Source organism: Myxococcales bacterium, from assembly GCA_016703425.1.
Lineage (GTDB): Bacteria > Myxococcota_A > Polyangia > Polyangiales > Polyangiaceae > JADJCA01.
Genome location: JADJCA010000018.1, coordinates 1 through 115,343, shown reverse-complemented (window position 1 = coordinate 115,343; position 115,343 = coordinate 1). Strand labels below are relative to the sequence as shown.

101 protein-coding genes and 1 tRNA gene (1 of these 102 running past the window's edge) are annotated in these 115,343 nt (G+C 68.2%); 50 read left to right on the top strand and 52 right to left on the bottom strand.

Annotated features, from left to right (window positions below):
- Positions 1-315, top strand: the 3' portion of a protein-coding gene (locus IPG50_30430; GenBank protein ID MBK6696475.1) for a hypothetical protein. The gene continues 513 nt to the left of window position 1, outside the view; only the last 315 of its 828 coding nucleotides appear in the window; its start codon lies off the left edge, out of view; it ends in the stop codon at positions 313-315.
- Positions 316-318: 3 nt separating this feature from the next.
- On the opposite strand, the gene IPG50_30425 is transcribed toward IPG50_30430, so the two are convergent.
- A complete protein-coding gene (locus IPG50_30425; GenBank protein MBK6696474.1) occupies positions 319-1,437 on the bottom strand; it encodes a prohibitin family protein in 1,119 nt (372 codons plus the stop codon).
- 32 nt (positions 1,438-1,469) lie between these two features.
- Entirely contained in the window at positions 1,470-1,724 is a 255-nt protein-coding gene (locus tag IPG50_30420) for a hypothetical protein (protein ID MBK6696473.1), read from the bottom strand.
- A 129-nt stretch (positions 1,725-1,853) separates the two neighbouring features.
- On the opposite strand from IPG50_30420, the gene IPG50_30415 reads away from it, so the two are divergent.
- Positions 1,854-2,882, top strand: coding sequence for an iron ABC transporter permease (locus IPG50_30415; GenBank protein ID MBK6696472.1), 1,029 nt, complete (start codon positions 1,854-1,856; stop codon positions 2,880-2,882).
- 103 nt (positions 2,883-2,985) lie between these two features.
- On the opposite strand, the gene IPG50_30410 is transcribed toward IPG50_30415, so the two are convergent.
- Positions 2,986-4,146 carry a hypothetical protein gene (locus tag IPG50_30410; GenBank protein MBK6696471.1) on the bottom strand — a complete coding sequence of 387 codons (1,161 nt, stop codon included), beginning with the start codon at positions 4,144-4,146 and terminating at the stop codon, positions 2,986-2,988.
- A 480-nt stretch (positions 4,147-4,626) separates the two neighbouring features.
- Between IPG50_30410 and IPG50_30405 the strand changes: the two genes are divergently transcribed.
- Positions 4,627-5,448, top strand: a complete 822-nt coding sequence (locus IPG50_30405; GenBank protein MBK6696470.1) for a sigma-70 family RNA polymerase sigma factor — start codon at positions 4,627-4,629, stop codon at positions 5,446-5,448.
- 130 nt (positions 5,449-5,578) lie between these two features.
- Positions 5,579-7,417, top strand: coding sequence for a hypothetical protein (locus tag IPG50_30400; protein MBK6696469.1), 1,839 nt, complete (start codon positions 5,579-5,581; stop codon positions 7,415-7,417).
- A 9-nt stretch (positions 7,418-7,426) separates the two neighbouring features.
- On the opposite strand, the gene IPG50_30395 is transcribed toward IPG50_30400, so the two are convergent.
- Positions 7,427-8,182 (bottom strand): TSUP family transporter, encoded by a 756-nt coding sequence (locus IPG50_30395; protein ID MBK6696468.1) that lies wholly within the window; start codon positions 8,180-8,182, stop codon positions 7,427-7,429.
- A gap of 128 nt (positions 8,183-8,310) precedes the next feature.
- Here IPG50_30395 and IPG50_30390 point away from each other — a divergent pair, with 128 nt between their 5' ends.
- Together IPG50_30390 and IPG50_30385 are read left to right on the top strand one after the other, a co-directional pair.
- Positions 8,311-9,585: a 2-isopropylmalate synthase gene (locus IPG50_30390; protein MBK6696467.1), complete on the top strand. Its 1,275-nt coding sequence runs from the start codon at positions 8,311-8,313 to the stop codon at positions 9,583-9,585.
- Positions 9,586-9,628: 43 nt separating this feature from the next.
- The gene (locus IPG50_30385) at positions 9,629-10,822 is read left to right on the top strand and encodes an FAD-dependent oxidoreductase (protein MBK6696466.1); all 1,194 of its coding nucleotides are present in this window, start codon (positions 9,629-9,631) and stop codon (positions 10,820-10,822) included.
- On the opposite strand, the gene IPG50_30380 is transcribed toward IPG50_30385, so the two are convergent.
- Positions 10,813-11,106 carry a hypothetical protein gene (locus tag IPG50_30380; protein ID MBK6696465.1) on the bottom strand — a complete coding sequence of 98 codons (294 nt, stop codon included), beginning with the start codon at positions 11,104-11,106 and terminating at the stop codon, positions 10,813-10,815. The two genes, IPG50_30385 and IPG50_30380, sit on opposite strands and share 10 nt — an antisense overlap.
- Positions 11,103-11,639, bottom strand: a complete 537-nt coding sequence (locus tag IPG50_30375) for an RNA polymerase sigma factor (GenBank protein ID MBK6696464.1) — start codon at positions 11,637-11,639, stop codon at positions 11,103-11,105. The genes IPG50_30380 and IPG50_30375 overlap by 4 nt, the downstream gene beginning before the upstream one ends.
- A 90-nt stretch (positions 11,640-11,729) precedes the next feature.
- On the opposite strand from IPG50_30375, the gene IPG50_30370 reads away from it, so the two are divergent.
- Genes IPG50_30370 through IPG50_30360 form a run of 3 tightly spaced genes read left to right on the top strand, consistent with a single transcriptional unit; the run spans position 11,730 to position 15,930 of the window.
- On the top strand, positions 11,730-13,229 hold the full coding sequence (locus IPG50_30370; protein MBK6696463.1) for a hypothetical protein: 1,500 nt from the start codon (positions 11,730-11,732) through the stop codon (positions 13,227-13,229).
- Positions 13,193-13,726: a hypothetical protein gene (locus IPG50_30365; protein MBK6696462.1), complete on the top strand. Its 534-nt coding sequence runs from the start codon at positions 13,193-13,195 to the stop codon at positions 13,724-13,726. The genes IPG50_30370 and IPG50_30365 overlap by 37 nt, the downstream gene beginning before the upstream one ends.
- Positions 13,723-15,930 carry a glycosyltransferase family 39 protein gene (locus IPG50_30360; GenBank protein ID MBK6696461.1) on the top strand — a complete coding sequence of 736 codons (2,208 nt, stop codon included), beginning with the start codon at positions 13,723-13,725 and terminating at the stop codon, positions 15,928-15,930. Before IPG50_30365 ends, IPG50_30360 begins: the two co-directional genes overlap by 4 nt.
- 26 nt (positions 15,931-15,956) lie before the next feature.
- Here IPG50_30360 and IPG50_30355 read toward each other — a convergent pair whose 3' ends face one another.
- From IPG50_30355 to IPG50_30335, 5 genes are all read right to left on the bottom strand, one after another.
- A complete protein-coding gene (locus tag IPG50_30355) occupies positions 15,957-16,529 on the bottom strand; it encodes a hypothetical protein (GenBank protein ID MBK6696460.1) in 573 nt (190 codons plus the stop codon).
- Positions 16,529-17,491: a hypothetical protein gene (locus tag IPG50_30350; protein ID MBK6696459.1), complete on the bottom strand. Its 963-nt coding sequence runs from the start codon at positions 17,489-17,491 to the stop codon at positions 16,529-16,531. The genes IPG50_30355 and IPG50_30350 overlap by 1 nt, the downstream gene beginning before the upstream one ends.
- Entirely contained in the window at positions 17,488-18,894 is a 1,407-nt protein-coding gene (locus IPG50_30345; protein ID MBK6696458.1) for a serine/threonine protein kinase, read from the bottom strand. Before IPG50_30345 ends, IPG50_30350 begins: the two co-directional genes overlap by 4 nt.
- Positions 18,895-18,965: 71 nt before the next feature.
- A complete protein-coding gene (locus IPG50_30340; GenBank protein MBK6696457.1) occupies positions 18,966-20,474 on the bottom strand; it encodes a CoA-acylating methylmalonate-semialdehyde dehydrogenase in 1,509 nt (502 codons plus the stop codon).
- Between the two features lie 223 nt (positions 20,475-20,697).
- Positions 20,698-23,187: a WGR domain-containing protein gene (locus IPG50_30335; protein ID MBK6696456.1), complete on the bottom strand. Its 2,490-nt coding sequence runs from the start codon at positions 23,185-23,187 to the stop codon at positions 20,698-20,700.
- 129 nt (positions 23,188-23,316) lie between these two features.
- On the opposite strand from IPG50_30335, the gene IPG50_30330 reads away from it, so the two are divergent.
- From IPG50_30330 to IPG50_30305, 6 genes are all read left to right on the top strand, one after another.
- Entirely contained in the window at positions 23,317-24,528 is a 1,212-nt protein-coding gene (locus IPG50_30330; GenBank protein MBK6696455.1) for an aminotransferase class I/II-fold pyridoxal phosphate-dependent enzyme, read from the top strand.
- Positions 24,529-24,594: 66 nt separating this feature from the next.
- Positions 24,595-27,603 carry a DUF4214 domain-containing protein gene (locus IPG50_30325; protein MBK6696454.1) on the top strand — a complete coding sequence of 1,003 codons (3,009 nt, stop codon included), beginning with the start codon at positions 24,595-24,597 and terminating at the stop codon, positions 27,601-27,603.
- Positions 27,604-27,608: 5 nt separating this feature from the next.
- Positions 27,609-28,232, top strand: a complete 624-nt coding sequence (locus tag IPG50_30320) for a hypothetical protein (GenBank protein ID MBK6696453.1) — start codon at positions 27,609-27,611, stop codon at positions 28,230-28,232.
- Positions 28,233-28,826: 594 nt separating this feature from the next.
- Entirely contained in the window at positions 28,827-28,991 is a 165-nt protein-coding gene (locus tag IPG50_30315) for a hypothetical protein (GenBank protein MBK6696452.1), read from the top strand.
- A gap of 88 nt (positions 28,992-29,079) precedes the next feature.
- The gene (locus IPG50_30310; GenBank protein MBK6696451.1) at positions 29,080-29,451 is read left to right on the top strand and encodes a hypothetical protein; all 372 of its coding nucleotides are present in this window, start codon (positions 29,080-29,082) and stop codon (positions 29,449-29,451) included.
- Positions 29,448-29,798: a type II toxin-antitoxin system PemK/MazF family toxin gene (locus IPG50_30305; GenBank protein MBK6696450.1), complete on the top strand. Its 351-nt coding sequence runs from the start codon at positions 29,448-29,450 to the stop codon at positions 29,796-29,798. The genes IPG50_30310 and IPG50_30305 overlap by 4 nt, the downstream gene beginning before the upstream one ends.
- Positions 29,799-29,851: 53 nt before the next feature.
- On the opposite strand, the gene IPG50_30300 is transcribed toward IPG50_30305, so the two are convergent.
- The 4 genes from IPG50_30300 to IPG50_30285 all read right to left on the bottom strand — a co-directional run bounded on the left by IPG50_30300 (position 29,852) and on the right by IPG50_30285 (position 33,566).
- Positions 29,852-30,886 carry a peptidoglycan DD-metalloendopeptidase family protein gene (locus tag IPG50_30300; GenBank protein MBK6696449.1) on the bottom strand — a complete coding sequence of 345 codons (1,035 nt, stop codon included), beginning with the start codon at positions 30,884-30,886 and terminating at the stop codon, positions 29,852-29,854.
- The gene (locus tag IPG50_30295) at positions 30,883-31,728 is read right to left on the bottom strand and encodes an FtsX-like permease family protein (protein MBK6696448.1); all 846 of its coding nucleotides are present in this window, start codon (positions 31,726-31,728) and stop codon (positions 30,883-30,885) included. The genes IPG50_30300 and IPG50_30295 overlap by 4 nt, the downstream gene beginning before the upstream one ends.
- Before the next feature lie 65 nt (positions 31,729-31,793).
- Positions 31,794-32,600: an ATP-binding cassette domain-containing protein gene (locus IPG50_30290; protein MBK6696447.1), complete on the bottom strand. Its 807-nt coding sequence runs from the start codon at positions 32,598-32,600 to the stop codon at positions 31,794-31,796.
- Between the two features lie 63 nt (positions 32,601-32,663).
- A complete protein-coding gene (locus IPG50_30285) occupies positions 32,664-33,566 on the bottom strand; it encodes a Gfo/Idh/MocA family oxidoreductase (protein ID MBK6696446.1) in 903 nt (300 codons plus the stop codon).
- 100 nt (positions 33,567-33,666) lie between these two features.
- On the opposite strand from IPG50_30285, the gene IPG50_30280 reads away from it, so the two are divergent.
- Both IPG50_30280 and IPG50_30275 read left to right on the top strand, forming a co-directional pair.
- A complete protein-coding gene (locus IPG50_30280) occupies positions 33,667-34,926 on the top strand; it encodes an efflux RND transporter periplasmic adaptor subunit (GenBank protein ID MBK6696445.1) in 1,260 nt (419 codons plus the stop codon).
- Positions 34,923-38,459 carry a CusA/CzcA family heavy metal efflux RND transporter gene (locus tag IPG50_30275; protein ID MBK6696444.1) on the top strand — a complete coding sequence of 1,179 codons (3,537 nt, stop codon included), beginning with the start codon at positions 34,923-34,925 and terminating at the stop codon, positions 38,457-38,459. Before IPG50_30280 ends, IPG50_30275 begins: the two co-directional genes overlap by 4 nt.
- 50 nt (positions 38,460-38,509) lie before the next feature.
- Here the strand turns inward: IPG50_30275 and IPG50_30270 are convergent, their stop codons facing one another.
- The 13 genes from IPG50_30270 to IPG50_30210 all read right to left on the bottom strand — a co-directional run bounded on the left by IPG50_30270 (position 38,510) and on the right by IPG50_30210 (position 54,565).
- Positions 38,510-39,898 carry an AgmX/PglI C-terminal domain-containing protein gene (locus tag IPG50_30270; GenBank protein ID MBK6696443.1) on the bottom strand — a complete coding sequence of 463 codons (1,389 nt, stop codon included), beginning with the start codon at positions 39,896-39,898 and terminating at the stop codon, positions 38,510-38,512.
- 163 nt (positions 39,899-40,061) lie between these two features.
- The gene (locus IPG50_30265; protein MBK6696442.1) at positions 40,062-40,487 is read right to left on the bottom strand and encodes a hypothetical protein; all 426 of its coding nucleotides are present in this window, start codon (positions 40,485-40,487) and stop codon (positions 40,062-40,064) included.
- Positions 40,484-41,722: a tetratricopeptide repeat protein gene (locus IPG50_30260; GenBank protein ID MBK6696441.1), complete on the bottom strand. Its 1,239-nt coding sequence runs from the start codon at positions 41,720-41,722 to the stop codon at positions 40,484-40,486. Before IPG50_30260 ends, IPG50_30265 begins: the two co-directional genes overlap by 4 nt.
- Positions 41,719-45,099 (bottom strand): tetratricopeptide repeat protein, encoded by a 3,381-nt coding sequence (locus IPG50_30255; protein ID MBK6696440.1) that lies wholly within the window; start codon positions 45,097-45,099, stop codon positions 41,719-41,721. The genes IPG50_30260 and IPG50_30255 overlap by 4 nt, the downstream gene beginning before the upstream one ends.
- Before the next feature lie 8 nt (positions 45,100-45,107).
- Positions 45,108-47,147, bottom strand: a complete 2,040-nt coding sequence (locus IPG50_30250) for a hypothetical protein (protein ID MBK6696439.1) — start codon at positions 47,145-47,147, stop codon at positions 45,108-45,110.
- A gap of 3 nt (positions 47,148-47,150) precedes the next feature.
- On the bottom strand, positions 47,151-47,927 hold the full coding sequence (locus tag IPG50_30245; protein ID MBK6696438.1) for a hypothetical protein: 777 nt from the start codon (positions 47,925-47,927) through the stop codon (positions 47,151-47,153).
- 72 nt (positions 47,928-47,999) lie between these two features.
- Positions 48,000-48,728 carry an outer membrane beta-barrel domain-containing protein gene (locus IPG50_30240; GenBank protein MBK6696437.1) on the bottom strand — a complete coding sequence of 243 codons (729 nt, stop codon included), beginning with the start codon at positions 48,726-48,728 and terminating at the stop codon, positions 48,000-48,002.
- Positions 48,729-48,996: 268 nt separating this feature from the next.
- On the bottom strand, positions 48,997-49,698 hold the full coding sequence (locus IPG50_30235) for a hypothetical protein (protein ID MBK6696436.1): 702 nt from the start codon (positions 49,696-49,698) through the stop codon (positions 48,997-48,999).
- 151 nt (positions 49,699-49,849) lie between these two features.
- A complete protein-coding gene (locus IPG50_30230) occupies positions 49,850-50,923 on the bottom strand; it encodes a hypothetical protein (protein ID MBK6696435.1) in 1,074 nt (357 codons plus the stop codon).
- A 50-nt stretch (positions 50,924-50,973) separates the two neighbouring features.
- The gene (locus IPG50_30225) at positions 50,974-51,477 is read right to left on the bottom strand and encodes a hypothetical protein (GenBank protein ID MBK6696434.1); all 504 of its coding nucleotides are present in this window, start codon (positions 51,475-51,477) and stop codon (positions 50,974-50,976) included.
- Positions 51,478-51,542: 65 nt separating this feature from the next.
- Positions 51,543-52,418: a LamG domain-containing protein gene (locus tag IPG50_30220; protein MBK6696433.1), complete on the bottom strand. Its 876-nt coding sequence runs from the start codon at positions 52,416-52,418 to the stop codon at positions 51,543-51,545.
- Positions 52,419-52,469: 51 nt separating this feature from the next.
- The gene (locus tag IPG50_30215) at positions 52,470-52,949 is read right to left on the bottom strand and encodes a hypothetical protein (protein MBK6696432.1); all 480 of its coding nucleotides are present in this window, start codon (positions 52,947-52,949) and stop codon (positions 52,470-52,472) included.
- Positions 52,934-54,565, bottom strand: coding sequence for a hypothetical protein (locus IPG50_30210; GenBank protein ID MBK6696431.1), 1,632 nt, complete (start codon positions 54,563-54,565; stop codon positions 52,934-52,936). Before IPG50_30210 ends, IPG50_30215 begins: the two co-directional genes overlap by 16 nt.
- 160 nt (positions 54,566-54,725) lie before the next feature.
- Between IPG50_30210 and IPG50_30205 the strand changes: the two genes are divergently transcribed.
- From IPG50_30205 to IPG50_30195, 3 genes are all read left to right on the top strand, one after another.
- The gene (locus tag IPG50_30205) at positions 54,726-55,538 is read left to right on the top strand and encodes a bifunctional hydroxymethylpyrimidine kinase/phosphomethylpyrimidine kinase (GenBank protein ID MBK6696430.1); all 813 of its coding nucleotides are present in this window, start codon (positions 54,726-54,728) and stop codon (positions 55,536-55,538) included.
- 600 nt (positions 55,539-56,138) lie between these two features.
- A complete protein-coding gene (locus tag IPG50_30200) occupies positions 56,139-57,341 on the top strand; it encodes a hypothetical protein (protein MBK6696429.1) in 1,203 nt (400 codons plus the stop codon).
- 60 nt (positions 57,342-57,401) lie between these two features.
- Positions 57,402-58,010 (top strand): threonylcarbamoyl-AMP synthase, encoded by a 609-nt coding sequence (locus IPG50_30195; GenBank protein MBK6696428.1) that lies wholly within the window; start codon positions 57,402-57,404, stop codon positions 58,008-58,010.
- 32 nt (positions 58,011-58,042) lie between these two features.
- Here the strand turns inward: IPG50_30195 and IPG50_30190 are convergent, their stop codons facing one another.
- From IPG50_30190 to IPG50_30180, 3 genes are all read right to left on the bottom strand, one after another.
- The gene (locus IPG50_30190) at positions 58,043-59,491 is read right to left on the bottom strand and encodes an alpha/beta fold hydrolase (GenBank protein MBK6696427.1); all 1,449 of its coding nucleotides are present in this window, start codon (positions 59,489-59,491) and stop codon (positions 58,043-58,045) included.
- A 215-nt stretch (positions 59,492-59,706) separates the two neighbouring features.
- Positions 59,707-60,681, bottom strand: a complete 975-nt coding sequence (locus IPG50_30185) for a hypothetical protein (protein ID MBK6696426.1) — start codon at positions 60,679-60,681, stop codon at positions 59,707-59,709.
- Between the two features lie 39 nt (positions 60,682-60,720).
- On the bottom strand, positions 60,721-62,142 hold the full coding sequence (locus IPG50_30180; GenBank protein MBK6696425.1) for a hypothetical protein: 1,422 nt from the start codon (positions 62,140-62,142) through the stop codon (positions 60,721-60,723).
- Positions 62,143-62,840: 698 nt separating this feature from the next.
- On the opposite strand from IPG50_30180, the gene IPG50_30175 reads away from it, so the two are divergent.
- The 3 genes from IPG50_30175 (at position 62,841) to IPG50_30165 (ending at position 64,869) form a co-directional block, all read left to right on the top strand.
- Positions 62,841-63,797, top strand: a complete 957-nt coding sequence (locus IPG50_30175) for a prepilin peptidase (protein ID MBK6696424.1) — start codon at positions 62,841-62,843, stop codon at positions 63,795-63,797.
- 89 nt (positions 63,798-63,886) lie between these two features.
- The gene (locus IPG50_30170) at positions 63,887-64,453 is read left to right on the top strand and encodes a Uma2 family endonuclease (GenBank protein MBK6696423.1); all 567 of its coding nucleotides are present in this window, start codon (positions 63,887-63,889) and stop codon (positions 64,451-64,453) included.
- Between the two features lie 104 nt (positions 64,454-64,557).
- On the top strand, positions 64,558-64,869 hold the full coding sequence (locus IPG50_30165) for a hypothetical protein (protein MBK6696422.1): 312 nt from the start codon (positions 64,558-64,560) through the stop codon (positions 64,867-64,869).
- Positions 64,870-64,948: 79 nt separating this feature from the next.
- Here IPG50_30165 and IPG50_30160 read toward each other — a convergent pair whose 3' ends face one another.
- From IPG50_30160 to IPG50_30150, 3 genes are all read right to left on the bottom strand, one after another.
- Positions 64,949-66,238 (bottom strand): citrate synthase, encoded by a 1,290-nt coding sequence (locus tag IPG50_30160; protein MBK6696421.1) that lies wholly within the window; start codon positions 66,236-66,238, stop codon positions 64,949-64,951.
- A gap of 240 nt (positions 66,239-66,478) precedes the next feature.
- Positions 66,479-67,222: a 3'-5' exonuclease gene (locus IPG50_30155; GenBank protein ID MBK6696420.1), complete on the bottom strand. Its 744-nt coding sequence runs from the start codon at positions 67,220-67,222 to the stop codon at positions 66,479-66,481.
- Positions 67,219-68,241, bottom strand: a complete 1,023-nt coding sequence (locus tag IPG50_30150) for a thioredoxin domain-containing protein (protein MBK6696419.1) — start codon at positions 68,239-68,241, stop codon at positions 67,219-67,221. The genes IPG50_30155 and IPG50_30150 overlap by 4 nt, the downstream gene beginning before the upstream one ends.
- Positions 68,242-68,528: 287 nt before the next feature.
- Here IPG50_30150 and IPG50_30145 point away from each other — a divergent pair, with 287 nt between their 5' ends.
- The 4 genes from IPG50_30145 to IPG50_30130 all read left to right on the top strand — a co-directional run bounded on the left by IPG50_30145 (position 68,529) and on the right by IPG50_30130 (position 74,561).
- Positions 68,529-70,238: a hypothetical protein gene (locus IPG50_30145; GenBank protein ID MBK6696418.1), complete on the top strand. Its 1,710-nt coding sequence runs from the start codon at positions 68,529-68,531 to the stop codon at positions 70,236-70,238.
- Between the two features lie 80 nt (positions 70,239-70,318).
- The gene (locus IPG50_30140; protein MBK6696417.1) at positions 70,319-71,299 is read left to right on the top strand and encodes a response regulator; all 981 of its coding nucleotides are present in this window, start codon (positions 70,319-70,321) and stop codon (positions 71,297-71,299) included.
- Between the two features lie 110 nt (positions 71,300-71,409).
- Positions 71,410-73,005, top strand: coding sequence for a helix-turn-helix domain-containing protein (locus IPG50_30135; GenBank protein ID MBK6696416.1), 1,596 nt, complete (start codon positions 71,410-71,412; stop codon positions 73,003-73,005).
- Between the two features lie 5 nt (positions 73,006-73,010).
- A complete protein-coding gene (locus IPG50_30130; protein MBK6696415.1) occupies positions 73,011-74,561 on the top strand; it encodes a hypothetical protein in 1,551 nt (516 codons plus the stop codon).
- Positions 74,562-74,645: 84 nt separating this feature from the next.
- Here IPG50_30130 and IPG50_30125 read toward each other — a convergent pair whose 3' ends face one another.
- On the bottom strand, positions 74,646-74,975 hold the full coding sequence (locus tag IPG50_30125; protein MBK6696414.1) for a hypothetical protein: 330 nt from the start codon (positions 74,973-74,975) through the stop codon (positions 74,646-74,648).
- 311 nt (positions 74,976-75,286) lie between these two features.
- Between IPG50_30125 and IPG50_30120 the strand changes: the two genes are divergently transcribed.
- Positions 75,287-76,438, top strand: coding sequence for a serine/threonine protein kinase (locus tag IPG50_30120; GenBank protein MBK6696413.1), 1,152 nt, complete (start codon positions 75,287-75,289; stop codon positions 76,436-76,438).
- Positions 76,439-76,505: 67 nt separating this feature from the next.
- On the opposite strand, the gene IPG50_30115 is transcribed toward IPG50_30120, so the two are convergent.
- Positions 76,506-78,518 (bottom strand): flotillin family protein, encoded by a 2,013-nt coding sequence (locus tag IPG50_30115; protein MBK6696412.1) that lies wholly within the window; start codon positions 78,516-78,518, stop codon positions 76,506-76,508.
- Positions 78,519-78,848: 330 nt separating this feature from the next.
- Between IPG50_30115 and IPG50_30110 the strand changes: the two genes are divergently transcribed.
- The gene (locus IPG50_30110; GenBank protein MBK6696411.1) at positions 78,849-79,241 is read left to right on the top strand and encodes a YbjQ family protein; all 393 of its coding nucleotides are present in this window, start codon (positions 78,849-78,851) and stop codon (positions 79,239-79,241) included.
- A 103-nt stretch (positions 79,242-79,344) separates the two neighbouring features.
- On the opposite strand, the gene IPG50_30105 is transcribed toward IPG50_30110, so the two are convergent.
- From IPG50_30105 to IPG50_30095, 3 genes are all read right to left on the bottom strand, one after another.
- Positions 79,345-80,148, bottom strand: coding sequence for a hypothetical protein (locus tag IPG50_30105; protein MBK6696410.1), 804 nt, complete (start codon positions 80,146-80,148; stop codon positions 79,345-79,347).
- A 5-nt stretch (positions 80,149-80,153) separates the two neighbouring features.
- Positions 80,154-81,623, bottom strand: coding sequence for a serine/threonine protein kinase (locus IPG50_30100; GenBank protein ID MBK6696409.1), 1,470 nt, complete (start codon positions 81,621-81,623; stop codon positions 80,154-80,156).
- 80 nt (positions 81,624-81,703) lie between these two features.
- Positions 81,704-83,209 carry an NAD(P)/FAD-dependent oxidoreductase gene (locus IPG50_30095; protein MBK6696408.1) on the bottom strand — a complete coding sequence of 502 codons (1,506 nt, stop codon included), beginning with the start codon at positions 83,207-83,209 and terminating at the stop codon, positions 81,704-81,706.
- Positions 83,210-83,438: 229 nt separating this feature from the next.
- Between IPG50_30095 and IPG50_30090 the strand changes: the two genes are divergently transcribed.
- The 4 genes from IPG50_30090 (at position 83,439) to IPG50_30075 (ending at position 88,741) form a co-directional block, all read left to right on the top strand.
- Positions 83,439-85,805 (top strand): fatty acid cis/trans isomerase, encoded by a 2,367-nt coding sequence (locus IPG50_30090; protein MBK6696407.1) that lies wholly within the window; start codon positions 83,439-83,441, stop codon positions 85,803-85,805.
- Positions 85,806-86,445: 640 nt separating this feature from the next.
- Positions 86,446-86,625, top strand: coding sequence for a DUF4177 domain-containing protein (locus IPG50_30085; GenBank protein MBK6696406.1), 180 nt, complete (start codon positions 86,446-86,448; stop codon positions 86,623-86,625).
- 35 nt (positions 86,626-86,660) lie between these two features.
- On the top strand, positions 86,661-87,746 hold the full coding sequence (locus IPG50_30080) for a DegT/DnrJ/EryC1/StrS family aminotransferase (protein ID MBK6696405.1): 1,086 nt from the start codon (positions 86,661-86,663) through the stop codon (positions 87,744-87,746).
- Positions 87,747-87,817: 71 nt separating this feature from the next.
- On the top strand, positions 87,818-88,741 hold the full coding sequence (locus tag IPG50_30075) for a hypothetical protein (protein MBK6696404.1): 924 nt from the start codon (positions 87,818-87,820) through the stop codon (positions 88,739-88,741).
- A gap of 6 nt (positions 88,742-88,747) precedes the next feature.
- Here IPG50_30075 and IPG50_30070 read toward each other — a convergent pair whose 3' ends face one another.
- Positions 88,748-90,697, bottom strand: coding sequence for a hypothetical protein (locus tag IPG50_30070; GenBank protein ID MBK6696403.1), 1,950 nt, complete (start codon positions 90,695-90,697; stop codon positions 88,748-88,750).
- Positions 90,698-90,888: 191 nt separating this feature from the next.
- On the opposite strand from IPG50_30070, the gene IPG50_30065 reads away from it, so the two are divergent.
- The 3 genes from IPG50_30065 (at position 90,889) to IPG50_30055 (ending at position 93,668) form a co-directional block, all read left to right on the top strand.
- Positions 90,889-91,461, top strand: a complete 573-nt coding sequence (locus tag IPG50_30065) for a hypothetical protein (protein ID MBK6696402.1) — start codon at positions 90,889-90,891, stop codon at positions 91,459-91,461.
- Between the two features lie 406 nt (positions 91,462-91,867).
- Positions 91,868-92,536 carry a hypothetical protein gene (locus IPG50_30060; protein MBK6696401.1) on the top strand — a complete coding sequence of 223 codons (669 nt, stop codon included), beginning with the start codon at positions 91,868-91,870 and terminating at the stop codon, positions 92,534-92,536.
- Positions 92,537-92,690: 154 nt separating this feature from the next.
- On the top strand, positions 92,691-93,668 hold the full coding sequence (locus IPG50_30055; protein ID MBK6696400.1) for a hypothetical protein: 978 nt from the start codon (positions 92,691-92,693) through the stop codon (positions 93,666-93,668).
- A 30-nt stretch (positions 93,669-93,698) separates the two neighbouring features.
- On the opposite strand, the gene IPG50_30050 is transcribed toward IPG50_30055, so the two are convergent.
- On the bottom strand, positions 93,699-94,394 hold the full coding sequence (locus IPG50_30050) for a DUF2293 domain-containing protein (protein ID MBK6696399.1): 696 nt from the start codon (positions 94,392-94,394) through the stop codon (positions 93,699-93,701).
- Positions 94,395-94,524: 130 nt separating this feature from the next.
- Between IPG50_30050 and IPG50_30045 the strand changes: the two genes are divergently transcribed.
- Entirely contained in the window at positions 94,525-95,433 is a 909-nt protein-coding gene (locus tag IPG50_30045) for a Dyp-type peroxidase (GenBank protein MBK6696398.1), read from the top strand.
- A gap of 39 nt (positions 95,434-95,472) precedes the next feature.
- On the opposite strand, the gene IPG50_30040 is transcribed toward IPG50_30045, so the two are convergent.
- From IPG50_30040 to IPG50_30005, 8 genes are all read right to left on the bottom strand, one after another.
- Positions 95,473-95,643 (bottom strand): hypothetical protein, encoded by a 171-nt coding sequence (locus IPG50_30040; protein MBK6696397.1) that lies wholly within the window; start codon positions 95,641-95,643, stop codon positions 95,473-95,475.
- A 9-nt stretch (positions 95,644-95,652) separates the two neighbouring features.
- Positions 95,653-96,261, bottom strand: a complete 609-nt coding sequence (locus IPG50_30035) for a hypothetical protein (GenBank protein ID MBK6696396.1) — start codon at positions 96,259-96,261, stop codon at positions 95,653-95,655.
- 595 nt (positions 96,262-96,856) lie between these two features.
- Positions 96,857-98,263 (bottom strand): PQQ-binding-like beta-propeller repeat protein, encoded by a 1,407-nt coding sequence (locus IPG50_30030; protein ID MBK6696395.1) that lies wholly within the window; start codon positions 98,261-98,263, stop codon positions 96,857-96,859.
- 105 nt (positions 98,264-98,368) lie between these two features.
- Positions 98,369-99,028, bottom strand: coding sequence for a hypothetical protein (locus IPG50_30025; protein ID MBK6696394.1), 660 nt, complete (start codon positions 99,026-99,028; stop codon positions 98,369-98,371).
- 60 nt (positions 99,029-99,088) lie between these two features.
- A complete protein-coding gene (locus IPG50_30020) occupies positions 99,089-99,814 on the bottom strand; it encodes a hypothetical protein (GenBank protein ID MBK6696393.1) in 726 nt (241 codons plus the stop codon).
- Positions 99,815-100,004: 190 nt separating this feature from the next.
- Positions 100,005-100,898 carry a hypothetical protein gene (locus tag IPG50_30015; GenBank protein ID MBK6696392.1) on the bottom strand — a complete coding sequence of 298 codons (894 nt, stop codon included), beginning with the start codon at positions 100,896-100,898 and terminating at the stop codon, positions 100,005-100,007.
- Positions 100,895-101,089 carry a hypothetical protein gene (locus tag IPG50_30010; GenBank protein MBK6696391.1) on the bottom strand — a complete coding sequence of 65 codons (195 nt, stop codon included), beginning with the start codon at positions 101,087-101,089 and terminating at the stop codon, positions 100,895-100,897. The genes IPG50_30015 and IPG50_30010 overlap by 4 nt, the downstream gene beginning before the upstream one ends.
- 82 nt (positions 101,090-101,171) lie before the next feature.
- Positions 101,172-101,244: transfer RNA gene (locus tag IPG50_30005), tRNA-Lys, on the bottom strand.
- A 159-nt stretch (positions 101,245-101,403) separates the two neighbouring features.
- Here IPG50_30005 and IPG50_30000 point away from each other — a divergent pair.
- The 13 genes from IPG50_30000 (at position 101,404) to IPG50_29940 (ending at position 112,311) form a co-directional block, all read left to right on the top strand.
- Positions 101,404-102,195: a class I SAM-dependent methyltransferase gene (locus tag IPG50_30000; GenBank protein MBK6696390.1), complete on the top strand. Its 792-nt coding sequence runs from the start codon at positions 101,404-101,406 to the stop codon at positions 102,193-102,195.
- A gap of 21 nt (positions 102,196-102,216) precedes the next feature.
- Positions 102,217-104,145 (top strand): hypothetical protein, encoded by a 1,929-nt coding sequence (locus tag IPG50_29995; GenBank protein ID MBK6696389.1) that lies wholly within the window; start codon positions 102,217-102,219, stop codon positions 104,143-104,145.
- Positions 104,142-104,900 carry an NTP transferase domain-containing protein gene (locus tag IPG50_29990; GenBank protein ID MBK6696388.1) on the top strand — a complete coding sequence of 253 codons (759 nt, stop codon included), beginning with the start codon at positions 104,142-104,144 and terminating at the stop codon, positions 104,898-104,900. Before IPG50_29995 ends, IPG50_29990 begins: the two co-directional genes overlap by 4 nt.
- Positions 104,879-105,448 carry an HAD-IIIA family hydrolase gene (locus tag IPG50_29985; GenBank protein MBK6696387.1) on the top strand — a complete coding sequence of 190 codons (570 nt, stop codon included), beginning with the start codon at positions 104,879-104,881 and terminating at the stop codon, positions 105,446-105,448. Before IPG50_29990 ends, IPG50_29985 begins: the two co-directional genes overlap by 22 nt.
- A gap of 54 nt (positions 105,449-105,502) precedes the next feature.
- Positions 105,503-106,204: a transaldolase gene (locus IPG50_29980; GenBank protein MBK6696386.1), complete on the top strand. Its 702-nt coding sequence runs from the start codon at positions 105,503-105,505 to the stop codon at positions 106,202-106,204.
- Positions 106,201-106,800 (top strand): SIS domain-containing protein, encoded by a 600-nt coding sequence (locus tag IPG50_29975; GenBank protein ID MBK6696385.1) that lies wholly within the window; start codon positions 106,201-106,203, stop codon positions 106,798-106,800. Before IPG50_29980 ends, IPG50_29975 begins: the two co-directional genes overlap by 4 nt.
- On the top strand, positions 106,797-107,795 hold the full coding sequence (locus tag IPG50_29970) for an NAD-dependent epimerase/dehydratase family protein (protein ID MBK6696384.1): 999 nt from the start codon (positions 106,797-106,799) through the stop codon (positions 107,793-107,795). The genes IPG50_29975 and IPG50_29970 overlap by 4 nt, the downstream gene beginning before the upstream one ends.
- Before the next feature lie 38 nt (positions 107,796-107,833).
- Positions 107,834-109,069, top strand: a complete 1,236-nt coding sequence (locus IPG50_29965; GenBank protein ID MBK6696383.1) for a glycosyltransferase family 2 protein — start codon at positions 107,834-107,836, stop codon at positions 109,067-109,069.
- A 6-nt stretch (positions 109,070-109,075) separates the two neighbouring features.
- A complete protein-coding gene (locus tag IPG50_29960; protein ID MBK6696382.1) occupies positions 109,076-109,681 on the top strand; it encodes a methyltransferase domain-containing protein in 606 nt (201 codons plus the stop codon).
- Positions 109,682-110,320: 639 nt separating this feature from the next.
- Positions 110,321-110,962, top strand: coding sequence for a hypothetical protein (locus IPG50_29955; GenBank protein MBK6696381.1), 642 nt, complete (start codon positions 110,321-110,323; stop codon positions 110,960-110,962).
- Positions 110,959-111,174 (top strand): hypothetical protein, encoded by a 216-nt coding sequence (locus IPG50_29950; GenBank protein ID MBK6696380.1) that lies wholly within the window; start codon positions 110,959-110,961, stop codon positions 111,172-111,174. The genes IPG50_29955 and IPG50_29950 overlap by 4 nt, the downstream gene beginning before the upstream one ends.
- Positions 111,175-111,265: 91 nt before the next feature.
- Entirely contained in the window at positions 111,266-111,700 is a 435-nt protein-coding gene (locus IPG50_29945; protein MBK6696379.1) for a hypothetical protein, read from the top strand.
- Positions 111,701-111,861: 161 nt separating this feature from the next.
- Positions 111,862-112,311 carry a hypothetical protein gene (locus IPG50_29940; GenBank protein MBK6696378.1) on the top strand — a complete coding sequence of 150 codons (450 nt, stop codon included), beginning with the start codon at positions 111,862-111,864 and terminating at the stop codon, positions 112,309-112,311.
- 234 nt (positions 112,312-112,545) lie between these two features.
- Here the strand turns inward: IPG50_29940 and IPG50_29935 are convergent, their stop codons facing one another.
- The 3 genes from IPG50_29935 to IPG50_29925 are packed head-to-tail and all read right to left on the bottom strand — an operon-like array spanning position 112,546 to position 115,321.
- A complete protein-coding gene (locus IPG50_29935; protein ID MBK6696377.1) occupies positions 112,546-112,926 on the bottom strand; it encodes a hypothetical protein in 381 nt (126 codons plus the stop codon).
- Complete coding sequence (locus tag IPG50_29930) at positions 112,907-114,349, bottom strand: hypothetical protein (GenBank protein ID MBK6696376.1); 1,443 nt, start codon at positions 114,347-114,349, stop codon at positions 112,907-112,909. The genes IPG50_29935 and IPG50_29930 overlap by 20 nt, the downstream gene beginning before the upstream one ends.
- A gap of 60 nt (positions 114,350-114,409) precedes the next feature.
- On the bottom strand, positions 114,410-115,321 hold the full coding sequence (locus IPG50_29925; protein ID MBK6696375.1) for a discoidin domain-containing protein: 912 nt from the start codon (positions 115,319-115,321) through the stop codon (positions 114,410-114,412).
- Positions 115,322-115,343: the final 22 nt, after the last annotated feature.

The following is a 115,343-nucleotide window of genomic DNA, read 5'->3' as shown; positions in this document are numbered from 1 at the left end:
CCCGCGCCGATCTCTTTGGCCTTCGACACGGAAGACACGCTCTTCGTATTTCAGGTCCTCGCTCGCTCGTCGACGAAGGACGGGGGCGCGGCCGACGCGCGACCTCACCTCATCGCGTTTCGCTACGACTTCGCGGGGACGCCTCTCTTTACCGAGGGCCGTGATCTCGGCGAGATCGCGCGCGCGGCGCCGTGGACGCGCATCCTCGCCGAGTCGCTCCCCGGCGGCGCGCGGGTCACGTTGCCCGCGAAGAGCGCCGCCGAACGCCCGCGCGTCGTCGAGATCGACAGCGACGGCCGCGTCCACGAAGAGTGAGCCCTATTTCGGGGGAGTCGCCGGCGCTGGCGTGACCGGTACCGGTTGCTTCGGCGGCGCAGGCATCGGCGGAGGCGCGACAGTCGGCACGGCGGCCGCTTGCGTCGCCTTCGCGGCTTCTTCGGCGAGGAGCTCCTTGAGCTTCTTTTCTCGGGTCGCTTCGTCGAGCCCGCTCGCGAGCTTTGCCGCGTCGAAGGTCAACATTGGCATCGCTCCGCCACCGTTGAACGTCGGGAGCTTTCCGTCCCAACGCTCGAGCGAGCGGTACTGAAGGACCGTCGGTGACATGGAGAGGCGAATGATCTCGTTGGCCTTCGCCTCGGAGCGCGCGCGAATCAAGATGGCGTCGGCTTCACCCTGCGCCTTCTGCCGCGTCGCTTCGGCTTGGCCGTGCGCTTGCGTCACCGCTTGGTCCGCCTCCGCGCGCACTTGGCGAACGCGATTCTCGCTCTGGATGGCGTTTTGCGTCGCCTCCATGGCGCGGTTGATGGCGTCGGCCACGTTCTGCGGCAGCCGCAGTGAGCCGTTGATGGTGAGCTGATCGATCACGATGCCATCCTTGCCGAGCATCTCGCGGCACTTCTGCGCGACCTCGGCGAGCATCTTCGACTTTCCGGGGCCGTAGATCTCCTGCACAGGAAGCTTCGAGGCGACTTCGCCGAAGCTCTCGCGCACGGCGTTCCTGATGTAGCCGTCGGCGAGCACGAGCATGTTGTTCTGTCGAAAGCGACCGTAGAGCTTTGGCGCGAGGCTCGGTTCGATGTGAAACGACAGGCCCACGTCGGCGTTGATGTTCACGCCTTCCGTGGACGAAAACGTGATGGATTCGTCGATGGCTTTGCCTTCGTGGGCGCTTGCGGTCCAAACGATGTTCTGCACGCTCGTCGGGAAGATGACGACTTGCTCCGTGAGCGGGTTGTAAAAGACCCAACCGGTCACCGTCGGCATGTCGGCGATGCCGCGATCGCTGCCGGCGAGGCGGACGCGAATGCCCACGTGTCCGGCGTCGATGCGCGTGGTCGTCGCGCAGCCCACGACGACCGTCGCGACGACGATGCCAATCGTGAGGCCGATGCGGCGGACCGTCCGCACGAGCCAAGCAGAGTCGAAGTCGTTTGCCATGATGTTCGGATGCCTCGAAGAATCGGTGAAGATCAGTCAGCGGAGCGAGTGCGGTATGCGCTTGCGAGCGCGAGCAGGAAGAGTCCGACGATGACGAGGACGCCGGCCCAAAATTTCGCGTCGTTGGTCGCGTTGAGCCAGGGCTGAAACGCGAAGAGGGCCCCAAGCTCGAGCACGAGCAAGATGAGCGTGAGGCGACCGTGGCCCGTGCGCCTCCGCGCGAGGGCCGCGTTAAGTCGAGCGACTTCGGCGCGCAAGGCTTCCAGCTCGTCGCGATAGGGCATCAACGTGGCCAGGTTAGGTCCGCGAGCCCGTGGCGTCCACGAGCGCGCCCGCCATCGCGATATTGCGCGAGGGGGCCCCGCGGAGCGGTGGCTCGCCTTCGCGCGCTCGGCGCTCCGGTGTAAGACGGCTCGATGGTCTCGGCAGGCACCCAATGGCACGACACCGCGGGCAAGCGCGCGGGCCACGGCGTGCGTTGGTTCCTTCTGTCGGTGGCCCTCTTGGCCGTCGCTGTGGCCCTTGCGCTGCTCTTCGGCACCCAATCGACCTCCCTTTGGCGCGCCCTCGTCGACGCGTCGTCCCTCGATCGCACGATCCTCGTCGAGGCGCGGCTGCCGCGCGTGCTGCTCGGCGTCGTCGCGGGAGCCGGCCTCTCCGCCGTGGGGCTCGCGTTTCAAGCGGTGCTCCGTAACCCGCTCGCGGAGCCCTACGTCCTCGGCGTCTCGGGCGGCGCGGCGCTCGGCGCAACGGTCGCCATACTCCTCGGCCTTACGGGCGCCACGCTCTTCGGCGCCTCGCTCGTGCCCCTCTTGGCGCTCCTCGGCGGCCTCCTCGCCACGACGCTGGTCTACGGGCTCGTCAGGGGCGGCGCCGACGGCACCGGGACGACCATCTTGTTGGCCGGTGTGGTGGTGAACGCCATCGCTTCGGCGGCCATCACGTTCTTGAAGACCCTCGTGACCGCCGCCAAGACGCAAGAGCTGCTCTTCTGGCTCATGGGTTTCTTGGACGTGCCGAGCACGCGGGCGCTCGCCTTCGTGCTCTTCTACACGAGCCTCGGCGTCGCGCTCCTCGTGAGAGACGCGGCCCGCCTCAACCTCCTTGCGCTCGGCGACGCGCCGGCCTCGGCGCTCGGGGTCGACGTGGTCGCCCTCGAGCGTCGGACGTTCTTCGCGTGTTCACTCGTCGTTGGCGCCATCGTCAGCGTGACGGGCCTCATCGGCTTCGTAGGACTCATCGTTCCCCACGCCGTGCGCAAGCTCGTAGGGCCCGACCTCCGCGTCGCGTTGCCCGTGTCTCTCTGCCTTGGCGGGGCCGTGCTTGTGTCCTGCGATCTCGTGAGCCGCTCGCTCTTCCACTGGCTCGGCACCGAGCCGCCGGTCGGCGCCGTCACCGCGCTCTTGGGCGGCCCGCTCTTCTTGCTCTTGATGCGGAAACGCTAGGGTTGCCAAGAAAGGCGAAGGGCCCGCGATCTCTCGATCGCGAGCCCCATATACCGCACGCCGCACGCCGCTTTTCGGCGTTGCCTCGAACGCCCGCTCAGGGCTAGGCGCCGGGGCCGCCCGCCGCGCCCGTCGATGCCGCGAGCGCCGCCTGCTGCTGCGCGAGCATTTGCGAAATCGCGCGGGACCGTTCGATGGCGAACTGCTTGACGTCTCGCACCTGCGAGGTCGCGAGCTTGTTGAGCAGCGCCGTCACCTTCGCCATGTCGCGCGCTTGGAAGAGCGCTTCGAAATAGTTGTGCGCGATGCGAACGTCTTTCAGCATCTTCGCTTCGTGCGGCGCGAGGAGCTTGACGACCTCATCGAGCTTGCCCGCCTGGCCGTAGAGGGCCGACAGGCACAAGAGCGCCAGCGCGTCGTCGGGCGCTCGTGCGACGGCCTTCTGCGCGAAGCCGATGGCCTTGTCGCGCGTCGCCTCTTCGCCGGCGTAGAACCCTTGGAGCGCGATGTACGGCGCCGCCACCTTCGCGTTCACCGGTGCGTTGGCCAGCTCCTCCACCTGCGCGATGGCCTTGGCCTCCGCGTCCGGTGAGGCGCCGCCGGCCTCCCGATAGTAGTTCGTGAGGTAGGCCCAGGCATCGACGCAGCGGGCGTCGATCTGGATGGCGCGCATCGTCGACTCGCGCTCGCCGTTGGCGTCCTTCTTCTCGTGGGCGACGCGGGCCAAGTGGAGCGCCGGGAAGGGGTTGTCCTTGAGGAGGTTCTGCGCGCCGCGGAGCGTCGCCTCGGCCTTGTCGAACTTCTTCTCCTGCAGCTGCGTCACACCGAGGGCGAGCCAGTCTTCACCGTCGCCGCCGAGGGCCACGATCTTCGCGAGGACCGCCTCGGCCTTCGCGTGACGGCCGTACTTGATGAGCTCCTGGGCGTAGATGCGTCCGCGGCCGAGATCGTCGCTCGCTTCGGTCCAGTGCTTCTCAAGGCCCGCCAGGAGATCCTCGAGGCCGATGGCAATGGGGCGACCCTGGTCGTCCTGCACTTGCACCGCGGGCCCGTTGAAGCCGAGCAGCTTCCAAACGTCCTCTTCCTTGAGCGCCACCGGGCCGTTCACGATCTCCTTCTCGAGCGGCTGACCGTTCTGGCCCAGCGGGATGAGGATGAGCGCGTTGCTCGGGATGCCATTCGGGAAGGCCGTCACGGGCGCGAGGATCGCGGCTCCGCCGGACGGGGTGACGGTTGCGCCATTGGTGGAAGTAGTCTCGGACATGGTTTTGCCTCGCGCGGCCCGCGTGGTTCGGCGGGCACGAAATTCGGAGGCCGGGACGGTACCAGCGTCGGTACGTCCGATGGAAGTCATCCCGGTTCGCCGGCGCGAAGCGCTCGGCGTCGGGCGCCTCCGACGGGCGCGCCCTGCAGCGGCTCGTTGCCTCGGCGCCACGTTCGGAGGTGATCGGAATGGGCGATTTTACGGAGCGCCATGAGCGATTCGCTTGGGAGGCTCCTCGCCCGCTTGGTTTAGGCAAAACCATCCAACATCGTTTAGGAAAATGTCGATTTTGTGAAGTTGTGTAAAGGGGCTTTCGCGAAACCGTTGCGCACGTATTTGAGCGATTCGACGATTTTGCTGACCAGGCGTGAGCGGTTTCCAAGGAATACGGCACCTTGGCGGACTCCTGGATCTGGCACTCCCGATGCAGAGAGGACGAGGCCGTCGCCGATTCGGGGCCGGCAGAGAAGCGAGGACCCCATGGCATCGGCGTTCGATGGAGCATCTCTCCGCGCATATCGAAACAACCTTCAGGGCGTGACGCCGCTCGACCGTGAGACCGAGAGGGATCTGGCGCGACGCTGGCTCGCCGGCGACAACGCGGCAGGCGAAAAGATCGTCGAAGCGTGCCTCCCGTTCGTCATCGCCATCGCGCTGGAGTACCGGCGCTGGGGAATCCCCCTCGAAGACATCGTCCAACAGGGCAACCTTGGTCTGCTCCGCGCGGCGAAGAAGTTCGATCCCGAGCGAGACGTTCGCCTCGCCACCTACGCGGCCTACTGGATTCGCGCGGAGATTCGCGAATACGTGGTTCGCTCCTACCGAGTCGTGCGCCTCGGCACCACGAAGGGCGAGCGCAAGGCCCTCCGCGCTTATCGAACGTCCACGGTGCGCGACGTCGACTCGCTCATGCAGGCCTCCGGGCTCTCCCGCGAACGCGTTGAGATGTTGATGCCGCTTCTGGCGTCACGCGAGATGAGCCTCGATCACTCCGTCGGCGAAGATTCTTCGCCGGCCGTCGACCGACTCCAGTCGAACGACCCGAGCCCCGAAGACGAAGCGGCGTCCCATGAAGGACGCGACCGCGCCGAGGCCGCCGTGTCGTTGGCGCTTCGCTCGCTCTCGGAGCGCGAGCGCCTCATCGTTCGCGAACGCCTCATGAACGATGAGCCCATCACGCTGCAGCGCCTCGGCGAAATGTTGGGCGTCAGCAAGGAGCGCGTGCGCCAGCTCGAAGAGCGCGCCCGCGACAAGCTCCGCGGGCACCTCCAAGAGTTCCGCGCCTACGCAGAAGCCGTCTGACGGCTCGCTCCGACGCCGTCTCTCCGGTCGTCTGTCTGCCAAACGGGCCCGAGCGCGCCGGTCGCGCTCGGTGCCCGTGTCGCGGAGAACTTGCGGCGCGGCAGTGATTCCCCGCTACGATCGTCCCCCTATGGTTCGGCGGCGCTTGAAACAGGGGGCCCTCCTCGTGGCCTCGCTCGTGGCCGCTGGCGTCGCCCTACGCGCCCCCAAGCGAGACGCGGCGCAGCCACCGGCGGGGCCCGTCGTCGTCACGCCAACCACGGACGCGCCCCCCTTGGCGGGCCACGTGCCGACTGGCGCGCCGCCTTCGCTCACCTGCGAACGCGCTCGCGCGGTCGTGGCGCAAGTCGACGCTCTTTTCGTCGAGCGGCCGCACGACATCGATGAGGTGGCCTTCGACGAGGGAGTCGTCGATTGGCTCGACCCGCATGGCCTCTGGAGCGCGGCGCCGGGCGCGCCCGCCGGCGACATGCTCCGCAAAGAAGCGGGACGCCTCTTGAACGCGCTTCGCGGCAAGGAGTCTTGTGCGGTGGCCGCGGCCCTCGGGAAGGGGCTCGCCGGTTCCGTCACGGAGCTGCGTCAGCAGTTCGACGAAGCGCGCCGAGCGGGAGGCCTTGCGTCATTGCCCACGCGGTCGGTCTTCGAGCCGGGCGAGGTCACGCGACCGGCGCCCGAGCTTGCGAAGCTCCTCGGTGAGCAATGCGGCGCCCTGGAGCGCCAGACGGGCGCCACCACAGGTGCCTTCGTGAGCGCCGCGAGGGCGAGATTTTTTCCGGCGCTCAGCGCTGAGGAATGGGGTGAGGTCGTTTTGGCCGCCGCCCTGCGCGCCTACGTGCCGGCTGTGGATCCGCACGGCGCCTGGGCACCCTTCGAAGAAGAAGCGAGCCTCTATGAGGCGGAGTTGCAGGCCAAGCCGCCGCCGCCGTTTTGGGAGTCTATGACGCGGAGCGCGCTCGGCGTCCGCGTCGATGCCGAACCGCTGCCGCCCTTGGTCGTCGGCGACCTCGTCTTGTCCATCGAGGGCGTTCCGCTCGCAGGCATGCCCCTCGAACAGGTTGAGCAGTTCGTTCACGCGCTCGCCGATGAACGCTCGCAGGTGAAGATGGAGGTGCTCTCGGAGGGCGCGAGGGCACCGCGCGGGATCGTCGTGAGGGTGCCGTCGCCGGAGGCTGTCGTCGCGACGCGCGAGGGCCTCGCCAAAGAGCGCGTCCGCTACGGCGAGCAACAGATTCTTGTCGTCGCCATCCGCGACGTTCGCGAAGACCTCGGCGAAGAGCTCGCGACGGTCCTCGACGCGGCGCGCGCCGAAGGACCGCTCGGCGGAGTTGTCCTCGACCTCCGCGGCAATGGCGGCGGCTCCACCGACGGAGCCGCCGGCGCATTGGGGCTCTTCGTGGCTGGCGCTCCGCTCTTTCCGATGCGGCGCCGCGACGGCACCGTCGAGATTGATCGCGCGACCGAGCCGCCGGAGGGCTCGCGGTGGGACGGTCCCGTCGCGGCCGTCGTCGACCGCGGAACGGCCAGCGCCGCCGAGATGATCGCCGGCGCGCTCTCCGCCTACGACCGCGGTGTCGTCGTCGGCGAGCGCACCTTCGGCAAGGGATGCGCGCAGGAATATTTCGAAGACGAAAGCGACGTCGGCGTGTTGCGCCTCACGACGCTCGTCTTTGCCCTCCCCGATGGAAGCCCCCTCCAGCGCGTCGGTCTGATGCCCTCGCTGCTCGTGCCCTTTGGCTCGTCCTCGCCGGGACCGCAGGGCGCCGAGGTGGAGGCGAGCCTCAAGGGGGCGCCAGCCTCGTTCCGCGGTCCCGACATTCGCGATCGGCGTCGCCTGGCGGCCTTCGCGGCGCGCCCCTCGTGGCCGCTGGCCAAGGGCGACGTTGGCCCGTGCAAGGAAGACGAAGTTTGCAAAAGCTTGAGGGCCCTTGGGGCGTCGGCGCTCGCGCCACGGCGCGCCGCGCGGCGGTGAGTCGATCCTTCAGCGGCGGCCGAGCAGCCCCACGCCGAGCTTGATCACCACGCCGGTCACCACCAAGAGCACGACGACGCGTACGAAGCGGTCGCCGCGACGAAGGGCGAGTCGTGAGCCAACGAGGGCGCCGAGGATGTTGCCCGCCGCCATCGGTAGCGCGAACGTCCAGATGATCTTGCCTCGCGCCGCGAAGAGCGCGAAGGCCGCGAGGTTCGACGCGAGGTTGACGACCTTGGCGTTGGCCGATGCGCGCGTGAGCGAATCGCCAAAGAGCCACGTGAAGGCGACGATGAGCAACGTGCCAACGCCGGGCCCGAAGAACCCGTCGTAGGCGCCCAGGCCAAAGGCCACGAGCGCCAAGAGCAGGACCCCGTGGCGCAACGTTGCCTCCGCGCCCTGTCGCTCGCGCTTCGGCACCATTACGAGCACAGCGGCCACCACGAGCAACACCATGACGACGGGCTTCAGCGCCTCGGGTTTCATGAGCGACAAGAGGGCCGCGCCGGCGAGCGATCCCAAGGCGCCGAAGGAGAACGCCACCGGCGCGCGCCCTCGATCGATGGCGCCGCGTCGCCAGAACGAGGTGGCCGACGAGACGGCTCCGAAGACCGCTTGCCCCTTGTTCGTCCCGATCGCGAGGGCCTCCGGCAGGTCGGCCGCCAGGAGCACCGGTAGGCTGATCAGGCCGCCGCCGCCGGCGATGGAATCGACCAGACCCGCGCCGAAGCCGCCAAGAAAGAGTGCAACGACGAGCTGCGTCAAAGCGGGCTTACCATGGGAAAACTAGCGCGAAAAACGAGCGCGGAAGATGGACGCCAAGGCGACGCGCCGGCGCGTTTTCGTTGCCGCCTGCGCTGCCAGGAAAGACCGATGGACGCTATAGTGCACGAATGTCGGATCCTTTGCCGTCGGCCGAGAGGGCCACGGAGCTCATTTTCGATTGGAACGAGGTGAACCGCCGAGGTCGGCTCATTCCCGAGAATGCCACCTTCTTCGATGAGACCCTCCGCGACGGACTTCAAAACCCCTCCGTCGTCGATCCGGGCATCGAGGCGAAGCTCAAGATCCTTCATCTCATGGAGGACCTCGGCATCCACGCGGCCGACGTGGGGCTCCCGGGCAGCTCGAAGCGCGCCTTCGAAGACGTCCTTCGCATTTGCCAGGAGGTCGTCTCCTGCAAGATGCGGATCAAGATCGCCTGCGCCGGGCGGACCGTCGTTGGTGACATCACGCCGATGGTCGAGGTGTCGCAGCGGGCCGGGATCCCCGTCGAGGTCTACGCGTTCATCGGCTCGAGCCCCATTCGTCAATATTGCGAAGAGTGGGACGTCGACTTCATCGCGAAGCGGAGCGCCGAGGCCATCGACGTCGCCGTCAAAGCGAACCTCCCCGTCTGCTACGTGACCGAAGACACGACGCGGTCTCGGCCCGACGTGCTCACGACGCTCTTCAAGACCGCCATCGATCACGGCGCCACACGGCTCTGCCTCTCCGACACCGTCGGTCACGCCACGCCCGACGGCGTCCGCAACCTCATTCAGTTCACCAAGAGCGTCGTTGCCGGCACCGGAACGAACAACATCGGCATCGATTGGCACGGCCACAACGACCGGGGCTTCGCCCTCGAAAACGCCATCTGGGCCCTCGAGTTCGGCGCCGACCGCGTTCACGCGACGGCCCTCGGCATCGGCGAGCGCGTCGGCAACGCGGCGATGGAGCTGCTCCTCCTGAACCTGAAGCTCTTGGGCCAGCTGCCGCACCAGGATCTGACGAAGCTCTTGGAATACGTGGAGACAACGGCCGAGGCGGTCAATTGGCAGATTCCCATCAACTACCCGCTGGCGGGGCGCGACGCTTTCCGTACGGCCACGGGGGTTCACGCCGCGGCCATCATCAAGGCCATGAACAAGGGCGACGCCTGGCTGGCCGACCGCATCTACAGCGGCGTGCCGGCGGGCATGTTCGGTCGGGCGCAGGAGATCTGCATCGGCTTCATGAGCGGCGCTTCCAACGTCAACTATTGGCTGCGCCAACGGGGCATCCCGTCGACGGAGAAGCTGGTGACCGAGATCCTCGCGACGGCCAAGAAGGTGGACCACATCTTGAGCAACGACGAAGTGCTCGCCGTCGTCGAACGCGTCGCCAAAGAAGAAGGTCGCGGCTAAGACTCGCGCGAACGTTGCGGCGTCGTTGCCGTTGATCGCTCTCATGGACCACGCAGGCGCCTCGGACGCGAAAGACGTCGTCATCGTTGGCGCCGGGCCCGCGGGCATAAGCACCGCCCTCTTCCTCGCGCACCACGCCAAACCGCTCGCGGGGCGCATCGTGGTCCTCGAAAAGGCGCGGTTCCCCCGCGACAAACCGTGCGCCGGCGCCATCGGCCGCCGCGCCGAGCTGGCCCTCGAAACGATCGGCGTGGTCGTCGACGTCCCCGGCGTCACGGTGCGCGGCATGTCGGCGAGCCTCCTTGATGGCGCCGTCGTCGAAGCGAAGCGCGGCGTCATCGGCCGCGTGGTTCGGCGCAAAGAGTTTGACGCGGCGCTCGCGCGCGCGGCCATCGAGCGCGGCGTCACCGTTCTCGAGGACACACGCGTCGAGCGCGTCGCCTGGGGTCGCGACGCCGTTACGCTGGCGACCTCGCGCGGCGAGATGCGCGCGAGCGTCGTCATCGGCGCCGATGGCGTGGGCAGCATCGTTCGACGCGCCATGGGGGTTCCCTTCGGCAACTTGCGCGCGCAGGTCGTCGAGGTGGACACCGACGGCGTTCCCGGAGACGGCCCTCGCGACGTCCTTCGGTTCGATTTCGCGGACCATGCGCTCGCGGGCTACACCTGGGACTTCGCCACGGTGGTCGCGGGGCGCGAGTTGGTATGCCGCGGCGCCTACGTCCTTGGCGGTGTGCCCAGCTCACGCAAGGACGTCGACGCCGAGGCGGTGCTCGACGCGCACCTGGCGCGACTCGGGCGACCGGCCGAGCGCGGGCCGCGGAAGCGCTTCAGTGAGCGAGGCCTCGAGCTGTCGCGCCCGCTCGCGTGCCGTCGCGGCTTGCTCGTCGGGGAAGCGGCGGGGATCGATCCGTGGGTCGGCGAAGGCATCGCGCAGGCGGTCCTCTACGGCGCGGCGGCTGGCGAATATTTGGCCGACAAGCTTTGCCGGCCGCGGCCTTCCGTCACGTTTCGCGACTGGCGCCTCTTCTTGCTTCGAAAGCGCGTCGGGATCGATCTCGCCCTGCGCTCGGCCGTCGCGCGCCTCTTCTATGGCTCGCGGCGGGCCGTCTTCGAAGCCGCCGCGAAGGAGCCAGCGCTGCTCGACTCCTGTCTCCGCTACTTCGCCGGTGAGCCCTCAAAGCGTGCCCTCGCGAGCGCCACTTGGTCGGCGCTCATCCGTAGCGTTCAGTCGTGAACGGCAACATCGCCACGAAGGCCACCATCGCCCATCGCGAGCGCTTGCGGCGGAGCGGTGGGCGACGCGATCGAGGCCACCGACTCCGGCGTCGCCGCGAAGGCGCGCATCGCCAAGGCAAACAGCGCGGCGCCCAAGAAGGCCGAGCCGAAGAGCGCCCGCTGGCGCCGGCCTCGCTCGCGCAAAATCGCGCCGCGCTCGACCCCCTCGCGAACTCGGTTGTGTCGCGACGGATCCCACGTCGGTTCGGTCGAGCGCGCCTTCGCAATCGCGGACTCAATCATGTGCTGAGCCTCCTCTGGATCCGCGTCTCCGCCGCGGCGATGTGTCGCTTGACCGTCGCGAGCGAGACCTCGCATGCAGCCGCCACTTCGGGCAGCGTGAGCTGTTCGATGCGCGCCAGCGTCCACGGGACGCGAAGCTCTGCGGGGAGCGAGTCGAGGGCCTCGTAGAGGTCCGACACCTTCTGACCGTCGCGCGGGTCTGAGTGCTTGGGCGCGAAGGCCACGAAGCCGAAGAAGAGGGCCGCGCGGCGACGCCGCTTTCGAAGCAGGCGATGAACGCGCCTCACGGCGATGGTTACGAGCCATCCGCGGAGCGCCCGCGGATCCTCCAACGTGCGAAGGATCTCCCGCGCGTCGAGGAAGGTCTCCTGCACGACGTCGTCGACGTCTCCGTCGTTGCCAAGCACCCGGAAGACGACGCCTGCGACGTACCGAGCGTGGCGCTCGTAGAGAGCGCGGAACGCTTCCGCGTCGTCGCTCGCGCGTTCGACGAGGGCGGCGTCGGGCAACAGGGAAAGGGCGAGATTGGACACGTTCAGAGGGGAGGGGCCACGAGCGGCCCCCGTCGGCTCAAGAATCTTCTGCGAGCCGATTGCGCGGGGCAAGGGGCACCTAGGGACGCCATGCCCCTCCGCGTTGAACGCCTCGCCGGCCTGCTCTCTTCCCGCCCTTGGCGCCTCGATTTGGCGCTTTTTACGGTCCTCGCGGCCTTCCTTCTCTTTGGCTTGGGCGGGGCCGGGCTCTGGCCCGCCCTCGAGCTCGCGGCGTTTGAGCGCGTCGGCGGCGCCCCGCGAGCTCACGCGCTTGTGTTGGACGCGTTCGGTCCTTCCGTCGCGGGCGCGCGGACTGTGTCGGCCGTCGCCACCTTGGCGGCCGCCTTCGTGGGCGCGCGTCTGTTCGTCGCGCTCGGTCAGCGGCCCGCGTCGCGCATCGCCGCGGTGCTCCTCGTCGTCGTTCCGGCCCTCGCGACGCGGGCTCGGCTCGCGACACCGGACGCGCTCACGTCGCTTCTTGTGATCGCGACGCTCGGCGGCTTCGCCGTCGCGGTGTTGGATCGCGAGCGCTCACGGCTCGAACGAGGCTTCGCGCTGGCCTTCGGTGGCGCCACGACGTTCGTCGCGCACTCGCTCGTAGGGCCCGTCTTCGCGCTCGTCGTGCCGGCCAGCGCCGCCCTCTTCGCGTGGATCGGCGAGCCGGCATCGACACGCCGAAGCCCGCCGATGCGAGCGAGCGCCCTGGCGTTGGCCGCCGTGGCGATGGCGGGGATCGCGCTGGCGGTGCGTTCTCGCGGGCCGACGCCCGCCCCCATCGCCTTCGACGTCCCGCTGACGCGCCTCGGTCACGAGGCCTTTCCGTTCTCCGCCCTCGCACCCCTCGTCTTGGTCGCCGCGCTGTCGACGGCCGCGGGACGGCTCGCCGTGGCCTTCGCAGCGGCGCTCTTCGCGGCCGAGTCGTGTGGCGGGTCGCCGGCGTCGCATCACCTCCTGGCGCTTGGCTTCGCGCTGCTCCTCGCCGTCACGCTGGGGGCCACGCCTGGCGTGAGACCGTCGCGCCTTGTGCTCCTCGCGGTCGCGGCGGCGGGGGCTCTGCTTGCGCTGGACTTTGCTCGGATGCCGGAGAAGTTGGTGGCGGCTTTCGGGCCCGGCGCTCGCCTGCCGAGCGTCGCGACGGAGGCGTCGCGGACCAGCTACCAAGCGGCCGCGCTCCTTCTCTTCGGAGGCGCGCTCATCGCGGCGTTCGTGTCCTCGCCGCGGGCGCGCCGCACGCTGATCGTTGCAGCGGCCCTCATGGGGGCACTCTTGGTTCGCTTCGGTGCGCTCGAACGCGTTGCCAAGGCGGCGTCGCCCCAGGCGCTCTCACCGCGTACGTTGCCGCGGCGCGCCACGGCGAACCGCTCGCGCTCTTGGGCGTCGCGCCCACCGTGGCGAAGGCCACGGGGGCTCACGTCGCCGCCTCGTTTGCCGACGTCGACCAGGCCAGCGACTGGCTCTCGGCCGGGGGCGGGCGGCGCTTCATGGCGATCGACCGCTCGCACTTGCCGCGACTCAACCATCGGGAGCGGGCGCGCACGGGTCAAAACGCCTTCGTGCTCGACGCGCGCGGCGGCGAAGCGGTTCTCCTGAGCGATCGGTTGCTTCCCTCGGAGCGGAGCGACAACCCCCTCGATCGCGTCGTCATGGGCGCGCCCCCAACGGAGCTCGCTGCAGCGCACGCGCGTTTCGGTGATGCCCTCGAGGTGGTCGCGTTCGGCATCACCGATGCGAAGGGCGGAGCGGCGGGGCTCGTCGCGAACGCGGAGCGGCACGTGCGAGTGGCCCTCCGCGTGCACGCGCCCGTCTCTGGGCATTGCACCTTCGTGCACATCGATCACAACCCCACGCGCTTCTCCGCCGAGCACCGCGAAGCCGAGTGGGCGGCGTACCCGATGGCCTTGTGGAGGCAGGGCGACGTTGTAGTCGACGACTTCGTCGTGCGACTGCCGCCGGCTTTCTCCGGCGCTGCGGTGCCGATCCTCTATGGAGTCGGCGTTCTGCCGTGCAACGACGACCGACGGATGCCGCTCATGAGCGGCGCCGGCGACGGAAACCGAGCGCTGCTCGCGCGGGTGAAGGCATCATGAGCACCGAGCTCGCCCTGGCCGCCCTCCTCGGCGCGGCGCTCGCCTTCGTGGGGCTCCTCGGGCTTTGCGCCCAAGGCCTCCTGCCGGTGCTCCTTTCGAGCGTGCTTCTGCCGCTCGCGTTCATGGCCATCCTGGCCTCGCTTCACGGGCTCCTGCCGGCCTCTGACGGGCGACCCCTCGTGCGTCGCCACGGCTTCTGGTTGCTCTCCGTCGAAGGTGTCCTTGGCCTTCCGGCGTTGGGAGCCCACGGCCTCTTTGACCCGTGGGAGTCGCACTACGGTGAGGTCGCCCGCGAGATGCTGGCGCGTCACGACGCCGTGTCGCCCTTTTGGGCGCACGAAGGGCTGTTTACGTCGAAGCCGGTGCTCCTCTTTTGGATGTCGGCCCTCTCGATGCGCGCCTTGGGGCTGAACCCCGAACCGGGCCGGATGCTCGACGGGATCGGCGGACGCGTCGCGCAGCCGGAGTGGGCCGTGCGAGCGCCCATCTTCGTCGTCGCGGCGGTGGCTTTGTATGTGCTCTACAAGTGTCTCGCGCCGGCCTTGGGCCGCCGCGCGGCGGCCTGTGGTGCGCTCCTCGTCGCCTCGTCCTCGTTGTGGGTGCTCTTGTCGCACCAGGCGACGACGGACATGCCGCTCGTGGCCTTCTTGACGGCCGCCATGGGGCTCTTCTTTCGAGCCATGACGACGGACGAAGGTGCGCTCCTCGTCGTCCGCGAAGTTCGTCTTCGTGGCGTTGTGCTGCGGGTCCACGGGGCCCAGCTCCTCGCGGTCGCGCTCTTCGCGTTGGTCGCGCCGCAGGCGCTGTACCTCATCTCGCAGAACGTGAGTCTTCACTGGGAGCCCGGCGCGCGAGGCCTCTCGTGGCACGGGGACATCGTGGCGCTGGGCTCCGCCGGCAATTGCGCGCTGCCAGGGCAAGTCGCCTGCGGCTTCGCTGCCCCCAAACACGGCCTCGCGCCGTTCGTTCAAGGCGTCCTTTGGCTCGTCGTCGCGGTGGCCCTCGCCAAGGTCGCGCTCGCGGAGCGCCGTCTGTCGCGGTGCCTTGCGCTCGCCGGTTGGCTGTTTGCGGCGCTCGCCACGATGGCCAAGGGGCCGGCGGGCCTCGTGCTCCCGCTGGCCACGGCGTCGGTCTTTGCGCTGGTCTCGAGGCGCTTCTCGTCGCTCAAGGCGCTCTCACCGTTTAGGGGACTCGCGCTCTCGGCGGCGATGATCTTGCCCTGGTACGTGGCGACGTGGGCCCGTCACGATCGGCTCTTCGTCGACGAGTTGGTGCTGCGTCACATGCTCGGCCGCACGATGGAGCACCTTCACGACACCAACGGCGGCGACGACACGAGCTACCGCTACTACTTGGCCCAGCTCGCGTTCGGGCTCTTGCCGTGGACGGGGCTCGCGCTCTTGGGGCTAGGTCGCGCGCTTCGTGAGCGGGCGAGTCACGCGGAGCGGTTTCTCGCTGTCTGGGCGCTCCTCGCCTTCGGACTCGTCACCGTCATGAAGACCAAGTTCCATCACTACGTGTTTCCCGTGGTGCCGCCGCTCGCGATGCTCGCGGGCTTGTCGCTCGCCGAAGCCCGTCGCACGCGGTCCTTTGGCCATGTGGCGATGGCAACGGCAATCTCCGTCGCGGCCGCGGCCTCGCTTGTCTTGCCGGAGGGAGGCGCCGCGCGGCTCGTGCACCTCTTCACGTACCAATACGCGCGCGTGTGGCCGGCCGATGTCGACGTTCGCGCGGGCCTGTGGCTACTCGCCGTCGCCACGGTGGTGGCACCGATGGGCGTCCTCGTTTCGCGAAGGCTCCGCGCGCTCTTGGTCGTCGTCTCGCTCGGCGCCGCGCTATTTTCAGGGACCTGGTTGCTGGCGGCGGCGGCGCCGCATTGGGGTCAAAAGAAGACGATGGAGGCTTGGGCTCGCGCACGGAGAGCGCGCGACTTGCCGCTCGTGGCCTATCGGCTGAACTGGAAGGGCGAGAACTTCTACGCGGGCAACAAGCTCGCGATCATCGGCGCGGGAGGAAGCGGCGACGGCATGTCCCTTCGCTCCTTCGTCAAGAAGCTAGACGGAGCGGAGGCGCGCGCGTTCTTCGTCGCGACGGAGCGCGCGCAGCTTGGCGCCCTAAGGAGCGAGCTCCGCGGCGCGTCGATGGTGGAGCTCACCTCGGCGCGCCACAGTCACCAGTTCTGCCTCCTGCGCGTCGTGCTTTGAGCCGCGCTGCACGCCAACGAAGCGACTCAGGTGCAGGGGCCGGCTTGGCACTTGCCGTAGTTCGGTGCCGCCGGCTCGGGACAGCAGTTCGGCTCGCCGGCCGCCACGTTGCAGTCGCTGTTCGTGTGGCATCGAAAACTGCCACAGCTCCCCGTGTTGCAAAGACCGGCTCCGTTGGCCGACACGGAGCAACACTTCTTGCCGGATACGCAGTCTTCCGGACCATCACAGCTCGCGTGCTTTCCGGGGCACGCGATGAGCGTTTGGCACGACGCGTCTTCGACGCAACATCCCAAGATCGGGCACACCGACGCGCCGCAGACCACGCCCTTGTAGGTCTCGGCGTCGGCGGAGGCGTCGGCTCCCGCGTCGGCGCCGCTGTCGGCGGAAGACTCGAGCGGAGCGTCCGCCGCCGCTGCGTCGACGGTCGCGGCTCCGTCGTCGGCGCCGGTCTCCGCGGCGCCGGCTTCTTGCGCGTCACCGGACGCGGTGGCATCGCTCGATGCCGCGGGATCGGGCGGCTCGCGATCGTCGAGGCCTGCCACGAGCGCGCAGCCGTAGCCGAGCGAGAGGAGGCTCACGAGTACAACGACTCGCATCAGAATCGTCCTCCTACGAGGCCGCCGTGCTTGGTCATCGCCGTGGTGACGCCGGCCTTCGGCGCCGTGAGGACGAGGACGCCGCCCACCACGAGCGCCGCCGCGCCGACACCGATGCCGACCGTTGAGATGAGCGCCGAGGACTTCGCTGCGTCGTCGAGCGCTTGGACGTCGGCGTTGCCGGCGCACTTGTTCGTGGGGCAGAGCGCGTCGGCGTCGCTCTTCTTCGAGAGCGTCCGCACGCCGAAGTAGCTCCCGACGCCCACGCCCACCACGCCGACCGCGAGGAGGACGAAGCCCAAGGGGCGGGTCGCGTCGGCTCCCTTGCGCGGCTCTTGAGGTTCCGCGACCTTTGGGCCAAGGGCCGTCGGCGCCGCCGTCGCCACGAGCAGAGGCACGCGGATCTCCACCGTGGCCGGCCCCGGAGGGACCTTCACGGTCTCGCTCCATGTGTTGTGACCAGGCGCCGACGCCTCAACGACGCGAGCGCCGGGGTCGAGCGGCAGCGCCGAGCCCCATGCCGAGGGCGTTTTTTCGCGACCGTCGAGCTTGACCGTGGGGCGCACGCCGCCCTCCGTCACGACCAAGCGCAACCGCGAGAGCTTGCCTTCGAGATCGCGCGCGTGTGCGGTCGCAAACTCGCGGCGCGCCTTGTCGTCGCCGGGACGCTCGGCGACCTCGTTGAACTCCGCCCAGGCGCTCGCCGTCTTGCCTTCCTTCTCGTGACACAAGGCGAGGTTCACCAGCGTGCCTGGCGCCGGATCAAGGCGATGGCTCTCGGCCAGCTTGCCGCACGCCTCGGCGATCTTGCCGGCCGTCAAGAGCGCTCGTCCCTCACGAAAAAACGCGTCGGCTTGTGCCTTTTCCTCTGCCGTCGGCCCTTCGGCGCGAGCCTCGCGAGGGTACGCGAGCAGCGTCGTCATGGCGGCGGCGGCGGTGAGCGTTCGAAGGAAGCGGTTCATCGTCTGCGATCGAGGTCGAGGCTCGGTTCCGGCGGCGGCGGCGGCGGCGGCGCCGTCGAGTCGGAACGCGTCACTTTACCATTCGTGCGCGGGCGATGCTTGCGCTCCGTGGGCGCTGCGCCGGCTGTCGACGTTGGCGCTGACGACGCGGAGGCGCCGGCCGGCGCCGAGGCCGCTATGGCGAGATGACCGGGAGCCGAAAGCGCAGCCGCGGGCGCCCCCGACGCGACGGTCGGCAGAGTCGCGCTCGTGGCGGCACCCGTCGCCGTTCTTTCGGTGACGTTCGGCTTCGGTGTCGTCGTCGTGGCCGGGCGCGATAGGACCCAAAGGGCCGGCACGCCCATGGCCGCTAGCGCGGTGCCCGCGGCGAAAACGAGCCACAAGCGCGAACGCGTCCGCTTGCCTGCGGGCGCCGTGGTTGCGTTCGGATCGGTGGCGGCGCGGGCGTCGGCCATCGACACGCGGGCTGGCCCCGTGGCCGCGAGGTCGGGGAGCGAGCTCCGCTCGAGGGCGATGGCCGCGCGCCGCGAGCCAAAGGGCACGAGCGCCAACGCGAGCTCGCCGATGTTTGAGAAGCGAGCGCTCCGTTCACGCATCAGGCACCGCTCGACGGCGACGGCGAGCTCGGGCGGGACGTCGGGGCGGAGCTCTCGCAGCGGCGGGGGTTTCACCTCGAGGATGTTCGCGAAGACCGCGCCCACGGTTTCCCCTTCGAAGGGCGTCCGGCCGGAGAGCAGCTCGTAGAGGACCACGCCCATCGACCACACGTCGGCCCGCGCATCGACGTCCTTCGCGCTGCGGAGTTGCTCCGGTGACATGTAATAGGGCGAACCCATCATGGTTCGAGTCTCGGTCAGCTTGTGGGCTTCGCCGTCGAGCTCGGTGACCTTCGAAATCCCGAAGTCGAGCACCTTGACGATGCTGGGCTGTCCCGGGCGGTCTGCGAGGAAGAGGTTCGACGGCTTGATGTCTCGATGAACGATGCCGAGGGCGTGGGCTTCGCCGAGCCCGGCGCTCGCCTCGACGATCGCGTCGACGGCCTCGACGACGCTCAGCGGACCTCCGCTCTCGAGCATCGCGGCGAGGTCGGTCCCGACGAGTCGCTCCATGACCATGTAGGGCCCGGCGTCGTCGGCTTGACCGATGTCGCTCACGCGTACGACGTAGTCACTTTGCATTCGAGCCGCTGCGCGTGCCTCGCGGAAGAAACGCTCCGTGAGGTCGGGCGAATTGATGGAGAGGACCTTCAGCGCGACCTCTTGGCCGAGGCTCACGTGGCGCGCCAGGTACACGGCTCCCATGCCGCCGCGACCCAGCTGCCGCCCCACGAGGTACTTCCCGGCCACGAGGGTGCCTTCGGGAATTCCTTCCGAAAGGACCCTCTGACTGGCGCCCGCGCTCATTGCCCTCAGCTTAGGGTACGCGCGGGGCCGGCGAAATCTTCACGCAGGTCACCGTCGAAATGCGTAGACGGTCACTTCGTGGAGGGGAACGAGAACACGGCACCTTCGCGCACGCCGGCCGATGGCCAGCGTTGCGTGATGGTCTTGCGCTTGGTGTAGAAGCGCACCGCGTCGGGGCCGTAAGCGTGGAGATCGCCGAAGAGCGACCGCTTCCATCCGCCGAAGGAGTGGTACGCGACGGGCACTGGCAACGGCACGTTGATGCCGACCATGCCGACGAGGATGTGGTCGGAGAAGTAGCGGGCCGCCTCACCGTCGCGCGTGAAGATGCAGGTGCCGTTGCCGTACTCGTGGTCGTTGATGAGGCGCATGGCCTCTTCGAGCGTCTTTACGCGAACGATCCCGAGGACAGGGCCGAAGATCTCTTCGTTGTAGATGACCATGCCTGGCTTGACGTGGTCGAAGAGGCACGCGCCGAGGAAGAAGCCCTGCTCGTGGCCGGGCACCTTGGTGCCGCGCCCGTCGACGACGAGCGTGGCGCCCTCTTTGACGCCCTGATCGACGTAGCCCTTCACCTTCTCGTGGTGCTGCTTGGTGACGAGCGGTCCCATGTCGTTCTTCGGATCGGTGCCGGGCCCGACCTTCATCTTCGCGATCTCAGCCTTGAGGCCGCGCACCACCGCGTCGGCCGTCTCGTCGCCGACGGCGACGACGATGGGAATGGCCATGCAGCGCTCGCCGCAGGAGCCGTAGGCGGCGCCCATGAGGGCGCTGACGGCGTTGTCGATGTCGGCGTCGGGCATGACCACGGCGTGGTTCTTCGCGCCGCCGAGCGCCTGGATGCGCTTGCCGTTCGCGCAGCCTTTTGTGTAGATGTACTCTGCAATCGGCGTCGAGCCGACGAAGCTCAGCGCCTGGACGCGGCGGTCGTCGAGGAGGGCGTCGACGGCTTCTTTGTCTCCGTTGACCACGTTGAGGACGCCCGGCGGCAGACCCGCTTCGAGGCCGAGCTGCGCGATGAAGAGCGCGCTCGAGGGATCGCGCTCCGAGGGCTTGAGCACGAAGGTGTTGCCGCAGGCGACGGCCATGGGCCACATCCACAGCGGCACCATCACGGGGAAATTGAAGGGCGTGATGCCAGCGGTGACGCCGAGCGGCTGCATCTCGCTCCAGGAGTCGATGCCGGGGCCGACGTTGCGCGTGTATTCGCCCTTCAAGAGCTCGGTCGCATACGAGGCGTACTCGACGTTCTCGATGCCGCGCTGCAGCTCGCCCATGGCGTCGCCGGCGACCTTGCCGTGCTCTGCCGTGAGGAGCCCGGCGATCTTCTCGGCGTTCAGCTCGAGGAGGTTCTTGAGCTTGCTCATGGTGCGCGCGCGCTTGAGCGGCGGCGTGGCGCGCCACTCGGGGTACGCCTTCTCGGCCGACGCGATGGCCGCCTGCACGGTCTCGCGACTGGCCAAGAGCACGCGCTTCTCGGCGACGCCCGTGGCCGGGTTCCAGACCTCCTGCGAGCGCTCGGAGCCGAGGACGTTCTTGCCGTCGATCCAGTGACCAATCGTGGGGAGAGCTTGCGACATGGGAAAAACTCGCGGGGTTGGGAGAGGCGGCCAGGAGGCGCGGCCCGTTTAGGGCCGGGGATTGTCCCATCTCGTCAGCGAGGTGCCAGCCCAAAGGGGGCGAATTCTGGCGATTTGGTGGGGGCGGCTGGGCCGGCGGGGGCGGCGCCCCAAGGCTGTTAGTGAGCCTGATCAACGATTTGAAAATCGCTAGCGATGCTGGGCAATTATCGTTAGTTCGCCCTCAGCCCCGCACGATCTGCATCGTCGCTTCCTTGAAGTCGCGGCTTACCCAGAGGGTCCACAGGAACCAATCGTCGAAGCTCGTGAGCGTCAGCAAGAGGTCCATCGGCTTGCCACGGCTATCGAGCACTTTCGGGTCGATGTTGGCGCCCACCGGCACGCCGCGAACCTTGTCGCACCAAGCGTGCGAGTGAGCGGCCTCGTGATCGTCGGCGCTGATGCCCGCCTTCGAGAGCTCGTCCTCGTCCTCGGGATCGTCGATGTCGATGAGGGCGCGATCGTCGGCGCCGGCGGTGAAGCTCATGAGGCGGACGGGCTTCACGTCCACGCCGGCCGGCGGCTCGAGGACCGCGGGGCAGGGCTCGCGAAACATGACGACGGTGTTCTCTTCGTAATAGTCGCCGGCCATGTCCGCGAAGACTTGAATCACGCTCACGTCGCCGAGGTCGAGCTCGCCGCCGGCCTTCTTGCCGACGAGCTGCAGCACGAACTCCATGGGGCGTCGTGAGGTCTCGGGCCACGGCGCCCCGTTCGACGGCGCGTTGGGGAGGCCTCCGACGCGGCTTACGAGCTTGTCGGCCTTCTTGTCCTTGCCGCCGTCCTCGAGCTTGATCGCGTGCCGCGGCACGGCGCGCTTCTTCGGCGGCGTGTAGTCGCTCGCGTCGTCGTCCTCTTCGGCGGCTCCCTGCTCGGCGCCGCCGCCCCACTTGAGACCGAAGCGGTCGTCGAGGGCCTTGCTCACCTCAGCCCGCACCGCAGGCGAAAGGATCGAGGCGGGGGCACGCAAAATGTCGCCGACGTTCGCGAGCTTCTTCTTCTGCAAGAGCTCGGTCGCGGCGGCGCTCAGCTCGAGCTCTTCGACCCCAACGACGGCTGGGTTCGAGGGCTTCTTCCGCGGCGCGAGGAGCGCCACGAAGGCAGGGTTCTTCCAGATCGCTTCGAGATCCGAATCCTTCTCGGGGTTCGGGTTCTGCTTGCGGAGCGTGCGGCATCGCTTGAGTCGATCGAGCGCGCGCGTCGCGTCGCCGGCGCGCGCGTACACGCAGCCGAGGTTGTAGAGGATGGCGTCTTGCGCTTCTTCGCCGAGGTCGCGGAGGCGCTTCTCGGCGCGCGCCACGACCTCGGCCGCCTCGCCTTCGAGGACGAGCTTGCCCTTGCGTGACATCAGGAGCATCAGGAGCGCGCTGTTGACGATGCCCCAGTGGGGCTCGTCGCTCCGCAGGAGCAGCCGCGCGAAGCAGGCGTAAGCGCCCTCATGCTTGTTCGACGCCTGAAGTGCCGCGGCCAAGTTCCATAGGCCCGTCGCCCCCGCCCATTGGCTGCGACGCTCCGCCTCGGCTTCAATCTCATCGAGCCGCGTCACGGCCGCCGTGAAGAGCTTCGTGTCACCCTCGAAGGCTGCGGACCAAGCGCCCACGCGGAGCACCTCCTCGTCGAGCGACAGCTCCTTGGGCTGCGCGCGCGGCGTTATGGGCCGGGACGTCAAATCACGGGCGGCGCCGCGAAGGCCTTCGAAGGCGAGGGGAGATTCGGCCGCGCGAAGGAGGCCGAGCGCGAGCGTCCGCGCTTCGGGAGCGAGCGCGTCGATGCGCTTCATGGCGGCGCGCGCGTCGCCCTTGTCGAGCTCGCCGTGGGCCGCGAAGAGCTCCGTCGCGAGCGCCTCGTCGGGGCCCTTCTTGTAGGTCGCTTCGTCGTATTGGATGGCGACGAGCGTGGCCCCCTTGCCGGCGTCGCTCGGTCGTTTCGCGTCATCGGCGGAGACGCCGCTCGCCTCGAGCCAGCGCACGACGCGCTTTTCGTCGCCGACGACCACGCGAAAGCCGTCGCTGCCGCGCTGGAACTTCACGCCGACGGCGAGATCAGGGCTGTAGACGCGAAACCAGAGGACGTCCGTGCCGAGGTGATTCGCCATGAGCGCGGCGCGCGACCAGGCGCCGGCGCCGATGCCCTGCGCGCCATCGGCGCTGTCGACGACGGCGAAGTGACCCTGGTTCGCGGGATGGACCGCGATGCCCACGACGCCCTTTGAGGTCCATCCCTCGGCAGTTTTGGGATCGGCCTTGGACAGCTTGCCGTCTTCGCGGAGCTTGGTGACGATGGCGTTGGCGGTCACGCCGTCGCTGGCTTTGACGAAGAGCCCGCCGCGGGGGAACCCGGCCGGCTCCGCTTTCGCTTGCACCGGGGCGCTCGCCTCCGCGCCCTTGGCGCTCTTCTCGGCCTTCGGCTGCGCTTTTGCGGGCGCCGTCGTCGTCGCAGGCGTCGCAGACGTCGCGGTCTCCCCGCCTCCCGCATCGAGGTAGCCGTCCCGCCGCTTCTCGGCTGCGATCTTCTCCGCGGCGCGGAGCGCTTCGGCCTCCGAGGCGAAGGACTTCTCCTTCACCTGTCCTTGTGTGCCAATGCGGCCAAACCGCACGCGGTGCGTCTTGCCGACGACCTCGATCTCCCAGAACTTCGACGACGTGCCTTCGCGGTATTCGAGCGAGACCTTCATGGCCCATCTTGGCTATCGCAGCGCTCGGGACGTGTCGACTCCGTGTCACCCCTCGGCTCTCTCCACCGGCAGACTGGCGGCCTCCATCCCGACCCGCTCAGACGCACTTGTTGGGCTAATATGCCGCCCATGTCGTCCACGAACGCGGTTCACGTCGCCGCTCGCGTCAAAGGTTTCACGTACGCCATTCGAAACATCGTCGTCGAGGCGAAGAAGCTCGAAGCCGCCGGACAGCGCGTTCGGTATCTCAACATCGGCGATCCGATCCTCTTCGGGTTCAAGACGCCGCCGCACCTCATCGAGGTCGTCGCGAAGGCGATGCGCGACGGGCACAACGGCTACTCGGCCTCGGCGGGCATCGAGCCGGCGCGCGAAGCCGTCTCCGAAGAGTTCACGCAGCGAGGCATGCCGCTCTCGGCCGATCGCGTCATCCTCACCTCGGGCACCTCCGAGGGCATCGACCTCACGCTGAGCGCGCTCACCGATCCCGGCGACGACGTCCTCGTGCCGAGCCCCACGTATCCGCTCTACACGGCGGTGCTCACCAAGCTCGGCGCCCGCGCGGTCTTCTACCGCACCGATCCCGACAACGGCTGGCTCCCGGACCTCGCCGACATGCGCGCTCGCATCGGTCCGCGCACGCGCGCCATCGTCGTCATCGATCCCAACAACCCCACCGGCGCCGTTTATCCGGAGGCCACGCGCCGCGCCATCATCGCGCTCTCCGAAGAGACCGGCGTGCCGATCCTCGCCGACGAGGTCTACGGCGATCTCGCCTTCGACGGCCCGGCACCGCTCCTCGCGAGCCTCGCCCCCGACGCGGCCATCATCTCGTATTCGTCGCTTTCGAAGGCGTACCTCGCGCCCGGTTGGCGCGCCGGTTGGCTCGGCGTCGGGCGCTCGCCGCGGCTCGACGAAGCGCTCGCGGCCATCAAGAAGCTCGCCGACGGTCGCTTGTGCAGCCCTGGCCCGATGCAGTTCGCCATCGAGGCGGCGCTGCGCGGTGATCGCTCCCACCAGAAGGACTTCGCCCGCGAGCTTCGGATGCGCGCCGACCTGACGACGTCGCGCCTCAACGCGATGCCCGGCATGTCGTGCGTGCCGCCGAAGGCCGCGTTCTACGCGATGCCGCGCATCAAGCTGCCGCAGGGCAAGACGGACCAAGACTTCGTCCTCGGCCTCTTGCGCAAGACGGGCATCTTGTGTGTCTACGGCTCCGGCTTCGGCGCCGATCCGAACGACGGCGCCTTCCGCATCGTGTTCCTCTCGTCGATGGACGAGCTCAGCAGCGTCTACGACGACCTCGGCGCCTTCGCGGCAGAGTTTCTCTCGGTGAAGTGAAGCTCGCGGAGAGCGCGCGCCGACTCGCGGCGCCCCATCGACGAGCGAAGCGGTACCATCGGCGGCATGTCGCGCCTGCTTTCGCTCGTCTCCGCCATCGTCTTCGTGCTCAGCGTGAGCTTCTCGACAGAAGGCTGCGCGAGCGATGAGGCGCCGGATACGTCGGCCTCCGGCCTGCCGGACGCCACGGCGACTGTCGACGCCGACGTGCCGGGCGCCGATGCCAGCGACGCATGCGCGTGCGACCCGGCGACGACCCTTGGCTGCGGCGGCGACGCCTCCGCGTGCACCTGCAAGGCGGGGTACGTGCCCAGCTCGCCGACGGCGTGCGTCGACGTCAACGAGTGCCTCACCAACCGCGGCGGCTGTCATGAGAAGGCTCAGTGTTTCAACCTGCCGGGCGGGCACCGGTGCGAGTGTGACATCGGCAGCATCGGCGATGGCGTGTCGTGTGGCGACTACAACGAGTGCCTCGTCAACAACGGCGGCTGCGGCGTAGCGGGCAAGTGCACGAACATCGTCGGCGGCGCGACGTGCTCATGCAAGGCCGGCTACGTGGACAGCGCCAGCGGGTGCGTTGACGTCGACGAGTGCGCGACGAACAACGGCGGCTGCCACGCTGACGCCACCTGCGTGAACACGGAGGGTGGCCGCACGTGCACGTGCAAGGCCACCTTCACCGGTGACGGCATCACCTGCGCCCCCGGCAAGTGCGGGCAAGCGGGCGCGTGCACGCCCGGAGCCACGCGTCTCGGTGCCACGTGCGGCAACTGTTCGAAGCTCGTGGAGACGTGCGATCCCGGCTGCGTCTTCGGGCCGCCCGCTTGCACCGCGCAGCCCGGCTGCGAGCCACCGGCGACCGTCGACTCGCTCTTGCGACGGAGCTGCTACTGCATCGACTGCGGCGCGAGCGACATCACCGTCGCCGACGGCGCCAAGTGCGCTTACCTAAGGTGGGCGTTTTTTCCTTGGGGTGTTCCGCTCACGAAGTCGTTCTTCGACAAGGAGGTGAAGGCGAAGAGCGCCCAAGCGCGCGCCCTTGGGATGGTGACCGAGTTCGGGATCCCCGAGTACCTGTCGTCGCCGACGCCGGCCCTCGACTGCCCCGCCGATGGCCTCTACCGCGTGAGCGTCGACGCGGCGGTGTTGCCCTCGTGGAACACGATCTTGACGGCGCATCGCCCGTCGCCGTCGATCCAGCCGTTCCCCACGGGGACGAGCGAGCTCGCGTTCTCGTATGCTGCGGCCTGGGTACCAGGCTTCAAACCCAATTGGGTTTACGGCAAGTGCGCCGGCATTCCGTCGCTCGGGACCGACGAAGGCTGGCGCTACCACCTCTTCGCGACGCTCGCGGCCATCGACGCGGGCGTTGGCGGTCTCTACGTCTCGCAGGTCGCCATCCGTCAACCCACGGGTTTCGTCGCGCTCGTCGCCGCCGCGCGCGCCTATTACGCGCAGAAACACCCCGGCAAAGCGCTTGTCGTTGGCGCCGAATCGATCGACGGCCTCGAGGCGCAGCTCGCGTCCAAGATCGACTACGTGAAGGAGGTCGCCGACATCGACGTCGTGCGCAGCACGAGCCCGTGGCCCACCGTCTTGGACTCGGACGGTTCGGAGCACGCCTGTTACGCGCCGAACCTGCTCGAGCCCATCCCCGCGACGACGGGTCCCGATCCGACGGTGCTCTCCTGCCAGAGCGTGGGCTTCCGAAGCGGCGGCCTCTGCATCGCCGACTCGGAGCGCACGCAGATGCGGCCCTTTGCTTCGCCGTCGCCGGGCGCCTTTGCTGGCACCAACCCTAACGCGCGCACCCATCACGACGCGCTACCCATCCCCATCATGCTGGAGCTCGATGGCTTTCAGCAGTGCGCTTACAAGACGGCGCGCTACGCGAGCGCGGGCATCACCGACGGCGTCTTGCCGATCTTCTACAAGCCCAACGCGTGCGCCGACTACGATCAAACCACCTGCCTCGCCACGGTGCGCAACGGCCTGCCCAACACCATGGCCTTCTTGGCGCAGCCCAAGGCGGTGCGTGCGGCGTTCCAGAGGTACGCGGCGCAGGCGGCCAAGCTCATGACCGTCGAGCGCGGCGTGCCGCACTACTTTCCCGCGCTTTTGCGCGTGGACCAGAACCTCACGGTGGTGGCTCAATCGACTTCGGCGCTGACCGGCGCCACGCCGGCGGAGGTCGCGCAGTCGTCGCTCGTTCGCTATTGCCCCAGCGACGTTGGCGTCGCGACGCCCATCGATAGTGATGCGCCCTACCTTTACAACGCGACGTCTTGCGGCGATGTCGCGGCGGTGCAGGGCGCCCTCGCCAGCGTCGCCGACGCCGAGAGGGCCGCCGCCGAGGGCTTCGTGCGGCACCTCTACGCGACCGTGTTTGCGCGTGCGGCGGACGCCGGTGGCCTCGCGAGCTGGACCAACGCCCTGCTTGGCGCGGCCAATCGCGAACAAGCGGCGCTCGACACGTTGGGCACGTTCCTCACGACCAACGGCGAGAGCATCGGCGCCGTGAGCGAAGACGAGTTCACGCGGCGGCTCTACCGGTCGGCGCTGGGGCGCGAGGGCACGGCGGCTGAGGTCGCCGCCCAGAGCGGCGTGCCCCGGGCGACGAGGATCGCCAACGTCCGAGCGCGCTTCGAGTGCCGGCGTCACCTGGCGCGCCTCGGCCTGCGGAGCGCTCCGCTTCACCAAGGAGAGGTCGTGGCTGGCCTCTACCACTACCTGCTCGCGCGCGCGGTGCCGCTCGTGGGTGACGACGAGCTTGTCTATTGGGCCGACCAGCTCTTCTCCAAGGCGCAGACCTTTGGCGCCATCGTCGGCACCTTCGCGGCGTCGCCGGAGTTTGGGGCGGCGTGGACGAACGTCTGCGCGTCGGATCCGGCGAACTGCAGCGCTTGGTACGTTCATTCGGCCTACTTCGCGATTCTCCACCGCGGCGCCGACCCGGGAGGTCTCGCCTACTGGGCTGGCGAGATCGACGCCGGACGCACGACGCGCGCAGGTTTGCTCACGGCCCTCCTGGCGACGACCGAGTTTACCGACCGCGCCGCGCGACTTGGGCTTTAGCTGTGATGGACGCGCGAGTCGTCTTTGAGGCGAGCCGAGCGGCCTACGATCGCGCCGACGTCTATCGCGATAGCGGCACCTACCAGAGGGTCGACGTCGCGAGCGGGCGCGTAGAGGCCGAGGGGACGTTCACGACGTCGTTCGATCGAGCGTCGGACGAGCTCCGTTTCGCGTTCAGCCTCGTCGACAGCGGACTGCCAATCAGCGGCGCCTACCTGTCGCGGGTTGGCCGAATTGTCGAGCGCGACGGATGGGTGCCGGAGTCGGCCGCGACGCTGGCTGTAGCGGCGGCGTCGATCGCCGGAGTCCTTCCGCCCTCGCACTTCGTTCCGCGGCTGCTTGTTGGCGGCGCCCTTGGAGGGAGAGCCCTGTGGGATCGGGGCCCAGGGCACGGCACGGGAGAGTGGTGCTTGGCGACAACTGCCTCGTCGTCGAGACCGGTGACGAATGGGCCCGCTGGGATCGCCGTCGGCAACGGCGACTTCCTCATCCGACGCATCAAGATGCCGCGCTCGTGGTTGCCCGACGCGTTGCGCCATGCCGCGCTTCGTCTCAGCGGTCTGGCTGAGACGGTGTCTCTCGAGCACCACGAACAAATGCTCCTCATCGACTACACGCTGTTGCCTTGAACTCAGGGCGTCGACGGGAGCGCGGCCCGCCGTCAGTCGCCCTCATCGAAGAGCTGCGCGAGGTGTGCGCTCGAAGCGGTTCCATCGGCGCGAGTGAAGAGCGTCGGCCCGCTCGTCCTTGGCGAGGTTGGCCCATGAGGCGGTCGTCTCGGGCGCTGCGTCTCTTAAGCGAGGACCTACGTCTCTTAAGCGACGCCAACGCCTTCGTAAGCCGAACGCGAAGCCAATTATGCGGGAGCGGAGACGCGATGTGAGACGCGTACGCCTTCGCCGACGAAGGATCGCGTGGTTGCGGGCGAGCGCGAGGCTTGATTGGCGGAGGCTGGCGTCTCTTGGAGACGGAGCCAAGCCAACTAGACGCAACCGAGGCCTCGCTGAGCCGCGTCGACGCGCTTCCGCAGCGTCACGAAGCCATCGCCTCCGCGTAGGTGGCTTTGCCTCTCCCTTAAAGGACTCCGGGACCGCGCGATGGGACGCTTCGGAGCGCTCACGAAGTCACACCGGTCGAGTTCGCCGTCGATTTTCCGATCCATCGGACCTTCGCTCGCATTCCCCTTCGTTGCGGACGCCGTGTCCGCCCGAAAGGTAAGGCCAATGAACAGGTTCCTCGTCGGCACGGTCGGCGTGGCATGCGCGTTGCTCGCGTCGACCGCGATTGCGGGCTGGACGCAGGCGTATCCGGTGGTGGTGGACCAACAGGCGATGGCCGTCTACGGGAGTCTTTGGCTCGACGCGCTCATCAGGCGGTGCGTTCGATGAGCTCGGCTGTCGCGTCTGGGCCTTCCCCGGCGCTCCGCTGCAAGGGATGTGTTTCGCGAGCGATGAGAAGGGCAACAGTGTCAGTTGCATGCTCGCGACCGACGGCGCGGGCCAATCGCTTGTACGCCGCCCGGTGGCGCGCGCCGAAGCACAGTATATAGTTCTCTATATGAAGCGAATTCTCATCGAGCTCGACGACCGGTGCGCGCGCGATCTCGAACGCGTCGCACCAGCGAAGGCCCGGCAGAGAGCGGAGTTCGTGCGCCTCGCGATTCGACGCGCGATCGATCTGGCGCTCGACGTGCGCACGGGCGATGCGTACCGCGCCCGCCCGCTCGCCGCAGACGGAACACCTGAGGATCTCGTCGGCTGGGACCAAGCCAATCAGCTAGCGACTCCCTCTGCGTCGGCGAAGGCCTCGCCCCGGAAGAAGCCGCGGCGCGCGACGCGGGCCGCGTGACCCGCCCGATCGACGCGCCGCAACAGTTCGACCTCTGGTGGGCGCGTTTGCCCGATCCGGTGGGTCGGCGCCCGCTCCTCTTGCTGGGCCGCACGAGCGCCTACGCGTACCTGACCCGCGTCCTGGTTGTGGAAGTCACGACGACGGTGCGCGGGATCCCTCAAGAGATCAGCCTCGGCCGACGCGAGGGGCTCTCGCGTCCATGCGTCGCCAATCTCGACACGTTGCGAACCGTGCCCCGTGGCGCCCTCGAATCGCGTGTCGGTCGGCTCGCGGTCTCGCGCCACGCGGAGGTGAAACGCGCGATGGGGCACGTCCTTCACTGGCCGGAGCTCTCCGGGCTTTAGCCGCGCAAGCCGTCGCGACCCGTCGGAGCCGGGCCCAAGGCGGAGCTCGCCGCTTACGGCGCCGCGCGTGCCCGCGCGCGGTCTACGCCAAGCCACGGACCCGGCGGGATCGTCTGGCTTCCGTGGCGCAGCTCGAAGTAGAGCGTCGGCCCCTTGCCTTCGTCGCCGACGCTGCCGATGCGCTCGCCAGCGGAGATCTCGTCGCCGACGCGCACATCGACGCTCGCGAGGTTGCCGCTCACCGTGTAGTAGCGCTCGCCGTGGTCCAAGATCACGATGCGCCCGTAGGCGCCGTAACGATCGGCGAAGGCCACGCGGCCCGCAAAAACCGCCCGCACCGTGGCCCCGAGCGGCGCGCCGATCTCGAGGCCTTGGCTTGCGTCGCCCTCGCGCTTCGAGGGCCTCACCTCGGCGCGCCCCGTGACGGGGAACAAGAGCCGCCCGCGCGAAGCCCCGAAGCCGCCGATGGCGACCGGCTCGCTGCCGTTGCCGCCGTAGACGGCGACGTATTCGCTGTTGCCGCTCGAGGTCTCGAAGGCGTGATCGAAGGCGACCTTGCGACGGTCGTCCTCTTCGCTGGCCACGCGCGCCGCTTCCATGGCGGCGCTCTGCGTCTCGAGCGAGGCGCGATCGTTGGCGATGCGCTCGAGGTTCTGCGCTAGCTCGGCGCCGCGGCGGCGGAGCGTGCGCTCTTCGGAAAGCTCACCGTGAAGCGACCGACGCGCCCGCTCCACACGCGACGCGTGCGACACGAGCGCTTCGAAGCCATCGCCGACGGGCAACATGCCGAGCTTCGTCATGCGGTAGAGCACGCGGCCGCGCGCGACGACGCGGGCCTTCACGTCGGCGAGCTTTTGGCCGACCTCGGACATCTCCGCCTTGGTCTTCTGCTCCGTGAGGGCCAGGTCTGCGAGCTTGCGATCGAAGGTCGCGCGCGTGAGCGTCGGCGACGTCTCGACGCGTGTGGCTCCCGGCTCTTCGTGCTTCGCGCGCGCCGGATCGGTCGCGACGCCGATGCGCCCGCTCGCCTGCGTCGCGACAAGGAGCGCGCCGGCGATGACGATCCAGGAAGAGGCGAGGCGCGTCATACGGCCACCAAGCGCCGGAGGCCGAGGGCCGCCGCGAAGGCGCCGAGCACGAGCCCCAGCGCCACCATGCCGGCCGCGAACGGCCAAGGCAGAAACGTGGGCTCCATGCCCACGAGCGCCGAGAGCTCGCCGTCGAGGCGGCTCTGCACGAGGACGAACAAGATCCCCAGGAGGCCTACGGCGAAGGCTGCGCCGAGGGCGCCTTGCGCGCCGCCTTCCAAAAGGAAAGGGCCCTTGACGAAGCGATCCGAGGCGCCGACGAGCTTCAGCACCTCGACCTCGGTCTTGCGGCGCTGGAGCGCGAGGCGAATCGTCGAGCCGACGACGGCGAGCACAGCCGTCAAGACGACGAAGGCGAGCAAGAGCGCCGCGGCGACACCAGCACGCACGAGGCGCGCGAGCCGCTCGGTCCACGAGCGGTAGGTCTCAACGTCCTCGACGCCCGGCAGGAGCTTGAGCTTCGTCACCATGTCGGTGAGCGCCGCATCGCCGATGGACTCGGTCATGTGCACCTCGAGCGAGGCGGGAAACGCTTCGACGGGGATGCCCGATAGGTCGCCGCTCTTGCCGAGCTCTCGCGCGCCGAAGTCGGTCTTCGCTTGGCCCGCCGAGACGTAGCGCACCTCTCGCACGCCGGGCACGCGTGCGAGCGCGTCCTTGAGCGCCGACACATCCTCGGGGCTCGCTTGCGACTTCAAGTACACCGAAGCGCGACCAGCGCGCGCCCATCGGTCTTCGAGCCCCTTCAGGTTCGTGACCACGAGGAGCGCCGCGCCGAGGCAGACGAAGGCCACGGCCAGCGAAAATACGCTGAGCGCGTGGAGGCGCCACTCGCGAAGCATTCCTCGTCTCGCACGTCGCGTTACGCCAATGGACAGATCGATCATGAGGCTCCTCAGACGCTCCCTCAAACGGGAAGGACGTTGTCGTAACCCTGTTCGGGAATGCCGCTCGGCACATCCATGGTCTTGCCTTCGTCGAGAATCACGAGGCGCCGCGGGCGAATCTCGAGCAGCGAGCGATCGTGTGTCGCGAAGAGAACCGTCGTGCCAGCTTCGTGGATCTCCTCGAAGAGCCCGAGGATGTCGATGGCGAGCTGCGGATCGAGGTTGCCGGTGGGCTCGTCGGCGAGGATGAGCGCCGGCTCGCCGACGATGGCGCGCGCGATGGCCACGCGTTGCTGCTCTCCGCCGCTCAAGAGTCCTGCGGCGACGTCGCCGTGACCCGAGAGGCCGACGCGTTCGAGCGCCTCGCCGACGCGCGTTCGCACGAGGCGCGGCGGAAGACCGAGCACCTCGAGCGTGATGGCGACGTTCTCGAAGACGCTCCATGACGGCACGAGCTTGAAGTCTTGGAAGATGACGCCGAGGTTGCGGCGCAAGAACGGCACCGACTCGTCGCGGAGGCGACCGATGTCGCGGCCCAGGAACAAGATGCGACCGTCGTCGACGGTCTCGGCGCGGTACAGCAGCCGGAGGAGCGTCGACTTGCCGGCGCCGCTCGGGCCCGTGATGAAGACGAACTCGCCCCGCTCGATGATGAGGTTCATGCCCCGGAGCACAGGCACGCCGGGCCTGTAGGACTTGTAGACGTCCTCGAAGAGCAAAATGGGGCGGTTCTGCGCCTCGCGCGTGAAGCGGTTACCGGCTCGCAGCAGCGGACGGAAGCGGCGGTCTTTCTCGCCGAGGGTCGACACGTCGTCTTCAAGCGACATACCGAGCCGGTATCAGGGCTCAGCGAGGCGAGCCAAGTTTGTGGCGGCGGCGCCTGGCCGAAGCTAAGCGCTCGCCGCTGCCGCTGGATTCGTGCGGCCTCGGAGCGATCGGAGCCCCATGGCCGTCTCCGCCAGCTCGACGGCGCGGAGGCCGTCTTCGGCGGTGGCCAAGGGAGCCGCAGGCGCCCCCTGACAGGCCTCGTAGAGCGCCCTCGCCTGCGCCACGAGGGGCTCGTCGGTGGGGACGGGGACGTCGACAGCTCCGCCTCCAACGCTCGCCTTTCGAAGGCGGAAGGCGAGCAGGTCGCCCTCGTACCGAGCGTCGCGCGTCGTGACGGTCAACATGCGGTGGCGGCCCGCGCGCGCGAGCCGTAGGCGCCCAAACGCGGCTCCCGCCGAGAGGTGCACCCGGGTTGCGTTGGCGTCGCCTTCGGCCCCGAGGACGACGGGACGCCGGCCGGTGAGGTGCGCGACCAAATCGAGATCGTGAACGCCGAGGTTCAACACAACATCGCCCTGAGAATGGCTCGTCACGGCGACGGAGCGTTCGATCTCGATGCCGAGGACCTCATCTTCGGCGATGAGGCTCCGGAGGGCGCGGACCACCGGATTGAAGCGCTCCGAGTGCCCCACGAACAGCTGACCGGGCGCGGCAAGGTGCGCGAGGCGGCGCGCGACGGCAGGCGTCGGCGCGAGGGGCTTCTCGACGAAGACGCGTCGGCCCCGCGCGAGGGCAACCGTCACGAGGCTGGCGTGCTCGTCGGGTGGCGACGCCACGAGCGCGAGGTCGCAAGCCTCGAGCAGCGCCTCCGCCGTGCCGACACGGAGCCATTCAGGCGTCGCGACGCTCTCGTCGGGATCGTGAAATCCGACCAGGGAGAACTGGCTGGGGAGCTCCGAGAGGACGCGCGCGTGGAGGCGTCCCATCCGGCCGAGGCCAAAAATACCCACGGAAATACGCGTCACGACTGGTCTTTTAGCGCCAAATCAACCCGCCGTCACGGCGCGTTCTTTAGCACCATAGGTTGACATATTCAGAAGTGTCGCTATTTGAATATCAAGACCCATGTACACCGTCCTCCGCTTCCTCGAGCCTACCGTTCGCAAAAGCCGCCCCGTGGCCGCGTCCCCCGGCGGCCTCCCGAGCCATCCCGCTGGCCTCCGCGCCCGCCGTCTCGCCTTCTGGGTCGGGCTTGGCGCCGCCGTTGTTGGAGCTGCCTTGGCGCTCACCGGCTGCGCCGAGACCAGCCCCGTCTCGCAGACGTCGGTCACCGCGGCCGATGCCAACGCTGGGGCCGTGCGCACGGTGCGCCTCGACGGTCAGCTCGCGGAGCGCTACGGCGTCCGCTCAGAAGCCGCCGGAACGGCCGGAAAGGCCCACGTGATTCGCGTTCCGGGGACCCTCGAGTACAACCTCGAGCGCTATGCCGAGGTGGGCCCTCTCGTGGAGGGGCGGGTCTCGCAGGTGCACGTCCGCGTTGGCGACACGGTCAAGAAGGGCCAGCGGCTTGCCACGCTGCTGGTACCTAGCATCGCCGATGCGCAGGCCAGCCTCGTCGCCTCGCGTGCGACTTCGAGCGTCGCGGAGCGAAACGCGAAGCGCGAAGAGCGTCTCCTCGCGCAAGACCTCACGACGCAACGTGACGTCGAAGCCGCGCGAGGGACGCAGATCGAGGCGACGGCGGCCCAGGCGGCGGCTGAGGCGAGGCTCCGCGTTCTCGGGGCCCAGGTCCCGGCGGGGCACGAAATCCAGGCGGCCGGGTCTGTGTTGCTCAGCTCGCCCATCGAGGGCGTCGTGGTGCGCCGTGACGCGGTCCAAGGCCGCTACCTGAGGCCCGCCGAGACGGCCTTCGTGGTCGCCGATCCCACGGAGCTTTGGGCCCTCGTGGACGTCTTTGAAAACGATCTCGCCATGCTGCGGGTTGGCGCCGACGCGGATCTGCACGTGGACGCGCTGGGCAAGTCCATCAAGGGCAAGGTCGTGACCATCGAGCCGCAGCTCGGCCAAAAGAGTCGCGCAGCCCGGGCCCGCATCGTCGTTCACAACGCCGACGGGGCACTCCGCGCCGGCCTCTTCGTGCGCGCCGCCATCTCGGTACCCAGCGACGCGGGCGAGCGGCTCCTCGTTCCCTCTAGCGCGGTGCAGCCGCTCGGGAACGACGAGGTCGTCTTCGTCAAACGTGACGCGACGACTTACGAGATTCGCAACGTGAAGGTCCGGCGCCTTGCGTCGCAGATGGCGGAAATCGTGGAAGGCCTTCAGCGAGGCGAGTCCATCGTCGTCGAAAACGCGTTCATCTTGCGCGGCGAGGTTACGCGTCAATGAGCAGCATCGTCGCGTTCTGCGCAAAGAACCGGCTCTTCGCCCTGCTGGTTGCTCTTGGGATCGTGATCTACGGCTTCGTCTCCTTGGCCAAGCTGCCCATCGACGCCGTGCCCGACGTCACCAGCACGCAAGTGCAAGTCGTCACGCGCGCGCCGGCCCTGTCGGCCACGGAGATGGAGTCACAGGTCACGCAGCCCATCGAACGTGGCATGGCCGGTGTTCCCGGCCTCTCGGAGACGCGGAGCATCACCAAGCTCGGAATCAGCATCGTCACGCTGGTCTTCGACGACGCCGTCGACCTCTACTTCGCTCGCGCTCAGGTCGCCGAGCGGCTCATGAGCATTCGAGATCAGATCCCCGAGAGCGTGGGCAAGCCCGAGCTGGGGCCCATCGCCACGGGCCTCGGTGAGATCTTCATGTTCGAGCTGAAGCAGAAGGCTGGCGGCGCTCGCCACCCGGAGGAGCTTCGAACCATCGTCGAGTGGCAGGTCGCGCCGCGACTCCGGCAGGTGCCCGGCGTCATTGAGGTCGTGGGCTACGGTGGCGCGCTCAAGCAGTACCGCGTGACGCTCGATGGCGCGCGCCTCTCGGCGCATCGCGTTTCGGCGAAAGATGTCCAGCTCGCCCTCGAGTCAGACAACCGCGGCGCCGGAGGCGGCACCTTCGAACGGGCCGGCGAGCAAATCGTCCTCCGCGGCGACGCTCGCTTTCGCGGTCTCGAAGACATCGAGCGCACGGTCGTTCGTGTCGACGAGTCCGGCGTGCCGATCCGAATCGCTCAGCTTGGCGAGGTCGATACCGGCGGCGCATTGCGTCAGGGAGCGCTCACGCGCGACGGTCGCGGCGAGATCGTGGGCGCGAGCGTGCTCATGCTCAAAGGGCAAAACAGCCGCGACGTCTCGCTCCGCGTCAAGGCGGCCGTTGCTGAGCTCGCGCCCAAGCTTCCCGCGGGCGTGACCATCGAGCCGTACTACGACCGCTCCGAGTTCGTCGACAACGTCATCAAGACCATCACGAAGAACCTGTCGGAGGGGGCGCTCATCGTCATTCTCTGCCTCCTCTTGACGCTCGGCACGCTCCGCGCCGGGTTGCTCGTCGCGGGCGCCATTCCCTTCTCGATGCTCGTTGGCTTCATCGGCCTGCGGGCGGTGGGCTACAGCGGCAACGTCATGTCGCTTGGCGCCGTCGACTTCGGGATCGTCGTCGAGGGCGCCGTCCTATCCATCGAACACGCGATGACGCACGGCGCGAACGTGGCCGATCGCGTACGACGGCAGAAGGTCATCGTTCAGGCCATGAAGGACGTCGCGCGCCCCGCGCTCTTCGTCGTCACCATTACGGCGCTCGTGTTCTTGCCGTTGGCCACGTTGCAGGGCGTCGAAGGCAAGATGTTCCGGCCCGTCGTCATCTCCCTCTGCTTCATGCTGCTCGGCGCCATTGTGTACGCCACAGTGGTTCTGCCGGCCCTCGCGCCGACGCTGCTCATTGGCAACAAGCTCCCCAAGGAGCCGCGCTTCGTCGCGAAGCTGAAGGTCCTCTACGCCAGCGCCCTGGAGCGCACGTTGCAGCGGCCCGTGACCACGTTGGCGGTTTCGCTGGCGGCGACGGCGGTCCTCTTCTTGGCCGGCGCACGTCTCGGCGCCGACTTCATGCCGCGGGTGTTCGAGGGGGCCTTCGCCGTCGACGCCATTAGGCCGCCGAGCACCGGACTCTCTCAGGCCATCGTCATGGCGGGCCACACGGAACGAGCCATGAAGGAGGTGCCCGAGGTGCTCACGGTGGTCAACCGCATCGGACGACCGGAGGACGCCGTCGACTTCGCGGGGCCCGAGTCGAGCGACGTCTTCGTCATTCTCAAGCCCAAGAGCGAGTGGCGCAAAGGGCTCACCGCCGAGGCGCTCATGACGGAGCTGTCGGAGCGCGTCGACAAGAACGTGCCCGGCACCATCAACGCGTTCTCCCAGCCCATTGAGATGCGCGTCAACGACCTCATCGCCGGGGCGCGCAGCGACGTCGTCATCAAAGTCTTTGGGGACGACTTGCCCTCGATGATGAGCACGGCCGACCAGTTTCGCCGGGTCCTCGCGACGATTCCCGGTGCCACGAACGTGCGTATGGAGATTCCTACCGGTCTCCCATCCGTGCAGGTTACAGCGAATCGCGATCGGCTCGCTCGTTTGGGCATCTCGTCAGGCAGCGTCCTCGATACGGTCGAGATGTCGCGCGCCGGCAAGCACGTCGGCGTCGTTCGTGAAGGCGAGCGGGTCTTCGACCTTGTCCTTCGACTCGGAGGCGAATCGGTCGAGAACGCCGACGACGTCGCGCGACTGCCCATCGCCACGCCGGAGGGGGGCCTCGTGCCGCTCGGCGCTGTCGCCGACATTCACGAGGAGAACGGCATCGTGCAGATCGGCCGCGAGCAGATGAAGCGGCGGCTCATCGTGCAGGCCAACGTGCGCGGTCGCGACATGGTCGGTTTCGTGAAAGAGGCGCAGGCCAAGGCGGCGTCGCTGTCTATGCCGCCGGGCGTCGAGGTCACCTGGGGCGGCCAGTTTCAGAACTTCACTCGCGCGAAGAACCAGCTCCTCGCGCTCGTTCCCGTCGCGCTCGTCGTCATCGCGCTGATGTTGTTCGTGACGTTTCGGAGCGCGAAGTACATGGTCATCACGGTGGCGAGCCTGCCCTTCGCCCTCGCCGGCGGCGTTGCGGCCCTGGCGGCGCGCGGTCTGCCCTTCAGCATTCCCGCCGGCGTCGGCTTTGGTCGCGCTCTGCGGCGTTTCCGTGTGCACCGGCATCGTCATGACCGAGAACCTGCTCCACGAGCCCATGCACAAGGTGCCGCTGTCACGGGTGCGAGACGCCTCCGTGGCGTCGCTGCGGGCGCGCATCAGTACGGCGCTCATCGCCGCCATCGGCTTCGTGCCCGCGGCCATCGCCACGGGGACCGGCTCGGAGGTGCAAAGGCCGCTCGCCACAGTGGTCATCGGCGGTCTGCTCGCCTCGATGGTCATCTCGCTCTTTGCGCTCCCGGCGATGTTGCTCTTCGCTGCGCGGCACGACGAGCGACTGGCTCGCGAACCGAAACCCTCAACGATCCCGCCGGGACCCCTCGGGAGCGCGGTGCATTCGTGAAGAACGCGCTTGCACCAAAGGGTTTCATATTCAAATATCAAGACATGCCTTCTCGTGATGTGGTCGCTCGCCAGTTCGCCGACCTCATGGCGGCGCTCTCGCACCCGCAGCGGCTTCGCATCGCCCTCGAGCTTCGCGCCGGCGAGCTCGACGTGAAGACACTGACCGAGCGCCTCGGGATCGCCCATTCGTCGACGTCGCAGCACCTCTCGCTCTTGCGCGCGCATCACTTGGTGGTCGAGCGTCGCGAGGGACGGCGGGTCTTCTATCACCTCGCGCAGCCTGCGCTGGCGACGTGGCTCGTGAGCGGGCTGAAGCTCCTCGAGCGCGAGGCCCGTGACACGGCGTCGCTCGTCGAAGCGCTCGACAAGGCGCGCACGGCCTGGTCGCGCGGCGAGTGAGCGTCGAGCGACGGCCCTGACGGCGCCGGGCCAGACGGCCCAGAGAGTCGCTAACCGCCGACGCCGAAACGAAACGGATATTCCGCGACCGTCGTCGGCGAATCGGTAGCCGGGAAGCTCCACGACTTGATTTGCCGCAGCACGCAGCCCTCGACGCGCGGGTTGCTTAGGCTGCTCTGCTTGAGCTGCGCTCCCGACACTGAGCCGCTCGGATCGATCTGCCAAGCGACCGAGATGCCGCCCTTGAGCGACGGGTTTTTCGCAGCTTCCGATTCGTAACAAGCGCGCAGCGCGCCCGCGTGTTTGATGACCACGCGCCTTACCTGCTCCGGTGAGAGACCGCCCTTTGCGGCGGGGGTCGCGGCGGCCACCGCTACGCGCGCCTCTCCAGGTGCGCCGGCGCCCCCGGCTCCGCCAGCTCCTCCCCGGCCGTTGCCTCCAGCGCCCGCTCGCCCGAGTCCCCCCGCGCCGGCACCGAGCCCACCGGCGGCACCGAGGCCCGCGCCCGTTTGCAGGTTGCCTGCACCGAACGGGACGCCGGCGCCGGTCCCGCCGCCGCCGGCGCCTCCACCGCGGAGCCCGCTGCCGGTCCCGCCGCCGATGACGATGTCGCGCGCGCTCAAGCCGCCGAGCGCTTCCGACACGCTCTTGATGGTCTCGAGCGTGCTTCGAATCTCCTTGCCCGTCGTCGAGTCGAGCACTTCGCTCAGGCCGCCGAGGTTCGTCGCCGGCTTCACGTCGCCCGGTAGCTCGGTTTTGTCGCGGTCGCCCTTCAAGCCGAGCTTGCCCTCCGCGCCCTTCATCTTTTGCCCGCCGCCTTGCGGGGTCTTGTCCTTGAGGCCGGGATCTTTCACTCCGGCGCCCTTGTCGTTGCCTCCGGTGAGCGGCGGCGGCTCTTCGAGGTCCGCGCGCTTGACGCGAAAGCGCGCCGCGAACTCCTCGGAGGTCGTCAGCTCGAGCGGCTTTGGAATGACGGGCGGCGTGGAGAGCGCGCCCAACATGCCGAAGGTGCCGAAGTGCAAGATGAGGCTCGACACGATGGCGAGCAGCGGCAAAAGCTCGAGGCCGAAGCGCTTCTTGGCCGGCTGAACACCGTTCGAGTACTGGAAAAAAACCGAGAACAGCCCGTACTGGAGGACGCCGTAGTCGCCCGGCACGATGGCGACACCCGCGCCGGCGCGGCCGAGCGCCACCGGATCTTCGTCGCGGCCTCGCAAACGAACGACGCCGCCGAGGGCGCCGCGCGGATCGATCTCCCAGCCGCCCTGCGCGCTCCGCACAGGAACGTCCGGCAGCTCCACGCCCTCCGGGCCCGCCACCGCGTGCTCACCGAGCGCGAACGACTGGCCGCTCTTCAGCGTCCGCAGCTCGAGCACGGTCGTGCCCCACACGGCAGCGACGCGCATCATCGGCGCGTGAAGGGCGGCGGCGGCGGCCATCTGCGAAGCATACGGCCCACGGCGCCGGTGGATCCAACTCCCTCGCAGAGATGTGTTCGGAGGTGGGCCGAGGGCCGACCTGGGCGCGAGCGCCGCGGGCCTCGCCGCCGATCCGCGACCACGACCGCGACTACGACGACGAAGGCGGAAGGCGCCTGGACGGCTAGAAGGCGGGGTCGTCCTTCGTTTCGGCGAGCTCCTGCATGAAGGTGCGGTGCCCCAAATCGCCGGCCGCGAACTCCGCGCGCACGCGCCGCAAGAAATAGACGAGCTGAGGGTTCCGCAAGCGCCCTTCGATTTCCATCTCACCGAAGCGGAAGACGCGGGCCCCGCCGTCGAGCGTCTTGGTCTCGACGAAGCCGGCGTCTTCGCGCGCGGCCTTGCTGCCGGCCGCCGTTGGCGGCGCGGCGTGCGTGGCTTGTGGGGCTTGCCCCGCGTCGCCTCGCGCTCCAGCGTCGACGCGCGCCGCCGCGGGCTTCACGCCGCGTTCGCGCTTCTTCGTTTGCGCGCTCGCCAGCGCCGTCACCAAGGCGAAGCTGCCGGCGGTCACGAGTACGAACAGGACTGTGCGCTTGCTCTCGCCGCTCACTCCTCGCTCTCCTCTCTCGGTTTGGGTTTCGGCGGGGCGGGGGCAGCCGCGGCTGGCGCCTTCGGCGCGGCCGCCGGCGCTGGTGCGGCTGGGGCCGGGGCTGGCGTAGCGGCGGGGCCCTTCTGCGCACCCAGCGCCGCGAGGCCTCGCTCCGCTTCGGCGCGCGACTTGTGATCGCCGGGCGCGTCGGCGAGGAAGCGCCGAAAGAGCGGCACGGCGGCGTCAGGCTTCTTCAGAAAATCGGCGTTGAGCACGGCGAGGTTGAAGAGCGCCGCCGTGTGGTGCGGATCGCGAGCCAGCACCTTCTCGAGAACCGCGCGGGCCTCTTCGTATTTCGGCCGCTGCGGCTCCGAGTCGCCGCGCAGCGCCGTCGCCAAGCCCACGGCCGCGTCGTCGTCTTCCGGATTCGCCGCCAAGATCGCGCGAAACTGCTCCGCGGCCTTTCCGTACGCGCCGGCGCGCAAGAGCACCGTCGCCATGTTCATGCGCGCCGTCGTGTCGCGCGGATCTTCTTGCGCCGCGCGCTGGAACGAACGAAACGCCACCGCGTCGTCGCCGGCGCCGAGCGCGATGAGCCCCGTGGCTCGCTCCGCGACGGCGCTCTTAGGATTCGATTCGAGCGCCTGCTTCGCGAGGAGCGCCGCCGTTTCACGCTCGCCCTTCGCGAGGTGACACAGCGCCAATTCGGCGAGCGCCGACGCGTCGCCGGGCTTCTTCGCCAAGAGATCCTTCGCCGCCGCCATGGACTTGTCGACCTGCCCGGCGTCGCGGAGCGCCGACACATACGCCATCGAAGCGCTCGCCACGGTGGGGTTCTTGCTGACGAAGTTCGACAGCGTTTCAGCCGCGTCCTTGTACTTGCCGCGTCGCCGCTGCACCTCCGCCAAAGCCAGCGTCACTTCTTGTGTGCCTTCGGCGAGACGGAACGACTTTTCGAGTTGCTCCTCGGCCGACGCGAGATCGCCGGTCTGTGCGAGCACAACGCCGAGGTTGTAGCGCGCCTCCCACAGATTGCCGTCGATGGCGATGGCCTCTCGCAAGAGCACGATCGCGCGCTCACGGCCCTGCGGCTCTCGCGCCGCCGCGACGGCCTGCGCCATCTTCGTCACGGCCTGCGGGTTCGCCGGCGCCAGGTGAGCGGGCGTTGCGGCGCCCTTTTCCCCGTCTTGCGCGCCGCCGCAACCTGAGAGCGCACCCAGAAGGCTCGCGAGCATGAGCGCGGTGCCTCGCATCACTTGGCCCCCTTCGGTTTGCCCTTCGGCTCCTTCTTTGGCGCCGGCGTGGCGACCGGCGTCTTCGTCGCCGGCGCGGTCGGCGTCGTCGGAGCGGTGGCTGCCGTGGACGGTGCGGCGGGCGTCGCCGTCGCCGCCGGGGCACCGGATGCGCCGCGTCGCGGAGCATCCATCAGCGGTGGGAAGGGAAGCGGCGAGACGCTGCGAATGTCGGCGCCGATCTCCTTGAGCGGGGGGAACAGCTCGCTGTTCAAGCGACCGAGCGCCTCGCGCATCTTGGCGGTCCATTGGTTGTAGATGCCGAGCTCGATGGCCTTCTTCCAGCCCGTTTCGTAGGCATCGAGGCTTCGCTCTTCGATGGGCACGACGAACGAGTCGATCTGCGTTTGGTAGCCCTCCTTGTCGGCGTCGGACATGCCGGGCGGCGGCGGCGCGTCGCGGAGCGACTTGGCGAACAGCTCGTAGGTGCGCCCGATCTGGTAGAGCGCAGCCGTCGTCCACTCGGCCACGCCGAGCGAGACCGTGTCGAGCAAGATGCTGGCCGCTTGCTTGAGCAGCTCGGCCTTCTGCTTGAGGCGCGCCGAGAGTTGCTTCACGTCGCCTTGGATCTGAATCTGCTCAAAGCGCTCGAGGACGCGCTCGCCTTCCATGTACCGGGCCTGCGCCGCCGCGTATTTGCCTTCCGCCGAGAGCGTTGCGCGCCGCTGCTTGCCCGTCGTCACCGCGGCGCGAAGCGACTCGTCGGCGCCCTTGCCGTCGCTGGTGCGGAGCTGCGCCTTGGCGAGCAGCACGTAGGTCTTCACGCGATCGTCGGCGCTCTTCGCCTTCGCGAGGAACCGCTTGTAGAGGTCGACGGCCTCCTTGTTCCGGTTCGCGTTCTGGTGGGCGCGTCCCATCTGGAAGACCACGTCATCGGCCTCCGCCGACGAGCCGTAGGCGGCGAGGTAGCGCTGCCCGTCTTGCACCGCTTTGTCATTTTCGCCGAGCGCAGCCCGCAAGATGACCGCGTTGTAGGCGGCGTCTTTCGCCTTCTCAAACTTCGAAAACGGTGGCTTGTCAGCGGCCGCCGCGATGACCTCGTGAAACTCGGCGGCGTCGCCGTAGAGGCCCATCGCCTGGAACGTCGTCGCCGCGAGCCACGTGCCCTCGGGCGCTTCGGCCTTGTCGCGATGCTCCTTCGAAGCCACCAGCTGCGCCGCTTCACGGAGCGTCGCCACGTCGGCGCCCTTTTGAGCCGCCGAGATGGCGTTCACGCACGCTTGCGCGGCGCGCGCGTCGCGCGGGAACTCTTTGGCGGCCCGCAGGTAGGCCTTGGCGGCGCCCGCGTGGTCGCCGGCGGCGGACTTCTGCTCGCCCTGCTTGAAGACCGCCTGGACGATCAAGACGTCGAGCTTCTGCTGCTGCTCTTTGGCTTGGAACGAGGGAGCCGCCTTGAGGCGCCGCGCCCAGGTCTCGATGTTGTCGTAGTTCTTCGACTTGTTGAACGAGTCGAGGATGAGCTCGCCGGCCGGCTGAGCGAACTGACTGCGCGGAAACTTCTCGAGGAGCCCGCCCCAGATCTTCACCGCCGGATCAAAGACGCCGTATTCGTAGTAGAGGCGCCCCTGACGGAAGAAGAGCTCCGGCAGCGACGGATCGGCAGGGTAGAGCTGCGCGTAGAGGTCGAGCGCTTCGGCGAACTTCTTGTCGCTCTCGGTCTCCTGCGCCTGCGGCTTGCCCTTGCGTGCCTCGAGCTCGGCGACGCGCACGCGCTCGAGCGCGGCGATGGCGTTGTAGATCGCGTCGCGGCGCAGCGTGCGCGCCGGCTCCTTCGCCGCCTCCTTCTCAGGGACGCCGCGGGCCGCCGCCATGTAGTACGTGGCCGCCTCGGTGTTCTTGTCGAGCCGGTAGAAGTCGATCTCGGCCAGGTAGAACGCGACCTGGTACGCGTTCGGTGCGGGCGCAAACCGCGAGAGGTACGTCATGTAGAGCGCCGCGGCGCCTTCAAACTCGGCGCGACTCGTCTTGTCCTTCTGCGCCTTCGCGTGAAGTTGCAGTGCGTGCTCGCGGAGCGCGACCTCGATGCGCGTCGTTGTCGCCTGCACGTGCGCCGCGTCGGCCTGGGTGCGCGCCCACGCGCCGCCCGGCAAGAAGTCCTTCAAGATGCGCTGGTAGGTCGCGTTCAGCTTGGGCCAGTTCTCGAGCGTCTCCCAGCCGGCAGCGATCTCGAGGACCCACGAAGGTGCGTCGCGGCTCGCCGGATCGAGGCGGATGAGCAGCTCGTAGGCTTCCATCCCGCGTTCGTACTGCGAGCGATCGTAGAACTGCTCCGCCAGCGCCTTTACGACGCGCGCCGCGAAGCGATCGCCGCCGATCTTCTGGAGAAATCGGTGCACGTCGCCGGCGGTGTTCTTCTCGTCTTCCGTGAACACCTCGACGAGGTACTTGAGGGCCTCGCTCTGGAGCTCGTCGAGCTGCTTCTTTTGCGAGGCCGACGCGCCGCCGGTCGCTGCTTGGTCGGTGACCTCGAAGACGCTGACGAAGCGCCGTGCGGCGTCATCGGTCTTGCCGAGGCGCCAGAGGCACCAGGCGCTCTTGAAGAGCGCGAGGCCGTAGAGGTCGCTCTTCTTAAACGCGAGGACCTTCTCGTATTCGGCGAGCGCGGCCGCGTAGTCGTACTTCGCTGAAAAGAGGGCCTCGGCCTTCGCCATGTGCGCGTCGGCCACGAACCGCGAACGCGGGAACTCGCGGAGGATGCGCTCGAAGCGCGCCAGCGCGTCGTCTTCCTTGCCTTGCTCCGTCGCGAGGAAGCCGTCGACGTAGAGCGCGAGATCGTAGTCACGAAAGCGCGGGTAGTCGCGCAAGACGCGCCCGAAGAGCTCACGCGCCGGCACGTAGTCCGGCGCGGGCGTCGCGCCGCGCTGATCGACGGGGCGCTTCTCCCAGGCGCGGAAGCGCTCGACGAAGCCTTCCCGCTCGACCTCCCACCGCAGTTCGCCGAGCCGCATGAGCGCTTCCGGAAGCTCCGCGGCGTCGCGCGGCGTCTCGCTCACGAAGGTCGTGAGGAGGCCGATGGCCTCGCCGCGGAGCGCGCGCGCTTCCTTGAGATCGTTTTCGACGCGGCGATCGAGCTGCCCGCGGAGCCGGGCCAACGTCTCCGGCGGCAACTTTGGGCCGCGCACCGCGGGCCGGCCCGCCGTGTTCTCGCGCGCACCACCGCGCGGCGCGGCGCTCTTCGGCGGGGCCGCCGCTGTTACGGAGCGCTCGGCGGCGGCCTTGAGCGCGCCGGTGCTGCCGGCGCCTCCTGGTGGGGCCGCGGCGGCGGGGGGCGTCGTGCCCTTCGGATCGGCGGCGAGCGCCAGGGTCGGCAGCGCGAGCGCCGAGAGAAGGACGAGCGCCAAGCGGCCCCTCACTTGAGGCCCTCGCTGCCCACGTATTCGTCGGGCCAATCGTCGCCTTCGAAGGGCCAATACTCCTCGTTGTCTTTCAGGTACCGCGCGGCATCGAGCGAATCGACGGCGTCGTTCGGCAAGTAGCCGTTGGCGATGGCCTCGATCTCGACCTCAAGGGCTCGCTTCTTTCCGAGCACCGACTCGATGCGGCCGAGGCGCGCTCGACGGAGGAGACGCGAGAGGCGCAAATCCAAGCGGCGCAGCGCGTCCTTCGCGTAGGCGGACTCGGTGCGCTCGAGCTCGCGCCGCGCCCGCTCGACGTTGGGGGCCAAGGCCTGCGCCCTCGCGCCGTCTTGGAGCAAGAGATCCGGCAAGTCGGCGCCTTTGCTGCTGCTCAAGGTCCCCGCGCCGGCCGCCGCCGTGCCGCGGCTCGTGGCGAGCCGGGCCTCGAGCTCTGCGAGCTCCGTTCGCAACATGGTCGTCCGGGCCTCGGGGACCTTGGCCGCCTCGAGCGCGTCGATCTCGCGGCGCACGCCGTCGATGGCGGCTTGCACGTCTTTCGGCCCTTCGTCCACGTGACCATCGGCGAGCGCCGGTGCCACGCCACCGGCCGTTTGCATCGTACGCGCGAGCTCGCCGAGTTGCCGGGCCGCGAGCTTGAGACCGCTCGCCTCGCGCTCCAGCACCGCCCGTTGCTTCACGGCGGCGCCGTAGGCGGCGTCAACGCGCACCAGCGACGCGATGGTCGCGAGCGTGTCCGGCGTTGCCGCGCCGGCTTCGGCGGCGCTCGGGGCGGCCCCGCGCGTCACCGACAAAAGGCCCGCCATGGCGCGCTCGTCGGCGGCCACCCGCCGGGCCGCGTCGCGCACCGGCTCGTAGCGCGAAAGGAATAGGACGAGCTTCTTGTCTGCGTCGGGAAACTTGCATTGTGCAAGGTCGACGTAGGCGTCGAGGATCTGCGCCTCGTCCTCGTAGACGTGGTGCGCGCCGAGGCCGCGGAGCTCGTTCAGAAGCTCGCGGGCGCCTTCGTAGTCCTTCTTTTCGTAGCGGCCCGTGGCCGACTCGTAGAGCGCCTCGGCGAGGCGGTTCGAGTCGCGGGGCACGAGGTAGTAGTAGTAGCGCGCGTCGTCGAAGCGGCCCTGTTCGTGGGCGATGCGACCAAGGCCTAGGCGCGCGAGATCGCGCACCGCGAAGAAGCGAGCGTCACCGAAGACCGGCGAGACGCCGCCGGCGCCTTGGCGCTTCGGATCGGCGACCCGGCAGAAGAGGTTCTCTCCTTCTTTCAGGCGTCCGCGCGCCGTGTGCAAGAGGCCCGCGCGGTAGGTCGCTTGCGCCCAAAAACGCGAGCGCGGCGTGACGACGCCGTACGCGGCGATGGCACCGTCGGCGTCGCCTCCTTCGCGGGCGCGGCCCGTGAGGTACGAGACCTCGCCGCGGATCTCTTCCGGTGCGCTCGCGGGCACGGCTTTGAGATCGGCGAGCACCACGTCGTAGCGCCGTGTCTCGAGGGCGATGTCGACGAGGCGCCGCACGGCACGCGCGGCGTAGGAGCCGCCGGCGAGCGACGCTGTCTTTTGCGTCAGGAGGCGTTGCAAATAGGCGCGCGCCGGCTCGTAGGCGGAGCTCGCGGCGAGTGTGTCGCCGAGCAAGTAGATGGCGGCCTTGCCCTCTTCGTTCTCTTGGAATGGCTCAAACTGCGGGTGTTCAACGAGCTCGACGAGGCGTGCCGCGGCTTCGTCGTTGCGCCCCGCGTGCCTTAGCGATTCGGCTTCCGATACGCGCGCTCGCACGTAGTCGAGTCCCATGGCCTCTTGCGAGCCGAGGCGACGCCCGCGCAAGGCCGCGTGGTAGTCGCGCATCTTGTCGCCCTGCGACGGATCGGCAGGTGTCGGCGTCCCCGTCGGCGCCCCTGGCGGCGCCGCGGCGGGCCCCTGTGCCGCGGGCGCGCCGTCGGCGAGCTTCTCTTTTGCCGGCGCCGCTGTTTGCGCGTGACCGCTCCCCGCGAGGCTGACGAGCCAAGCGAGTGAGACGGCGGCGGCGACACGGCGACTCTTCATGCGTTACTTCTTCAAGGCGCGAGCGTTCGCCTTCATGCGGACACGCAGATCGTAGCGACCGCCCTTTTTGGAGGGCAGGTCGCCCATCGTTGAGTCGTCCTCCACGCGCAGCTCCACGTCGAGCTGCTCGTCGCGGCTCACCTCGACGATGAAGCGAGAGCGCTGCCCGCTCTTGTAGGCGGCGTTCTCGCGATCTTCGCGCTCCACGTCGACGGTGACGGCGTGGCGGCCCGGCGCGAGCGCTCGCCCGAAGACCGGCGTCATCTCGTCGCCGCGGAACCCCTGCGGGCTCGTGTAGACGACGCCGTCGTCGACGGAGACGGTGAGGCGGTGCGGCCTCGCGCGCTCACCCTCGAGGCGCAGCGCGATGGTCATGCGCGATTGAAAGAGTCCCTCACCCACGGCGGCGACGCGCGTGCGCAGCGATGCGATGTCGGCGATGAGGCGGTCGTAGTCGACGGTCCCGGCGTCGCTCGCGAGAGGCAGCTCATTCGCGAGCGGCGTCAGCGGCGAGATGCGGGTGCCGCCGTCGCCGAGCTCGATCGCGGCGCCGGCGTCGCCGGCAGCCGCCAGCGGGGCGCCCTTGTCCTTCTCTTTGTCGTCGTCGGCCTTGGCCTCTGCCGCACCGGCGTCGACGACGGCGGCGGCCGCAGGCTTGGGTGGGCGCTTGCGGTCCTTCTTCGGCTGCTGAGCGCTCGCCTCCGGCCCGTCGGCCATCGTTCCAAGGCAGGCGGCCGCCACGAGCAGCCCCGAGACGATCGCCGAAAACCGCAATCTCATGAGAACCGCATCTTCCCCTGGTTCGCGCGCTAGGGCTAGACGCGTGTGGGGTGCCTACATGGGCGCCCGCACCTACCACCCGAACGGGACGAAGACGCTGAAGCCGCCCGTCGCCACGATGTCGTTCACGAGGTGCTCTTCGCCGAGCAGCACTTCTCGCAAGATGTGATCGCGCAGGTCGAAGCGGAGGGCGAACCACTTTCCGAAGTACCACTTGGTGCCCATGCCGAAGCTGCCGGTGAGGCCTTGCGAGGTGTCGTCGTCGGTCACGCCGGCGCCGAGCGCGGCGTTGAGGTCGAAGCGTGTGATGCCGCCGCCAGCCCATCGCAGTTTGCCGTAGGCGAACGACCAAAGCAGATGCCCGAAGTACTGGCGGCCCGGCCGATCGGCCCGCTCTTGCACCTGGATCTGTGGGTAGCGCTTCTCGTAGCTGTCGGTCGCCTTGGAGCGAAACCGATTGAACGCCGCGCTCGCTTCGAGCGCGAAATCCTCCGAGAAGTGAAACGTGTAGGCTCCGCCGGCGACCCAGCTCGAGGAGTAGAGGTCCGCCGCGTACCAGCCGCCCATGCCGGACAGCTCGTGGCGGAACGCTTTCACGAAGAGGCGCTCCTGGACGCCCCGGTAGTGACGGCCGCCGACGAGCTCCTGTTTCAGCTCGTCGTCGACGCATTGCGCGAGGGCGTCGCGCTCCGTCGCAACGAGCACAACCCACGCGGTCGCGACGGCGACGAGGGCCAGAAGACCCCGAAACCAGCGCCGACGCGCCGAGCGGGCGCTCTTGGCGAGGAGAGGGGAACGCACCGCGTTTCGGATAACAGGCTGGCCGAAGCGGTGTCAACGACGGCAGAGGACGTCGAAAGAATGGAGATTGGGGTGCCGAGTTTTGTCAGTAGTTGTGGAGCATGCTGGCTTCGAAGCACGGGGCGCGCCAACGCCCTCGCGGGCCGATCCCAACGAAATGATTCAGCCGCGAGAGATGGCGCCGGGGGCCTACCTCCCCGACGCCTGCCGGGAGTGGTGGAGCGTTGCCGCATTGCCCGATCGCGGGCCCCGCGTCGTTTCGGGAGCACTACAGGCTTGGGTAGGGTCGATCGCCGGGGCGCTGGTCTTCTCCTTGGGCTTTCCCGTCGATGACCTGGCCGAGGGGGAGATCGCAGCCGGGGCCGTAACAAAAGAACTGCGGTGACTTTGCCGGAGCGATCGCCGAGATGGAGCTGCGTCCCATGCCCGCTGTGGCCTCGTTTTTTCCCGCATCGAGGCGTGCTTGCCGATCTTGCTCCATGCCGGGCTTCGACCCCCACGCCTCGCGGCTCATCTTGTCCGCGAGCTGCGCCCCCGTCATCGAAGGGTTCGCCTTCACGAGCTCCTGCGCGCGCTTCGCGTAGCCGTCTCCCGCGAAGGCGCTCGGGCTCCCGACGATGCCGATATACGCTTGCCCGCCGTTGGCGACGTATTGCTCCGCGAGTGCACCACCCACGTTTCCGTCGGCGTCGACGACAAGGCTGTCGCAGGCGATGTTGACCCAGAGCTTGCTCGTGACCTTCTCGGGGATGTCTGACGCGTTGAAGGGCGCTGCTGCCCGCACCCACGCGAGCGACTTCTCAGACTTCATGTCGAGGCGAATGCCAGGCACGCCGTTCGCTCCACGGTTCGACACATTCTTGATGCCGTGGGCCACCGAATACGTCGAGGCGCTCCCGCCGAGCGAGTTCGAGAGCGCTTTGGGCGTCTCCGCGATTGGCACCCTGCCGCAACTCGAGCAGCCTTGCATGGACGAAATCTAGAACGCTCCGTCTCGCGCCGCTAGGGTGATGGGTGCAGACTGCATGTGTGGCGGCGGCGCCTATGTGTGGTCGCGGTCGTCTTCGCGGAATCGCACGATCCGTCGGTCGTCGGTGGCGGCGCAGGTACGCGACACGCCGTCAGGAGTCGTTCGCGTCGGCGTTCTGAGAGAAGGCGTCGAGTTCGTGGCCCGCCTTCGCGGGGCGTGCCAGTGGGCCCACTCCGACGTCGATGACGGCCGCTTCGTACCAGGGTCGGCGCCGTCCAACGGCGAAGGTGATCAGCCCGAGCAACATGATGGCGAACGTCGGCAAGGACAAGAACGGCCACGCCGACTCAATCGGTCTGAGGCGCGTGAACGTGTCGCCGGCCTTGAGCGTCTTGCACGCGGAGGGAGGCATGCGGAGGGTTAGCGCGTCGCCGTGTGAGGCTCGCACGTCTACGTAGCAGTTGGTGTTGGGGCCGGGCTTCATGCGGGTGCCGATCACCGTGACGGTGTCAGGGCTCGCGCGGAGGAGCGCCAGCATGGGCGGGATCTCGAAGGCGAGGAGCAAGAGCGCGACCGCGCCGAAGAACCAAGCGAATCGACCGTGGCGTGTCGCGTCGCGTAGGAAGCGCTCGTCGAGCGGCCGCGTCGAGCACACGAGGGCGCCGCGCTTTGGCGCCCGCATCACGAGCGCGGCGTCTTGGCCGCGATAGGCGCCGCCTACGGCCTCTTCCGCGAGCTCGCCAAGGACGTAGATGGGCTCGCCAGCTACGAGGCGGGCGCGGCGGCGACGCACGTTCGGATTGGGCTCGTAGGTGACCTCGTCGAGCGCGTCGACGAGGCGCGTTTGGTCGTTGGCTTCGACGCGCACCCGAAAGCCGCGTCGGTCGGCGACGACGAACGGCACCGCGCGGGCCTCGCGGCCAACCTCGCGCCACGAATGCGTGAGCGCGTCTTTGGGGCCGCGCTCGTGGCCCTCTTGCGTGATGGTGATCTCGATGGCCGCTTCGTCGGCCGGCGTTGGCTCCACCACGCCGTGGATGATGGTCGACGCGCCCGGTCGCAAGGGGCCTTCGCCGTGGCCTGCGTCGCGGGAGCGCTTGGCTTGCCCCAGGAGCGAGCGACGCCGCACGGTCGCGACGAAGAGTGCGAGCGCCGGCAGCCCCACGAAGAAGGCGGCACGAGTGGCCTCCACTGTGACGCGCGCGGCGACATCCGGCGGCAGCATCGGGCCAGCGTACGTGAGGACTCGGTGCTCGGGGAACTCCGGGGCGGGCGCTATTCTGGCGAGCGGACCGGCTCAGCTCCACCGTCGGGGCCGCCTTCCGCCGCGCGGCTCGCGCCCTCGTCGCGAGTTCGCTCCCGCCGAGTCGCTGTCACGTCGCGCACCTCGCGCTCCGAGTCGGGGTCGATCTCCACGACGCGGCCAAGGACGCCGTGGCCGTACTCCGCACTCGCGACGTCGACGCGGTACGTGCGGCCGGCCTCGGCGAGAAAGCGAAGCTCGGGCGTGACGCGGTTCGGATCACGCTGGTCGAAGGCGCTGACGGCGTGCTCGCCCGGGAGCATCTCCAGGTGGAGGCGCACGTCGCTGGCGATGGGCACCGCGACGTCGTCACCGTCGAGCGTCGCGATGCGTGCCGTGTCGACGCCGCGCTGACGCAAGATCGCGACTTGATACCGAGGACGCACCTCGCCCTTGTATTGCTGCACGACGAGCGTGGGACCGACGCAGGAGGCGAGGCCGAGGACGCAGAAGAGCAGAGTCGCCAGCGTGCGCATCGCGCGAGTGTAGTTCGGAACGGTCGCCCTCGACGGGGCTTTGCCCGATGCGCAGGTCGACCAGGTCAAGGCTTTGGCGGCGTCGCAGCCGCGGCGATCTCCGTTTGCTCCATGGCGCGGACGAAGTAGCGCACCTCATCCATCTGACCGTCGAACTTCGTCGTGATGCCGGAGCCTACGGTGACGAGCGCACCCGGGGTCACCGTACCGGGCGCCACCGGGCCGGCGGAGGCGCGAGGGACTCCATCGACGTACCCCGTTGCGGTGCCTTCAAAGACGCACGCGACGTGGGTCCACACGCCCGGCTGCAAGGTGGCCGTCGTTGTGGCGGCCGCAATCGCGATGGTGCCATGCCGACACACCAGCTGGTTGGCGGCATTCAACTGCATCGCTAGATAGCCGCTGATCTCGAAGATCGAGGCCTTGGCAACGGCACTGGGTCTGAGCCACGCGTCGATCGTGATCTTGTCGCTCTGGAAGCGTTGGTCGGACGACAGCCCGAGCGAGCCTCCGTCGAAGAGCCCTGCCTGGTCGAGGCCCGGCTGACCTTGGACCAGCCCAACGCCCGTGGCCGACGTAACGGCCGGTCCGGGCGATTCGTTCTTGATGGGGAGGCTCTCGAACGTGATGCACACGATGGGGCCGCTATCGGCCACACCGCTGCAGGGCGACGGGCGAAGGTAAGCATCGCCCGTCGCATCGGATGCCGAAGCGTCCCCATCGGGCGGTCCGGCATTGGCGCCGTCGCTGCCTTCGAGCGTAGCCCCGCTGTCGAGCACCGCGAGGCCGCCCTCGCTATCGACCGGGTCGCCGCGCGCGGGGTCCTCGAAGGACGCGAAGCCGAGGAGACCTTCACACGCCGCGAGAGACCACGCGATGGCCATCCCTGCGGTGAGACGGCACACGGCCTCGCGCGTGCCTTTGCGCGTCAGACGCCTCATGCCCTCCTCTTGTATCACGAGGGGCCCGTGAGGTGCCCCACGCGACGCCGCCTACAGCGGCGTCGGTGCCGGATGCCGCATCGTATGGACCGAGGAGGAGGCGGGTTGTCCGTGTGCTTCCGGGTGAAGGAACGTTCCCTTCTCCGCCTCGGGCTTGTCTTGCTCCGGGACGATTCTGTTGGCGCGCGCCCACGCGTCGTTGCGTATGCCGGTCACGCTCCAGGAGATGCGCTGCCCGGCTTTGGCCCCCGCGACGACGAATCGATTTGCCTTCAGTTCTTCCTTCACATGAAGGTCTGGCGCAGCACCGCCGAGCGCCGTGAGCTGGTACCGGAAGTCGGTGTTGAGCGCCTCGAAGTAGGCCGGCAGCTCCACCGCGAGTTCGCCTCTCGCATCCGCTACGCCGACCCCGTCGTAGAGATTCTTCATGTCGGGCGACTCGACGAAAGAATGGGTGAGTGTCTTCTCGGTGGGGGCTGACGGATGGTCGATGAGAAATCCGCCGCCCGCCTTGGTCAGGAGGCCAACCACATAGACTGCGCCAGCTTCTTCCAATCGTCCCCTTGAGGGTGACAGAACTTCTCAGTCTGATTGCACGGATTCCCGTCCGTTTGACTGCCCTTCACGCACTTGTAAGCGCCGCGTCCGCGACTCTTCGTCACCGGGTCGAGCTCCTCACTGCAATACCAACCATCCGCCTTGTTGGAGCACGACTGGCCGAGGCACGACGGATACTTCGAGCACAACGACTCGGTCTTCCTGATGCACTCGGCGTCCCACGCCGTGGTGCAGCAATACGAGTCCTTCTCGCAGACCTTCGCCGTGCATTCGTTGCACTGAACGCCGAGCCTCTCGCCGCGTGTGCAGATGTCGTGGTTGCACGGGCCGCTCGCCGGTGGCGGATCGTCGCCGCAGCGGGAGAGAGGATTGCCGCACGGGAGGCACAGACCGTAGGTGCCGAGGTTCTCACAATAGAAGTGGATCTTCTTGTCGCTCCGACCGAAGACCGTGTCCATCGTCTTGGCCACGAGCGCCTTGCCGAGGCCTCCGGCGAGCTGGCCGCCTAGCGCCGTCATGTCGATGGACTTGCAGTCGGCGTCCTTGCGGCACGGCACGCACACGCCGCACGACTTGCTCCCGATGATGTCGATGGAGGCGCAGACGTTCATGCCGTACTTGATGCTCGCGTCGCCCAAGAACGAGACGCCGGTGAACTCGCGGAGCTCCTTGCCGACGTTGTATTCGACGTCGACGTTCTTGCAGTCGGCGTCGCCGGAGCAGAGGTTCGTTACCTTGTCGAAGGGCTCGGGCATCGTGAAGAGGCCCTTGCCCAGCTCCGAGCAGCCGGGCGCCGGCACAGCGCATTTGCCGAATCCTCCGTTGATGGGCAGATCGCAGTTCTTCGTGGCCCGGCAGCCGGCGCAGTCGTTGTCACCTTCGCAGCGCGGCCCCGCCGCCGTCACGCCGCCCTTGCCGCAGATGACCTGGCACACGCCGCGCGCCGTGCATGACTGACCCTGCGGGCAGCCGGTGCCGCTCTCGGGGTTGCACTGCACACACTTGCCGCGAACGCACGTGCGGGCGCCGCGCGCCCCGGCGCCGCACTGCGTGCAGTCGTTGTCGCTGCCGCAGACGGCCGGGCACTTGGGCGTGCACTTGTTGTCTTTGCAGAAGTCGGTCTTCTGGCACTGCGAGAGATCGCCCGGCGTGCAGCTCGTGCACTTCTTCGCTCCCGGATCGCAGATGCGGAAATTGGGCCCGCACGCGGCGCATTGCGCGTTGGTCGAACAGGCTTGCGTCGCGACGCCGGCTCCGTCTTCGGTGCAAGTGGTGCCTTCCGGCACGCAGTCGCCGTATTTGGTGCACGCGTATTTCGGTGGGCAAGCGCGCCCGCCGGCGGCCGGGCCGCACGCGATGCAGCGGCCTTCGTCCTTCTTGCAGACGGTCTTGTTCCCCGTGCAGTCCTTGCAGTGGAAGTCCTCGGTGCAGTTGTTCGCCAGGCAGATGATGTCGTCGGCCCCGCCGTCGCCCCCGCCCCCGACGCGGCCGCCGAAGTCGTCGGGCAGCGACTTGTCGTCGCCGCAGCCGGCTGCCGTCAAGAGGACCAAGAGAGCCAGCGAGAGGAGCGCCGAGAGGAGTCGAGACATTCAGCTTTACCTTGCCACTGTGATCATGAAGCTTCCACGCTCGCGCGACTCGTCGCACACTCGTGAGGCCGTGGAGACGAAACGCCGCACATCATCGAGGGTTTTTCTCGGCGCGTCCACGAAGCGCGAGCGTGGATCACCGGAGGACCAGCCCCGCGTCATGCGATGCGTCCTCGCCATCGGTGGGCTCGATCCTGGAGGCGGCGCAGGTCTCGCCGCCGACGTTCGCGCGATCACCGCCGCTGGGGCCTTCGCGGCGCCCGTGGCGGCGACGATCACGGTTCAATCGACCGATGGTCTCGTGAAGCAAGCGCCCGTCGCCGCCGCCCTCGTGCGCGCGCAAGCGCTCGCGGTGCTTCGCGCGCAGAAGGTCGGAGCGCTCAAGACGGGAGCTCTCGGTGACGCGAAGAACGTGCGCGTGGTGGCCGAGCTCGCGTCCCGCTTTCGCAGCGTGCCGCTCATCGTGGATCCGGTGCGCCTCGCGACGAAGGGACGCGTCGCACTTCACGGTGCGAAGAGCATGGCGGCGCTGCGCGGCGAGCTCGTGCCGCTCGCGACACTCGTCACAGCGAACGTCGACGAAGCGGCCCAACTCACGGGAATCGCCGTGCGCGACGTCGCGAGCGCCACACGCGCCGCTCGTGCGATCGTGGCTCTCGGGGCACGCGCCGCGCTCGTCAAAGGCGGCCACCTCGCGTCTCGCACGGCCACGGACGTGCTCGTCGTTGGCGACGCCGCGTTCGAAAGCGTGTTCGAACTCTCTCTCCCTCGTCTCGCGAGCGGCAGCGTGCACGGTGGCGGGTGCTTGCTCGCGTCGCTGATCGCGGCGCGCCTCGCCCAGCACGACGGCGACGCAGCCGCATCGGCGTCGCGCATCGTGCGCGCGGTTCGTTGGTCGAAGGCGCGTCACCATCGAATGCTCGCGCGAGGTCGGGTCAACGTCGGCGGGCGCCTCTTGGTCGGCGTGCCGTAGAACCGCGTGCCCTCGAACCGTGGCGCGCGTTGTTCGAGCGAGAGCGTTCGCAAAACGCCCGGTCAGCCGACCGACATTGACGGGGCCCGCGCCGGTCGCACCCCGGTCGCACCCCGCATGGCAACGCGAGCGTCCACGCGCACGCGTGACGCCGATCCTGGGCCTCTAGCGATCCATGTGTGTTTCCCGCGGCAAGCCGCGCCTTTTTGAGTGGGGTGCGGGGTTTCTACTCTTGTTGGTGTGCCAGTCCTGGCTCCGCGGAAAACCACAAGCACCCGCGAAGGAACGCCCGTTGCATCGTTAGGGCTCATGGCGACCCCGAAGCGTGTGAGTCCGGCTGCTTCTTCTCGTGCCACTGTTCGGCCCAGCATCCCCGTCCCGCGCCCCGACGGCGTCCGCTCCACCGGCGTCAGGGCCACGACTCCCGCAAAAAGCATCGTCCCGCGGCCCGCCGTCGCGCCGAGCTCGGTGCCCCGTCCCGGTGCGGCGTCGTCGCCTCGCCCCGCGGCGCCCGCCCGCCCTGCGGCCAAGGCCGCCGACTCCTCGGAGCTACGTCCGTCCAAAGAGGGAGACTCCGGCATCGTTCCGCTTCGCTCCGTCATGCCGACCTTGGCTGGCATCGGTCTCGACGAAGCCGGCCAGGTGATCCCCGTGCCCGCGCCGTCTTCCGTTCGCGTGCGCGAGCCCGCGCCCACCATCGTCGAAGAGCTCGATGCGAGCGCGATCCTTGAAGAGGAGGCACCGCCGACGATGCTCGATCCGCGCGAGGGTCCGCCGCCTTCGGAAATGCGTGCGTCGGCGCGCGCTCCTTCGCCGCCGTCGGTCGCGCGGTCGGCGCCGCCCGCGCTTCCCTCGGGCGCCCGCTCAGCGCCCGCGTCGGCCCGCCCGTCGGTTCGACCGCCGGCGTCGGTGGCGCCTCCGTCGATCGCGCCCGCGTCCGCCGTTCCGCCGAGCTCGGTGATCGCGTCGGCACCGACGTCGCTCCCGGCGCCGACCGTTCGCGACGTCGCCCCGCCCACCCAAGGCGCGTTCGCCACGGCGGACACGGAGATGGCGATCCCCGTTCCCGTCGAGATCGACGTCGTCGTGGCATCGGAACGGGAGCCCGCGCGAGCGCTGGCCGCAGTGCCAGCGGTGCCCGTCTTCGCGCCGACCGTCGTCCCTGCACCTGTCGCCCCCGCGCCTGTCGCGGCTCCGCCGGCCGCCGTGGCGGTGCTCGGTGTGGTGGCGGCGCGTCAGGTCGTTTCGCCCCTTCGCCTCGCGACGCCGATGCCGGTCGTGCAGGCGGCGCCGCGTCACTCGCTCAGCGATCCGATGGATGTGCTCTTCGACGCAGCCTACGATCTCTGCTTCTTGGAGAGCGCCGTCGAAGGCGCTCGTCACGCCATGATGTCCGGGGTGAACGCCCTGGGTGCGCGAGCTGGCCTCGCTCACCTCGTCGACGGCGTGACCGGCGAGTTCGTGACGGTCTCGGCGACCGGGCAAAATGCCGACTCGCTCCTCATGGGCCGTCACGCCGACGATGACTGGCTCCTCTCGGCCGGCATCTTCAAGGGCCGCCCCATCACCATGGAGTACGGCGGCGAAGTCAGCAGCCGTCCCATGCCGCGGCACGCCACGCTCGGCGTCGCGAAGAACGTCATCGTCGTCCCCGTCATCGCCTGGGGTCGGACCATTTGCGTGCTCGAGATCGTCGACGCCTCGGAGGCCGCCACGGCTGCGGGGCGCGGCGAAAATGCGCTCGCGTACCTCGCGGAACGGCTCGCCGAATTCCTCGGCCAGCACGAGATCATCGTCGGCTAGACGAAGTCGGTCTAGTCGCGGGGCTTTACTTGGTGCCGGTGCATCGGGTATCCGGTGCCCGTGCTCGTTCCCGTCAACGCCGACAATCCGGAGCCGCGCAAGATTCGCCGCGCGGTGGAGGTCCTTGAGGCGGGGGGGGTCATCACGTACCCGACCGACACGTCCTACGCGCTCGCCTGTGATCTAGGCAGCAAGAAGGCCATCGACCGCCTCTACCAAGCGAAAGGAATGCCGCGGACGCAGCCCTTGGCGTTCATCTTCGCGGACCTGTCGCACATCGCCCAATACGCGGTCGTCGAGAAGCATCACTACCGGGTCCTTCGGCACTACCTGCCGGGCCCCTATTGCTTCATCCTCTCGGCCACGCGCGAGGTGCCGAAGCTGCTCCTCAACAAGCAGAAGACGGTGGGCATTCGCGTGCCCAACCACCCGGTGCCGCGGATGCTCGCCGAGGCGTTGGGCCGCCCGCTCGTATCGACGACGGCGCACAAGCCCGGTCAGGCGACGCCCTACGTCGACCCGCGCGAGATCCTCGACGACTTCCCTGGCGTCGAGCTCGGCATCGACGGCGGTCCCGGTGGCGTCGTCGGCACGACGGTCGTGGATCTCACCACGTCACCGGTCGAGGTCGTGCGCGATGGGCTCGGCATTCTCGACGAGTTCATCTGAGGCGTAGCGCCACGCGTTGTGGGTAGCGTCGTTCAAGGCACGCTGGCGCACTTGGCCGCTGGCTCAACCACGCACGTGGGGCCTTGCGGTTCGCCGGCCATGCGCTGTCCGAAGAAGTCGAGCCACTCGTCCCAACTCCCGAAGACGCTCTCGGTGTGGGAGAGTCCCGCGCACTCTCGGTACTTCAGGTTGTAGCCGGACGCGCACAAGGACTGGAACGACGCGCGCTCCACGGCGGTGTTCACGAGCGTGTCGTTCTGCCCAAGCACAACCATCGTCGGAACCGCCGACGCTCGCGGGAATGACGTCGTCGCGACGGAGCTCTCCCGCATGTAGCAAGCGAAGGGCTCGGCCAAGAGCGCCGGTGATTGACTCGCCGCGAGGATCGAAGCCGCGAAGACGGTCGCGGGCGTCGCGCTCGACATATCGGGGAACGACGAGCATTGGGTCGAGAGCGCGGAGAACAAGAGCGTGTCGTAGGGGGGCTGGAAGGCGCCCGCGAGCCCGTTCGGTGAAGACTCGTACCATCGCTCGGCGCCGATCAAGAACGCGGCGATGTTCGCCCAAGCCTTCGTGGGGCTCGGGCCGCCGAGCGCCGACTTCATGTGACCGGGGAGATCGGTTGGTGGGATGAGCCACGCGGCCGCCGTGATGGATAGCTCCGGCGCGTAGTGGGGCGCCACCCGGTCGACGAACGCGGCGGCGTGACCGCCTTGTGACGCGCCGACGACGACCAGCTGTCCGGGAACGATCGAGCCGCCGGCGATGGTGCCATCGGCGAGCGCCTTCTTGGCCGCGCGAACCGCGTCGAGCGACGCGACGGCCGTGGGCTCGCCCACGAGGTACGGATGAAACTGCCCCGACGGCGGGCCGAACGACTTGAGCCCGAGGTAGTCGGGAAACACCGTGATGTAGCCGTAGGACGCCAAGAGCGCGGCCAAGGTGCCCGTGAGATCGTCAAAGCCGCCCGTCGATGACTCGGCGATGCCGCGACTCGGCGAGCACGCGTCGTTGAAGCCCGCGGTGCCGTGCAAGAAGAGGAGAACAGGGAACTCCTCGGGCGCGGAGGCGCTTGCGTTCGTCGCCGGCGTCGTGACGAGCGCTGTGGCGTCAACGGCTTTGCCGCGATCTTGCGTCTGGTAGCGAACGAGCTTTCCGTGGGTGCCGCGCGGGCTGCCACGTCGGGTGCTGAAGACGCCGTCGTTCTTGAGCTTCAACGTCGCGAGGTTGAGCTCGAGGACGGTGTGCGAAGCGGCCGAGCGGGTCTCGAGGATGTCGCCCATGGTCTTGGCGGGGAGCCAATCGAAGGGCGCCGCCCCGCAGCGTGCCCGTGTGGTCAGGGCGGCGTCGGCGAGCGCGTTCGGCGTGGTGCCTGCGTCGGGCGTGGGGCCGGGGACCTCTCCTCCGAGCCCGCCGGGCTCACGGTGGCGGCGCGGGGCGTGGGCCTGGTCTGCGCCTCGCCCGCATCGTCCGCGCTGCAAGCCGGCGTTGCGCCAACAAGCGCCGCAGCCGCGATCGCCGTGAGAAAGCCCCGTTCGAGGCACCGCGCGGCAGCGGCGCCCAAGGTTTTGGCCCCCCAAAACGAAATAATCACCGCAACGCGGGTAGCACCTCCCATAAAGGCCGCACGCCCGAGCGTTAAATTCGCCGATATTCGCCTCGTAAGCGACGCCCGCTACGGAACGCGTGTCACGCGTCAAGGCATGGTCAACGTGCAACTCGCGCGCCGAGCGTGGGCGCTGCAGCAGCTGTTCGTTTGCATTTGCTCGTTCATCTCGAAGGTGAGCTTGTCGCCGGTGACAGACGCCGAATAGGTTTGTCGGCCTTTGGCCACGCCGTAACAGAACGAGTTGGGCCCCGGCGGCGAGCCCCGGTTAGACGTGACGGTGAACGTGCCTGCGCCCGTCGCAGGCGTGAGCGCGATTCGAGTCTCGGGCCAGCCCACCTTGCGCTTCTCGCCCCACGACGCGACCTCCTTCTCCATCGAGAAGGCCGACGCCACGAGCACCGGCGCGCTCGCGGTGCCTTCGAAACGGAAGGTGAGCCGCGCCGGGTCGTACCAGCCGTAGCCGAAATCGGGACACGTCGAGGTGCGACTCACGAAGTCGCCCCATTCGATGAGGAACGAGCAGCTCGCGTCGGCCGTGAGCGTGGTGCCGATGCGCGACGCGGGCACGGCAGCGCCCGCGCCGCCGCCGCCGGTGAGGGTCACTTCGAACGTGTTGTCCTCCGCCTCGCGATCGCGAATCACGACCCAATAGGTCTCGGTGCGCGGAAGCTCCACGGTGAGGTGCGCGTCGAGCGTGGACGGGTCCGCGTTGTCGTTTTGCGCGAAGGTTTTGCCGCTCTCGCGAACGAGCCACAGCCGCGCGTCTCCGCCGGTCGACGAGCGAACCCAGAGGTCCACGTGATCGCCTTGGCGGCCAACTAGCTTGAGCGCACGGTAGACCGGCGTCTCGGTGTACGCGACCTTGACGGTTTGCCCGTAGGCGATGTCGCCGACCCGCTCCGTCGGCAAGAGGCGCCGCAGCTCGGCAGCGTCTTCGCCCGTGGTGCCGTCCCCCGTCATGCCGCCCGCCGTGCCGGACGGTTCGCTGGCGCACGCTGCGAGGCAAGGCATGAGGAGGGCAACGAAGGAGAGGGCAAGGGCGGTCAGGGGAGAGTTCTTCATGGGGCCTCGGCAAAGCGGGAGTCACGGAGCAGGAGAGGATCAAGGAGCGACGTCGAGTACTCCGGTGGCTGTGCCGCGCAGAACGACGCGACCGGCGACGCCCACGAGCGGCACAGTCCACGCCTCGACGTGCAGGCGATAGGTGCCGTCGACGAGCGGCTCCACGTGACCTGAGAAGGTCCCCGCGTTCGCGTCGCTGCTGGCGAAGGTGAGGTTCTGCTCGAGCGGCGCGCTGACGTTCACCGGCGTGAACGTGTAGGAGCCGTCGCCGCTTCGGTAGGCCGTGGTGGTGCGACCGTCGCAAGAGACGAGCAATTTGCCGGGGTTGTCACCCTCGATGCGGCACGCGAGCGACGGGTACGCCGAGTATTGCTTCGCCACTTGAAGGTCGCCCTGCGCCTTCACCTCGCCGGCGAGCCGCACGGAGCCCGTAGGCATGCCCGCGTAGACGCCGATCTCGACCTTGATCTGGAAGTCGCGCTCATGAACGTCGCACCCATCGGACGCGCTCGCCTTGAGCGACAGCGTGCCTACTTGGTTCGCCGCGGGCGTGAAGAAGAAGCCGCCCGTCTGCGCGTTCAAGGTCGCGTTCGGGGGCATCGGGCTCACGCGGTACGTGATGCGGTGACCGTCGGCGTCGGTGGCCTTGAGCGAGACTGAGATCATGTCGCCGACGAACACGCGGCCGTTCGCCACCGGCTCGAGAACGGGCGCGCGGTTCGCGAGCTCGGTGTATCCGAACTCCCAGCCTGGCCCGGAACCGGAAGGCGCGCCGAAGACGAAGCGCCCGCTCGCGTTGTCAAAGGCGCCGCTCAGCCAAGGCACGTAGCCCAGCTCGACCTTTGGCGTCGAGCCACCGGCGACGGCGATCGGGCTCCACGCGGCGCCGTTCTGCAGGGAGACGAGCTCGAGCAACTGGTAGCTCTCTTGGTAACGACCTCCCGTGGTTCCCACGCGGAGGACTCGCTTGCGCGCGGCGTCGTAGACCATGGGCAAGGCCGTGGTGTTGTCCGACGAGAACGAGGCCGTCGCGCCCGGGAGCGGCGACCACGACGAGCCGTTCCAGGTCCACGTGTTGCCCGCTGACGTGTTCGGGCTGCCCACGGGACCGACCCTCCAAGGGCCGTATTGCCCGAAGAGCAGCACCTTGCCGCGCGTCTCGTCGAACACCATGCGGTGCCCGTAGCGGGGCTCCGGGTGAGGCACGCTCGCGTCGGTGCCGTTCGCGGCCCGCGTCCACGTCGTGCCGTCCCAAGTCCATGTGTCAGCGATGGGCCCGTCGTCGACGTTCCCGCCAAAGAGGACCACGTTCTTCCGAACGGGATCGTAGGCGAGCGCGTGACCGCTGCGCGCTCGCGGCATCGGCCCCGCGGGCGCCATCTTGGTCCACGTGCCGCCCTGCCACTCCCACGTGTCGCCGAGCGGCTTGTTGCTTTGGGGATCGCGCCCGCCGAAGAGCACCGCGCGGCCGCGCGCCGTGTCGAAGGCGATGGCGGCCTCGCTCCTATCGCCAGCCGGCAAGGGGTCGCCATCGGGCGAGGTGTAGCCGGAGGGCGTGCGCTCGCTCGTGCCCTCCGCCGTGAAGACTACGAGGCGATTGGTCGTCGCGTCGAAAAGCGTCAGGCCCTGCGGCCTGGTGGGCGAGCCGTGCTCCCAGCGGCCCTCGCGCACGAGCGGCAGCCCGCAGGCGCCTCCGCTCTTTGAGAGAGAGACCGTGAAGGCCGCGTTCTTTCGACTCTGTTCGCGGAAGACCACGTAGTAGCTGCCGGACGTCGGCAGCGTGAGCGTGAGGCGAGCGTCTTTCACGCCAGGCGAGGCGTCGTCGTTCTGCGCCAGCGTGGCGAAGTTTTGCCCGAGGAGCCAGCCGCGCGCGTCGCCGTTGCCCGAGCGTACGAAGGCTTCGACGGCGTCACCCTTCTGACCGTCAAATTTGAAGGCGCGGTAGAGCGGCGTCTTGGAGTAGCTGACGGGCGCGCTCGTCTCGCCGTAGGTCAGCGTGCCGATGATCTCGGCTGCCGTCAGCGCGCGAAGCTCACTCTCGGCGGAGAGGCCGCTCTCGTCGTCGTCGGGCGCGCTCGCAGTGCCGAGGCGCCCGCCCAAAGAAGCGTGGCAGGCCGTTCATTTCGCGCCCGCGGCCTAGAGCGGTACGCTCCGCGCGGGTGCTCTTTTCCGACCTCCCCCCGCTGTTCGTGCGCGTCTTCGGCGTGGTGCTGGGCCTCCTTTGGGGGAGCTTTCTCAACGTCGTCATCTACCGCGTGCCGCGCGGCATGAGCGTGGTGCACCCGCCGTCGCATTGCCCGGCGTGTGGCAAGAACGTCGCGCCTTGGCTCAACGTCCCGGTTTTTTCGTACCTGATCCTTCGTGGCAAGGCGCGCTGCTGCGGCGCCAAGATGAGCGCGCGCTACCCGCTCGTCGAAGCGCTCGGCGGAGGTCTCTCGCTCGCGATCATCGAGGTGCTCCTCTTGGGCTTGCCCCCGAGGACTACGCTCGCGACGGGGCTCTTGCTCTTCGGTGCGTACCTCGCCCTCGCACTGGGGCTCCTCGCCGCCGCGTTCATCGATCTCGAACACATGATCTTGCCCGATGAGATCACGCTCGGTGGGGCCGTCCTGGGCGTGGCCACGGCGGGCCTCCGCGGAATGCCCTATGGCACATCGCTCCTTGGCGCTGTCGTGGGCTACCTCGTCGTTTGGTTTCCCTTCGTGTTTCTCTACAAGAAGGTGCGAGGCCAAGACGGCATGGGCCTCGGCGACGCGAAGTTGCTCATGCTCGCGGGCGCGTGGTTCGGCATTCTCGGCGCGGTGGTCGTGCTCTTCGCTGGCGCGATTCAGGGGAGCGTCGCCGGTATCGTCATGATGCTTACGCAGGGCAAGATCGAAGAGCCCGAAGCCGTGGCGCTTGAACGCGAGGAGCTCATCAAAGACGCCGAAGCGGGCGACGAAGAAGCTAAGAAGATCCTCGAGGAAGATCCGCTGGCGAAGGCGCCCGAGGAGGGGTTCCTCCGCGCGCGCTTGCCCTTCGGGCCGTTTCTCATCGTGTCGATCTACGAGTTTCTCTTCCTCGGCGACCGCATTGTCTCGTTCATCGGCCTCGACGTGCTCTTCGCTGGTGTCTAACGAACGGCGCGCGTTCAAGCCTTCGTATCTACCTCTCGTCCGACGGCCCGCGCCCTTTGGAGCGGGAGGCGCGTGCTAAGGTTCAAGCCATGGTCGCGAAGCGTACGCCCCACGGCCCCGCTACCTATGCCGACATCGAGGCCCTTCCCGCCAACATGGTTGGGGAGCTCATTCGCGGCGTCCTTTACGCTCACCCGAGGCCTGCGTCTCCGCATGCGGCAGCGTCCAGCGCGCTCGGCGAAGAGCTCGGTCCGCCATTCAAGCGTGGGCGCGGCGGCCCAGGCGGCTGGGTGATTCTCGACGAACCGGAGCTGCATCTGCGCGAGGACGTTCTGGTGCCCGATCTAGGTGGCTGGCGTCGCGAGCGAATGCCCGAGATGCCAAACACTGCTGCCTTCACGCTGGCCCCCGACTGGGCCTGCGAGGTGCTCTCTCCGTCGACGGGCGCGATCGACCGCGCGGAGAAGGTTCCCATCTACGCGCGGGAGCACGTGAGCCACGTCTGGCTCGTCGACCCCATCGAAAGGTACCTCGAGATCTTGCGCCTCGACGGCGCCACCTACCGGCTGGTCGCCACGTTCTATGGAGACGCCAAGGTTCGCGCCGAGCCATTCGACGCCATCGAACTGGATCTCTCCGCGCTCTGGGCTCGCTAGCGTTGGAGCGCATTTCACAACGTGAATGCGCTCGAGCCCGAAGCGCTCACCTCCACGCTGCGCGGGTCAGTGGCCGCGCCACGCGTCGATGCTACGGTTTAGCGGTGAGTGACCTCCATCGCTCGTTTCGTGGCCCCGTGATCGTCGGCGCGTCGGAGGAGCCCGCGTTCGACGAAGCCGAAATGCGCGCCATCGCCAGCCGCCGAGCCGAAGCCGACAAGACCCTGGCCGCGGCGGATGTACCCGTCGCTTCGGCCGTCGAGCAGCTCCTCCCCATCGTCCGCTCGTCGAGTGAGAGTGAGCCACCCGCCAACGTCCTCGTCCGGGTGCGAGGAGATGAGCCCGGTGGTTCGGCCGTTCGCGAAATCGTTGTTCCAACGGAGAACGCCGACCGCATCACGATCGAAGTGTCCTGACAGCTGCCGGGGCCTTCCAAAGCGAACGGCCCCACGAGTCGCCTCGCGGGGCCGCTGATGGTGCTCTCTCGGTCGCGCTTCAGCGCTTGTCGAGGGGCACGTACGGCCGCGACATGGCGCCCGTGTAGATCTGCCGCGGGCGACCGATCTTCGTCGTCGTGTCCTCGGTCATCTCCTTCCAGTGGGAGATCCAGCCGGGCAAGCGGCCGAGAGCGAAGAGGACGGTGAACATGTTCGTGGGGAACCCGACGGCTCGGTAGATGATGCCCGAGTAGAAGTCGACGTTCGGGTAGAGCTTCCGCTCGACGAAATACGAGTCCTTGAGGGCCGCTTCTTCGAGGCGCTTGGCGATGTCGAGGAGCGGATCTTTGATGCCCATCTTCTGGAGCACCTGATCGGCGGCGACCTTGATGATCTTCGCCCGCGGGTCGAAGTTCTTGTAGACGCGGTGGCCGAAGCCCATGAGGCGGAAGGTCGAGTTCTTGTCCTTCGCCATGGCGACGTATTTGTTCACGTCGCCGCCGTCGGCGTGGATCGCCTCGAGCATCTCGATGACCTCTTGGTTCGCTCCGCCGTGCAGCGGGCCCCACAGGGCGAGGACGCCTGCGGAGATCGACGCGAAGAGGTTCGCCTTGGAGCTCCCCACGAGGCGCACCGTCGACGTGGAGCAGTTTTGCTCGTGGTCGGCGTGGAGGATGAGCAGAAGGTTCAGCACCTTCTCGATGTCCTTGTCGACCTCGTAGGGCTCGGCCGGCACGCTGAACATCATGTTGAGGAAGTTCGCGCAGTAGCCGAGCGAGTTGTTCGGGTAGACGAACGGTTGGCCGATGGACTTCTTGTAGGCGAAGGCCGCGAGCGTCGGCACCTTGGCGAGCAGGCGGATCATGGTGATCTCGCGCTCGGCCTTGTTGTCGACGTCGAGCGCGTCGGGGTAGTAGGCCGACAGCGAAGACACCATCGCGGAGAGCACGGCCATGGGGTGGGCCGAGCCGGGGAAGCCCGCGAAGAAGTGCTTCATGTCCTCGTGGATCATCGAGTGACGCGTCAGCTTCGTCGTGAAGTCGGCGAGCTGAGCCTTGTTGGGCAGCTCCCCGTAGATGAGCAGGTACGCGACCTCGACGAAGCTCGACTTCTCGGCGAGCTCCTCGATGGGGTATCCGCGGTAGCGAAGGATGCCCTTCTCGCCGTCGAGGAAGGTGATCGCGCTGCGCGTCGAGGCGGTGTTCATGAACGCCGGGTCGAGCGCCACGAGGCCGGTCTGCGCGCGTAGGTTGGCGATGTCGATCGCCTTCTCTTGTTCGCTGCCGACGATGACCTTCGCTTCGAACTTCTGCGAGTCACTGACGACGATGTCGATCTTTTCGGACACGAGAGCCTCCAATGAGCGCGCGGCGGTTGCGGCGCCGGGCGATCCCCCGACGACCGATGTACACGAAAACGCGAGCGGCCTGCTAGTGTCGAGGCTGGTTTTCTAACCCCAGCGATCTCCCGTGGCGACCTCGCGTCGGGCCCGCCCTGACGGGCGAGGCGGGCCAGACGCTCGGGCCTCCCCCCAAAGTCTGATCTCGGCAGACCACTCTTGTCGGATCAACCCAGCTGAGCGCTGGGTTTAGTTCGTCTTCCAGAAGCGCCGCTCGTCTTGCTGCAGGAGCGCGAGGCGGCGCTGCTCCTGAACGAGCGCTCCGTATCCGCGCGGCACGCGCGAGTCCTCGGCGAGCGCGAAAAGCACCAGGAGAGCGGCTTCGGCGTCGTCGCTGGCGCGGTGGGCTCGCTCGAGCTTCACGCCGAGCCGCGTGGCCACCTCGGCGAGGGCCTTGGACTTCTCGGCCCGCTGGATTTCGCGCGCCCAAACCAAGGGATCGATCCAGTCCACGTCCCGCCTGAGTGCCGGCGGCAGCTTCTCGGGCGTGCCGGCCGTCCGGGCGAACTCGTTTACGAGGAAGGCGCGGTCGAAGGCGGCGTTGTACGCAGCCGGGACCGTGCCTTCGAGGGCCATGCGGATCTCATGGGCCACGGCCTCGAAGCGGGGCGAGTCCTTCACGTCCTCGTCCGAAATGTGGTGCACGGCCCGCGACTCCTCCGAGATGGCGACGCCAGGGTTAATGAGCCAATCGTAGCGAGCCACGATGGCCCCGCCGCGCCCGACGGCGATGCCCACCTCGATGACGCGATCTTTGGACGCGTCGCGCCCGGTGGTTTCGACGTCGAGCAGCGCGACCGGCAGCTCGGCCCACGGCGTGTCGACGGCGAACTCGTCGGCGACGCCTCGTATGACGGCGCGGAGGAGGTGGGCGACGCCAGGGTAATGGCGACCGGTGGGAAAACAGCCGCAGGCGTCGGCGATGCGACTCACTTGCGTGGCGCGCCGGGGGCCGGAGTGGGCGGCTTGCTGCTCGCCTGGGCCGACGTGGCCGCTTTGCCGCTGGGTGCTCCCGAAGCCACGGCTTTGGCGGAGCCCGAGGCAGAAGGCAGAGAGCCCGCCGGGGCAACCGTCGTTGTCGCGCTGCTGGGCTTGGCTGAACCCTCGGCGATCATCTGCAGCTCGAGCGAGATCCACTCGCCCATGTCTTGGCGAACATCGAACTCGCGTCCGTTGATGTAGACCGACGGCGTGCCCTTCACGTTCAGGGCGTCGGCGAGCTTTTTGTCCATCGCGAGTCGATCGGTGGCCGCCTGCGAGAGCATGTCGGCCTTGAATTTCGCGAGATCGAGGCCGAGATCTTTCGCGTAGCTCTCGAGGTCGCTCTGCTCGAGGTGCTCGCGGTTCGCGAACATCTTCTTGTTCATCTCCCAGAACTTGCCCTGCTGTTGCGCGGCAAAGCCGGCACGCGCGGCGATTTCGCCGTGCGGATGGCCGGGCAGGGGCATGTACTTGAAGACGAAGCGCACCTTGTCTTGGCGTTCGGTCCAGGCCTTGTCGAACACCGGCGCGACGCTCGCGCAGAAGGGGCATTCGAAGTCGGCGAACTCGACGACGACGACAGGCGCCGACTCGGGCCCTTTCGACGGTGAGCCGTCGATGGGGACGTCTTTCACCTTCTTTGAGTCGAAGCGGTTTTGGAACGATTTCTCGATCTGCTCTCGCGACTGACCGTCGCGGACGCCCTTCAGGAGGTATTTCGCCGCCGGAAGGCATCGCGAGCAGGCGCGACCTTCTTTCACGCACTGCGCGATGGGCACGGGCGTGTCACTGCACGGCGCAAGAAACTCGGAGACGTAGCCGCTCCACTCGTTTCGTTCGCGCGGCGTCAGGGCGTTGGTGTCGACGCCCGGCAGCGAGACCTCGCGGGAGGCAGCGGCCTCCTTCGGGACCTCGGCCCCGCCTTCGCCTTGGCCGCGACAGGTCGAGCCCGACGCGGCGATGGCGACCATGAAAAGTGAGGCACCCAGTTGACCGAAGCTCCACATCGGGCGGGACCATATCGCAAACCTGCTTGGCCCGGGAGACCCGGCGTCTGCCGCCGTCTCCCAAAGGTGGACTTCCTGGGGGCGCCCCGATCCAGCGAGCCCCGAAGGCGTGCTTTTTCCGCCGCCCGAACCGCTCGGCGCTGGCGTGGTTCCGGTGACTTCCCGGCCCCCGGCTGGGACGGCACACCCTGTGCGTCTACGTGCTCTCGTCACTCCGCAACCTCTGGACCCCTGAGGCCGACATGAATCCGATGCGACGTTTTCTCCTAGGCACCTCCCTCCTCGCGGCCCTCGCGTGCGCCCCCGGTTGCGCGTCCAGCGATGGCGAAGGTGAGGAGGACGAGGGCGCCCTCGGCGCCGAGGACTCGGGCAAAGTCATCCCGACGACGCAGAGCGATCTGCTCCTCTTTCAGGGCTACAGCACGCTCTTCGACCAAGGCCACAACGGCTGCGTCACGTTCCCGAGCACGCTCACGCCGCAGGTCGGCGACGTCGGCGTCGACGTGAAGATCGACATCGTGCGCTCCCGCGACGAGCTGGCGCGACAGCTCGGCTTCGAGACGGAGCTCGGCTTCAAGTTGCCCAAGGCCGGCGCCGACGCTCGCGCGCAGGTGATGAACTCCTTCAAGCGAAACGCGTCGACGATGACGCTCCTCGTCCGCGTCGGCAGCTACTACTTCATCGACGCGGGGCAGAGCTACTCGCTCACGACGGAGGCCAAAGATCTCCTGCAGCGCGATCCGGCCCGTTTCCTTCAGCGTTGCGGCGACGCGGTGGTGACGCGCCTCCAATACCGCGCCGAGGTCATTGGCCTCATGCGCTTCGACACCAACGACTCGGAGACGGCCACCAGGGCCAGCGGCAACGTTGGCGCCAACGCGCCCGTCGGTACGGTGGCCGACGCACAGGGAAAGGTCTCGGGGACCTACGAGCGCGTGGCGCAGTCGACGCGCGCGTCGATGAACCTTGAGCTCTACACGCAGGGATTCTTTGCCGGCAGTAACGTTGGCGTTGAGAACCTCCAAGGCGACCAGGCCATGGCCCGCCTCGGCGAGCTGCTGAAGAACATGGCCGCCTCCCTCGACGCCGATCGCAAACGTGACCTTCAGGCCGTCGCAGACGGCAAGCTCCCGGTGCAGCAGAGCGGTGCCGCTCCGACGGCGGGCCGCAACGTCATCGAGCGTCACGCGCGCCTCAGCGCCATCACGTTCCACTCGTACGCCAAGAACCAGGACGTCTCCATGGCGCCGCTCACGCAGGTGACGCAGGGCGCCGGCCGGTTCCTCGTCGAGGTGGGCGAGGTGCAGGGGCGCCTCGAGAACGCCTACTTCGAAGAGGTCAACGCTTTCACACAGGCGCGCGATCAGGAGACCTACAACTTGTCCTCCGCGTCGAAGGCGACGCTCGCCGAGCTCGAGCCCGTCGCGCAGAAGTGGTCGGGGCTTCTCAAGCCGTCGGCACCGGAGACCGTCTCGGGCAAGCTGAAGGAAGCGCAACTGGAGTGCGTCCGGCAGGGCATCGCCGGTGACTTCTCGAAATGTTCGAAGACGGCCGAGATCGAGAAGCTCATCGACGACGGCAAGAAGCAGCTCGACGAATACGGTCAGACGGGGCGCATCGTGCGCATGAACATCGTCTACGGCTCCACCAGCGAGCTCACCGTCGACCGGGCCAAGGACGCCTGCACCAGGAGTGGCGGTCGGCTCCCCTACGACACGGAGATGGAATGGCTGAGGCCCGCCCTCACAGCCAAGGGTGGCTTCGCCTGGGTCATGAGCCGCGCGTGTCCCAAGAGCATCGGCATCTTCACCGGAGCTCAGGAGCCGAAGTGTTACGACGGCTGGTACATGGACTGGTACGACAGCCTGCTCGATGCGACGGGCCTGTCGAAGCGCGCCGCACCGGTGTTCTGCGTCGCCAACAGCGGGCCTCGCGCGGTCCTGCCGCGCCCCGGTGAGTGATCGACGTGAAGCGTAGCGGCCGTCGCGGCTTCGCGCGCCGCCCGCGTTGCCGCCTTTGGTTGCTGATAGACTGGTGACGCTTGCGAAGCGTCACCTTTCGGTATCCCAATCAGGAGAGCCTCGAGCGCGATTTGGGGCGTGCCGATCCGGCGTTGCCATTGCCACCGGACCAGCGGGCCGACGACGGCGAGTGGGTCCTCGCTGTGCTGAAGGTGACGGGGCCCGAGCCGCGCGCGACGGCCATCGCGGCGCGCGTCGAGGCCCGCCACGGCGGCTTCGCCATCGTCTTCGAGCGGCGCGACTGGGAGCGGCTCGCTGTCGAGCTTGGGGGGGCGCCGGGGCCGGTGTCGGTGCCTCGACCGGCGGAGTCGTCAGCGAGTCTGGCCGGACCGCGCTCGAAGCGTGGGCGAGCGGCGCAAGAGAAGAACGACAAGCCCGGGCCCTCACAGAAGGTTCCGTCGACGGGACGCAACGCGAGCGCGAAAAGCGCGCCGTCGTCGCGGCGCGGCAAGAACAAGCAGGTGGCGCGCACGATGCCGCCGCCGTCGCGCAGCGGCACCGTGCTCACGCGCACGTTGATCCCGCCGTCGGTCGCCGAGATCCACGAGGCCGACGCGCCCGATCACACGCTCGAGGCGCCCGTGGGGCGTCCGTCGCCGTCATGGCGCCCGCCGCGGGTTCTGCTCGTCGACGATGACCGCGACCTGCAGACGCTCATTCGCGAGATGCTCGACGCCATCCAGATCGACGTCGACTGCGCGGCCAACGCCGAAGAGGCGCTCGACCGCCTCGCCCTCGAGCACTTCGACATCATCATCCTCGACTGGACTTTGCCGGGCATGAGCGGCATCGAGCTTTGTCGCGAGCTGAGACGTGATCCGCGCCTCCGCGAGATCCCGATTCTGTTTCTCACGGGGCGCAGCGCCCCGCGGGACCTCGTCGACGCCTTCGCGGCCGGCGCCGACGACTTCGTGGCGAAGCCCTTTCGCGCGCCTGAGCTGGGGGCTCGCCTCTTCGCCCTCCTGCGCCGGGCCAAAGTGACCCTGTCGATTCCGCCGTAACACCCTGCCGTCGGGGCGCTGCTGCGCCCACCGCTGAGGCGTGGCGCCGAGCAGGGGGCCGCGCAGCTCGGGCCCAGTTTGCGCCCATTTTGCGTTAGAGTGCCCGGCTCATGTCGAGCGACGAGCCCTTGCCCATCGAGGCGCCCGCCGAGGTTCGCGGCGTCGGGAAGGTCATCGTCGTCGGCGGCGGACGCGGAGGCGTGGGCAAGAGCCTCGTCGCGGAGAACCTGGCGATCTACCTCGCCCAGCTCGGAAAGTCCGTCGCGCTCGTGGACGCTGATCCCGTCGGTGCGAACCTGCACGCGCATTTCGGCCTCCCCGCGGCGCGCGTCGATGCGGCCTACGACGACGATCCCGCTGCCTACGCCGCGGCGCTCGTGGAGACGGAAGTGCAGGGCCTCCGCCTGCTCCCCGGGCCGCACGATTCCATCGAGCTGCCCGCGCTCCTGCGCGCTGGCCGCAAGGGCCGCTACCTCGCGGCGCTTCGAAACCTGCCCGTCGACTACCTCGTCCTCGACGCCGGTCCCGGGGCGGGCCCGTTCCCCATCGAGGCCATGCTGAGCGCCGATTTGGCCATCTCAGTGACGGTGCCCGAGCCCCCGGCCATCGAAGCGACGTACCGCTTCGCGCGCGCCGCCTTCCGCAAACGCCTTCGGCGAGCTCTCTTGCGTGATCGCTTTCGCCTCCCGGTGGTGGACCGCGCCATCGCCGAGATCGGGATGTTGCCGTCGCCGCTTGCCCTCGTGCGCGTCCTCGAACGCATGGACAAGAGCATCGCGGAGCTGGTGTGGAACGAGGCCGCGCGCATGCGCCTCTACCTGGTCGTCAATCAAACGCGCGTTCGTACCGACGTCGAATTGGGAACGTGGATGAGCGAACTCGCGGAAGAGCACTACGGCATCTCCGCCGTCGACCTCGGGCACATCGAACACGACGACACCGTCTGGCTTGCCGTGCGCCGTCACCGTCCGCTGCTCGTCGACAGCCCGACGTCGAAGGCGGCGCGAAACATCGAGCGTATCGCCCGCCGCGTCATCGCGCTCCTCGCCACGCACGCAGAGCGAGGCTCGGTGCCGCGGCCGTTGCCGGCTCCGCCGACGCTCTATGCGACGCTCGGCGTGGGCCGCGCCTCGAGCGACGAAGAAATTCGCCGCGCGTACAAGCGAAAGAAGGAGATCTACGAAGGCGGTGGCCTGGCCATAAGCTCGCTGTTCACGGCGCCGGAGCTCGCGAAGCAGCAATCGCGGCTCGACGAGGCCTACGACACGCTCTTGGACGGCATTCGTCGCCGCGCCTACGATCTCTCGACCTTCCCCGAGACCGACGCCATGCCGGCGGCGGCGCACGCGACGCCCCGGGCTTCCGACGCTGAGCAGATTCTCCTGCGGAGCGAGCTCGCGCGCGAGATCGGCCCCGACACAGAGTTCACCGGCGAGCTGCTTCGCAAGGTTCGTGAATCGCAGGGCGTCGACCTCGGCGAGATCAGCGCCCGCACCAAGATCGCCAAGGCGCACCTCCTCGCCATCGAAGATGAGCGCTTCGTGGATCTGCCGGCCGCGGTCTACGTACGCGGCTTCGTCAGCGAGCTCGCAAAGTTCTTGAAGCTCGACGCGGCGCAGGTTCAGCGAACCTACCTCCGCCGGATGGGGGCACCGAGCGTTGCGCCACCGAGCGCGCCCCCGGATCCCAAACGGAGAGGCGTGTAGCCAACGTGGCTCTCGCGAGCTCGCGGCCGCCGGCCGACTCCCCCGGGACCGCCGAGTCGCTCGGAAGGCGGCCGGCCTTTTCTCCTGAGGCGGCGGCGATCCTCTTTCTCGTCGCGCTCGTACCGCGGCTCGCTGCCGCCTTGGCCTTGAGCGGCGAGCCTGTCTGGGATGGCCACTACTACGACTTCGGCGCAAAGCGTATCGCGCAGGGCTTCGGCTATTCCGACGACGTCATGGTGGCGGGGCGCCCCGAATGGCACCCGTGGTGTCACTACCCGGTGGGCTATAGCGCGTTTCTCTCGGTCTTCTACCGGCTCTTCGGGAGCGCGACGAAGGTGGCGCCCGTCACCGGCGCCGTTGTCGGCGCCCTCCTCGCGGTGACCACGTACGGCCTCGCGCGCTACGCCTTGCGTCGCGGCGATGACGCCGTCTCGCGGGGCGTCTTCGCTCGCCTTGGCGACAGATTGGGCGGTGGCCGGGCGTTCCTCGCGGGGCTACTCGTAGCGCTGCACCCGGGCCTCGTCCTCTACGCGGCGCTCGTCATGACGGAACCGCTCGCGGCGCTCTGCACGACGGTCTCGTTCTGGCTCTATGCGGCGACGCGGCCCGAGGACAGCGCACCTCACGGGGCGCGCTCGCAGGGCGGCCTCGCGGCGGCGGCGTTGGTCCTCGGCCTCGCTGCGCTCGTGCGCCCGCAAGCGCTCCTCTGCGCGCCTTTCATCGTCCTTCACTACGCGCGCCGCCGCGGTCTACGTGATTGGCTGGTCGGTAGCGTCGTCACCGGCGCGCTCGCGCTCGCACCGGTGCTCCCCTGGACCGCGCGCAACTGCCGCGTCATGGATGGCTGCGCCCTCGTCAGCACGAACGCCGGATGGAACCTCGCCATCGGCGCGTTTCCGCGGGCTACCGGTCGCTTCGAGACCTTGCGCTCGAGCGATGGCTGCCGCGTCGTCACCGGTCAGGTGCAACAAGACCGCTGTTGGTTCGCCTACGGCGTAGAGCAGATCAAAGCGCGACCGCTCGCGTGGCTCGCCCTCGTTCCGAAGAAGCTCTCGTTCACATTCGATCACGAGTCGTTCGCCGTCGAGTACTTGCGCGAGGCAAAGCCGTGGCACTGGCCTGAGGCGCGCCGAACTGCCGTGCGCGACGCGCTGACCGCGTTCCACCGGTTGCTCGTGGCCGCCGCCGCCGTCGCCGCGGTGGAGTTCGCTCGCCGTGGACGTTCGCTCGTGCGCGTCGCCGCCGCCGAGGGACTCGTGCTCGCGCTCGTCGCCGCGCTGCTCTACGACGCCGTCGCGGGGGCTCCAGCGTCCGGCCGCTTCTGGCCGCTGGTCCTCGTCGCGTGTGGCGTGCCGCTCCTGCGCGCCGTTGGCCGCCAACCGGTGTCGGCGCCGATCATTCTCTCGTCCGGGCTCGTTCTCACGACCGCCGTCACCCACGCGGTCTTCTTCGGGGAAGACCGCTATCACGTGGTGGTAACCCCGGCGCTTTGTCTCTTGGCGGCGTCGTTGTTTCGCGCTGCGCCAAGGCAAATGCGAAACGCCCACCGGGTTTGACGCAGCCTCTTTCGAAAGCTGCGTCCGCCGGTGGGCGTCCGAGAAAGCGATCTCGCGTCCGCGCCGATCAGCGCGGGGCGGAACTCACTTCTTCTTCGGCGGGTCCTTCTTCGGGGGATCCTTCTTCGGGGTCTCCTTCTTGCCACCCTTCTTCGGATCTTCCTTCTTGGGCTCTTCGGCCTTCGGCGGGTCGGCCTTCGGCTCTTCCTTCTTGGGCTCCTCGGCCTTCGGCGGATCAGCCTTCGGGGGCTCGGCAGCCGGCGTCGTCGGCCCAGCGGCCCCGGTCGGCATGTCGGCGGCCGCGTCGGGCGCGTCGAGCGAGGGGGTCGTGGGAACGGTGGGCTTCACATCGGAGCCGCCACACGCGGCCAAGGCGAGCGGGGCGAGTGCGACGAAAATCTTGAGCGTTTGCATCGAGGTCTTCTCCAGGGGCGCTTCGTAACGGCTCTGCTCAGGAAACTCAAACAAAAAGGGGTCCCGGCCTTTTGGGGCAGCGAAAATCCGCGGGTTTCTGTCACAGCCTCTCTCCGCCTTGCTCCCGTAAACGTGCCCGTACGTGCCCGTGCCCGTGAACGTGCCCGATTCTCCGGGAGGGCTGGCGCGCCCTCGGGCGTCCACGGGCACGTTTGCGGGGAGAGGTCGCGGCCCCTCTCTGCAAAGGTGCAGAACTTGGCATCGCCTCTTTCCAGGCCGGCGTAACCGTGGCATGCGCATCGATCGTGGAGTTGGCCCGAACCGCAAAGCGAGACGCGCTCAAAGAGCGACTCGGAAAAGTCCTCGGCGGACGCTTCCGTCTCGAGAGCAGCCTGGGCGCGGGCGGCACCGGTGCGGTCTACCGGGCCCGTACGCTCGACGTTGAATCGCCGCTTCCGTCGGTGGTGGCCGTCAAGATCCTCCATCCGCACCTTCTGCTCAACCCGGCGCAGCGAACGGTGTTCCTCGAAGAAGCGCGCATCGCCGGCCTCGTCGAGCATCCCGGTGCCGTGCGGGTCTTCGATGCCGGCGTCTCGCCCGACGGCACCGCTTTCATCGTGCTCGAACACCTCACTGGCCGCTCGCTCCACGACGGCCTCGTAGGCTGGGGCGATCTCCTTCTCGATGAGGTGGTGCGCGTTGTTCGAGGGGTCCTCGAGGTGCTCGCCGCGGCGCACCGCCACGGGATCGTCCACTGCGACGTGAAGCCAGAGAACGTCTTCGTTTGCAACGACGGCACGGTGAAGTTGCTCGACTTCGGGGTGGCCCGCGTCACCGGCGAAGCGCGTCGCACGGGCGTCGCCGGTACCGCAGCGTTCATGGCGCCAGAGCAAGCCTGTGGCGATTGGGCCTCCGTCGACGCGCGCAGCGACGTGTGGTCCGTCGGTGCAACCTTCTACACACTCATCACGGGCGCGCACCTCGTCGAAGGTGCCCCCCCGCTCTTGCCGGACGATGTTCCCGAGCCTCTCTCTCGTGTGGTTCGGCGCGCCCTCGAAGCGAACCCGAAGGACCGGTGGAGCGACGCTCGCGCCATGCTCGATGCGCTCATCGTCGCCGCCATCGAGAGCGGCGTCCCGCGGAGCTCGCGCGACTTGGGCGCTGCCGTCGACGTCGCCGCCAGTGCGCCCGTCCCTGAGGAGTCCTACACGCTGCGGGTGCCGCCTTACCCCGTGACCGTCATCGCCCCCGCCTCGCATGCCGCGCCGGTCCCCAAGCGCTCGCGTTGGCGTTGGCTCGCGAAGCTCGGTCTCGGGACCCTCGTCATCGTGGCCGCCAGCGCCGTCGGCGCCGGCCTCGCCCTGCTCGACGCGCCGCTCTCTCAGTGGATGAGCGGCGCGCCAGCGCAGATCGGCAAGCCCCTCTCCACCACGACGACGTCGTCGGGCGACGTGAAGCGCTAGAAGGCGCCCGGAGCTCTCGCTCCGAGACGCCTTGCGCGTGCGTGGCGCCTGGTGAGCGCGTCGTCGGCTACAGCGACGCCTTTCCGTTGGCGGGCCGCGACGCCGCCTCGCGGAGATGCGTCTTCATGACGTCGGCTTCCGGGCGTGACGCGCCCGCGACGTGTCCCGAGTTCTCGAGCTTGTCGGAGAGGAGCACGGCGAGGAGGCCCTCCATCAAGTTCGGCGTCGAGCCACCTTCGCCTTGCTGGCTGCCTACGACGACGCGGGGCACCACGTCGACCTTCGCCTCGGCGACGGCCGATGCGAAGCGCGCCATGACGTCTTGGATGACCTGGTAGCGCGGTCCGCCGTAGGCGCGCACCTGCTCGTCGGTGGCGATGGCGCGAGCGATGCCCACGCGCGTTTCGCGCTCCGCTTCCGCCTCCGCGATGCTGCGGATCTTCGCCGCGTCAGCCTCCGCGAGAACTTTGATCTGCTCGGCCTCTTGGAGCGAGCGCTGGTAGGCGGCGCGGCCCTCGTTGGACTGCACTTGGATCGCGAGCTCACTCTCCGTGAGCTGCGTCTGCTGACGCGCCCGGGCCTCCGCCTCGCGCAGATCGCGCTCCTTTGCGGCGGCGCGTTCCATGCGGCCGAAGGTCTCGATCTGCTCTTCGGCGATCTGCCGCGACCGAAGCTGAGTGAGGATCGTCTGGATGGCGCCGTCGCCTTTGGCCGACGCCGGCGTGCCGATGAGCACCTCTTCGAGCTCGAGGTTGTAGTGAAGGAACTTGTCCTTCATCTCGCGCGAGGCTTGGTCTTGGATCTTGCTCCGCTCCTGGAGCAGCTCGATGAGCGTGCGCGTCTGCGCGACGTTCTTGAAATACGCGGCCACCATCGGATCGAGCGTCTGCTCGACGAGGCGCTTGATGTCGCCGAAGCGCTGGATGACGAGCGGCGCCTTGCGGTAGTCGATGTGCACCACCACCGACAGCGGCAGCGACGGCTCGAACGCGTCACGCGTGATGAGCGACACCTCGGCGAGGTTCTCGTCGTAGCGGTGCGAGCCGATCTCGCCCTTCGTCCACTTGAGGATGAAGTTGGTCGTCGGGACCATGATGATCTTTCCCGCGTAGGTGTTGAAGGCGTATTTGCCTGGCAGGAGCGGCACGGTCCACACGCCGCGCGTTCCGTTGGCGACGAGCTCGCCGTGCGAATAGTCGTTGCCCGACAGATCGAGGCCGAGCTCGCCGGTGTACGACACCACGACGCCGACGGTGCCGACCTCGACGATCGTCTTTTCGATGAGCTCAACGGTCGCGAACAGCCGATTGATGAAATACGTTCCGTCGACGAGGACCTGAAGCTGGCGCCCGCGTTGGCCGCCGGCGGCGAGGAAGCGCTCCGCGTCCTGGAACTTGTTGTGGTACGTCGACGCCTCGCTCGGGTCGTCGCCGACGACGGGGGCGATGATCTTGCCGTCGGCGAGCGACGGGCCGTCGTGCACCGTCACGACACCGAGCAAGTCGCCTTGCGGGCCACCGGTGGCGATGATCACGGGCTCGAAGCCGTGGCGCTGGGCGATCGTCGCGGCCATTTGACGGAAGCTCGCGTCCTCGCTCTTGTCGAGCGGCACGTAGAAGAGCGCGCCGTCGGTGACGACGAGGAACTGCGCCAGGTTGAGCGCGTAGGTGCCCTCTCGCAGAATGTGGCGTTGCGGGCCCCGCTGGCCGCCTCCCGCGAGGAAGGCCTCGACGTCTTGAAAGTCCGCCGGCGGGTGGCCTTCGCCGAGCGTTTGCGTCGGCGCAAGCGGCCTGCCGTCGCGCGCGAAGACGTAGCCGATGTGACCTTGCGGGATCGTCACGAGCGGCACGCGCCTCACCGAGTATTGGATGGGCATGAGCCAGTGGAGACCGCCGCGGAGGACATGCGGCTGGTAACCGGCTTCACCGCTTCGGGCGATGAGGCCGCTGTCGACGGAGCCTCGGAAGCTGAAGCGCTTCTCGATGATGCCGACGCGATCGTTGGGGATGTAGCGGATGCCAAGGAGCACCACGAAGACCAAACACGACAACACAGATGCCACGATCAGCAGCGCGACCATCGCTCGCTGCCTCCTTTCCTCGAGGCGTCGCTCGCGCGAGCGCATCGGTTACGCCACCGCTCGTCGCTTGTGAGTCCGACCATGGCGGACCGACGTTCGCGGATGGGCGCTCGCGCGCCCACGGATGGGAAGCTGGGGCCCGGGTCACGCTCCACAAGTCGAAATCGGATAAATCGGTCGCGCGTCTCCGGCAGGGTTCTTGCGCGGGGGCTTCGTGAGACGGTCGCAAAGCGACGCGAGCGTTTGTCGGCGCGACCGATTCGGTCTTGACCGCGATCCTTGCAGTGCGCACATGAATGGGCGCTCCCACCGCGGGGCAAGGAGTCTGTCATGACGGAAGTCGCGTTGCCCAATGTCACCGAAAGCGCCCCCTATCGCATCGGCGCGGAGCGCGCCCATCGTGTCGTGGTCACCACGGGGCTCGAGGTCCCCGGTGCGCGCGTCGCAGAGGTGCTGGGGCTCGTTCGCGGACTCGTGGTGCGAACGCCCAACATCGGCGCCGGCATCGTCGGCAGCTTTCGCATGCTCGCCGGCGGCAACATCCCCGAGTTCTCGAAGGTGTGCGAAGAAGCGCGTCACCTGGCCTACGTTCAAATGGTCGAACACGCCGAGTCGCTCGGCGCGAACGCCATCATCGGCATGCGCTACGACGCCACCGAGTTCATGTCCGGCGCTACCGAGGTGCTCGCCTACGGCACGGCGGTGCGTGTAGCGGTGGCGTGAGCTGCTTCACGTCGACAAAGCGCATCACGGGGGCACCCGCGTCGGACTTTGCCGTGGCGGGCTGCGCCACGGTCGACGCTTGCGCATCGGCGTCGCCTTGTGGCTAGAACGTCACGGCGGTCGGTGCGCTTGGAACGAGGGCAGCGCCTCGATGGCTGGCCCGACTTAGGAACACGATCGCCGCGGCGCCGAGGGCCACGACGCCAACGGCGAGCGAGACGTCGGCTACGGCGTAGTAGGTGCGCGTCGTCGTCACGTCGTTGGGGGCGCACCCCGGACGGCACGTCTCGAGGTCAGAATATTTGGCCGCGCCGAGGAGGCCGAACGTTCCGAAAGACGCCAGGCCGAGGACACCCACCGAACCCAAGGCGATGGCCGCCGTTGGAACCCGAGCGTTCGACTGAGGTGCGCCGTCGCGCTGCGGGGCTGGCGCCGCCGCGCTCTGTTCGCTGGGCGCTGGCAGCTCCACCGTGAGGCGGCGTCCTTTCTCGCCCTCGGCGAGCACCACAGTCTCCTCACGCACCGTGGCCCCGTCGGTCACGACGATGCGGTGCGGTCCGGGATCGAGCTCGGTGGCGAGCCCCGCCGAGTGCGGGATCGTTCCATCGACGACGATCCTCGCGGTGGCGACGTCGGCTCCTCCGCGACGAACGGACACGATGAGCGACGGGATCGCTCGCTCGACCTCGTCCACCCAGCGTGCACAGTCCACGTGAACCGCCGCCGAGCACTCGCGCAAACACACCGCGAGCTCACGGCGAGCCTCGAGCAACGAGCCGCGCCGCTGGCTCCGTTGCGCGTTGGTGTACGACGCGGAACACGCGGCCTTGTCGCCGCCATAGGCGATGTGCGGAGCCGCGAAGAGGGTCCCCGCGAGGGCGGCCGCGATCGTAGAGCGGAGCGACATGTTGGCTATTGGCATTCGGGCTTGAGGACGCGAAGACCCTCCGCGTCGAGGGTCCACGGCGGGCTGCAGGCGGCGGCGTTCCGCTGCGGGGCCTTCTTGCCCTGGCGCGGGCCGGCTGCCGACGGGGTCGGTCCGTTCGATGCAGCGAGCGATGACGACGACGGCAAGGGCGCTAGCGCCGATGGAGCCGGTTCAGTGGTGGGTGGGGCGGACGGGGATGCGGGTGGCGCAGAACGCGCCGGCACCGCCGCCTCGACCATCGGGCTCGCGGCGCGGGCCGTTGGTATGGGTGGCGAGTCCGCGCGCTCCCGCTCGAACAGGTGCCGCGTCGTGAGCGCTGCCGTGGCAACGATCACGCTTGCAGCGGCGCCGACGGCCAGGGCACGCCACTTGGCTGAGTCCGAGCGGCTCTTCCCAGTTGCGACGGCTTCAAAGTGGGTGAGGTCACCTTCGTTGGCCGTGCTCGGCGCGGCCGGCGCGGCAGGAGCCGGGGGCTTCTCGGCGGGCGCCACCGCTGACCGTTGCCCATCGTCGTCGACGAGGTACGCAAGTTGTTGCGCTCGCGCGGACAGCACCTCGGCGGCCGTGTCCTCGAGGTACCGACCCACGCCGCGCGCCGTGCTTGGCCGCTGTGTCTGCTCGATCGCGTCGGCAAAAGCGCGCGCCGTCGGGAAGCGTTCGTCGGGGCGCTTCGCGAGACCGCGAAGCACCACCTCGTCGAGGCCCCGTGACACGCTCGGGTTGTGGGTGCTCGGGGCAGGAGCCGCTTCTCGCAGCGAACGCATCATGGCGGCCACCGGCGTTTCCGCCGGGAAGAGCTCGGTGCCGGCAAGGACTTCCCAAAACGTTACGGCGGCCGCGTAGACGTCCGTGCGCCGATCGACGCGGCCTCCCTCGATCTGCTCCGGGGCCATGTACGAAGGCTTGCCCTTGAGGCCGCCGTCTTGCGTCGTGTGGGAGCGGCCCACGGCCTTCGCGATGCCGAAGTCCAAGACGCGCGCCGTGCCGTCGCTGCCCACCATCACGTTTTGAGGCGACATGTCTCGATGCACGATGCGAAGCGGAACGCCCTGCTCGTCGACAGCCTCGTGCGCGGCGTGCAGTCCCTCGAGGACGTCCATCATGATCTTCGCGGCCACCGCCACTGGAAGCGCGCGCTGCGCGGCGCGGCGGAGATCGGCCAAGCTGACACCGGCGACGTACTCCATGACGAGGAAGACCTCGTCTTTCTCGGCGACGACGTCGAGCGTCGGCACGACGTTGGCGTGCCTTATCCGAGCGGCCAACCTCGCTTCGTCGAGGAACAGCGCGGCCACGGCCTTGTCGGCCGCGAGATGGGGGTGCAAGCGCTTGATGGCGACGACGCGGTTGAAGCCGCCGGGCGCGTCGATCTTGCCGAAGTGCACCGTCGCCATCCCGCCCGCCGCGAGCTTCGATAGCAACGTGTATCTTCCAGCGATCACCCGCTCGTCCACGTGCCGAGGGTAACATCGTCCGGCACTGGGATCGGCGCCCTCGTACCCTGTCGCACCCTTCGCGTGACCGGAACGCACCTCTAGCGTGGGCCTTCCTCGAACAGCCTCACGCCAGCGCCGATGGCGCCGGAGACGCTAGGGAAGCCCGCCGTCGCGTTGGCAAGCCATAGGTTTTCCAGCGCCGACCGGCGGGGCTTCTTGTTCGGCCCCACGTTCGCCGGCGTGAGCGCCGCGCCGTAGGAGTTGCCCTCCGGGGCGCGGCAGAAGCGCTCGTTGGTGGCCGGCGTTCCCGTGACGCGCATGACAATGCGCTCGCGGAGCCGCGGCACGTACCGCGCTTCGATGACCTCTTCGATGCGGTCGCGGATCTTCTTCTTCTCGGCGTTGTAGGCGCGCCGATCGGTCCGGCGGAGCCGCGCGAAGCGCTCGTAGTCGCACGAGGTGGCCACCTCGAGGATCTGATCGCCCGGTGGGCAGAGGCCCGGCTCGCTCGAGTGGAGCGTGGGCGTCGACAAAAAGAGCCACGGATCGGCGAGATCGTGACGCAGGCGCTGCGTGTCGTAGATGCCGTTGATGTCGGCGTGCGGGTAGTGCCAAACGTTGAACGAGCCGAAGCCGTGTTCCCGGAGGTCGAGGCCGCGCACACCGAGGTAGACCGTGAAGGTGCCCGACGAATATTCGTAGGCGAGCTCCGGCGCCGCGTCTGGAAGGCCCGCCAGCCGCGCGGTGAGCTTAGGGTCGGCGTTGGACACGTAGCGCGACGCCGTGAACCGCTTGCCGTTGGTCGTCGTCACGCCTAGCGCGCGGCGGTCGTCGTGGTGGATGCGGTCGACCTCGTGTTCGAGCAAGACCGCGCACCCATCGTGGGATTCGATGCTCTTGACCAAGGTCTCGACGAAGTGCGCGTAGTGATGCTTAGGGTAGTAGGCACCGCGATCGTAGAGGGTGACGAGCGCCACATGGAGGAGCAGCGAGACGTCGCGCGGCGGCAGGAGGTAGTCGCCGCACTGACCGGCGAGGACCGCGCGGAGCAGCGCGGGCATCGCGACGCGGTCGTAGAGATCTTCGAGGGTCCAGCGTTGGTAGCGGATCACGTGCCGCGCGGCCCAAGCGCCCCGCAGCGCTAGAACGGAGAGCTCTGCCGGCACGTCCATGGACTCGAGCTCGCGACCGAGGGTCGTCACGACCTCGAAGTACTCGCGCAACGCCGACTTTGCTTCGGGGAACCGCCTCGCGAGGCGACTCTCGAAGGTTGCGAGGCCGTTTGGGATGCGGAACCGCTCGCCGGCGACCACGACGTGATCGAAGCCTTCCGGATCGAGCCGCAGAAAGGGAACAGCCTCAAGGGCGCCGAGCCTCGAGAGGAGCGCGTGGATCGTCTCGCCTTCGCCGCAGCCAAAGATGTAGTGGACCTGCGCGCAGAATCGGTAGTCCTTCATGCGGAACGAGTGGGCGTACCCACCCGGCGTGTCATGCGCTTCGAGGACGACGACGCGGCGTCCGGCGTTGGCGGCGAGCGCCGCGTAAGCAAGACCCGCCATGCCGGAGCCGATGACGAGATCGTCGAAGTGGGTCGTGTCGCTCAAGGCGCTGCAGCGTAGTGCATCCTTCGCTTGAATCGATGCACGGACGTGGCGCTCGCTCGAGGGCGCGCCGCGTTGCCACCGATCGTCCTCGAAGAGTGCGGCCGGGCCCTCGATCCACCGTCGCGGCAGGACGCGGCGGCATGGGTAGCGACGGCCGGGCCAAAAAGCCGGGGTGAACGGGGAAGGGGAGCGCTGGCAGCCTTGGGCCACTTCTTGCAGCCGGCCCGGGATGTCCCGCTTTGCCCTCAGCCTCGCGGCCGTGCTCGCGCTGGGCGCTGCGGCGTTGACGACGGCGTGTCAGTCGTCGGGCGAGACCGACGACGCGGAGGAAGGCGCCCTTCGAAAGCGGGAGTCTGCGTCGCTCTTTCGACCCGGCAATCGCTTCGCCGGATGGGGGGGCGAGCATGATCGTTACCTCGACGACGTACAGCCGCTCCTCGGCAAGCGCTGCGTCACGTGCCACGGATGCTCAAGCTCGCCCTGTCAGCTCAAGCTCACCAGCTTCGAAGGCGTCAAGCGGGGCTCCAATCCACACGGCTTCTTTTCGACGCAAGGGCCGCCCACCCGGCTCAAGGACGGCGTAACGGAGGCGGACTGGACCGCGAAGGGTTTCTACTCCGTCGTAACCGGCGGCGACCAATCGATCATGTCGAAGCTCGTGGCGCATGGAAAGCAGCACAACGCCCCGGGCTTCGATCTCGCGCCGGCCTATTCGATCTATGCGCAGCGCGCGGAGCTGTTGGCCTTCGCGTGCGTCGACCAAGCGGGCGAACTCGACGAGCGCCTGGCGAAGAAGGGCACCGGCATGCCGCTGGGCCTGCCCGCGCTGACCGACGACGAAGCGGGCGTCCTCTTGCGCTGGCTCAAAGACGGGGCGGAGGGCCCGAGCGAGGCCAATCAAAAGACCCTCGAGCGACCACGCGACGAGGCCAAGGTTGCCGAGTGGGAGTCCTTCCTGAACGACGGCGACGCGCGATGGCATCACGCCATGCAATACGTCTACGAGCACGTCTTCTTCGGCAAGTTTCACTTCGACGACAGCGCGAAGGGGCGCGGCGACTTCTTCGAGCTTGTGCGGGCTCGCGAACGTACCGGACCCATTCATGAGCTCGTGACGGAGGCCCCCGGCGACGACCCGGGCGCGCCGTACTTCTTCCGCCTCAAGAAGTTCACGCCGCTCGTGAGCGCGAAGGACCACATCGTGTTTAACGCCGACGCGTCCCTCATGGCGCGGTGGAAGGCGCTCTTTGGCGGCGACTGGGCTGCGCCCACGGCACCGTCACGTGGTCGTGCGGGACAGAATCCCTTCGCCTTCTTCGAGGCGATTCCCGCGCCGGCGCGCTACCAGTTCATGCTCGACAACGCGCACGCGCTCATCGACGCGATGGTCAAGGGTGACGTCTGCACCGGCAGCCAGGCGACGTCGGCGATTCGCGATCGCTTCTTCACAGTCTTCATGAAGCCGTCGTCGGATCCTTCGGCGAAAGATCCGAAGCTCGGTCGCGCCAGCTACGAGCACCTCGATCCGACGGATCCATCGCCGATGCGCGACGCGGCGTTGGAAGAGGCCTTCGAGCAGGCCCTGCGGCGCGAGAAGCCGGAAGGCCTCTCCGAGAGCGACATCTGGGACGGCGACAAGAAGGACAAGAACGCTTGGGTCACGGTCCTTCGTCACGACACCAACTCGTCGGCGCATCAAGGTCCCGCCGGGCAGCTCGCCGACACCGTGTGGGTCCTCGATTACGCGAACTTCGAGCGGCTCTACTACGCGCTCGTTGCGCTCTACAAGCCGTGGGGGCCGATGGGCCAGAAGGCCACGGCCTGGCAGACGATGGCGCAAGTGCGCTCTCATAGCGAAGACCTCTTCCTCATGCTCATGCCCGAAGGCAAGCGCGACGAGCTGCGCAAGTCCTTCACGCCCGGCTTTTCGACGCCCGCCGCGACGCCGATGCGTGGGGCTGGTTATCCGTCGGCGGTGCAGGACCTCGATGGGGCGCGGCCCGTCGCGCACATGGTTTCGAAGTTGAGGACCTACCTCGGCCCCGAGATCGCGAGAGGCGACGGTCTCGAGGGTGATCCGATGGTGGCCCTTCCGGCGTCGCCGGCGCGCATCGCCACGCCAGCCGACGCCGACGCCGCGCTGGCGCTCCTGGCTGCCAAGAGTACGGCCCTCGCCGCGGTTCTTCCCGAGGTGACGTGGCTCACCGTGGACACGGGCAACGAGAAGCTCCGCTACACGCTCGTGGCCAATCGGATCTTTGGATCGTCTCGGCGTACCGTGGATGCCGAGTCGGTGCATCGTCCCGAGCTCGATAGCGTTTCGGTCATTCGCGGACGCAGGGGAGGCTTTCCCCAGCTCTTTTTGACGGTGCCCATGGCTCAGCTCGCCGCGTTCGTGGCGGCAGCCAACGGTGCGCCTGCGGAGCGCGCGGCGCTGCGCACGAAATACGAGATCGCGCGCAACTCGCCGGCGTTCTGGGCCACGCTCGACGAAGAGCACGAGCGGGCCATCAAGGACGAGCCGCTTCACGCGGGCATCATCGACACGAGCGCCTACGTTTGGCCGCTGGAGCTTCAGCCTTCGCGCGGTCGGTGACCCCCCCCCCCCCCCCTTTTTTTTTTTTGGGGCGCGGGGGCGCCGGGCCCCCCGGCGGCCCCCCGGGCGCGGGCCCCCCCCCGGGGAGGGGCCGGCCCCGGCCGGGCCCGGGTCCCCCCGGGCGCCCGGGGGCGCCCCCGCGGGCCCGGCCGCCGGCGCGGGGGGACCCCCCCCGCCTTCGCGCGCCCCCGGGGCGCCCGTTTTTCTCCTCTTTCGGGTTCGTCCCCCCGCGCGCCCCTTCGCTCCCTCTCCGCTCCCCCTGCCCCCCTCCCCCTTTTCCCGCCCGCGCTCGCTTTCCTCCTCTCTCCCCCGCCCCCCCCCGCCGCCCCCCCCCCCCCCCTCCCCTCCCCTCGCCCGCCCGCCCCCCCCCCGCCTCCCCCTCTCCCCCCGCGGCCCCCTCGGCCCGCCGCCGCGGCGCCGCCCGTGGCCCGCCGGCCCTTCCTTCGCCTCCCGGGCCCCCCCCGCCTCCCGCCCCCCCTGCCCCGCCCCCCCTCCCGCCACATCCCCCTCTCCCTCCCCTTTTGCGAGGCCGCAGCTCGCCCGGTGCGCTGCGCCCCGCGTCGCCCCGTGAGCCCCGCAGGCGGTGTACTCTCTTCGTTCGGCGGCCCTTTGGCTGTCGTTCGCACCGGGAGCACGCGCCATGCGATGGGAGTACAAACGTCACAGCGTTAAGGTCAGCGAGATCGCGCACGCGTCCTTCGACGAAGAGCTCGCCGCCTTGGGCCGTGAGGGTTGGGAGCTCGCGTGCGCGGTGCCTCACGAGCAACACGGCTACTCGCAGGAGACGCACCTGCTCTTCAAGAGGCCGCTTCCCGAGTGACGGCCCGCGTGGACGATCGAGTGAACGACGCGGCGATCGCGCTCTCGGCTCCCTCTATCGGGCCCGACGAACGGGCAGCGGTCTTGCGCGTCCTCGAATCGGGCACGCTGGCACAAGGCCCCGAGGCGCGCCTGCTCGAAGACGAGTGGGCGCGCGCGACGCACGCTCCCTATGCGGTGGCGACGTCGTCGGGAACCGCCGCGTTGCAGCTCGCGCTCCTCGCGCACGGCATCGGTCCCGGCGACGAGGTCATCACGTCGCCGTTCACCTTCGTCGCCACGGCCCACGCGATCATCCATGTGGGCGCAAAGCCGGTCTTCGTCGACGTGGAAGAAGACACGTTCAACCTCGACGCGAAGAAGCTCGAGGCTGCGCTGACGGACAAGACGCGCGCCATCCTGCCGGTGCACCTGTTCGGGCAGCCCTGCGACATGGCGCGCATCGAAGACCTCGCGACGGCGCGTCGCCTCGTCATCGTCGAGGACGCGGCACAAGCCATGGGGGCGCGCTACCGCGGCGAGCCCGTGGGCGCGCGTCACACGTCGTGTTTCAGCCTCTACGCGACGAAGAACGTGATGGCCGGCGAGGGCGGGATCATCACGACCCACGACCCGGCCGTCGCCGCGGCAGCTCGCATGCTCCGCTCTCACGGGAGGCAAGAGCGCGACTACGCGGAGCGCCCTGGCTTCAACCTTCGCCTAAGCGAGCTGCACGCCGCGCTCGGTCGCGCGCAGCTTGGGCGGCTCGGTGAGCTCACGGAACGTCGCCGACACAACGCCGCGTCTCTGTCGCGGCAGCTCGAGCGCTACGGCGAGCGCTTCGTGTTGCCTACGGTGCGCCCCGAACGAACGCACGTCTGGCATCAGTACACGGTGCGCGTGAAGGCTGGCGCCGACGAGCGCGCGCGCGTGCGTGGCCGCATGACCGAGCTTGGTATCGCGACGGGGCTCTTCTACGCGCGCCTCGCCAGCGACCAACCGTCGGTGCGCTCGTGCGGTTTTGGCGGCGAACCGCTGCCCGTCGCGACGCGGCTCTCGGGCGAGGTCTTGTCTTTGCCGGTTCACCCGGGTCTCGACGCCGCCGACCTCGAGCGCGTCGCCGAGGCCATCGGAGGCGCATGAGGACGCGTCTCGAATCCGCCCAACGAGCGCTTCGCTCGGGACTCAAGGAACACATTTGGCTGGCGTCCGCCATGGCTCGCTCCGAGACGCTCACGAGCGAGCAACTCGACTACCTGTCGGAGGTCGCAACCGCGGCGCACTCGCGGGGCGCGGCAGCGCGGGAGGCGATGCTGACAGGGGGCGCGACCGATGCCGTGCCCCTCTACTGCGACGCCGTCGAGCAGTGGCTTCGTGCACGGCTCGCGAGGACGGAGTCGCCCGCGGCGGCGCGCGCCGCCACGCGCGAGACGCTTCACGGCGTCCTGGACGAGCTGCTTCGTGCCCCGGGCGATGCCAGCGATGGCCGCGATCCTTTGCCACGCAGGCTGACCGACGCGATGACGCGTGGTGACGGCGGCGCCGACGCGGCGCTCGCGCTGCAACGACTGGAGCGGCGCCTCGCGTCGGAAACCGAGGTGCGAACGCCCGGCGAGGTGCGCTTTGCTCGCTTTGGTCGCGTCCTGTCCCTCGTGGCGGCGCTCGTGGGCTTGCCGTTGGCGGTCTATTGGGCGTTCCTTGCGCCGCCCGACCGCGCCTTTCACCGGCCCGTGAGCGTGAGTTCGAACGCGACGCCCGACATCAAGCCGCGCCGCCTCACCGATTGGCTCAACGTCACGCCCTATGGCGTCCACACGTCCGCGGAGGCCAACACCTGGGTCGCCGTCGATCTCGAAGGCGACTACTTCGTCGACCGCGTCGTCGTGCGCGACCGACGCGACCGGGACCGCGAACCGATGATGGCAGAGTGCCTGCCGCTGCTCATCGAGTTCTCCGACGATGGACTCAAGTACCGCGGCGTGGCGCGACGCAACGTACCGATCGGGGCGGCGCGCTCGTGGAGCGCCGACGGCGAGCGGCGCCGTGCCCGCTTCGTCCGAGTCCGCTGCACAGGAGGCGGCAGCCTCGTGCTCGACCGAGTTCACGTGTACGGCAAGCCGCTCAGTGACTTCCAATGATGCGCGTCAGCGGCGTCGCCGAAACGCCTCCGTGACGGGGCGCGAGACGACGCCGATACGCTCCCAATGGGTCGTGTCTTGCAGCACGAGATCGTGAACGCCGTCCCCGGGCCCCGCGATGACCCAGGTCGCGCCCACGTCGTCGAGAGACTTCAAGAACCGCTCGCGCTCCGGTCGAACCCAGATCACTCGGTTCTCGAAGCGCCGGCTCCAGAGGAGGCCTGGTAGGCCATAGTTGGCGCTGATGGCGACGACGGTGCCAGGACCGAGCTCCGTCTCGCGGGCCCAGGCGACCTCGCGGGAGATGGGCGCTAGCGCCACGGGCGCCGTCTCGCGCTCGAACGCGCTCATGCGCGCGAGGGAGAGTGCCTCGTCGAAGCTGACCATCCAGCCAGGCTCGACCCACACGAGCATGATCGCGCCGCAGACGATGTTCGCCGCCGCGACCCCTTCGCCGAGTCGGCGCCACGTTCGAAAACCCGACGCCCAGGCAACGAGGCACAAGAGCGCCGCCGACGCGTGCAAGTTGTAGCGTGCCGACCAAAGGGCCGGTGAGAAGTAGCAGGTGGCCAACATGGGCAAGGCGACGAGCAGGACGCCGCGCGTGCGGGCATGTTCGGCGGCAACCGCGTCACGCGCGGCGGCGACGGGCGCAAAGCGGCGAAAGACCACGTCGCGAACAAACAGCGCAAAGGCGGCGGCGAGGGCGAGCGCCGCGACGGGCCAGGTGGCCCATGGCATCCCGAGCCCGTAGCCATGGAGGCGGATGTCCGCGTAGTCGTTGCCTGGCTTCGGTGGCGAGTAGATGTCCTTGAGGAGCTGATAGGGCGGCTTGTTGAAGTCAACGGTGTCGTAGACGTCGCCGGTCTTGGGCCAGTGGATGTCCCACTTCTCATTGTCGTAGCTGAACGCCGCCCAGAAGGGGTTCTTGAACTCGACGTAGTTGCGCCAGTAGGTCGTGGCCGCGAAGCCGACGATAAGCGCCGCGCCGCCCAGGATCACCGCCAGACTCGCCAGCTTGCGGTTCCGATGGTGCACGAGGACGCGCACCATGGCGATCAGCGCCACGGGCGGCATCCACATGAGGCCATGGCCCTTGGCGGCCACCAACATGGTGCAGCACATGCCCGCGAAACACGCGTCGCGTAGCCGGAACTGAGGGCGCGTCGCGAAGACCAGGCCGCATACGACGAAGGCCGCCGTGTGGACGTCGATGTACGAGCCCTTGAGCTCGAGGAAGGTCCCCGGCATGAGCCATATCGCGATGGCGAGGCCCATCGCGACGAGTCGCTCTCTCGAGAAGCGTGCCGCCAGAACGTAAGTGCCAAAGACGAGCGCTGGCCCCATCACGTTGTTGACGACCTCGATGAGGCGTCGGTCCGTGAAGATCACGAACCAAAGGTTCGTCATCGCGCAGAGCCGCGGGTAGCCGTTGATGTTCTGGAGCGACGGCGGGAGCGCGACCACGGAGAAGCCGCGATTCTGGATGGCAAAGCCCACCATCGGCTCGTGGTACCAGAGCGCGTCGTAGTGATCCGATGGGGCCAAGTACGCGAGCCAGGCCGTGTAGCTCCAGATGCCGAGCGCGAGCACGAGGCCGACGAAGATGACGCTGCGCGCCTGAAGGGCCAGTCGAAGGCCGTCCCACGGGAGGCGCAAGAGACCCAGAAAGGTGCTCCCGATGACCTGCGCATGGGCGCGCCGCCCGACCCCCTGGAAGGTGCTCGCGAGCACGAGGCCTGATGTGAGCAGAGAGAGCCCCGCGAGCGCCGGCGCGGTCAGCCGATCACGGAGACCGAGGGCGTAGATGGGGAGGATGATGAGAAAGTTCCAGGCCATCCACACGGCAACGGCCTGCTCCGCACGCCCGCTGAAGCGCGCGCGCACCGCCACCGCGATGGCCGCAGCGAGCGCGAGCCCACTGAGCCCGAAGAGGATCAGGAACCCAAGGTACATGGCCAGAGGCTGCTCTCGATCATCGCTTCCCGCAGCGGTGACGGGCACGACATATAGCGCTCCCGCCGGGCTCACGGGGAGGCCTTTCGCCCCACGAAAAGATGCAGCTTCTCCGGTGGCCGCTCAGCCTAGGTCGATTCCTTGCGACGGTCGCCGGGGCCATCCGTCTTCGCGGTCAAAGGAGACGGAACATGATTCGTACGCTTCTCGGTCTTTCGCTTTCGACTGTCTTTCTCGTGGTGGGCTGTTCCGGCGGCGGCAGCGGTGGGGGGACCGACACTGGTAGCGGGACGGCGGGAAGCAGCGGCGGCGGAAGCTCGAATGGAGGAGGCGGCTCGAACGGTGGCGGCAGCGGCGGCGGGGGAGGTGGTGGCGGCAGCAGCTCGTCCAGCTCGAGCTCCGAGTGCAAGCAGTCGTTCTTGTGCCTCAACGGCGCCTGCAAGTGCACGGACGGCAAGAACAAGGGCAGCTCTTGCTGCGATCCCGACGACAAGGCCTGCGAGGGCAAGAGCAACAACTGCGGGGACGGCTATTGCGAGGTCTGCACCGGCTCCGGGGGTGGTGGCTCGGGCGGTTCGGGCGGTGGCTCGGGCGGCGGCTCGGGTGGGTCTGGCGGTTCGGGTGGTGGCTCCGGTGGGTCTGGCGGTTCGGGTGGTTCGGGCGGAGGTTCGGGCGGCGGCTCCTGCAAGGCGGCAGGGAAATCCTGCACCTTCGACAGCGACTGCTGCAGCGACTCGTGCTCCATCGACCGCGTTTGCGAGTGATCTGCGAGTGAGGGCCTTGGGGGTCGCCTGGTACGGGGGGAAGGCCTGATTCCTTCCTCCTGCTTCTCGCCGGCGGCCTTTGTCGTGACTCCCGCCCCCGCGCGGTCTTTTCGGAGAGCGCCGCTCGCGTCTCAATCCCGCTGCAGCAGAAGATTCGCTAGCGCGGCGCTTCCGCCCGCGGCATGGAATGCGGGGCTGGATGGAACGAGGGAAGCCGAACAGCACGCGACAGCCCGAGGCGCCTTCGGCCGGAGACCGCGCAGACGAAGCGCGCCCGTCCACGCGGGCGGTCGTGATGTCGAAATCCGTCCCGCCCCCGCCGCGTCGCCACGAGCGCGAGGCCGCACGAGAGGGCGAGCGAGACCGCGCTAAGAGTTCGCCCGATGATTCGGGGCGCGTTCCCCGCGTGCCCGCGTCGACGCCGCGGCTGCCGGACTCGTGCGCCGGAAGCAGCGGTCAATGGCGACCGCTCGAACAGCTCACGGGGCCCGCGCGCCCGCCCACGCCGCCAAGCATCCGGCCGACCACGCTCTCGATGCCCCCGCCGCCGCTCTCGCTCGACGCGATAGCCCTCGCAACGTCACCGCACCTGACGGCCCCGGGCCAACTAGCGCCTCTCGCGCGGCGCCCGATCCCAGCCGTGCTGCGTCTCGTGGGGGGAGCGTCGCTTGTCGCGTTGGGCCTTCTTTTGGGCGTCATGCTCCAGCGGGGCGAATCGAAATCCGACGCCACCTCGTCCCGCGCCGCGCCTGTGCGCCTCATGGCGGCGGCGCCTCCGCCGTCGGCGGCCGCTCCGCCTCTCGCGCCCACCGACGAGGTCGTCACCGCGCCGCCGGACGATCTTGAGATCTCGTTCGAGGAAGCCAAGGCCGCGCTGCGCGAGACCCCCAAGCGGCGCGCCGCGACCACCGGCGAGCTCCCGACGCTGCCGGATTTCCTCACCGAGACCAAAGCGGCCAAGGACTTGACCAAGGACTTGAAGGGCGTCGAAGCGAAGACCGACCCGAAGGCGAAGAGGCCGCTGACGCAAGACGCCAACGAGCTGGCTCGCGCGCAGCTCGAAGCGTTGCCGTAGCTGCCGCAGTCTCGCGCTCGATCGAGACCCTCCAAGGGTGAGCGCCTCGGCCCTGACTTCAATCGTCTGTTGCGACAGGAACGTGGCGGCGGGGTTTCTCGTCGCTCGTTGCCTCGTTGCTTGCCACAGCCACGCTGCGCGCTACTCGCCCCGCATGAACGCACCGCTCTTGTGGCTCACCGTCGCGCCTGCTCTCGCTATCGTCGTCGTGGCTTGCTCCATCAACGAGAGCGACGCGAGCGCACCGGTCCCGGCGAGCGAGTCGGCAGGGCCCGGGGCGCCGTTGCCGACGTGCTCGACGCGCGGCAGCGAGCCGCTCGAGGTTCGATTCAGAAGCGAGCGCTCTCGCGTCGTGTCGCTCTATTGGGTGAACGATCGCTGCGACGAGATCTTCTCCGGGGTGCTCGGCGCTGGCCTCACCGCCTCGCAGTCGACGTTCGTGGGCCACATGTGGCGCGTTCGCGAAGGCACCCAGGACGCGGCGGGAGCGATCCTCAAGGAGTTCGTCCCACAGGCGAGTGACGCGCCTTCTGTGACCGTCGTCATCCCGGCGGCGGCTGGTGAGGCGCCCACCCAGTGCTCGCTCGCCGGGACCACGGCCGCAAACCTGACCGTGATCAATCAGCGGAGCGACGTGACCACGCTCTATTGGGTGGACCGAAGCTGCAACGAGGTCCTCGGCGGAAGGCTGCCGCGCGGAAAGCCCTCGCGGTACGAGACCTTCGTGGGGCACAAATTTCGTGTTCGTGAGGGCGATGGGAACGCCGCCGGCGCCATCGTGAAGGAGTTCTCCGTCGGCGCGAGTGACGTCTCAGATGCGGGCGCGATGGTCGTTACCCTTCCGCCGCCCGATGGCGGCGCGCCGCCGGTGTGTTCCTCGCCTGGAGGAGCGGCCGTCAAGCTCACGGTCACCAACAAGGGCGCTGCCCCCGTTTCGCTCTACTGGGTCGATGGTGACTGCGCCGCGAACTACGCGGAGACGATCGCCGCTGACGCAGGCGTCTCCCAGAACACCTTCGTGGGCCACGCCTTTCAGGTTCGCGCCGGCGCCCAGCAGCCGGCGGGCGCCTTGCTCAAGGAGTTCGTACCGCAAGCGAGCGACGCGCCGAGCATGAACGTGTCGGTGCCCTAGCTAGCTGGGCGCCTCGCCGCGGCACGGGCGTCAGCGGCTCTCCGCGCGTTTCGCGTCGACGACGGCCTTACAGAGGGGGCACCCGTCGATGCCGTGAGGAACGTTGACTTGATGCTTCGCCAGGACGCTACGCGACACGCGCGCGAGCTCGCGTCGAAGCTCCCGCCGCTTGCCGGCGACGCGTGGAATGTGCAGCTGATCGTAGGCCGTTGTCTGGTGACGCATCCAGGCGATGACGGCGGCTTCAGCGCGCTCGGCCACGGGGATGCGCTTCGTGCGGGCAACGGTACCGCTGCCGACCGGCGTCGCGTGGGCCGCGACGGCCTTGGCCACGGCGCGCCCGAGCGGTGCCCACTCGGAGGAGAACGCCAGGAACGTCATCACCTCGGACTCGAAGGTCACGACGTAGTCGGACTCGGCGCGCTCGCGGCGCGCGGCATCGGCCACGCGCTTCTTTGCGTAGCCCTCCGTGGACCGCTCCCGCTCCACCTCGGCGCGGATGCGTTCGATGGTGGCGGCGTCGGCCCATAGGCCCTTCGAGAAGGTCTTCCGCCCCTTCTTCTCGACGACGGCCCACGACGGTCCGGCGGCCTTCACGCGTCTCGTCAACATCGCGTCCCCCGGTGGAACGTGGGCCCAATGGGAAGGAGGTGAACACCGCTTGCCGTCGGGTGTGACGAAGACACCCGCGACGGGCGTGGGACCGAGGATCAGGCAGTCAGCCATGGCGAAGCATCGTACGAGGCGTGGGGTGGTGATGGCGCAAGAACGCGCGGGTGCCTGGCTTCGTTCGCGTTGCCATCGACAGGGGCGTTCACCAGCCCCACAGGCCTACGCCGCGTGATATCCGACGGCCATGCAGAGCCCCCAGGTCGGAATCCTCGAGCCGGTCCCTTCGCGCGGCCGGCATCTGCTCTTCCATCTCGCGGCCGCTGACACCTCCGCCGACAAAGTCGGAGCGGCCTTGCGCGCGGTGGCGCCGCTCGCTGGGCACGGGCCCGTTGTGCTCGGGGTCGGTGCGCCCACGGCGGCGGCGCTCGGGATCAACCTCGAAGGGCTGCGGCCCTTCCCCGAACTCGCGGGGCCAACGGGCGTTCGCGTTCCGGCCTCGCAGCACGCGCTCTGGCTCTGGATTCGCAGCGTCGACGATGCCGAAGATCCGGGCGCGCTCTTCCACCGCGGCCGGCAGTTGACCGCTGCGCTCTCCGTCGGCTTCCGCCTCGACGCGTCGCTCGACGTCTTTCGTCACGGCATCGGTCGCGATCTCTCCGGCTACGAAGACGGCACCGAGAATCCCGAGGGCGAGAAGGCCGAAGCCAGCGCGCTCGTTCAAGGACGCGGCGCTGGGCTCGATGGCTCGAGCTACGCGGCGCTTCAACGCTGGGAGCACAACTTCACGAGCTTCGACGCGATGGCTCCCGCCGCGAAAGATGCCGCCATCGGTCGGCGCGTGAGTGACAACGAAGAAATCGACGACGCGCCCCCATCGGCGCACGTGAAGCGAACCGCGCAAGAGAGCTTCGAGCCGGAGGCGTTCGTGGTTCGGCGTTCGATGCCGTGGCTCGAGGGCGAGCGCGCGGGCTTGTCGTTCCTCGCGTTCGGCAGCTCGTTCGACGCCTTTGAGGCGCAGCTCGGCCGCATGCTCGGCCGCGACGACGGCGTCGTCGACGCGCTCTTCGGTTTCACCAAAGCGACCTCGGGCGACTACTTCTGGTGCCCGCCTCGCGCGGGCGTTGGCGTCGACCTCCGGGGCCTCGGCCTGTAGCTCGCACTCCAACCGGCCGCCGCCTGCGAGCAGGGCTCCTCAGTAGAACTCATACACCGCGAGCTCGCGGTACGAGGCGCCGAGAAGCATCTCGCGACCGCCGCTGGTGCCCACGATGACCTCTTGCCGCAGGCCCGCGATCGTGAGCACCCAATCGCTGGCCTTCATGGAGACGTTTAGGCCCATAACCACACGGATCGTCCTTGCCACGTCGGCGAGCTACGCACCGGAGAAGTGGACCCGGAAGAAATCTAGCGAGCTCCACGGTTGCTCGTGCCGCGTGACGTTCGAGAACGGGGAGACCGTCGCGTAGCGCGCGCCGGCGGCCAGGCTCGTGCGCACCGTAGTCACGTTGTTCGCGCGGTCGCCCATGGCGTCGAGCGCTCCTCCGCTGGCCGGACGGCTGTCCCAGATCTTGGCCACGAACGTGACACCTTCACCGGTCGTTGTATCTCGCAGCGAAACCACAAAGGCGATCTGCCCGGCGCCGCCGCCGCTGGGCGCCGACGTAGGAACGCGCACGAGCGCTTGCATCGTCAGCTCGCTCGTGTCGTGACGGAACGGGGTCACCGGATCGCCGTAACGAATCGCAAAGTCCGCGTGCGGGTTCGCGCCGAAGTCGTAGACGTGTTCGAAGCTGCGGCTCGCGAGGAGAATGCCCGCGTCGACGCCGTGGAGCTGGTAGGCGTTCGGCGCCGTTTCGAGCGTGGCCGGCTCGGAAAGATCCGGTAGCCAAACTGAAAGAGGGCGCTCGGCGGCACGAAGCCAGTGAACGCTCCAGCGGCCCAGTTGGAGTTGAAGCCCGTGGCGAAGGTGAGCTGGTAGCACCCGGTAACGGAGAAGCCGCCGCCAGCGCAGGGACCGCCCATGTTGCTCACGAAGATGCCGACGGCGTCGAAGAGGGGCGCCGAGTAGAACGCGTGGGTCGAGCGGATGCGACCTTGCGAGTAGCCGGGGGTCGCCAGCGAGGTGACGTTCTCGGGCGACGGGATCGCCCGAATCGTGGGGTTCTGATAGTCGAGGTTTGGCAACGGTCCCCGGAGCCGGGACGCTCGTCGTCGGGATCGTGTCCGCGGAAGCCCCGGCCCCACCGTCGGCGGACGAGACGGGCGGCGGGCCGCCTAGCTCCGAGGCCGCTTCGCCGAGTGGGGCGGGCGCGGAGCACCCCGTGGAAGCGAGCGCGAGGCACAGGGCCAGGACGGCGGTCGAAGCGGCGGAGTGGTTGAGCATGAAGCCCTGCGAGCACGCGGTGTGCCCGGCGACTCCCGCTACGTCTCGCGCGTTTACGCCTCATGCATTTGCACAGGGAGTGCAGATGGATCTCTGCGTTTACACACGAAAATACGCGCCAATAAAGATGGATCCGACGGTGCCGCTGGGGCGTAGATAAGCGCCCTCAGATCGCTCGGCCCGTAGCCGTCGCTCAGCGCTTGCGGTCGTCGAGGAGCTTCGGTTGTTCGCGGCCGCGGGCGAACGTCCAGCCGAGGTTGACCGGTTGGAAGGTCGCCCGATACCGGTCCACCAGCGGCCTGTCGGCGGCGCCTGTTGAGAAGCACGTGACGAGACCGTCACGCGTGACCACGATGAGGTCGCGGACACCGTCAGCGTCGACGTCCGCGAGCAGCGGTGAGGCTTCGATGGGCGCACCAATGGCCGCGAGGAAGGTGCGCCCGCCCGTTGCGTCGATGGCGACGAGGTCGCCGGCCAAGGTGCCCACGATGGCGTCGGGCGTGCTGTCGGGATCGAGGCGCATGACGACCGGCGACGCCGTGACGCGGCCTTCGATGCTGCGGAAGCGTCGCTCGCGCTCTCCAAAGAGCACGAGGCCTTCGCTCTTCGTGTTGCCCGAAGTGGCCACCACGATGGACCCGACGCGCGGACCCGGGAGCGCCACCGGCGCGGCGACGATGGCGTCGAGATCGCCGCGATCGGTCTCGCTCTGGGCGCTCCAGAGGACCTCGCTGCTCTTGCCGTCGAAGACCGCCACGCGCCCGTCGCTCCAGGCCGCAAGGATCTCGGCAGCTCCGTGCGCGTCCAGCTCGACAATCGAAGGCGGCGCGACGATCGACGACGGGTACTTGACCTTCCACGCGACGGCTCCGTCGAGACGAAGAACGGCGAGCGAACCGTCACCGCCGCCGGCCACCAGCTCGAGCTTGCCGTCCCCATCGACGTCACCCACGCCAATGCCGCCCTCGAGGCCGCGACGACCGTTCGTGCCCACGAGCGTTTGCCACAGCTTCTTTCCGGTCCGGCCTTCAAGGGCTACCGCGTGGCCGGTGCTCGTGCCGACGAGCACATCGAGCGCGCCATCGCCGTCGACATCAACGAGCGTCGGCGCCGAGGCCACGTTGCCACCGGCAGCGACAGACCAGCGAAGCTCGCCGGAAGATGTCGCTCGGTGAACATGACCGCGCTCGGTCGTGAAGAAGACCGCGTCGCGCTCGGCCGCCGCGCCGGCCACCGGCTCGCCATTCGGCGCGGCGATGAGCGCGTGGCTCTCACCCGAGACGCCGCGGAGCACGTGCACGCCGCGCTCCGACGTGGCCATGACGAAGCCACCCTCGTAGACCATGGTGCTGCGGGCGTGGGTCTTGCCGATCTGCGCCTTCCACTTGGTCCGAAAGGTGACCTTGCGCGCTTTGGGTGTCGGCGTTGGCGTGAACGACTGCGCGGCGTTGGCCGTGCCGATGCGCGTGCTCTGATCGACGACCGGCGGCCGCCCGAAGAAACGCACCGAGGGCTGCGGAGCGGCCGGTTCAGGCGTTCCTTCGGAGCTCGGTACACAAGCGGAGAGGAGCGCGAACAGCATCAGGGTTTTCGTACGCATGCCCGGCCGCCAGCAACATGTGTTCCCCACCTGTTCAGGCTGAAGTTGCGCGATATTCTGCGTTGCGGTGGCCAACTCTGCGCGCGCCCGCAAGGCCTGCGCGGGTCAAGGCCCGTCGGGCGTCGCGTCGGCGGGGCCGGCGTCGAAGAACCCACCGGCGTCGATCCGAAGCGGGTCGGCGATCAGCGACCTGTTGGCCGTCAGGAATCCCGCGAAGGCCGGGAGCACGTCGGGGTCGGTGAAGCCGGCTGCGACCACTGCCGTGGTCGCGATGGCGGTGTAACGATCGAAGGTCGCGCCACCGATGTGGAGGTTTGCGTGCGCCGTCGTCATGTCGCGACAGAAAAATCCTCCGCTCACGAGCGCGGGGTACGTCGAGCCCGGTCCGGCCAGCGCGGTAACAAGTTGGCGCACCATGCACTCCCGTATCTGAGGCAAACTCGGGTGCCCCGGCGTCGGCTTGGTGTTTAGTGCGAAATAGGAGCCAATTTCGGCGTCGGCCAGTTCTGCAGCGAGAACCGCCTCCACCAATTTGATGATTCCCGGCTCGCCGCCCATGCGCACAAACAGCGGCGCCTTGCCTGTTGGCGGTTGACCGGGCTGCGGCTGGGGCGACGGACTCGGCGAGGGGGCCGAGCCGGAAGCTTTCGGCGAAGCGGCCGAGCCGCCGTCATCCGTATCCGCGCTCGTCACGGCGCCGCCACACGCCGCGACCGCCAGGTAGGTGAGAAGCGCGCCACATGCCGTCCGTTGTTTCCAGTTCATCGGGGTCCCGGTCTTCCGCCCTTGAGCTTGCGGGCTTCTCGGTCGAGCAGCCTAACGCATCTACTCCGCGACGATGAACTCGTCCCGCGCGAAGAACGGCACCGTGAGCACCGTGTACTCGCGACCGACCAAGAGGCCGCGGATGTCGACCGCTCGAACGGCGTCCGCGAGGCAAGCACGGCTCTCGTCAGAGAGCGGCACGAGGCCCATGGGGCGCACCAGGCTTTGTTCCATGCCCTTGAACGTGACAAGGACCGGATAGGGCATGCCGGGATCGAACCTCGCGCAGTGCCGGCGCGATGCCGCTACAAGTAGCGCGCGCACGGCCCGGTAGGTCAAAGTTGGCCGGCCCGTGTCTGGCGCTGGGAGAGGCCCTACCGGGCCCGTGAAGGGCCATCGAGACAGCGCAGCCCGACCGGGTACTGCTGCGGTCAGGCGGAGCGTTCGCATGACGCGTGCACGCACACATTGAAACATCGCCGTGTCTTCGCGGTGGGCGTAGCGGTGCGCGGCCCCTCGCTCCCGAGCGACCTTCTCGGATCCGGCATGCATTGTCGCAGGGCGCCCCTCGCTGTCGAAGCGGAGCTCAAAGTCGAAGTGTTGGCCCGTCCACATCTCGTCGCGCAGCTCGGCCTGGCAGTCGCGCGCGATGTCGTCGACTTCCTCCCCGACCAGGCCGATGAGCACGTTGCCCACGATGGCCACGGCGCTGTCAGTGATCACCTTGGGCTTCGGTCGGGAGCAACCAACGCACACGAGCATCGCAACGAGAGCAACGCGAAACACGCCCCACAAGGTACTCGGGTCCCGCGTGAACGTCGCTACGTCCACGGGACTCCAAGCATCGCCGCCCCGCGCGACGCTGCAGGTGCGCTCGGATGGCACCCACGCTCCCGTGGGACGTGCGCTCCTGCATGGCCCATGGGACGGCCCGACCGCCGAGAAGTCCAAAGGAACAACCCAGAGCGGTTCCGGCTCAGGGCCAGGACGCGGGGTGCGTCTTCACCCAATCGACGTAGCCCTGCACAGTGCCCGCGAGATCGGGCGGCGCGCCTACGTCCGCTGCGAGGATCTCCATCGAGCGGAGATCGACGTCGACGTTGAACGGCACGGCCGACACGTCCCACATGTCCGAGAGCGCGGCGAACGCGGGGTCGAGAGCGAGCGAGAAGTGCGGCCCGTACTTGGTGACCCACGCGTCGAGATCCGCTTTGGTCGCTGAAGCGCCGACGCTCGCGCCTTGCCCCATCGCGACCAAGAAGACGGCGCCCTGGGCGGCGAGCGCCGGCGTCGCCGTCACTGCGGCCTGCACCTCGGCGCCGTCGGGTGACGACCAGCGCGCAGCCGCGATGATGTGGAGCACCTTGAGGCCCTTTTTGCCCGTCGGATCGTAGTAGTCGGCGAGGTGAATCGTCTGGAGCTTGCTTGTGTCGAGTGTGCCGTTTACCGCGCGGTAGCCGGTGAAACCGTAGTTCTTGATGACGTCACCGGCGACGGTGCCCGCACGGGGACGCGTGCCGAGGTGGGCCGTGGGGTAGGTCCCCGCGTCGGGCGGGCGGGCATCGATCAGAGCGTCTTTGGCGGCGTCGTGCGAGGCGTCGACCTTCGCTGCGTCCATGGAGCTCGCGTCTTTCGCGCCTCCGTCCTTGTTCGCGGCTCCGTCCTTGGTGGAGGCATCTCGCGCGGCGCCTGCGTCACCTGCGGTTTCGTCACCCGCGTCGTCATCCGCGGCCTCGTCGCCGGCGTCGTCGATCGAAGCCGTACCCGGCGTGATCGCATCGGTCGCGGCGCTGCAATGGGCGGCCGCTACGAGCGTGAGGGTCGCGAGCAGGGTCGCGACTCGAGGGAAGACGTGGTCTGCGGGCGTCATCGGGCGGCCGGTAAGACGTCGCGGCGGCCCGACGATTCAAGGTCCGCCTTCACTCCCCAAAGGTTCGCTTCACGCGCGCCTCGATCGCGCGGCAGCTCTTGCGCTGCTCGTCGGTCGCCGATGTCAGCGTCCTTCGCCGGAGCGCCGCACGCGGCGAGCGACATCGAGGCGAGAAAGGCAGCTCGTCGCATGGGCAACTCGTCGTAACCGAGTCGCCACCGCTCGGGGCGCTTCGATCGGGGCCTCTCGCCAAACCCCTTTGGAACTAGTTAGTGGGCCAAGACAGACTTGAACTGTCAGCCAACGGATTAAGAGTCCGCTGCTCTACCAATTGAGCTATTGGCCCGTAAGAAAGAGGGGGCCGTAACTATTCCTCTGCTCGATCCGAGTCAAGGGTGAAGGCACGTCGAAGCGAACGAGGTCACGATTGCCCGGTGATCCGGGTGGCAATTCCTCACGGAAGCCACTGACCGCCGCGAGCATCGGTGCTACTTCCCCCCTCGCCATGGCTGAAGCATCAGGCGCTGACGAGCAGCGCGACGACTGGAACGACCATTGGGACCGCTACGCCGAGTCGGCGAGCTTGAATCCTGCTCAAACGATGCGTCACGAGCTGATCCTCGACGCCCTTCGCTCAGGCGGCGCACGGATTCCCACGGCGCGGCTGCTCGACGTCGGCAGCGGCCAGGGCGACTTCCTCGTGCGCGCCAACCAGAGCGGCCTCGCGAACGAGTACGCCGGCTTCGAGCTCTCGGCGAGCGGCATTCGCATCGCGAGCGCCAAGGTCCCCGGGGCGAAGTTCGTTCGCGTCGACCTCTACAACCCGCCGCCGGAAGCCGAGGCGTTCAAGGGCTGGGCAACGGCCGCCGTTTGCTCCGATGTCATCGAACACGTCGACGATCCGGTCGCGTTCCTTCGCGCTTTGAAAGGCTACCTCGCACCCGACGCGCGCCTCGTCCTCACGGTCCCCGGCGGTCCGCGCTCGGCCTTCGACGTGCACATCGGCCACCGCCGCCACTACACGCGCGAGCTTGCGCGCGACACGTTGCAGAGCGCCGGTTTCGACGTCGAGAGCGTCAACATGGCCGGCTTCCCGTTCTTCAACGCGTACCGTCTCCTCGTCATCTTGCGAGGCAAGAAGCTCGTCAAAGACGTCGAGTCGGGCGAAATGGGCAAGGGCGGCAGCGGCCTCGCCAAGCTCGTGATGGGCGCCTTCGACGGCCTCTTTCCTTACAACGCGCGCGACTCGCGTTTCGGCTGGCAGGTCGTCGCCGTGGCGCGCCCTCGCAACACCTAGCCTCCCGCGTCGCAGCGATTCGTGAACGCGAAGGCTCTTAAGCTCGACGACGTTGGCGGTCGTCCCGGCGCCGCCGGCAAAGCTGGCAAAGCTGGCAAACCCGCGCCGCTGCGCGCCTTGACGGTGGCGCGCGCCGTCCTCGTCTGGCTTTGGACGCGCTTGCCCTGGCTCTTCGCGCTCGGCGTCATCGGCTACTCGTTCCACTTCGTCTACGGCCCGACCTTCAAGAACTGGCAAGAGTGGGGGAGCGAAGATTGGGACGCCCACGGCGCCTACCGCTACATCACCGTCATCGCCCTTCAGCACGGCGAGTTCCCCTGGTTCAGTCCGTGGTTCGGGGGAGGCTTTCCCGCGTGGTCGTACTCGGAGGGCGCCACCAACGTCGTCTCTCCGTACTTCTTCCTCTACCTGCTCTTCCCGCTGCAGGTCGCGCTCAGGCTCGAGGCCGCGGCGAGCACCCTCGTGGCGCTCTTTGGCGCGCTCGCGTTGACGCGTCGCTTCACGCGGAGCGTGGGCCTCGCGACCTTCGTGGGCCTCTTGTTCGTCATGAACAGTCGCTGGTCGTTCCAGTTCAACGTCGGTCACACGTGGCACTTCCAATACGCGTGGTTGCCGTGGATTCTCTTCTTCTACGACCGGTCTTGCCGCGGCGCCGTGCCCGTCGCGACGGGCGCCGGCAAGAAGCGCGACGCCGTCATCGCCGGACTCCTCTCGGGCCTCCTCGTCACCATGGGCGGCATCTACCCGGCGCCTCACGCGGCCCTCGTGCTCGGCATCTACTGCGTCGTGCTCACCTTCGCGCGCTGGAGCTTCGCGCCGGTCGGCCGCGCGATGCTCGTGGGCGTCGTCGCCATCGGCCTCGCGGCGCCGAAGCTCATCCCGATGCTCGAGCTCCTCTCGCGCTTTCCCCGCGCCATCGCCTCCGACGAGACGGTGACCGTTCCGCAGATGTTCGACGTGTTGATCAGCCCCAAAGTGCAGCCCTTGCCCATCTGGGGATGGCACGAATACGGCGCGTACATCGGCGGCTTCGCGTTCCTGTTCTTGCTCCTGGGAACGTTCCTGCCCTCCGCGAAAGGGACGCGCACGTTCCGCATTCTGGGCGTGCTCTTCGTGCTCCTGTCGCTCGGGACGTTCCACCATTACGCACCGTGGACGCTCCTCCACAAGCTGCCGCTCTTCAGCTCGCAGCACGTGCCCTCGCGGTTCATCCAGGTGGCCTTCCTCCTGCTCGGTCTCTCAGCGGCAGCGGCCTTTGGGGCGCTCCTCGACTGGGTCCTCGCGAAGTTCCCGCGCGTCAACGCGCGTTATCGCCTCTTCGACGCGGCGCTCGTGGTCGTCGCGTTTGGTCTTTGCAAGCCGATGCTCGACGTGAGCGCGCCGCTCATCGGAAAGACCTTCACGCGGCTCTTGCCGCCGGTGCCGCGGGCCGAGAAATTTCAGCACGCGCGGCGCATCGTCCAGGACTACGTGCCGACGCACTGGGGCGGCGCGCTGGTGCCGTCGATGCTCGCCAACACGAGCGTCTATCACGCCTACGGCGTCACGCTGCCGGCCCTCGGAGCGCGCCTGCGCGAGGACGCCAACTACCGCGGCGAGGCCTACTTCCAGGAGGGCGGCGGCAAGGCCGAGGTCACCAAGTTCGCGCCCAGCTCGGCGGAGATCACCTACGCGAGCGTGAGCCCTGGCGCGCTGCTCGTCTACAACATGAACTTCGACCCAGGCTGGACCGTCGATGGTCAGCCGGCGCTCGACGCGGCAGGCGCCGTGGGCGTTCGCCTTCCGCACGGCGGCGCCGGGACGGTCCGGCTCAAGTACCGACCGCCGGGGCTTTACGCGGGCCTCGCCGTCAGCGCCTTCGTGCTGAGCGGCTTTCTCCTCTACGGTCTCCTTCGTCAACGTCGCGCGCGCATCGCGCTGGCGCTCTCCAAGGTTATAAAGACGCCATGATGTGCCTCGTCTTGGCCGGCGGCCTCGGCACCCGCATGGCCTCGTACACACAATCGATGCCCAAGGCGCTCATTCCCGTCGACGGCGTACCCTTCATCGACCTTCAGATCGCGTGGCTCGCCTCGCACGGCGTCACCGAGATCGTCATGAGCGTCGGCTACCGCGCGGCGATGCTTGCCGAGCACCTCGGCGACGGGACCCGCTTCGGCGTGCCGATTCGCTACGTCGACGAAGGCACCGAGCTTCGCGGCACCGGCGGCGCGCTACGCTTCGCGCTCGAGCAAGGCGCGCTCACGGAGCACTTCCTCGTCACGTACGGCGACTCGTTCTTGCCGGTCGATTTCGGCCAGGTCGCCTCCGCGTTCCTCGCGTCGAAGAAGCCCGCCGCGATGACCGTGCTTCAAAACGGCGGCCGCTGGGACGCGAGCAACGTCGTCTTCGAAGGCGGTCGCCTCGTCGTCTACGACAAGCGCCACAAGACGCGGCCCAGCGCCGACTTCCACTTCATCGACTACGGCCTTTTGGGGCTCTCCCGGCGCGTCGTCGAGGAGCGCATTCCGAAGAACGCGCCCGGCGAAAAGCACGATCTGGCCGACGTGCTCCACGAGCTGAGCCTCGAAGGCGAGCTCTTCGGCATCGAGGTGGAGCCGCGCTTCTACGAGATCGGCTCGCCCGCGGGCCTCGAGGATTTCACCGCGTGGGTGAAGGACAAGCGCGCGAAGGGAGAGCTCTCGTGGGCACGCGGCGTGGGCTAATCATCCTCGATCGCGACGGCGTCCTGAACGCCATGCTCGGCGTCCGCGGCACGCCGAGCCACGACAGCCCCATGAACGCGGCGCAGGTCACGGTCTTTCCGTGGGTCGCCTCGGTCTTGAAGGCGCTCACCGACGCGGGCTACGGGCTCGCCATCGCCACCAACCAACCGGCGGCCGCCAAGGGCAAGACCACGCGCGACGCCTTGCAGGGCGCGCACGACCTCATCCTCGCGGAATCGCAGCGAGAAGGCGGCCGTATCTTGAGCTCGCACATCTGCTGGCACAGGAGCGAAGACGGCTGCCCGTGCCGCAAGCCCAAAACGAAGCTCCTCGAGGATGCCCTTGCCGAGCACACGGAGTTCGACCGCGCCGAGTCCTTCATGGTTGGCGACCGCGGTACCGACATCCTGGCGGGCGCGGCGGCGGGCCTCAAGACCGCGCTTTTGACCGACGAAGCGGTCGAAAAGGTGCTCCCTGACGCGTTTGTCAGACCCACCTTCCACGGCGTCGATCTTCGCGATTTTCAGCGTTGGCTATTGGGCACTTAAGAAGCAGAATGCGCCCGTTCTCCGGCTTTTGTCCGCGGGGACAAGGAAAGCTTCATGGCCATCAAGATCTTTTGCGACGGTGCGACGCTCCCGGACTTGCTCGCGATGTACAAGAACCCGCGCATCTCCGGGTTCACCACGAACCCGACGCTCATGCGCAAGGCGGGCCTCACGAACTACGAAGAGTTCGCGAAGGAAGTTCTGAAGAACATCCCCGACCGCCCGATCTCCTTCGAGGTCTTCGCCGACGACTTCGCCGAGATGAAGCGTCAGGCCATGAAGATCACGGAGTGGGGCAAGAACGTCTACGTGAAGATCCCCATCACGAACACGAAGCGCGAGTCGGCGCTGCCGCTCGTTCGTGAGCTCGCCCACAGCGGCGTGAAGCTGAACGTGACGGCCATCTGCACGCTCGAGCAAGTCGCCGGCACCACCGAGGCCCTCAAGGGCGGCGCGCCGTCCGTCGTCTCGGTCTTCGCGGGCCGCATCGCCGACACCGGTCGCGATCCGATCCCGCTCATGGCCGCCGCGCGCGAGCTCTGCGCCGCCGCTGGCAAAGACGTCGAGCTCTTGTGGGCCAGCCCCCGCGAGCTTCTCAACATCGTTCAGGCCGAGCAAGTCGGCGCCGCCATCGTCACGGTGACCCCGGACCTCTTGAAGAAGCTCGACCTCATCGGCAAGGACCTCGCGCAGTTCAGCCTCGAGACCGTGCAGATGTTCTACAACGACGCGCAAGCGGCAGGGTTCAAGCTATGAGCGACTTCGTTGCCACGTTCTTCAAGGAGAGCATCAAGGCCATCGAGGGCATCGACGCCTCCGTCGTCGAAGCCGTCGCGCAGGGCCTCGCCGGCGTTCGCGCCGGCGGCGGTCGCCTCTTCATCCTCGGCGTCGGCGGGTCCGCCGGCCACGCGAGCCACGCCGTCAACGACTTCCGCAAGATCTGCGGCATCGAGTCCTACGCCCCGACCGACAACGTCTCGGAGCTGACGGCCCGCACCAACGACGAAGGTTGGGACACGACCTTCTCCGAGTGGCTCAAGGTCTCGCAGATCAAAAAGAACGACGCGCTCCTCATCTTCTCGGTCGGCGGCGGCAACCGCGAGAAGAACGTCTCCATGAACCTCGTGAAGGCCATCGAGCTCGCCAAGGGCGCCGGCGCGAAGGTCTTTGGCATCGTCGGTCGCGACGGCGGCACCACGAAGGCCATGGCCGACGCGTGCGTGCTCATCCCCGTCGTCTCGGCGGATCGCATCACGCCGCACACCGAGGGCCTCTGCGCCGTCGTTTGGCACTTGCTCGTCAGCCACCCGGTGCTTCAGAAGTCCGTCACGAAGTGGGAGTCCGTGAAATGAAGCTTGAGGTCAGCGCTTCCGCGCTCAATGGCCGCAGGGTCACCATCGTCGGCGGCGCTGGCTTCATCGGCAGTCATTTCCTCGACTACCTGCTCGCGCGCGACGTCGCCAAGGTCACCCTCTACGACAACTTCTCGTCGGGCCGCGAGTGGCACTACGCGCACCACGCGAAAGACGCACGCTTGGCCGTCGTCCGCGGGAACGTCGAAGACATCGACGCGCTGACGGCGGCGCTCAAGGGTCATGACCTCGTCATTCACCTTGCGTCGAACCCCGACATCGCGCGCGCCGTCACCGAGCCCGACATCGACTTCTGGCAAGGCACGGCGCTCACCAACGCGGTTGTCGAGAGCATGCGCCGCGCCGGCGTTGGGCAAATCCTCTACGCATCGGGCAGCGGCGTCTACGGCGACCTCGGCACCGTCGAGGCAAAGGAAGATCACGCGCCGCTCGAGCCTGTGTCGACGTACGGCGCCAGCAAGCTCGCCGGCGAGACGCTCATCTCGAGCTATGCGCACATGTTCGGCATGCGCGGCGCTGCGTTCCGTTTTGGCAACGTCGTCGGCCCGCGGCAGACGCACGGCGTCGGCTTCGACTTCGCGCGCCGTTTGCTCAAAGAGCCGACGCACCTCGCGATCCTCGGCGACGGCAAACAGTCGAAGTCGTACATCCACGCGACCGACGTCGTGCGCGCCGTGATGCTCGTGGCCGAGAAGGGCGTGAAGCCCTTCCAGGTCTACAACGTCGCCACCGGCGACTACATCACCGTGACGGAGATCGCCGACATCGCCCTCGAGTGCCTCGGCCTCGAGAAGTCGAAGGTCCAATACCAATACGCCGGCGGCGATCGCGGCTGGAAGGGCGACGTGCCCATCGTGCGCCTCGACACGAGCCGCATTCAGGGCGTCGGGTGGAAGTGCGAGAAGACCTCGCGCGAGGCCCTCAAGGACGCCATCTTGGCGATGATCCCGGACATGAAACAGGGTCGGATGTGACGGCCGCCACGTCATTGACCGTCGCGAGCGTCCCGCCCGTGGCCACCGCTGACGAGCTCGCGAAGCGCGCGCTCGCGGCCGACCCGGAGCTCTCGCTCCTCATTCCCGAGGACGACGAGCCGGAGCCCGAGTTCTCCATCGTGATCCCGGCGCTCAACGAGGCGCTCACCATCGCGGACTTCATCGACTGGTGCAAAGAAGGGCTCGCGAAGGCCAAGGTCAAAGGCGAGATCCTCATCGTCGACAGCTCGAAGGACGACACGGCGAAGATCGCGCACGGCAAAGGCGCGCGCGTCTTGAAGGCGCCCAAGCGCGGCCTCGGCCGCGCCTACCAAGACGCCGTGCCGTTCATTCGCGGCAAGTACATCGTCATGGGCGACTGCGACTGCACGTACGACTTTCGTGAGCTCGTGCCCTTCGCCGAGAAGTTCCACGGCGGGGCGGAGTACGTGATGGGCTCGCGTTTCCGCGGCTACATCGAGCCGGGCTCCATGCCGCCGCTGCATCAATACCTCGGCACGCCCGTCACGACGTGGATGCTCAACGTCATGTACGGCTCGCACTTCTCGGACATCCACTGCGGCATGCGCGGCATCACCAAAGAGGCCTTCATCCGCATGGGCCTGCGCTCCCAGTCTTGGGAGTACGCCTCCGAGATGGTGCTCAAGAGCGTGCACATGCGCCTCAAGACCGAAGAGGTGCCCATCCGCTTTCTGAAAGATCGCGACGGCCGCCTGAGCCATCACAAGCGCTCCGGCTGGTTTTCCCCGTGGCACGCCGCGTGGATCAACCTCCGCGCCATGGCCGTCTACGGCGCCGACTTCTTCCTGTTCCGGCCGGGCTTGATGATGCTCTTTCTGGGCCTCGGCCTGACGGTGCCGCTCGCGCTCGGCCCCGTGGCCGTCGGGCCCATCACGTTCTCGCTCCACTGGATGCTCTTGGGCCTCTCGCTCGTGGTGCTCGGCCTTCAGGCCGTCTACCTCGGCATCCTCTCGCGCGTCTTCTACGACTACTCGGGCGACTTTACCGAGCGGTGGTTCAAGCGTTTCCCCTACGACCGCACCATGATCGCCAGCGGCCTCACGTTCCTCGTGGGCCTTGGCCTCGATGCGCTCCTCGTGGCGCGCTACGTGAGCCAACACTTCGAGCTCTTGGAGATCTCGCGGCTCAGTCACCTCGCGGTCACGGGCCTCTTGCTCATGATCGTGTCGTTCCTGACGTTCACCTTCACGCTCGTCCTCCACTCGACGGCGGTCGCCGTCTGGCGAAAGTAAGCGGCCATGCGAACGACGGCGTTTGCGCAAAACTACGAACCGACGCCCGTCGACCGGTTTGGCGTCTGGCTCTCGGCGCGGCAACTGAAGCGCTACGTGCCGGACTTCCGCAACAAGCGCGTGGGCGACTTTGGTTGCGGCTACCACGCGAGCTTCGTGCGCACGATCTTGGACGACGCGTCCAAGGTGGTCCTCGCCGACGTGAGCATCGCCGACGATCTCAAAGCGAACCCCAAGGTGAAGGCCCTCGAGGGTGATTTGCTCGGCTCGCTCCGCTCGCTCGAAGATGGCGGCCTCGACGTGGTCATGTGCGTGTCCGTGCTCGAGCACTTGTGGGAGCCCACGGTGGCGCTCCGCGAGATGTTCCGCATCCTTGCGCCCGGCGGCACGGCGCTCTTCAACGTGCCCTCGTGGCGCGGCAAGACGTTCCTCGAGCTGTCGGCGTTTCGCCTCCGCCTCTCGCCGGCCGACGAGATGAACGATCACAAGATGTACTACGACCCGAAAGACTTCTGGCCGCTGCTCGTCACGGCAGGGTTTCTTCCGCAGCACATCAAGTGCTTCGGCCACAAGTTCGGCCTGAACACGTTCGCGGTCTGCAAGAAGGCGTAGAGCGCCGCGGCTCCGCGGGCCTCGGCCGGTGGGCCGAGGTGCGACCGTTCTGCGGGCTGGGTTGGCGGGCGTGGCCATCGGTGGCGGCCAGACGGTCACCGTTCACGACGCATGGCTTTGGCACAACGAGGTGGACCCGTGAAAACCAGCATGATCCACGCGGCTCCGCTCCTGCTCGCAACGCTCGCTTGCAACGGCGCCATCAAAACAGACACAAACTCGACGAGCGGCGCTGCGGGCGGGGATGCGGCGACCGGAGGAGATCCGTGTGCCTCGGCTGCGACCGCGCCGGCTCCGTGTCCTGCTGGTTGCCAAGAACAACTCGGGTACGTTCCGAACGATGCAGGCACGTGTTCGACTCCGGTGCGAATGTTTTGTGGGACGCCGTTGGTAGCGTGGTCTAGCGGGGTCGCCTGTGGAGTTCGTCTCTCGGATGGCTTGATGGCCTGGCTGCCATCGCTGAACACGACTCCACCTCCCGGTGTGTATCGAGCGTGCACCGACGAGGAGGAGTCGAGCTTTCGAACGGCGCCCGCGTACACGAAGTGCGACGGCGGGAACTGACCGGAGCTGGATCGATAGGCGCGTCCAGCGACGGCGCGTTTCCCATTCGTTCGGCCTCGACCCTATACTTCGGCGATGACGCCTCTGGCCCTTGCCGCGACGCTGTTCGCGCTCCCGATGGCCAGAGAGCTGCGGCTCATCGGCGGCCTTGGCGTCCGCGTACTCTCGGGCAACAAGGCGAGAGTCACGCTCGATGTGGACCTCGTGGTGAGCACTTCAGCTGCCGCTGGCTCCCTCCGCGCACACCTCGAGGCGGACGGGTGGAAGGTGGGCGACGCGGGCGCCTATTTCAGGGCCCGGAAGGCCGGTGAGCCGGCCATCGACGTCTTCGTCGATCCAGTGACGAACCCGCGCACGTTCGAGTCCACCCGGCTGAGCCAGCCACCCGTCGAGCGGGTCGTCGATGGCGCCCGGTATGTGGTCGCTGCGCCACACGACATCGCCTTCCTCAAGCTCTGCGCGGGGCGCGACCAAGATGCCATCGACGTCGCGATACTCGCCGCGGCGGAGCCCCTCGTTGCAAGCTCGCTCGTTGCGATCGCCGAAGCGAATGACCTCGAAATTCGATTGGCCGAGGGGGCCCAGAGGTTTCGCAACTTGGTGCAGAGGGCAGCGATCGAGACGGTCGCCGCGGAGCTATTGGGTCGACCCTTCGGCGCGGACGAACGTGAATCGCTAGCGCGCCTGCTCGCCCAGCTCCAGGTGGAGGGAACATGACGACGCTCACCTTGCATCGCTACGTGGTTCTCGCCGATCACGTCGTGGGGTTCGACACGCTCGAGGAGGCGAAGCGCTTCGCGCTCGGCAACTTGCCCGCGGTGATTTGCGAGCGCGTGCCGACGCCCGATGGCTCGACCCTCGTCGAGGTCATGCGACACGACTTCAACTACGATCCGGAGCGTGACGAGTGGCGCGTCATGCTCGGTTGAGGTTTTTGGCGAGGCGCGTCCGAGCTGCGGCGGAAGGCGAGCCGTCGGGCGAGCGCGTGAGTATGGAACCCCGACACAACGAGGTGAATCCGTGAACCGATGGTCCGCGATGCTGGTGCTCGCTGCAACTTGCACGATGGGCTGTTCCTCCGAGAAGAGCGCCTCCACGGTGTCCGATGCAGGCAGCGCGGATGTGGGCCCCGCCGACGCGGCGCGCACGGTTGCGGAGTGCTTCGCGTCGTCCGACGCCGGAACGTGCCTCGAGGGATGCCGCGAGCAGGAGGGATACGTCCAGCGCGCCGAGCAAGATGGCGGCCTGTGCCTCGCTCCCATTCGCCTCTACTGCGGCGTTCGACTCTTCGGGGGTAACGCCGCAGTGGCCTGCTGGGTGCGTCTCAGCGACGGCGCCGTAATAACGGTCCCTTCGGTCGTCACGGAGTTCGGCTACGGCTACCGCGAGTGCGGCGCCGGCGAGCTCGCGCAGAGAACGAGCGTGACGCGCTATTGCGAACAGCCGCAGAACTAGCCGCAGAACTAGCCGGAGGCCATGCCATGAATGCGAACCGACACGATGCATGGGCGACGCTCGCGGTCGTCTCTGCGCATCAAGGTCTCCGCCGTGGCCATTCCCGTGGGCGAGACGCGAACGGTCTACGACGCGTGGCTTTGGCACAACGAGGTGACGCCGTGAGGGCGCGCGTTCTTACCGTGTTGTGCCTGGCACTCGTTGCTGGCGGTTGTCGTGCGACGAGCGACCTCCCCGTCGCCGACGACGCGTCCGCGACCGCTGAAAGGTCGACCGAGCCGCTGATCGACGCGGGCCCTTCCGATGTTCTCCGCGACGTCAGCTCGGAGGAGTGTTTCGCCATACCCGTTGCCCAGTGTCCACCGAGCTGCCGCGTGCAGGGGGGATACGGGTTTGCTCCGGTCGATGGCGGGTTGTGCCGACGGCCTGAGAATATTTTCTGCGGCAAGCCGCTGCGCTTCTGGGGATCCTTTGTGGAGTGTTGGGCTCGCAAGTCGGATGGCGCCGCGTTCCTTCTCGAGTTCATCACGGAGCGACCGGACGGCGTGTTTCGTGGATGCACCGGCGACGAGCTTCTTGCGACCGAGGGCGTTGAACCGTGCCCGCCGTGAGGAGAGACGCCACGCGCACCGTCGACATCCCCGGCGGATGCTCGTTTCGCACCAAGGTCTCCGCCGTGGCCATTCGCGACACCGTCACGGAGGGCGAAACGCGAACCGTCTAAGACGCGTGGCTCTGGCACAACGAGGCGACGCCGTGACGCGCTGGGCGTGAACATTCGCACACACCGACCTTCGCGACTCGCGACTCGCGACGGCCACGGCCCGAACGTCGAATCGCGTCGCCTACGTCGCTTCGCCGTCGGCTCGCTCCGCCTTCGCCGCGGCAGCCTTCCGCTTCGCCCTTCGCTTGCGCCACCACGGAAACACGCCACACAGCGCCGCTGACACCGCAAAGACCGCGAGGCCCGCGTTCATGGTGCGTGGGTAATACGTGAACCGCACGCGCGATGAGCCCGCCGGCACGCGCGCGGCGACCGCGTTCTTCCAGACCATCGCCGGCTTGCCGTTGGCGCGCCAGCTCGGGTCGTAGTTCATGTTGTAGACCACGACGGCGCCTTCCGTCGCGCCGTCGACTTGGATCTCGGCGGTGTTCGGCGTGGACGAGACGACGCGCGCCTCGCCGGTGCCCGCTTCGACGTACGCCTCACCGCGATAGCCCGGCATGCCTTCGCCGATGGCGCCCCACTCGGTGGGCCGCGGAACGGCCCAACAATCGATGACCCCTTGGTTCGCGAGCATGGCGAGGTACACGGGCTGCGCCCAGTCGGGCGCCGGGTAGCTGGCTGGCGCCCGGTGCTGCTGCTTGAACGCGTCGCTCCGCACGATGGGCGGCGCCTCGTGGGGAAAGGCGACGTCGAGCGCCACGCGACCCACGGCGGCGATGTCGAGCGCCGCGAACGCGACCGGCACGAGCAAGAGCGCGTCGACGAGCGGCCTCCGCAAGAGGAACGGATCGAGCCAGCTCCGCACGGCAACCGCGAAGGACAAGCCGAGCAGCAGGATCGCCGGATGCAAAAACCGCGACGGCACGTGCTGCGACGCTAACACCGGGAGCTTGTGGAGGAGCGTCCAAGGCGATTCGGGCAAAAAACGCGCCGAGGCCAAGGACGAAGAACAACGCACCCGTGAGCTTCAACGGGTGGCCTGTCTTGCCGCGCGCAAAGAGGAGCCCCAGCACGAGCACCGTCACGCCGAACCACCCGATGTAGATGCCCCACTCGTGCCAGCCGTACGACGGCACCATCACGGGCCCCGCGTGGAACGACTGGCTCGGGCTCGCCATCATGAGGATGACCTGCCGAAGGTCGATGGCTTCTGGCGACTCGATGATGCGGGGCGCGCGCGACATGCCGTCGAGCATCGGCAAGAGCTTGGGCGCCGAGAGACCGACGCCGATGACGGAGATGAGCGCCGCCGTGAGAATGGGACGGAGGCTGCGACGGAAGATCGCCGAGAGCGCACCGAAGACGACCAAGAGCAGCGCGCTCTGCGGAAGCGGATAGATGCCGCCCATGTAGACCATCATGGCGAGGCAGATGCCGCCGTAGACCACCTGACGGAAGCGCTTGTCTTCGAGCGAGACGTCGTAGAAGTAGAGGAGCCACGGAAGCCACGCGTATTGCAGGTGCCACGTGTGGCCTGAGGCGATCTGCAAAGACCAGCGGCCGTTCATGGCGAAGAGCACCGCGACAAGCGCGCGAACGGCGGCGCTCCGCGTGAAGCGGCCCGCGACCACGTAGGTCCCCACGAAGCCGAAGATGGCGCTGCCCACGACCTCGATGCGGAGGGCGACGGGCATCTTGAAGAGCAGATAGAAGGGGAGGTACGGGGAGACGAGGTTCGTCGCGCCTTCGACGTAACCCCACGACGCGTAGCCGCCGCAGAGCCACGGCGCCCACCAGGGGCCTTCGTGGTAGCGCGTCAGGCTTAGGATCGTGCCGTAGCGGTAGGCCGTGTGCGTGTCCCAATCGTGGAAGCCGTAGGTGTGCCAGTTCTCGAACATCGGCCCGAGGACCTCGAGCGTCATCGCGAGGCACACGAAGATGGCGCCGACGATGCCCACGAACCGCGCGCCGCTGCGCGTCACGCAAAAACGCGACGACGCGCGCACCAAAGGCCCTGAGCCGGCTCTTCTTGGGTGTGTCGTTCACTTGCGCCCGTAAACTTCGACTTCGCCGAGGCAAAGGTGAGTGCGGCGATCGCTGCGAATGCGCACCGTGCGGGCCTTCTTGCCCTTGGATGTCACCTTCCACGGGGTGCTGACGTCGAAGTGGTCGGCCTTGCGCGCCAGCCGCGTGTAGACGCCCTGTTCGTCGCCGAGCTCGAGCACGAGCGGAAGGCTCTCGTCGTACCAACCGTCGGTGCGGTTGAAGACGCGAATCTCCTCGATGTCATAGGTGCCTAGAAGATCGATGGTGACGCTCGGCGCGTCTTCGCTCTTCGTGTGCACGCCGTAGCGGCCGTTGCGTTCGCCGTCGACGAGCGCCGAGGGGGCCGTTGTGTCGGGGAAGCGACTGCTGACGATGACGGGCTTACGGAGAGCGATGTTCCGCGGCCGCCGTACTAGAAGGACGCTCGCCACGATGACGCCCACGAGGGTGCCGAACAACATGGCGACGCGAAGCGCGCGCGCCCACTTGAGCTGCCGCACCGAGCGGGGCTCCACTTGGCGGTCGAGCCAGAAGATGACGCGCTCGGCGCCGACGCGCAGGGCCGCGAGCTGGGCCGGCTCCAGATCATCGACGACGAGGAGGTTTGCACTCCTCATGGCGTCGCGCACGGCGTCGAGCTCTGGTGGAGGCGGCGCGAGCGGCAAGTCGTCGGCACGGCTCTCGAGCTCGTACCAGGCGCGCGTCCCCGTCAGGGCGCTCACGTCGAAGGTCGCATCCTTCGAGAGCAACATGGCTCCGATGAACATCGTGGCCGCGTCGCGGTAGAGCCCGAAGGCGGCGGCGTCGCTAGAAGCACCCATGAGCTCGCGCGCCGAGCGAACCCGCTTGCGCGCGGCGCGGTGGAGCGCGGCGATGGTCTCGCGCTGCGTTGGGGACCTCGTGGCCACGAGCTTCGCCCTCGACTCCAAG

Coding starts and splice junctions, on each gene's coding strand:
- IPG50_30415 (MBK6696472.1), top strand. CDS start 1,854: ATGGTCTCGGCAGGCACCCAATGGCACGACACCGCGGGCAAGCGCGCG.
- IPG50_30360 (MBK6696461.1), top strand. CDS start 13,723: ATGAGCACCGAGCTCGCCCTGGCCGCCCTCCTCGGCGCGGCGCTCGCC.
- IPG50_30270 (MBK6696443.1), bottom strand. CDS start 39,898: ATGGCCGCCGCCGCCGCCCTTCACGCGCCGATGATGCGCGTCGCTGCC.
- IPG50_30355 (MBK6696460.1), bottom strand. CDS start 16,529: ATGCGAGTCGTTGTACTCGTGAGCCTCCTCTCGCTCGGCTACGGCTGC.
- IPG50_30340 (MBK6696457.1), bottom strand. CDS start 20,474: ATGTCGCAAGCTCTCCCCACGATTGGTCACTGGATCGACGGCAAGAAC.
- IPG50_30230 (MBK6696435.1), bottom strand. CDS start 50,923: ATGCTGCCGCCGGATGTCGCCGCGCGCGTCACAGTGGAGGCCACTCGT.
- IPG50_30125 (MBK6696414.1), bottom strand. CDS start 74,975: ATGCAAACGCTCAAGATTTTCGTCGCACTCGCCCCGCTCGCCTTGGCC.
- IPG50_30385 (MBK6696466.1), top strand. CDS start 9,629: ATGGACCACGCAGGCGCCTCGGACGCGAAAGACGTCGTCATCGTTGGC.
- IPG50_30085 (MBK6696406.1), top strand. CDS start 86,446: ATGCGATGGGAGTACAAACGTCACAGCGTTAAGGTCAGCGAGATCGCG.
- IPG50_29955 (MBK6696381.1), top strand. CDS start 110,321: ATGACGCCTCTGGCCCTTGCCGCGACGCTGTTCGCGCTCCCGATGGCC.
- IPG50_29950 (MBK6696380.1), top strand. CDS start 110,959: ATGACGACGCTCACCTTGCATCGCTACGTGGTTCTCGCCGATCACGTC.
- IPG50_29935 (MBK6696377.1), bottom strand. CDS start 112,926: ATGCCGGGCTATCGCGGTGAGGCGTACGTCGAAGCGGGCACCGGCGAG.
- IPG50_30325 (MBK6696454.1), top strand. CDS start 24,595: ATGTCGCGCCTGCTTTCGCTCGTCTCCGCCATCGTCTTCGTGCTCAGC.
- IPG50_30015 (MBK6696392.1), bottom strand. CDS start 100,898: ATGACGCCCGCAGACCACGTCTTCCCTCGAGTCGCGACCCTGCTCGCG.
- IPG50_30055 (MBK6696400.1), top strand. CDS start 92,691: ATGAACGCACCGCTCTTGTGGCTCACCGTCGCGCCTGCTCTCGCTATC.
- IPG50_30245 (MBK6696438.1), bottom strand. CDS start 47,927: ATGAGATTGCGGTTTTCGGCGATCGTCTCGGGGCTGCTCGTGGCGGCC.
- IPG50_30280 (MBK6696445.1), top strand. CDS start 33,667: ATGTACACCGTCCTCCGCTTCCTCGAGCCTACCGTTCGCAAAAGCCGC.
- IPG50_30315 (MBK6696452.1), top strand. CDS start 28,827: ATGAACAGGTTCCTCGTCGGCACGGTCGGCGTGGCATGCGCGTTGCTC.
- IPG50_30000 (MBK6696390.1), top strand. CDS start 101,404: ATGGCTGAAGCATCAGGCGCTGACGAGCAGCGCGACGACTGGAACGAC.
- IPG50_30070 (MBK6696403.1), bottom strand. CDS start 90,697: ATGTACCTTGGGTTCCTGATCCTCTTCGGGCTCAGTGGGCTCGCGCTC.
- IPG50_30335 (MBK6696456.1), bottom strand. CDS start 23,187: ATGAAGGTCTCGCTCGAATACCGCGAAGGCACGTCGTCGAAGTTCTGG.
- IPG50_30025 (MBK6696394.1), bottom strand. CDS start 99,028: ATGAACTGGAAACAACGGACGGCATGTGGCGCGCTTCTCACCTACCTG.
- IPG50_29975 (MBK6696385.1), top strand. CDS start 106,201: ATGAGCGACTTCGTTGCCACGTTCTTCAAGGAGAGCATCAAGGCCATC.
- IPG50_30405 (MBK6696470.1), top strand. CDS start 4,627: ATGGCATCGGCGTTCGATGGAGCATCTCTCCGCGCATATCGAAACAAC.
- IPG50_30115 (MBK6696412.1), bottom strand. CDS start 78,518: ATGGTCGCGCTGCTGATCGTGGCATCTGTGTTGTCGTGTTTGGTCTTC.
- IPG50_30110 (MBK6696411.1), top strand. CDS start 78,849: ATGACGGAAGTCGCGTTGCCCAATGTCACCGAAAGCGCCCCCTATCGC.
- IPG50_30065 (MBK6696402.1), top strand. CDS start 90,889: ATGATTCGTACGCTTCTCGGTCTTTCGCTTTCGACTGTCTTTCTCGTG.
- IPG50_30275 (MBK6696444.1), top strand. CDS start 34,923: ATGAGCAGCATCGTCGCGTTCTGCGCAAAGAACCGGCTCTTCGCCCTG.
- IPG50_30350 (MBK6696459.1), bottom strand. CDS start 17,491: ATGAACCGCTTCCTTCGAACGCTCACCGCCGCCGCCGCCATGACGACG.
- IPG50_30145 (MBK6696418.1), top strand. CDS start 68,529: ATGCGACGTTTTCTCCTAGGCACCTCCCTCCTCGCGGCCCTCGCGTGC.
- IPG50_30410 (MBK6696471.1), bottom strand. CDS start 4,146: ATGTCCGAGACTACTTCCACCAATGGCGCAACCGTCACCCCGTCCGGC.
- IPG50_30205 (MBK6696430.1), top strand. CDS start 54,726: ATGCGATGCGTCCTCGCCATCGGTGGGCTCGATCCTGGAGGCGGCGCA.
- IPG50_30390 (MBK6696467.1), top strand. CDS start 8,311: ATGTCGGATCCTTTGCCGTCGGCCGAGAGGGCCACGGAGCTCATTTTC.
- IPG50_30050 (MBK6696399.1), bottom strand. CDS start 94,394: ATGGCTGACTGCCTGATCCTCGGTCCCACGCCCGTCGCGGGTGTCTTC.
- IPG50_30150 (MBK6696419.1), bottom strand. CDS start 68,241: ATGGTCGCCATCGCCGCGTCGGGCTCGACCTGTCGCGGCCAAGGCGAA.
- IPG50_30320 (MBK6696453.1), top strand. CDS start 27,609: ATGGACGCGCGAGTCGTCTTTGAGGCGAGCCGAGCGGCCTACGATCGC.
- IPG50_30075 (MBK6696404.1), top strand. CDS start 87,818: ATGGCTCGCTCCGAGACGCTCACGAGCGAGCAACTCGACTACCTGTCG.
- IPG50_30300 (MBK6696449.1), bottom strand. CDS start 30,886: ATGACGCGCCTCGCCTCTTCCTGGATCGTCATCGCCGGCGCGCTCCTT.
- IPG50_30200 (MBK6696429.1), top strand. CDS start 56,139: ATGCCGACCTTGGCTGGCATCGGTCTCGACGAAGCCGGCCAGGTGATC.
- IPG50_30220 (MBK6696433.1), bottom strand. CDS start 52,418: ATGAGGCGTCTGACGCGCAAAGGCACGCGCGAGGCCGTGTGCCGTCTC.
- IPG50_29990 (MBK6696388.1), top strand. CDS start 104,142: ATGATGTGCCTCGTCTTGGCCGGCGGCCTCGGCACCCGCATGGCCTCG.
- IPG50_30330 (MBK6696455.1), top strand. CDS start 23,317: ATGTCGTCCACGAACGCGGTTCACGTCGCCGCTCGCGTCAAAGGTTTC.
- IPG50_30345 (MBK6696458.1), bottom strand. CDS start 18,894: ATGAGCGCGGGCGCCAGTCAGAGGGTCCTTTCGGAAGGAATTCCCGAA.
- IPG50_30045 (MBK6696398.1), top strand. CDS start 94,525: ATGCAGAGCCCCCAGGTCGGAATCCTCGAGCCGGTCCCTTCGCGCGGC.
- IPG50_29960 (MBK6696382.1), top strand. CDS start 109,076: ATGCGAACGACGGCGTTTGCGCAAAACTACGAACCGACGCCCGTCGAC.
- IPG50_30290 (MBK6696447.1), bottom strand. CDS start 32,600: ATGTCGCTTGAAGACGACGTGTCGACCCTCGGCGAGAAAGACCGCCGC.
- IPG50_30310 (MBK6696451.1), top strand. CDS start 29,080: ATGCTCGCGACCGACGGCGCGGGCCAATCGCTTGTACGCCGCCCGGTG.
- IPG50_30030 (MBK6696395.1), bottom strand. CDS start 98,263: ATGCGTACGAAAACCCTGATGCTGTTCGCGCTCCTCTCCGCTTGTGTA.
- IPG50_30250 (MBK6696439.1), bottom strand. CDS start 47,147: ATGAAGAGTCGCCGTGTCGCCGCCGCCGTCTCACTCGCTTGGCTCGTC.
- IPG50_30090 (MBK6696407.1), top strand. CDS start 83,439: ATGTCCCGCTTTGCCCTCAGCCTCGCGGCCGTGCTCGCGCTGGGCGCT.
- IPG50_30425 (MBK6696474.1), bottom strand. CDS start 1,437: ATGGCAAACGACTTCGACTCTGCTTGGCTCGTGCGGACGGTCCGCCGC.
- IPG50_30370 (MBK6696463.1), top strand. CDS start 11,730: ATGCCCCTCCGCGTTGAACGCCTCGCCGGCCTGCTCTCTTCCCGCCCT.
- IPG50_30105 (MBK6696410.1), bottom strand. CDS start 80,148: ATGTCGCTCCGCTCTACGATCGCGGCCGCCCTCGCGGGGACCCTCTTC.
- IPG50_30235 (MBK6696436.1), bottom strand. CDS start 49,698: ATGCAAGGCTGCTCGAGTTGCGGCAGGGTGCCAATCGCGGAGACGCCC.
- IPG50_30225 (MBK6696434.1), bottom strand. CDS start 51,477: ATGCGCACGCTGGCGACTCTGCTCTTCTGCGTCCTCGGCCTCGCCTCC.
- IPG50_30185 (MBK6696426.1), bottom strand. CDS start 60,681: ATGAAGAACTCTCCCCTGACCGCCCTTGCCCTCTCCTTCGTTGCCCTC.
- IPG50_29980 (MBK6696386.1), top strand. CDS start 105,503: ATGGCCATCAAGATCTTTTGCGACGGTGCGACGCTCCCGGACTTGCTC.
- IPG50_30295 (MBK6696448.1), bottom strand. CDS start 31,728: ATGCTTCGCGAGTGGCGCCTCCACGCGCTCAGCGTATTTTCGCTGGCC.
- IPG50_30170 (MBK6696423.1), top strand. CDS start 63,887: ATGGTCGCGAAGCGTACGCCCCACGGCCCCGCTACCTATGCCGACATC.
- IPG50_29970 (MBK6696384.1), top strand. CDS start 106,797: ATGAAGCTTGAGGTCAGCGCTTCCGCGCTCAATGGCCGCAGGGTCACC.
- IPG50_30135 (MBK6696416.1), top strand. CDS start 71,410: ATGTCGAGCGACGAGCCCTTGCCCATCGAGGCGCCCGCCGAGGTTCGC.
- IPG50_30400 (MBK6696469.1), top strand. CDS start 5,579: ATGGTTCGGCGGCGCTTGAAACAGGGGGCCCTCCTCGTGGCCTCGCTC.
- IPG50_30010 (MBK6696391.1), bottom strand. CDS start 101,089: ATGCGACGAGCTGCCTTTCTCGCCTCGATGTCGCTCGCCGCGTGCGGC.
- IPG50_30210 (MBK6696431.1), bottom strand. CDS start 54,565: ATGTCTCGACTCCTCTCGGCGCTCCTCTCGCTGGCTCTCTTGGTCCTC.
- IPG50_30380 (MBK6696465.1), bottom strand. CDS start 11,106: ATGATTGAGTCCGCGATTGCGAAGGCGCGCTCGACCGAACCGACGTGG.